Annotated in this window: 105 protein-coding genes and 1 pseudogene (2 of these 106 cut by a window edge); 48 read left to right on the plus strand and 58 right to left on the minus strand. The window is 74.0% G+C overall.

Translation table 11 applies throughout. The features are described from left to right. From IT780_RS16605 to IT780_RS41895, 4 genes are all read left to right on the plus strand, one after another. Window positions 1–841, plus strand: partial view of a DMT family transporter gene (locus IT780_RS16605; protein ID WP_233412972.1) — the 3' portion only. It extends 134 nt beyond the left edge of the window; the window shows 841 of its 975 coding nt (coding positions 135–975); the start codon falls outside the window, past its left edge; its stop codon occupies window positions 839–841. Next, window positions 796–1,773: a metallophosphoesterase family protein gene (locus tag IT780_RS16610; protein WP_199512466.1), complete on the plus strand. Its 978-nt coding sequence runs from the start codon at window positions 796–798 to the stop codon at window positions 1,771–1,773. Before IT780_RS16605 ends, IT780_RS16610 begins: the two co-directional genes overlap by 46 nt. A 125-nt stretch (window positions 1,774–1,898) precedes the next feature. After that, a complete protein-coding gene (locus IT780_RS16615) occupies window positions 1,899–4,082 on the plus strand; it encodes a glycoside hydrolase family 3 N-terminal domain-containing protein (RefSeq protein WP_307831223.1) in 2,184 nt (727 codons plus the stop codon). 23 nt (window positions 4,083–4,105) lie between these two features. Further along, window positions 4,106–5,683, plus strand: coding sequence for a cellulase family glycosylhydrolase (locus IT780_RS41895; RefSeq protein ID WP_233412973.1), 1,578 nt, complete (start codon window positions 4,106–4,108; stop codon window positions 5,681–5,683). 197 nt (window positions 5,684–5,880) lie between these two features. Here IT780_RS41895 and IT780_RS41900 read toward each other — a convergent pair. After that, window positions 5,881–7,545, minus strand: a pseudogene (locus IT780_RS41900) (methyl-accepting chemotaxis protein); the annotation flags it as partial. Further along, window positions 7,506–8,081, minus strand: a complete 576-nt coding sequence (locus tag IT780_RS16625; RefSeq protein WP_199512468.1) for a TetR/AcrR family transcriptional regulator — start codon at window positions 8,079–8,081, stop codon at window positions 7,506–7,508. The gene IT780_RS16625 and the pseudogene IT780_RS41900, both read right to left, overlap by 40 nt. Before the next feature lie 81 nt (window positions 8,082–8,162). On the opposite strand from IT780_RS16625, the gene IT780_RS16630 reads away from it, so the two are divergent. After that, a complete protein-coding gene (locus IT780_RS16630; RefSeq protein ID WP_199512469.1) occupies window positions 8,163–10,352 on the plus strand; it encodes a beta-glucosidase family protein in 2,190 nt (729 codons plus the stop codon). On the opposite strand, the gene IT780_RS41905 is transcribed toward IT780_RS16630, so the two are convergent. From IT780_RS41905 to IT780_RS16650, 4 genes are all read right to left on the minus strand, one after another. Beyond that, window positions 10,321–10,686 (minus strand): MmpS family transport accessory protein, encoded by a 366-nt coding sequence (locus IT780_RS41905; RefSeq protein WP_199512470.1) that lies wholly within the window; start codon window positions 10,684–10,686, stop codon window positions 10,321–10,323. The two genes, IT780_RS16630 and IT780_RS41905, sit on opposite strands and share 32 nt — an antisense overlap. Window positions 10,687–10,828: 142 nt before the next feature. Next, complete coding sequence (locus IT780_RS16640) at window positions 10,829–11,839, minus strand: nitronate monooxygenase (RefSeq protein WP_199512471.1); 1,011 nt, start codon at window positions 11,837–11,839, stop codon at window positions 10,829–10,831. A gap of 22 nt (window positions 11,840–11,861) precedes the next feature. Further along, window positions 11,862–12,098, minus strand: a complete 237-nt coding sequence (locus IT780_RS16645) for a hypothetical protein (protein ID WP_199512472.1) — start codon at window positions 12,096–12,098, stop codon at window positions 11,862–11,864. Window positions 12,099–12,192: 94 nt separating this feature from the next. Then, window positions 12,193–13,341, minus strand: a complete 1,149-nt coding sequence (locus IT780_RS16650; protein WP_199512473.1) for an LCP family protein — start codon at window positions 13,339–13,341, stop codon at window positions 12,193–12,195. 197 nt (window positions 13,342–13,538) lie between these two features. Here IT780_RS16650 and IT780_RS16655 point away from each other — a divergent pair, with 197 nt between their 5' ends. Then, a complete protein-coding gene (locus IT780_RS16655) occupies window positions 13,539–14,792 on the plus strand; it encodes a vanadium-dependent haloperoxidase (RefSeq protein ID WP_199512474.1) in 1,254 nt (417 codons plus the stop codon). A gap of 63 nt (window positions 14,793–14,855) precedes the next feature. Continuing rightward, window positions 14,856–15,785, plus strand: coding sequence for a diacylglycerol/lipid kinase family protein (locus IT780_RS16660; protein ID WP_199512475.1), 930 nt, complete (start codon window positions 14,856–14,858; stop codon window positions 15,783–15,785). 70 nt (window positions 15,786–15,855) lie between these two features. Here IT780_RS16660 and IT780_RS16665 read toward each other — a convergent pair whose 3' ends face one another. The 3 genes from IT780_RS16665 to IT780_RS16675 form a co-directional block, all read right to left on the minus strand. Continuing rightward, the gene (locus IT780_RS16665; protein ID WP_199512476.1) at window positions 15,856–16,032 is read right to left on the minus strand and encodes a hypothetical protein; all 177 of its coding nucleotides are present in this window, start codon (window positions 16,030–16,032) and stop codon (window positions 15,856–15,858) included. 16 nt (window positions 16,033–16,048) lie between these two features. Further along, window positions 16,049–17,464: an FAD-dependent oxidoreductase gene (locus IT780_RS16670; protein WP_199512477.1), complete on the minus strand. Its 1,416-nt coding sequence runs from the start codon at window positions 17,462–17,464 to the stop codon at window positions 16,049–16,051. Between the two features lie 69 nt (window positions 17,465–17,533). After that, a complete protein-coding gene (locus IT780_RS16675; protein WP_199512478.1) occupies window positions 17,534–18,652 on the minus strand; it encodes a citrate synthase 2 in 1,119 nt (372 codons plus the stop codon). Between the two features lie 67 nt (window positions 18,653–18,719). On the opposite strand from IT780_RS16675, the gene IT780_RS16680 reads away from it, so the two are divergent. From IT780_RS16680 to IT780_RS16705, 6 genes are all read left to right on the plus strand, one after another. Further along, complete coding sequence (locus IT780_RS16680) at window positions 18,720–19,937, plus strand: citrate synthase family protein (protein WP_199512479.1); 1,218 nt, start codon at window positions 18,720–18,722, stop codon at window positions 19,935–19,937. 68 nt (window positions 19,938–20,005) lie between these two features. After that, entirely contained in the window at window positions 20,006–20,689 is a 684-nt protein-coding gene (locus IT780_RS16685) for a GntR family transcriptional regulator (protein WP_199512480.1), read from the plus strand. 45 nt (window positions 20,690–20,734) lie between these two features. Further along, window positions 20,735–23,731, plus strand: a complete 2,997-nt coding sequence (locus IT780_RS16690) for an AfsR/SARP family transcriptional regulator (RefSeq protein ID WP_199512481.1) — start codon at window positions 20,735–20,737, stop codon at window positions 23,729–23,731. A gap of 71 nt (window positions 23,732–23,802) precedes the next feature. Then, window positions 23,803–24,240, plus strand: coding sequence for a M15 family metallopeptidase domain-containing protein (locus IT780_RS16695; RefSeq protein ID WP_199512482.1), 438 nt, complete (start codon window positions 23,803–23,805; stop codon window positions 24,238–24,240). 148 nt (window positions 24,241–24,388) lie between these two features. Next, the gene (locus tag IT780_RS43135; protein ID WP_199512483.1) at window positions 24,389–25,672 is read left to right on the plus strand and encodes an FG-GAP-like repeat-containing protein; all 1,284 of its coding nucleotides are present in this window, start codon (window positions 24,389–24,391) and stop codon (window positions 25,670–25,672) included. 109 nt (window positions 25,673–25,781) lie between these two features. Further along, entirely contained in the window at window positions 25,782–28,829 is a 3,048-nt protein-coding gene (locus IT780_RS16705) for a CHAT domain-containing protein (protein ID WP_199512484.1), read from the plus strand. A gap of 18 nt (window positions 28,830–28,847) precedes the next feature. On the opposite strand, the gene IT780_RS16710 is transcribed toward IT780_RS16705, so the two are convergent. Next, window positions 28,848–29,375, minus strand: coding sequence for a hypothetical protein (locus IT780_RS16710; RefSeq protein WP_199512485.1), 528 nt, complete (start codon window positions 29,373–29,375; stop codon window positions 28,848–28,850). Window positions 29,376–29,443: 68 nt separating this feature from the next. Here IT780_RS16710 and IT780_RS16715 point away from each other — a divergent pair, with 68 nt between their 5' ends. Continuing rightward, the gene (locus tag IT780_RS16715) at window positions 29,444–29,842 is read left to right on the plus strand and encodes an NUDIX domain-containing protein (protein ID WP_199512486.1); all 399 of its coding nucleotides are present in this window, start codon (window positions 29,444–29,446) and stop codon (window positions 29,840–29,842) included. A gap of 36 nt (window positions 29,843–29,878) precedes the next feature. Continuing rightward, complete coding sequence (locus IT780_RS16720; RefSeq protein WP_199512735.1) at window positions 29,879–30,616, plus strand: YwiC-like family protein; 738 nt, start codon at window positions 29,879–29,881, stop codon at window positions 30,614–30,616. 26 nt (window positions 30,617–30,642) lie between these two features. On the opposite strand, the gene IT780_RS16725 is transcribed toward IT780_RS16720, so the two are convergent. The 11 genes from IT780_RS16725 to IT780_RS16775 form a co-directional block, all read right to left on the minus strand. Next, window positions 30,643–30,963, minus strand: a complete 321-nt coding sequence (locus tag IT780_RS16725; RefSeq protein ID WP_199512487.1) for a helix-turn-helix domain-containing protein — start codon at window positions 30,961–30,963, stop codon at window positions 30,643–30,645. A 104-nt stretch (window positions 30,964–31,067) separates the two neighbouring features. After that, on the minus strand, window positions 31,068–32,174 hold the full coding sequence (menC, locus tag IT780_RS16730) for an o-succinylbenzoate synthase (protein ID WP_199512488.1): 1,107 nt from the start codon (window positions 32,172–32,174) through the stop codon (window positions 31,068–31,070). Next, window positions 32,171–33,061: a GNAT family N-acetyltransferase gene (locus IT780_RS16735; protein WP_307831224.1), complete on the minus strand. Its 891-nt coding sequence runs from the start codon at window positions 33,059–33,061 to the stop codon at window positions 32,171–32,173. Before IT780_RS16735 ends, menC begins: the two co-directional genes overlap by 4 nt. Further along, window positions 33,058–34,218, minus strand: a complete 1,161-nt coding sequence (locus IT780_RS16740) for a M20 family metallopeptidase (protein WP_199512489.1) — start codon at window positions 34,216–34,218, stop codon at window positions 33,058–33,060. Before IT780_RS16740 ends, IT780_RS16735 begins: the two co-directional genes overlap by 4 nt. Before the next feature lies 1 nt (window position 34,219). Continuing rightward, window positions 34,220–37,555, minus strand: coding sequence for a serine hydrolase (locus IT780_RS16745; RefSeq protein WP_199512490.1), 3,336 nt, complete (start codon window positions 37,553–37,555; stop codon window positions 34,220–34,222). A gap of 115 nt (window positions 37,556–37,670) precedes the next feature. Beyond that, complete coding sequence (locus IT780_RS16750; RefSeq protein WP_199512491.1) at window positions 37,671–39,299, minus strand: PucR family transcriptional regulator; 1,629 nt, start codon at window positions 39,297–39,299, stop codon at window positions 37,671–37,673. Window positions 39,300–39,385: 86 nt separating this feature from the next. Then, entirely contained in the window at window positions 39,386–40,357 is a 972-nt protein-coding gene (locus tag IT780_RS16755) for an ABC transporter ATP-binding protein (RefSeq protein ID WP_199512492.1), read from the minus strand. Window positions 40,358–40,364: 7 nt separating this feature from the next. After that, on the minus strand, window positions 40,365–41,741 hold the full coding sequence (locus tag IT780_RS16760) for a serine hydrolase domain-containing protein (RefSeq protein WP_199512493.1): 1,377 nt from the start codon (window positions 41,739–41,741) through the stop codon (window positions 40,365–40,367). Continuing rightward, on the minus strand, window positions 41,738–43,660 hold the full coding sequence (locus tag IT780_RS16765) for a dipeptide/oligopeptide/nickel ABC transporter permease/ATP-binding protein (RefSeq protein ID WP_307831225.1): 1,923 nt from the start codon (window positions 43,658–43,660) through the stop codon (window positions 41,738–41,740). Before IT780_RS16765 ends, IT780_RS16760 begins: the two co-directional genes overlap by 4 nt. Before the next feature lie 3 nt (window positions 43,661–43,663). Further along, window positions 43,664–44,656, minus strand: a complete 993-nt coding sequence (locus IT780_RS16770) for an ABC transporter permease (protein WP_307831226.1) — start codon at window positions 44,654–44,656, stop codon at window positions 43,664–43,666. Between the two features lie 5 nt (window positions 44,657–44,661). Further along, a complete protein-coding gene (locus IT780_RS16775) occupies window positions 44,662–46,209 on the minus strand; it encodes an ABC transporter substrate-binding protein (RefSeq protein WP_199512494.1) in 1,548 nt (515 codons plus the stop codon). A gap of 196 nt (window positions 46,210–46,405) precedes the next feature. On the opposite strand from IT780_RS16775, the gene IT780_RS43140 reads away from it, so the two are divergent. Beyond that, window positions 46,406–47,809 (plus strand): diguanylate cyclase domain-containing protein, encoded by a 1,404-nt coding sequence (locus IT780_RS43140; protein ID WP_307831227.1) that lies wholly within the window; start codon window positions 46,406–46,408, stop codon window positions 47,807–47,809. A 149-nt stretch (window positions 47,810–47,958) separates the two neighbouring features. Next, a complete protein-coding gene (locus IT780_RS16790) occupies window positions 47,959–49,029 on the plus strand; it encodes a M15 family metallopeptidase (RefSeq protein ID WP_199512497.1) in 1,071 nt (356 codons plus the stop codon). Here the strand turns inward: IT780_RS16790 and IT780_RS16795 are convergent. From IT780_RS16795 to IT780_RS16815, 5 genes are all read right to left on the minus strand, one after another. Continuing rightward, window positions 49,016–51,850, minus strand: coding sequence for an FAD-binding and (Fe-S)-binding domain-containing protein (locus IT780_RS16795; RefSeq protein ID WP_307831228.1), 2,835 nt, complete (start codon window positions 51,848–51,850; stop codon window positions 49,016–49,018). The genes IT780_RS16790 and IT780_RS16795 overlap by 14 nt on opposite strands. A 104-nt stretch (window positions 51,851–51,954) precedes the next feature. Further along, window positions 51,955–52,602 carry a flavin reductase family protein gene (locus tag IT780_RS16800; RefSeq protein WP_199512499.1) on the minus strand — a complete coding sequence of 216 codons (648 nt, stop codon included), beginning with the start codon at window positions 52,600–52,602 and terminating at the stop codon, window positions 51,955–51,957. Between the two features lie 58 nt (window positions 52,603–52,660). Further along, window positions 52,661–53,101, minus strand: coding sequence for a nucleotide triphosphate diphosphatase NUDT15 (locus tag IT780_RS16805; protein ID WP_199512500.1), 441 nt, complete (start codon window positions 53,099–53,101; stop codon window positions 52,661–52,663). 63 nt (window positions 53,102–53,164) lie between these two features. Next, on the minus strand, window positions 53,165–54,742 hold the full coding sequence (locus IT780_RS16810; protein ID WP_199512501.1) for an ABC transporter permease: 1,578 nt from the start codon (window positions 54,740–54,742) through the stop codon (window positions 53,165–53,167). A 37-nt stretch (window positions 54,743–54,779) separates the two neighbouring features. Further along, window positions 54,780–55,244, minus strand: a complete 465-nt coding sequence (locus tag IT780_RS16815; RefSeq protein WP_199512502.1) for a hemerythrin domain-containing protein — start codon at window positions 55,242–55,244, stop codon at window positions 54,780–54,782. Window positions 55,245–55,578: 334 nt separating this feature from the next. Between IT780_RS16815 and IT780_RS16820 the strand changes: the two genes are divergently transcribed. Continuing rightward, entirely contained in the window at window positions 55,579–56,748 is a 1,170-nt protein-coding gene (locus IT780_RS16820) for a cysteine--1-D-myo-inosityl 2-amino-2-deoxy-alpha-D-glucopyranoside ligase (RefSeq protein ID WP_199512503.1), read from the plus strand. A gap of 216 nt (window positions 56,749–56,964) precedes the next feature. Here IT780_RS16820 and IT780_RS43145 read toward each other — a convergent pair whose 3' ends face one another. Together IT780_RS43145 and IT780_RS16830 are read right to left on the minus strand one after the other, a co-directional pair. After that, a complete protein-coding gene (locus tag IT780_RS43145; RefSeq protein WP_199512504.1) occupies window positions 56,965–58,566 on the minus strand; it encodes a DUF6345 domain-containing protein in 1,602 nt (533 codons plus the stop codon). Window positions 58,567–58,735: 169 nt separating this feature from the next. Then, on the minus strand, window positions 58,736–59,098 hold the full coding sequence (locus IT780_RS16830) for a hypothetical protein (RefSeq protein WP_199512505.1): 363 nt from the start codon (window positions 59,096–59,098) through the stop codon (window positions 58,736–58,738). A 145-nt stretch (window positions 59,099–59,243) separates the two neighbouring features. Between IT780_RS16830 and IT780_RS16835 the strand changes: the two genes are divergently transcribed. From IT780_RS16835 to IT780_RS16845, 3 genes are read left to right on the plus strand one after another with little or no spacing between them, the layout of a single operon-like run. Continuing rightward, a complete protein-coding gene (locus tag IT780_RS16835) occupies window positions 59,244–59,642 on the plus strand; it encodes a nitroreductase family deazaflavin-dependent oxidoreductase (protein ID WP_199512506.1) in 399 nt (132 codons plus the stop codon). A 9-nt stretch (window positions 59,643–59,651) separates the two neighbouring features. Next, window positions 59,652–59,969, plus strand: a complete 318-nt coding sequence (locus tag IT780_RS16840; protein ID WP_233412975.1) for a PadR family transcriptional regulator — start codon at window positions 59,652–59,654, stop codon at window positions 59,967–59,969. Next, complete coding sequence (locus tag IT780_RS16845) at window positions 59,963–61,045, plus strand: hypothetical protein (RefSeq protein ID WP_199512507.1); 1,083 nt, start codon at window positions 59,963–59,965, stop codon at window positions 61,043–61,045. The genes IT780_RS16840 and IT780_RS16845 overlap by 7 nt, the downstream gene beginning before the upstream one ends. Before the next feature lie 168 nt (window positions 61,046–61,213). Here IT780_RS16845 and IT780_RS42705 read toward each other — a convergent pair whose 3' ends face one another. Next, entirely contained in the window at window positions 61,214–61,348 is a 135-nt protein-coding gene (locus IT780_RS42705; RefSeq protein ID WP_267910052.1) for a hypothetical protein, read from the minus strand. A gap of 34 nt (window positions 61,349–61,382) precedes the next feature. Continuing rightward, a complete protein-coding gene (locus tag IT780_RS16850) occupies window positions 61,383–61,583 on the minus strand; it encodes a hypothetical protein (protein WP_199512508.1) in 201 nt (66 codons plus the stop codon). Between the two features lie 209 nt (window positions 61,584–61,792). Between IT780_RS16850 and IT780_RS16855 the strand changes: the two genes are divergently transcribed. Together IT780_RS16855 and IT780_RS16860 are read left to right on the plus strand one after the other, a co-directional pair. After that, window positions 61,793–62,194: a PNPOx family protein gene (locus tag IT780_RS16855; protein ID WP_199512509.1), complete on the plus strand. Its 402-nt coding sequence runs from the start codon at window positions 61,793–61,795 to the stop codon at window positions 62,192–62,194. Between the two features lie 20 nt (window positions 62,195–62,214). After that, window positions 62,215–62,724 (plus strand): flavodoxin domain-containing protein, encoded by a 510-nt coding sequence (locus IT780_RS16860; RefSeq protein WP_199512510.1) that lies wholly within the window; start codon window positions 62,215–62,217, stop codon window positions 62,722–62,724. Here IT780_RS16860 and IT780_RS16865 read toward each other — a convergent pair. Further along, complete coding sequence (locus IT780_RS16865) at window positions 62,702–63,262, minus strand: TetR/AcrR family transcriptional regulator (protein ID WP_199512511.1); 561 nt, start codon at window positions 63,260–63,262, stop codon at window positions 62,702–62,704. The genes IT780_RS16860 and IT780_RS16865 overlap by 23 nt on opposite strands. Window positions 63,263–63,352: 90 nt before the next feature. Between IT780_RS16865 and IT780_RS16870 the strand changes: the two genes are divergently transcribed. Continuing rightward, entirely contained in the window at window positions 63,353–64,363 is a 1,011-nt protein-coding gene (locus IT780_RS16870) for an NADP-dependent oxidoreductase (RefSeq protein WP_233412976.1), read from the plus strand. Window positions 64,364–64,369: 6 nt separating this feature from the next. Here the strand turns inward: IT780_RS16870 and eno are convergent, their stop codons facing one another. The 4 genes from eno to crcB (IT780_RS16890) all read right to left on the minus strand — a co-directional run bounded on the left by eno (window position 64,370) and on the right by crcB (IT780_RS16890) (window position 66,933). Then, on the minus strand, window positions 64,370–65,629 hold the full coding sequence (gene eno / locus IT780_RS16875) for a phosphopyruvate hydratase (protein WP_199512512.1): 1,260 nt from the start codon (window positions 65,627–65,629) through the stop codon (window positions 64,370–64,372). 115 nt (window positions 65,630–65,744) lie between these two features. Further along, window positions 65,745–66,119 (minus strand): fluoride efflux transporter CrcB, encoded by a 375-nt coding sequence (gene crcB, locus IT780_RS16880; RefSeq protein WP_199512513.1) that lies wholly within the window; start codon window positions 66,117–66,119, stop codon window positions 65,745–65,747. Continuing rightward, window positions 66,116–66,466 carry a DUF190 domain-containing protein gene (locus IT780_RS16885; protein ID WP_199512514.1) on the minus strand — a complete coding sequence of 117 codons (351 nt, stop codon included), beginning with the start codon at window positions 66,464–66,466 and terminating at the stop codon, window positions 66,116–66,118. The genes crcB (IT780_RS16880) and IT780_RS16885 overlap by 4 nt, the downstream gene beginning before the upstream one ends. Beyond that, window positions 66,463–66,933: a fluoride efflux transporter CrcB gene (gene crcB / locus IT780_RS16890; RefSeq protein WP_199512515.1), complete on the minus strand. Its 471-nt coding sequence runs from the start codon at window positions 66,931–66,933 to the stop codon at window positions 66,463–66,465. Before crcB (IT780_RS16890) ends, IT780_RS16885 begins: the two co-directional genes overlap by 4 nt. 127 nt (window positions 66,934–67,060) lie before the next feature. On the opposite strand from crcB (IT780_RS16890), the gene IT780_RS16895 reads away from it, so the two are divergent. Genes IT780_RS16895 through IT780_RS16905 form a run of 3 tightly spaced genes read left to right on the plus strand, consistent with a single transcriptional unit; the run spans window position 67,061 to window position 69,806 of the window. Then, on the plus strand, window positions 67,061–67,321 hold the full coding sequence (locus IT780_RS16895) for a FeoA family protein (protein WP_307831229.1): 261 nt from the start codon (window positions 67,061–67,063) through the stop codon (window positions 67,319–67,321). Beyond that, window positions 67,318–69,279 (plus strand): ferrous iron transporter B, encoded by a 1,962-nt coding sequence (gene feoB / locus IT780_RS16900; RefSeq protein WP_199512516.1) that lies wholly within the window; start codon window positions 67,318–67,320, stop codon window positions 69,277–69,279. Before IT780_RS16895 ends, feoB begins: the two co-directional genes overlap by 4 nt. After that, window positions 69,279–69,806: a NifU family protein gene (locus IT780_RS16905; protein WP_199512517.1), complete on the plus strand. Its 528-nt coding sequence runs from the start codon at window positions 69,279–69,281 to the stop codon at window positions 69,804–69,806. The genes feoB and IT780_RS16905 overlap by 1 nt, the downstream gene beginning before the upstream one ends. Here IT780_RS16905 and cysK read toward each other — a convergent pair. The 3 genes from cysK to IT780_RS16920 form a co-directional block, all read right to left on the minus strand. Next, on the minus strand, window positions 69,803–70,720 hold the full coding sequence (gene cysK / locus IT780_RS16910; RefSeq protein ID WP_199512518.1) for a cysteine synthase A: 918 nt from the start codon (window positions 70,718–70,720) through the stop codon (window positions 69,803–69,805). The two genes, IT780_RS16905 and cysK, sit on opposite strands and share 4 nt — an antisense overlap. Next, window positions 70,693–71,241 carry a serine O-acetyltransferase EpsC gene (gene epsC, locus IT780_RS16915; protein ID WP_199512519.1) on the minus strand — a complete coding sequence of 183 codons (549 nt, stop codon included), beginning with the start codon at window positions 71,239–71,241 and terminating at the stop codon, window positions 70,693–70,695. Before epsC ends, cysK begins: the two co-directional genes overlap by 28 nt. A gap of 159 nt (window positions 71,242–71,400) precedes the next feature. Further along, window positions 71,401–72,222: a DUF2249 domain-containing protein gene (locus IT780_RS16920; protein WP_199512520.1), complete on the minus strand. Its 822-nt coding sequence runs from the start codon at window positions 72,220–72,222 to the stop codon at window positions 71,401–71,403. A 67-nt stretch (window positions 72,223–72,289) separates the two neighbouring features. On the opposite strand from IT780_RS16920, the gene IT780_RS16925 reads away from it, so the two are divergent. The 4 genes from IT780_RS16925 to IT780_RS16940 are packed head-to-tail and all read left to right on the plus strand — an operon-like array spanning window position 72,290 to window position 76,615. Next, on the plus strand, window positions 72,290–72,997 hold the full coding sequence (locus IT780_RS16925) for a helix-turn-helix transcriptional regulator (protein WP_307831230.1): 708 nt from the start codon (window positions 72,290–72,292) through the stop codon (window positions 72,995–72,997). Then, the gene (locus IT780_RS16930) at window positions 72,997–74,088 is read left to right on the plus strand and encodes a DUF8744 domain-containing protein (protein ID WP_233412977.1); all 1,092 of its coding nucleotides are present in this window, start codon (window positions 72,997–72,999) and stop codon (window positions 74,086–74,088) included. The genes IT780_RS16925 and IT780_RS16930 overlap by 1 nt, the downstream gene beginning before the upstream one ends. After that, window positions 74,085–75,284, plus strand: coding sequence for a hypothetical protein (locus IT780_RS16935; RefSeq protein ID WP_199512523.1), 1,200 nt, complete (start codon window positions 74,085–74,087; stop codon window positions 75,282–75,284). Before IT780_RS16930 ends, IT780_RS16935 begins: the two co-directional genes overlap by 4 nt. 5 nt (window positions 75,285–75,289) lie before the next feature. Then, window positions 75,290–76,615, plus strand: coding sequence for a multicopper oxidase domain-containing protein (locus IT780_RS16940; RefSeq protein ID WP_199512524.1), 1,326 nt, complete (start codon window positions 75,290–75,292; stop codon window positions 76,613–76,615). A 9-nt stretch (window positions 76,616–76,624) separates the two neighbouring features. Here IT780_RS16940 and IT780_RS16945 read toward each other — a convergent pair whose 3' ends face one another. Beyond that, the gene (locus IT780_RS16945) at window positions 76,625–77,212 is read right to left on the minus strand and encodes a GNAT family N-acetyltransferase (protein ID WP_199512525.1); all 588 of its coding nucleotides are present in this window, start codon (window positions 77,210–77,212) and stop codon (window positions 76,625–76,627) included. 85 nt (window positions 77,213–77,297) lie between these two features. On the opposite strand from IT780_RS16945, the gene IT780_RS16950 reads away from it, so the two are divergent. Further along, window positions 77,298–77,951, plus strand: coding sequence for a phosphoribosyltransferase (locus tag IT780_RS16950; RefSeq protein WP_199512526.1), 654 nt, complete (start codon window positions 77,298–77,300; stop codon window positions 77,949–77,951). A gap of 35 nt (window positions 77,952–77,986) precedes the next feature. Here IT780_RS16950 and IT780_RS16955 read toward each other — a convergent pair whose 3' ends face one another. Beyond that, window positions 77,987–78,304: a TraR/DksA family transcriptional regulator gene (locus tag IT780_RS16955; RefSeq protein ID WP_199512527.1), complete on the minus strand. Its 318-nt coding sequence runs from the start codon at window positions 78,302–78,304 to the stop codon at window positions 77,987–77,989. 79 nt (window positions 78,305–78,383) lie between these two features. Between IT780_RS16955 and IT780_RS16960 the strand changes: the two genes are divergently transcribed. Beyond that, complete coding sequence (locus IT780_RS16960; protein WP_199512528.1) at window positions 78,384–78,560, plus strand: hypothetical protein; 177 nt, start codon at window positions 78,384–78,386, stop codon at window positions 78,558–78,560. On the opposite strand, the gene IT780_RS16965 is transcribed toward IT780_RS16960, so the two are convergent. From IT780_RS16965 to IT780_RS17005, 9 genes are all read right to left on the minus strand, one after another. Continuing rightward, window positions 78,552–78,881: a PRC-barrel domain-containing protein gene (locus IT780_RS16965; protein WP_199512529.1), complete on the minus strand. Its 330-nt coding sequence runs from the start codon at window positions 78,879–78,881 to the stop codon at window positions 78,552–78,554. The two genes, IT780_RS16960 and IT780_RS16965, sit on opposite strands and share 9 nt — an antisense overlap. Then, window positions 78,871–79,242 (minus strand): hypothetical protein, encoded by a 372-nt coding sequence (locus IT780_RS16970; RefSeq protein WP_199512530.1) that lies wholly within the window; start codon window positions 79,240–79,242, stop codon window positions 78,871–78,873. The genes IT780_RS16965 and IT780_RS16970 overlap by 11 nt, the downstream gene beginning before the upstream one ends. Window position 79,243: 1 nt before the next feature. Further along, window positions 79,244–80,476 carry an NRAMP family divalent metal transporter gene (locus IT780_RS16975; protein ID WP_199512531.1) on the minus strand — a complete coding sequence of 411 codons (1,233 nt, stop codon included), beginning with the start codon at window positions 80,474–80,476 and terminating at the stop codon, window positions 79,244–79,246. Continuing rightward, the gene (locus IT780_RS16980) at window positions 80,473–80,934 is read right to left on the minus strand and encodes a hypothetical protein (RefSeq protein ID WP_199512532.1); all 462 of its coding nucleotides are present in this window, start codon (window positions 80,932–80,934) and stop codon (window positions 80,473–80,475) included. Before IT780_RS16980 ends, IT780_RS16975 begins: the two co-directional genes overlap by 4 nt. Before the next feature lie 4 nt (window positions 80,935–80,938). Next, window positions 80,939–82,720 carry a glycoside hydrolase family 15 protein gene (locus IT780_RS16985; protein WP_199512533.1) on the minus strand — a complete coding sequence of 594 codons (1,782 nt, stop codon included), beginning with the start codon at window positions 82,718–82,720 and terminating at the stop codon, window positions 80,939–80,941. A gap of 4 nt (window positions 82,721–82,724) precedes the next feature. Beyond that, a complete protein-coding gene (locus IT780_RS16990; protein WP_199512534.1) occupies window positions 82,725–83,786 on the minus strand; it encodes a glucose 1-dehydrogenase in 1,062 nt (353 codons plus the stop codon). A gap of 21 nt (window positions 83,787–83,807) precedes the next feature. Further along, window positions 83,808–85,112, minus strand: a complete 1,305-nt coding sequence (locus tag IT780_RS16995; protein WP_307831231.1) for an NAD(P)/FAD-dependent oxidoreductase — start codon at window positions 85,110–85,112, stop codon at window positions 83,808–83,810. Beyond that, window positions 85,109–85,318 carry a hypothetical protein gene (locus tag IT780_RS17000; RefSeq protein ID WP_199512535.1) on the minus strand — a complete coding sequence of 70 codons (210 nt, stop codon included), beginning with the start codon at window positions 85,316–85,318 and terminating at the stop codon, window positions 85,109–85,111. Before IT780_RS17000 ends, IT780_RS16995 begins: the two co-directional genes overlap by 4 nt. 97 nt (window positions 85,319–85,415) lie before the next feature. Next, a complete protein-coding gene (locus IT780_RS17005; RefSeq protein ID WP_233412978.1) occupies window positions 85,416–85,931 on the minus strand; it encodes a MarR family winged helix-turn-helix transcriptional regulator in 516 nt (171 codons plus the stop codon). A gap of 182 nt (window positions 85,932–86,113) precedes the next feature. Here IT780_RS17005 and IT780_RS17010 point away from each other — a divergent pair, with 182 nt between their 5' ends. Beyond that, a complete protein-coding gene (locus tag IT780_RS17010; RefSeq protein ID WP_199512536.1) occupies window positions 86,114–86,767 on the plus strand; it encodes an adenylate kinase in 654 nt (217 codons plus the stop codon). Here the strand turns inward: IT780_RS17010 and IT780_RS17015 are convergent. Next, complete coding sequence (locus IT780_RS17015; RefSeq protein ID WP_199512537.1) at window positions 86,758–87,390, minus strand: helix-turn-helix transcriptional regulator; 633 nt, start codon at window positions 87,388–87,390, stop codon at window positions 86,758–86,760. The genes IT780_RS17010 and IT780_RS17015 overlap by 10 nt on opposite strands. Before the next feature lie 97 nt (window positions 87,391–87,487). Here IT780_RS17015 and folE point away from each other — a divergent pair, with 97 nt between their 5' ends. Both folE and IT780_RS17025 read left to right on the plus strand, forming a co-directional pair. Continuing rightward, window positions 87,488–88,084, plus strand: a complete 597-nt coding sequence (folE, locus tag IT780_RS17020) for a GTP cyclohydrolase I FolE (protein WP_199512538.1) — start codon at window positions 87,488–87,490, stop codon at window positions 88,082–88,084. Window positions 88,085–88,101: 17 nt separating this feature from the next. After that, a complete protein-coding gene (locus IT780_RS17025) occupies window positions 88,102–89,331 on the plus strand; it encodes an NAD(P)/FAD-dependent oxidoreductase (protein ID WP_199512539.1) in 1,230 nt (409 codons plus the stop codon). 4 nt (window positions 89,332–89,335) lie between these two features. Here IT780_RS17025 and IT780_RS17030 read toward each other — a convergent pair whose 3' ends face one another. Continuing rightward, entirely contained in the window at window positions 89,336–89,614 is a 279-nt protein-coding gene (locus IT780_RS17030; RefSeq protein ID WP_199512540.1) for a hypothetical protein, read from the minus strand. 145 nt (window positions 89,615–89,759) lie between these two features. On the opposite strand from IT780_RS17030, the gene IT780_RS17035 reads away from it, so the two are divergent. The 4 genes from IT780_RS17035 (at window position 89,760) to IT780_RS17050 (ending at window position 92,569) form a co-directional block, all read left to right on the plus strand. Continuing rightward, entirely contained in the window at window positions 89,760–90,167 is a 408-nt protein-coding gene (locus IT780_RS17035) for a hypothetical protein (RefSeq protein ID WP_199512541.1), read from the plus strand. Window positions 90,168–90,326: 159 nt separating this feature from the next. Continuing rightward, window positions 90,327–90,917 (plus strand): hypothetical protein, encoded by a 591-nt coding sequence (locus IT780_RS17040; RefSeq protein WP_199512542.1) that lies wholly within the window; start codon window positions 90,327–90,329, stop codon window positions 90,915–90,917. Window positions 90,918–90,923: 6 nt separating this feature from the next. After that, the gene (locus IT780_RS17045) at window positions 90,924–91,955 is read left to right on the plus strand and encodes a hypothetical protein (protein WP_199512543.1); all 1,032 of its coding nucleotides are present in this window, start codon (window positions 90,924–90,926) and stop codon (window positions 91,953–91,955) included. 122 nt (window positions 91,956–92,077) lie between these two features. Further along, window positions 92,078–92,569: a pyridoxamine 5'-phosphate oxidase family protein gene (locus IT780_RS17050; protein WP_199512544.1), complete on the plus strand. Its 492-nt coding sequence runs from the start codon at window positions 92,078–92,080 to the stop codon at window positions 92,567–92,569. Between the two features lie 79 nt (window positions 92,570–92,648). Here IT780_RS17050 and IT780_RS17055 read toward each other — a convergent pair whose 3' ends face one another. Further along, window positions 92,649–93,353: an alpha/beta fold hydrolase gene (locus IT780_RS17055; RefSeq protein WP_199512545.1), complete on the minus strand. Its 705-nt coding sequence runs from the start codon at window positions 93,351–93,353 to the stop codon at window positions 92,649–92,651. A 96-nt stretch (window positions 93,354–93,449) separates the two neighbouring features. Here IT780_RS17055 and IT780_RS17060 point away from each other — a divergent pair, with 96 nt between their 5' ends. Together IT780_RS17060 and IT780_RS17065 are read left to right on the plus strand one after the other, a co-directional pair. Beyond that, window positions 93,450–94,697 (plus strand): metal-dependent hydrolase family protein, encoded by a 1,248-nt coding sequence (locus IT780_RS17060; protein WP_199512546.1) that lies wholly within the window; start codon window positions 93,450–93,452, stop codon window positions 94,695–94,697. Further along, window positions 94,694–95,176, plus strand: coding sequence for a MarR family winged helix-turn-helix transcriptional regulator (locus IT780_RS17065; RefSeq protein ID WP_199512547.1), 483 nt, complete (start codon window positions 94,694–94,696; stop codon window positions 95,174–95,176). The genes IT780_RS17060 and IT780_RS17065 overlap by 4 nt, the downstream gene beginning before the upstream one ends. Here the strand turns inward: IT780_RS17065 and IT780_RS17070 are convergent. The 4 genes from IT780_RS17070 to IT780_RS17085 are packed head-to-tail and all read right to left on the minus strand — an operon-like array spanning window position 95,168 to window position 99,082. Then, entirely contained in the window at window positions 95,168–96,073 is a 906-nt protein-coding gene (locus IT780_RS17070; protein ID WP_199512548.1) for an ROK family protein, read from the minus strand. The two genes, IT780_RS17065 and IT780_RS17070, sit on opposite strands and share 9 nt — an antisense overlap. Then, a complete protein-coding gene (locus IT780_RS17075) occupies window positions 96,070–97,245 on the minus strand; it encodes a sugar ABC transporter permease (RefSeq protein ID WP_199512549.1) in 1,176 nt (391 codons plus the stop codon). Before IT780_RS17075 ends, IT780_RS17070 begins: the two co-directional genes overlap by 4 nt. Beyond that, window positions 97,242–98,000 carry an ATP-binding cassette domain-containing protein gene (locus tag IT780_RS17080; protein ID WP_199512550.1) on the minus strand — a complete coding sequence of 253 codons (759 nt, stop codon included), beginning with the start codon at window positions 97,998–98,000 and terminating at the stop codon, window positions 97,242–97,244. The genes IT780_RS17075 and IT780_RS17080 overlap by 4 nt, the downstream gene beginning before the upstream one ends. Beyond that, on the minus strand, window positions 98,000–99,082 hold the full coding sequence (locus tag IT780_RS17085) for a sugar ABC transporter substrate-binding protein (RefSeq protein WP_307831232.1): 1,083 nt from the start codon (window positions 99,080–99,082) through the stop codon (window positions 98,000–98,002). Before IT780_RS17085 ends, IT780_RS17080 begins: the two co-directional genes overlap by 1 nt. 76 nt (window positions 99,083–99,158) lie before the next feature. Between IT780_RS17085 and IT780_RS17090 the strand changes: the two genes are divergently transcribed. Then, window positions 99,159–100,412, plus strand: coding sequence for an ROK family transcriptional regulator (locus tag IT780_RS17090; protein ID WP_199512552.1), 1,254 nt, complete (start codon window positions 99,159–99,161; stop codon window positions 100,410–100,412). On the opposite strand, the gene IT780_RS17095 is transcribed toward IT780_RS17090, so the two are convergent. Together IT780_RS17095 and IT780_RS17100 are read right to left on the minus strand one after the other, a co-directional pair. Continuing rightward, window positions 100,390–100,899 (minus strand): flavodoxin domain-containing protein, encoded by a 510-nt coding sequence (locus tag IT780_RS17095; protein WP_199512553.1) that lies wholly within the window; start codon window positions 100,897–100,899, stop codon window positions 100,390–100,392. The two genes, IT780_RS17090 and IT780_RS17095, sit on opposite strands and share 23 nt — an antisense overlap. Beyond that, entirely contained in the window at window positions 100,896–102,314 is a 1,419-nt protein-coding gene (locus IT780_RS17100) for a nitronate monooxygenase (RefSeq protein WP_233412979.1), read from the minus strand. Before IT780_RS17100 ends, IT780_RS17095 begins: the two co-directional genes overlap by 4 nt. A gap of 277 nt (window positions 102,315–102,591) precedes the next feature. On the opposite strand from IT780_RS17100, the gene IT780_RS17105 reads away from it, so the two are divergent. The 5 genes in view from IT780_RS17105 to IT780_RS17125 are tightly spaced (at most 23 nt apart) and all read left to right on the plus strand, a layout consistent with a single transcriptional unit that may run on beyond the window. After that, window positions 102,592–103,371 (plus strand): electron transfer flavoprotein subunit beta/FixA family protein, encoded by a 780-nt coding sequence (locus IT780_RS17105; RefSeq protein ID WP_199512555.1) that lies wholly within the window; start codon window positions 102,592–102,594, stop codon window positions 103,369–103,371. A gap of 23 nt (window positions 103,372–103,394) precedes the next feature. After that, entirely contained in the window at window positions 103,395–104,363 is a 969-nt protein-coding gene (locus IT780_RS17110) for an electron transfer flavoprotein subunit alpha/FixB family protein (RefSeq protein ID WP_199512556.1), read from the plus strand. Between the two features lie 5 nt (window positions 104,364–104,368). Continuing rightward, window positions 104,369–106,477, plus strand: coding sequence for a (Fe-S)-binding protein (locus IT780_RS17115; RefSeq protein ID WP_199512557.1), 2,109 nt, complete (start codon window positions 104,369–104,371; stop codon window positions 106,475–106,477). Between the two features lie 2 nt (window positions 106,478–106,479). Then, complete coding sequence (locus IT780_RS17120; RefSeq protein WP_199512558.1) at window positions 106,480–108,153, plus strand: acyl-CoA dehydrogenase family protein; 1,674 nt, start codon at window positions 106,480–106,482, stop codon at window positions 108,151–108,153. Continuing rightward, window positions 108,150–114,314 carry the 5' portion of a type I polyketide synthase gene (locus IT780_RS17125; RefSeq protein WP_199512559.1) on the plus strand. 1,668 nt of this gene lie beyond the right edge of the window, so the window shows 6,165 of its 7,833 coding nt (coding positions 1–6,165); the start codon lies at window positions 108,150–108,152; its stop codon lies off the right edge, out of view. Before IT780_RS17120 ends, IT780_RS17125 begins: the two co-directional genes overlap by 4 nt.

Raw genomic sequence — 114,314 nt, forward strand, 5'->3', positions numbered from 1 at the left:
GGCCGTCGGGGCGGCGCTGCTCGCGGCGGCGTACCTGGGCGCCACGAACGCGCCGCGACCCAGCCGGAGCCAGTGGCGGCGGCTGGCGGTCGTCGCGCTCGGCGTCGTCGCCGGTTTCCCGCTGTTCACGTCGCTGGCGCTGCACACGCAGACGTCGGCGCACGGCGCGATCGTCGTGGCCGTGCTGCCCGCGATGACGGCGATGTTCGCGGTGCTGCGCGGCGGTGAGCGGCCGCCCGCGCTGTTCTGGGTGGCGAGCCTCGGCGGACTCGTGGCGGTGCTCGCCTTCCTGATCGTCAGCGGCGGCGTGCGCGGCGGCCGGTCGGTCGCGGACCTCTATCTGGTCACGGCGGTGCTGCTCTGCGCGCTCGGGTACGCCGAGGGCGGCTCGCTCGCCCGCGACCTGGGCGGCGCCCGGACGATCTGCTGGGCGCTGCTGCTCTCCCTGCCGGTCACCGTCCCGATCACGCTGGTGGCGGCGGTGGCCCATCCGCCCCGGGCCGGCGCCCCGGCGTGGACGGCGTACGGGTATCTGACCGTGGTCTCGATGTTCCTGGGCTTCTTCGCCTGGTACGCGGGACTGGCCCGGGGCGGGATCGCGCGGGTGGGACAGCTCCAGCTCGCCCAGCCGGTGCTCACGCTGCTGTGGTCGGCGCTCCTGCTCGGCGAGACGGTGACGCCGGCCGCGCTCGGCGTGGCGCTGATCGTGCTGGTCTGCGTGGTGCTGACCCAGCGCAGCCGCACCGCGGGGGTGAATCGGCGTTTTGCGGCGGTTGGCGGGGGAATGCCACGGGCGTGCGACTCCGATGGTTCCTCGCAGCGCTGCTCACGGGCGCTCTGACCGGCTGCACGACGGCTGACGGCACCAGCCCGGCACCGCCGCCGGCATCCCCCACCGCGCAGGCGAAAGCTCCGCAAGGAAAGAGCCAGGAGCCGGAGACAACGCCGGCCGCCCAGGCGGCGGCCACGCCGGCTGTCCTCATCGGCGCCGGCGACATCGCGAGCTGCGACGGCACCGGGGACAGCAGGACCCTCGCCGTCCTGCGGCGCTTCCCCGGCACGGTCTTCACGCTGGGGGACAACGCATACCCGGACGGGAGCCGGTCGAACTTCGCGAAGTGTTACGGGCCGTCGTGGGGCCGGGTGAAGACGCGGACCCGGCCCGTCGTGGGCAACCACGAGTACCACAGCAGCCGGACCGCGACGCCGTACTTCGACTACTTCGGCGCCGCCGCCGGGCCGCGGGGCAAGGGCTATTACTCGTACGAGGCCGGCGCCTGGCACGTGGTCGTGCTCAACACCACCTGTTCGTCGGTTCCCGGCGGGTGCGGACGCGGCTCGGCGCAGGAGCGCTGGCTGCGGGCCGACCTCGCCGCGCACAAGACGGCGTGCACGGTCGCGATGGTGCACCACCCGTTGTTCACGTCCGCCGCCACCCATCCCCCGGCCACCGAGACCCGCCCCCTGGTCCAGGCCCTGTACGACGCCCGCGTGGAACTGCTGCTGGCGGGCCACAACCACGTGTACGAGCGGTTCGCCCCGCAGACCCCGGGCGGCCGCCGCGACACCGCGCGCGGGATCCGGGAGTTCGTGGTGGGCACCGGCGGCGCGGCGCTGTACCCGTTCGGCAAGACAGCGGCCAACAGCGAGCGCCGCGACCACAAGACGTTCGGCGTGCTGCGGCTGACCCTGCGCCCGGGCTGGTACCGCTGGGACTTCCTGCACGCGGCCGGCGGCTCGTTCACGGATTCCGGCACCGGAACCTGCCACTGAGCCAGGTGGGCGACACGCAGTGACCCGCGCGAGGGCGAAACAGTTCTGACATCTCGTTGTCATGGGAGCGCTCCCATGTAACGATGAGCGTCACTGCACCGCCACCCCTCGTGAGGAGCGCGATCGTGCGTGCCCTGCTCGCCGGCCTGGCCGCCGCCACCATGGTCGCGGCCGGATTCGCGGCCGCCCCGGAACCCCGCACCGCTGCGGCGGCCGTCCTGCCGTACCAGGACCCCACCCTGCCGGTCGCCCAGCGCGTCACCGACCTGCTGGGCCGGATGACGCTCGACGACAAGGTCGGCCAGATGGTCCAGGCCGAACGCGCGGTGGTCTCGCCCGGTGACCTGACCACGTACCGGCTGGGCTCGGTGCTCTCCGGCGGCGGCTCCGCGCCCACGCCGAACAGCGCGGCCGGCTGGGCCGACCTCTACGACTCGCTGCAGCGCGGCGCGCTCGCCACGCCCCTGCAGATCCCGATGATCTACGGGATCGACGCGGTGCACGGCAACAACAATGTGGCCGGCGCGACGATCTTCCCGCACAACATCGGCCTCGGCGCGACCCGCGACCCCGAGCTCGTCGAGCGCATCGGCCGGGCCACCGCCGAGGAGGTCACCGGCGCCGGGCAGGACTGGACCTTCGCGCCCTGCGTGTGCGTGGCCCGCAACGACCGCTGGGGCCGCACGTACGAGTCGTACGGCGAGAAGCCCGACCTCGTCTCCTCGATGACCACCGTGATCGACGGCCTGCAGGGCGACCGGCTCGACGGGCCGGCGTCCGTGCTGGCCACCGCCAAGCACTACGTCGGCGACGGCGGCACCACCAACGGCGTCGACCAGGGCGACACCCAGCTCAGCGAGGCCGAGCTGCGCGCGATCCACCTGCCGCCGTTCGCCGAGGCGGTCCGGCGCGGCGTCGGCTCGATCATGATCTCGTTCTCCAGCTTCAACGGCGCCAAGCTGCACGGCCACAAGTACCTGATCACCGACGTGCTCAAGGGCGAGCTCGGGTTCACCGGTTTCACCGTCTCCGACTGGGCGGCGGTCGACCAGCTCGACGGGCGTACCGGCTTCACCCAGGCCGAGGTGGTCACCGCGGTCAACGCCGGGCTCGACATGCTCATGGTGCCGGTCGACTGGAAGACGTTCGTCGGCTACCTGCGCGCGGCCGTGCAGTCCGGCCAGATCCCGACGTCGCGCATCGACGACGCGAACCGCCGGATCCTCACGAAGAAGTTCGAGCTGGGGCTCTTCGAGCATCCGTACGCCGACCGCACGTACGCCTCGACGATCGGCAGCGCCGCGCACCGCACCCTGGCCCGGCAGGCCGTCCGCGAGTCCCAGGTGCTGCTGAAGAACCAGGGCGGCGTGCTGCCGCTGGCCAAGGCGGGCGGGAAGCTGTTCGTGGCCGGCAAGAGCGCGGACGACCTGGGCAACCAGAGCGGCGGCTGGACGCTGACCTGGCAGGGCGCGAGCGGCAACACGATCACCGGCACGTCGATCCTGCAGGGCATCCGCTCGGCCGTCGGCTCGCAGTCCACGGTCACCTACAGCCGCGACGGCTCGGGCATCGACGGCACGTACCGGGCGGCGATCGCGGTGGTCGGCGAGACGCCGTACGCCGAGGGCCAGGGCGACCGGACCGGCTCGCTGGGGCTCGACAGCACCGACCTCGCCACGCTGTCGCGGCTGCGCGCCTCGGGCGTACCCGTGATCGTGGTCCTGGTCTCCGGACGCCCGCTGGACATCGCCTCGGAGCTGGGGAACTGGAACGCGCTGCTGGCAGCGTGGCTGCCGGGCAGCGAGGGCGCCGGGGTGTCCGATGTGCTCTTCGGCGACTACGCGCCCACCGGCAAGCTGCCGATGACGTGGATGCAGTCGGCGAGCCAGCAGCCGCTCAACGACGGGGACGGCAAGACGCCGCTGTTCGCGTACGGGTACGGGCTGACCTACGACGGCACCACCCCGCCGCCGCCCCCGCCGACCGGCACCGGCTCCTGCCGCGTCTCCTACGCGACCGACGACTGGAGCACCGGCTTCACCGCCAACGTCTCGGTCACCAACACCGGCACCACCGCGCTGAACCCCTGGTCCCTGCAGTGGACCTACAGCGGCGGCCAGAAGGTGACGCAGTCGTGGTCGGCGCGGGTCACGCAGTCCGGCACCGCCGTCACCGCGGTCGGTGAGACCTGGAACGCCTCGCTGGCGCCGGGCGCGACCACCACCTTCGGCTTCAGCGGAAGCCTCACCGGCAGCAACCCCCGTCCCGCTTCCTTCTCCCTCAACGGCCTCGCCTGCCAGGCGAGCTGACCCCCACGGAAAACGGAGTCCGCATGGTCCGCAAGAAACTCGCCGCCATCCTCTCGGCCGCCGCTCTGGTGGCCGGCGGCCTGGCCGTGACCGCGTCGTCCGCCTCGGCGGCCGGCACGGGCACCGGCTACCTGCACACCGACGGCAACAAGATCGTCGACAGCACCGGTACGACGGTCCGCATCACGGGCATCAACTGGTTCGGCATGGAGACCGACAACAAGACCTTCCACGGTCTGTGGTCGAGCAACCCGTGGCGCTCGCAGCTCGACACCATGGCCCGGCTCGGCTACAACACGCTGCGCGTCCCCTTCTCCGACGACGCGCTCAAGGCGGGTGCCACCGCGACCGGCATCAACGACTTCACCAACCCCGACCTGGTCGGCCTGTCGCCCCTGCAGATCCTCGACAAGGTCATCGCGTACGCCGGCAGCAAGGGCATGCGCATCATCCTCGACCGGCACCGCCCGACCGCCGCCGGCCAGACCGCGCTCTGGTACACCTCGGGCGTGCCCGAGTCGACCTGGATCAGCAACTGGCAGATGCTCGCCCGCCGGTACGCCGGCAACACCACGGTGATCGGCGCTGACCTGCACAACGAGCCGCACGCGGAGGGCACCAACCCGGCCGCCACCGGCTCCTGCTGGGGCTGCGGCGACACGGCCCGCGACTGGCGGCTCGCGGCCGAGCGCGCCGGCAACGCGATCCTCTCGGTGCAGCCGAACTGGCTGATCTTCGTGGAGGGCGTCAGCTGCCCCAGCGGCGGGCTGTCGAACGTCTGGGACAACGACACCAGCAACGACGAGGACTGCGGCTGGTGGGGCGGCAACCTCTCCAAGGCCGGCCAGTTCCCGGTACGCCTCAACGTGGCCAACCGGCTCGTCTACAGCCCGCACGAGTACGCCACCTCGGTGTACCGGCAGGCCTGGTTCGACGACCCGTCGTTCCCGAACAATCTCCCGGGCATCTGGGACCACTACTGGGGCTACCTCTACAAGCAGAACATCGCCCCGATCATGATAGGCGAGTTCGGCAGCACCCTGCAGAACCCCGAGGACAAGGTGTGGCTCGAGAAGCTGATGGCGTACACGGGCACGGGCGTCAACGGCATGTCGTTCACGTACTGGTCGTGGAACCCGAACTCGGGTGACACCGGCGGCATCGCGCTCGACGACTGGACGAACATCAACACGGCCAAGCAGGCGATCCTGCAGCCGTACCTCATCGCGCCGGTGGGTGGCGGCACCAGCACCCCGCCGTCCGGTGACCCGTCCACGCCGCCGGTGCCCACGGGCGGGTGCACGGCGACGTACAAGCAGGACAACTCCTGGCAGGGTGGCTTCCAGGGCTCGCTGACGGTGAAGAACACCGGCACCGCGGCGGCCAACCCGTGGTCGGTCACCTGGACCTGGCCGTCCGGCGTGACGCTGGGCAGCGGCTGGAACGCGACGGTCACCCAGTCCGGCACCACGGTCACGGCGGTGGGCCCGGGGCACGCCCCGTCGCTGGCCGCCGGGGCGTCGGTGACGATCGGCTTCACCGCCAACGGCACGGCCAGCCCGCCGGCGTCGGTCAAGCTCGGCTCGGCCGTCTGCTCCTGATCCGACCCGCGGTGTGCCCCTCCATCGGTTGCGGAGGGGCACACCGCGGCACCGCGCCCCGGGGGCGGCGCCCGGCCGCCGCAGCGGGACCCCCCCCCCCACCCCTGCAGGTCGTCGGAGACCCCGGCCAGTTCCCCGGCGGCGCGCCGGGACTCGGTGACCGACTCGGTGGTGGCCCGGGCCAGCTCCGCCACGCTGCCGATGTTCGCAGCGATCTGGCTGGAGCCCGAGGCCGCCTCGGTGACGCTGCGGTTCATCTCGTGGGTGGTCGCCGTCTGCTGCTCCACCGCCGAGGCGATCGTGGTCTGGTAGTCGTTGATCCGGGCGATCACCTCGGCGACCTCCTGGATCGCGCTGATCGCACCGGTCGTGTCGGCCTGGATGGCCTCGACCCGGCGGGAGATGTCCTCGGTGGCGCGGGCGGTCTCCTGCGACAGTTCCTTGACCTCACCGGCGACGACGGCGAAGCCCTTGCCGGACTCACCGGCGCGGGCGGCCTCGATGGTGGCGTTGAGGGCCAGCAGGTTCGTCTGCCCGGCGATCGCGGTGATCGAGCGTACGACGTCGCCGATCCGCTCGCTGGACTGCCCGAGCCGGGCGAGCGTGCCGGCCGTCGTCTCCACCGCGGTGACCGCCCGGGCGGCCACGGTCGCGGCCTCATGGGCGTTGTGGGAGATCTCCCGGATCGAGGAGCCCATCTGCTCGGCGCCGGCCGCGACGGTGCCGACGTTGCGGGAGACCTCGTCGGCGGCGGAGGACACGACCCCGGCCTGGACCGAGGATTCCTCCGCGCCACCCTCGATGTCCGCCGACAGGCTGACGACCCGGGTGCTGGCGGACGCGAGCCGCTCGACGCTGCGGGCGACGCCGGTCATGACCCCGCCGACGGCATCGAGCGCGGTGTTCAGCGACCGGCTCATACCGGCGATCTCGTCCCGGCCGGTGACCCGCACCCTCCGGGTCAGGTCGCCCTCGGCCACGGACCGCAGGACGTCACCGGCCTGGCCGATGGGGCGGGTGATGCTGCGGGTCGTCCACCACGCCACGCCGACCGCGATGGCGATGGCCGCCGCGCACAGCAGCAGCATGACCGTCAGGAAGCCCTGCGCGATGCCGCGGGTGTCACGGGTCTTGGCCTGGTTCATCGACTCCTCGAGGTCGATGAAGACGTTGACCACCCGGAGCCATTCGACGAAGGAGGCGCGGGCCTGGCCGGTCAGCACGCTCAGCGCGCCCTTGAGGTCACCGGCCTGCCGCCGGGCGATGATCTGGTCGATCATCGGCAGCGTCGCCGCCTGAACCTTCTTGATGTCGGCGAGGGCCGCCCGTTCCTGGCCGGTGACGCTCGCGCCGGGGCCGAACATGGCGTCCATCTTGGTGGCGGACTCGTCGTACCGCGTGGTCAGCACCCGGATCAGGTCGATCTCCGTCTGCACCTGGGCGCCGGTCTCGGCCAGCACGATGTCCCGTACGGCGATGGCCCGGTCGTGCACACTGCCCCGGAAGTTGATCGCGTACCGCTGCTTCACCGCATTGAGGTCGTTGATGACCGTGAGGTTGGCATTGATCCTGCGGACCTCGACGATTCCCACCGACACGAGCACGACCATGCTGAGTACGACCACCAGGAAACCGGCGCCCAGGCGGCGACCGACGGTGAAACCCGAAAAGCTCACGAATGTACCCCCGCAGACTCGCGATCCCGATCGACGTGATCGTCGCCCGTATGGTCGGCCGGGGAGGTCGACTTCCGAGATTTTCTGCAGCGGGAGCCGCGGGTCCGCGCCGTTTCCGGGCGGCCGCGTTCCGGGGACGGCCCCCGTCAGCCTTCGGCGAAGAACCGGTCGGCGAACGCCTCCCACTGCGCCAGGAAGTCGATCTCCGGGTCGCGCAGCCAGTTGAGCTGCAGGCCGTCGAGGAACGCGAGCAGTTCCACCGCCGCTCCACCGGGCCACGGATGCCAGGCGAACATCTCGCGCTCGAGCCGGTCCCGGCTGGTCCGCAGGCGCCGCCGGAAATAGTCGTGCGCCGGGTGCGCCGGGTCCAGCGCCTCCGCGCTGAGCACCGTGTAGAGCTTGACGACCGACTCCTGTCCGAGGTTGCGGCGCACCAGGCGGGTCAGCGCGGCCCGGGCCGTCGCCGCGTCCGGCGCCGGGTCCGCGTCCCCCATGACGGCGGCGATGTCGAGCTCGTCGCGGCGTTCCAGCACGCCGACGAGCACGTGCTCCTTGGACGGGAAGTGGTGCAGCAGCCCCGCCTTCGTCATGCCGCACGCCGCGGCGAACGCACCCAGCGAGACCCCGTTGAAGCCGGACACGGCGATCAGCTCGGTCGCGGCGGCGAGGATCTCCTCGCGGCGCTCGGCAGGCGGGAGGCGGCGGCGTCCGGACGCGGTCACGTTTCCCTCCAGGGGTTGCCTCGGCGGTGCCGCCCAGCCTAACCTACCTACCAATTGGTAGGTAACGTACCCGGGAGACCCATGACTGCCAGCGCCTTCTCCGCCGCCGTCGCCGCTGTCCGCGCCGGCGCCTCGCCCGACACGGCCGCCGAGGACCTGCTCGAGCAGCTCACCCCCGAGGAGCGGCTCGGCCTGCTCGACGGCGACCTGCCGTTCTGGGACGCCATGGCCGACATGCTCGGCAACGGCTACAACCGCACGCCGTACCCGATGGGGCGCGTCGACCGCCTGGGCATCCCCGGGCTGCTGTTCTCCGACGGCCCGCGCGGCGTGGTGATGGGCGCCTCCACGGCCTTCCCGGTCTCCATGGCCCGCGGCGCGACGTGGGACCTCACCCTGGAGGAGCGGGTCGGCACGGCGATCGGCCGGGAGATGCGCGCGCAGGGCGCCAACTTCTTCGGCGGCGTCTGCATCAACCTGCCCCGGCACCCCGCTTGGGGCCGCGCCCAGGAGACGTACGGCGAGGACCCCCTGCTGCTCGGCGAGTTCGGTGCGGCGCTGACCCGGTCGGTGCAGCGGCACGCGATGGCGGTGGCGAAGCACTACGCGCTCAACTCCATGGAGAACGCGCGCTTCACCGTGGACGTGACCGCCGACGACGCCACGCTGCACGAGGTGTACCTGGCGCACTTCCGCCGGGTCGTGGACGAGGGCGTGGCCGGCATCATGACGGCGTACAACTCGGTCAACGGCGAGTGGGCCGGGCAGAACGAGGACCTCATGGAGGGCGTGCTGCGCCGACGCTGGGGGTTCACCGGCGTCACGGTCTCCGACTTCATCTGGGGCCTGCGCGACGCGGCCACCTCGCTGCGTGCCGGGCTCGACGTCGAGGAGCCGTTCCAGCAGCAGCGCGCCCAGCACCTGGCCACCGACCTGGCCGAGGGGCGCGCCTCGTGGGAGGACGTGGACCGGGCCGCGCGGCGGATCCTGCGTACCCAGATCCACCACTATGCGACCCGCGAGCCGGAGGAGCCGTCGCTCGACGAGGTCTTCGGCGATACGCACCGCGCGCTGGCCCGCGAGGTCGCGGCCCGCAGCATGGTGCTGCTCAAGAACGAGCAGGTGGCGGGGGCGCCGGTGCTGCCGCTGCACCGCGACGCCGTCTCGTCGGTCGCCGTGATCGGCCGGCTGGCGGACCTGCCCAACACCGGCGACCACGGCTCGTCGGACGTCCGCGCGCCCGAGGTCGTCACGCCCCTGCGCGGGCTGACCGAGGCGCTGCCGCACGCCACGATCCGCCACGTCGCCGAGGACTCCCCCGAGGCGGCCGCCGAAGCCGCCCGGGCCAGCGACGTCGCGGTGGTCGTCGTCGGCTACACGGCGCTGGACGAGGGCGAGTACATCGGCTCGGCCATGTTCGCCGACCCGGCCCTGCTCGCGCTCTTCCCGCCGGCCGACGACAGCCCGGCCGGGCAGGAACTGCTGGGCCGCCTCACCGAGCAGGCCGGGACGGACCTGAGCATCGTCGGCAGCCAGGGCGCCGGCGGGGACCGGGCGAGCCTGCGCCTGCGCCCGGTCGACGCCGAGATCATCCGCGCGGTCGCGGCGGCGAACCCCCGGACGGTCGTCGCGGTGGTCACCGCCGGCGCCGTGATCACCGAGGAGTGGCGTGACGCCACGCCGGCGGTGCTGCTGGCCTGGTACTCCGGCTCCGAGGGCGGCCGGGCCCTGGCGGATGTGCTGTTCGGCGAGGTGGACACCGCGGGCCGGCTGCCGTTCTCCATCCCCACCACCGAGGACCATCTGCCGTTCTTCGACCGCGACGCCACGGCCATCACGTACGACAAGTGGTTCGGTCAGCGCCTGCTGGACCGCGACGGGCACCGGGCCGCGTTCCCGCTCGGCTTCGGGCTGTCGTACACGTCGTTCGCGCTGTCCGGCCTGGAGGTGGGCCCGGTCTCCGGCGAGACGTTCGACGCGACGGTGACGGTGACCAACACCGGGCCGCGGGACGGACGCCACGTGGTCCAGCTGTACGGGCTGCCCACCGGCGCCGGCGACGACTTCCCGTCCCGGGTCCTGCTGGGCTTCGCCTCCGTGGCGGTGCCGGCCGGGGAGTCCGTACGGGTCACGGTCCCCGCCTCGGTACGCCCGCTGCAGCGCTGGACCGGCGACGGCTTCGGCCCGGCGCAGCCGGCGACGATCGAGGCGGCCGCGTACGCGGGAGACCCGGCCGCCGTCACCGCGCCTTCACCGTGGCCCGGCAGATGACCTCCTTGCCGGGGGCGCCGGTCTGCTTGTCGGCCTCCTCGCCGTCCACGACGATGCGGCAGCCGGCGGCGCCCTTGGCCGGTACGGCGTGCACCTCGAACGTCCCCTCGGCGATGCTGGCGTGCATCGACGCCGGCAGCTTCTGAGCCGGGAACGTCACGGACGGGGTGCCGCCGGCGTCCACGGGCAGCACCCGGGTGATGTCGGCGGTCGTACCCGCCTCGCCGGTCACCTCGTAGCTGATCTCGCCGTGCTCGCCGCGGTCGAGGCTGCCGCAACCGCTCGACAGCAGAACCGTCGCACCGATGAGGACACCGGCAAGGACACGCTTCACGTCTGACTCCTCGAACCTGGGGAGGCACCGGGACGGGCCCCCTCGCGGAGACAGACGCTCTCAGCCGGGAGGTGCCGCCCGGATCGGCCGCGAGGAAGATTCCGGCGGCCTCCCGGATCGGCCGATCGGCCACCGGCGACGCTCAGGCGTCCGGCGACAGCGCCGCGACCAGGGCGGCGACCGGACCCGGGCGGGCCGACGCGAAGCCCGTGCCCGCCCAGAGGTTCAGCGCCCCGGCGTCGCCCGCCTTCGCGGCCGCCGCGCGGATCGGCGCGGTCAGGTGGTGGATCGCCGGGTAGCCGATCGGGGCGGCCGCCGAGTAGGCGTCGGTGAAACGGTTGCGCAGGCCGCGGGCCGGTTGGCCGGTGAACGCCCGGGTCACGACGGTCTCGCGGTGGGCGCCCGGGCGGATCGCGCGGCGGTGGGCGTCGCGGGTGCCGGCCTCGTCGGCCAGCAGGAACGCGGTGCCGCACTGCACGGCCGCCGCGCCGGCCGCGAGGAGGTCGCGTACGTCGGCGGCCGACGCCACTCCCCCGGCCGCGACGATCGGTAGGTCACTCACGGCCTGCACACCGCGGAGCACCTCGGGCGCGGTCGTGGCGCCTCGGTAGCCTGCCGGGTCCGTGGTGGCCGAGTGGCCGCCCGCCGTGCCGGCCTGAGCGATCAGCGCGTCCGGCCCGGCGGCCGCCGCCCGGTGCGCCTCGCCGGGGCCGGTCACCGTGATGAGGACGGCACATCCCGCCGCCTGGAGCGCCCGCACGACCGGTTCCGGGGGTACGCCGAAGGTGAAGCTGACCAGCGGTACGGCGTACGCGACAGCCAGCTCCACCTTGTCGGAGAAGTGGTCGTCGTCGCGCAGCCGGAGCGCGGGCAGCTCCACGCCGTACCGGTCGGCCTCGGGCTGCAGCAGCGCCCGGTACCGCTCCAGCGGCTCGACGTCGGCGGGCGGCGGGACCGGGACGAAGATGTTCAGCCCGTACGGCGTCCCGGCACCGCGTACGGTCCGGAGCTCGTCCTCCACGGCGGCGGGTGTCTTGTAGCCGGCGGCGAGGAACGCGGTGGCGCCGGCCCGGGAGGCCGCGGTGACCAGGGCAGGAGTGGAGGGGCCGCCGGCCATCGGGGCGACGACCAGGGGACGGATCGGCTCGCGCATGCCCCGATCCTCCCCCGGATGCTCAGCTCCCGGGCCGGCGCGCCCCGCGGTAGCCGCGGCCGATCAGCCAGTGGCCGCCGGCGTACAGGCCTACCGCGCCCGCCACCAGCGCGACCTGCACGTACCAGTGCCGCAGCGGCCCGTCCGAGAACTTGCCGGCCAGGACCAGGCCCTTCACCACCAGCGCCGCCAGGAGCAGGACCGCACCCTCGGCGATGTACCCGCGGTGAGCCCTCTTCTGCTTCTCGATGTCGTCCATGGCATCGATGATCGGGGTTCCGTCGCGGCGCCCGCATCGGCCCGGGGTCGGGCTCCGCGGCCGCCGGACCCTGAACCGGGGATATAGCCGCCCGTCAGCTGTCGGCGATCCAGGAGGGGTTGGCCTGCAGGAACGCCGGCACGGTGTCGTCCTTGACCGACTGCAGCAGCTCCATCGTCGTGTCGCTGAGCACCTCGACGCTGCCGATGCCGGGCACCGACTCGCTGTTGAACTTGCCGTCGTTGGTCTTGATGGTGATGAGGTCGTCCGGGTTGGTGTTGCGCATCGCGAACGCCCAGTCCTCCAGCGAGATGCCGCCGCTGTCGACCGTCATGGTCTTCCCGATGGCGGTGATCAGCTTCGGCAGCTTCGTCGGCGAGTTGAAGCCGTCGTGCACGGCCTGCTTGAGGATCGCCTTCAGCAGCTGCTGCTGGTGGCGCTGCCGGCCGTAGTCGGAGTCCCGGTTGCCCAGCAGGTCGCGCTGGCGGGCGAAGTCCAGGGCCTCCACCGGGGTGAGGCAGTGGTTGCCCTTCTTGTAGAAGTTGGCGGTCACGCCGGGCACCTTGCGCGGGTTCAGGCCGGCCGCGTCGGTCTTGTACGGCACCGCCTGCTTCCCGTCGGCGGTGTGCCCGATGTGGATCGAGGTGACGTCCTCGTCGACGTACATGCAGACCTTGCCGAGGACGTTGACGACGTCCTTGAAGCCGGTGAAGTCGATGATCGCGCCGGCGTCCGGGGTGATGCCGGTGAGCCGCTTGACGGTCAGCGCGAGCAGCTCGAAGCCGTGCGCCTCGGCCTCCTTGCCCTCGAGCCCGCGACTGCCGAACGAGAAGGCGGAGTTGATCTTGTTCTTGCCGCCCCGGTACGCCTGCTTGCCGTTGTCGTACGCGGGGATGTCGACGTAGCTGTCCCGGGGCAGCGACACCAGGTACGCGCGCGAGTGGTCCTTCGGCAGGTGCAGCAGGATGATCGAGTCCGACCGGCTCGGCTCCTTGTTCTTCCAGCTCGGCCGGGTGTCGAGCCCGACGAGCAGGATGTTCTTGGCGCCCTTGATGTCCTTGTGGCCGGAGCCGCCCGCGCCGCCGATCAGGTTCTCCTGGGCGACCGCGCCGGTGGCGGAGCTGAGCACCAGGTTGGCCCCGACGAGCGAGCCCCCGCTGAGCACCATCAGCACCACGCCGACGATGAGCAGCCACCGGGCCCACGACGGGGAGCGGCGGCCGGCACGCGCGGTCTTCCTCAAGTCTGTCCCTCCGGCCCTCACACCTGTGACGCGTCAGACGTGCCGCCTCGGCGGCGGGCGGAATGGTAGCTCACGATCCTGAACATCTGTGAAGCCGCTGTTCTGAGCTCTTTACAGCATCGCCGCGGCCGTTGACCCGTACCGCCCGATCGATCGATGCTTGTCCGCATCTCCTATCGGTGAAGAAGGGTTCAGCGATGATCGTTCGACCTCCCGGCCTGCGCCGGGCCGGCGCCGCGCTGCTCGGCGCCGTGACGGTGGCGGCCCTGGGCGCCGCCACCCCCGGCACCGCGGCCGGCGCGGCGCCCGACTCCGTGCTCACCTGGTACGACGCCACCGCCGACGCCGTGGCCACGGCCGGGGCCCCGACGCAGGTGACCAACAACCGGACGTGGGCGATCGCGTGGCTCGGGGCCGCCCGGGCGCAGGCCGGCTCCCCCTCGCCCGTCTACCAGCGCGCCGCCCTGGCCGGTGCCGTCCACCGGGCCATCGTCACGCTCCTGCCGGCGCGGGCCGCCGCGGCCGACGACGTGCTTGCCGCCGACCTCGCCACCATCCCGGCCGGGCGGTCCCGTACCAGCGGCCTCGACGCCGGCCGCGCGGCGGTGGACCGGCTGATCGCCGCCCGCACCGGCGACGGGCTCGACCCCGCCTCCGTGAACGCGGCGTACCCGCAGCCCGCCGCCGCGCCCGGCGTCTGGCAGCCCACGCCGCCGGCGTACGCCCCGGCGGCCCAGTACGGCAACCGCACCGCCCGCCCGTTCCTGCTGCGCAACGCCGCCCAGTTCCGGCCCGGCCCGCCGCCCGCGCTCGGCTCGGCGCGCTACCGGGCCGACCTGGCGGAGGTGCGGGCGTACGGCGCCGCCGACAGCACCGTGCGCACCCCGGCCCAGACGGACACGGCCACCTTCTGGCTCGGCTCGTCGCTGACCCTGTACACGCCGATCCTGCGCGCCGCGGTCGAGCAGCTGCCCGGATCGCCGGCCCGGCGCACCCGGCTGATCGCCCTGTTCCACGTCGCAGTCGTGGACACCCAGATCGCGACCTCCGACGCCAAGTACGCCTACCAGCGCTGGCGCCCCGTCACCGCGATCCGCAACGCCGACGTGGACGGCGATCCCGTCACCGAGGCCGACCCGCAGTGGCTGCCGCTGCACGTCACTCCCGCGCACCCCGACTACCCGAGCGGGCACAACACGTACGCCGGCGCCGCCGAGGGCATCCTCACGGCGCTCGCCGGGCCGGTCGCGCGGGCACCGTACACGATCGGCAGCCCGAGCGCGCCCGGCGTGACCCGCACCTACACCGACTGGCACCAGCCCGGCCGGGAGAACGTCGACGCCCGGGTGTGGTCGGGCATCCACACGCGCAGCGCCGACGAGGCCGGCATCCGGCTGGGCCGCGACGTCGCGGCGTACGCGCTCGCCCACGCCGGCGACCTCCTGCGCTGAGCCGGGCGACGTGCCGGGCCCGGCGGCGGCACCCACTGCCCCGGGCCCGGTACCCTCGGCGCGATGCGGACGAAGCAGCAGCTCACCGAGGACATCCGGACCGGACGGCGGGCGGCCCTGGTGGTCAACGCGCACTCGCGGCGCGGCGGCCGGCTGCACGACGACGCCCGTGCGCGGCTGCTCGCGGCCGGGTTCACGCTGCTCGGCGACTATCCCGCCGCGCGGCCCGGCGAGCTCGAGGAGAGCCTGGAGGCCGCGATCGGGCTGGGACCCGACCTGCTCGTCGCCGGCGGCGGGGACGGCACGATCAGCACCGCCGCCCGGATGCTGGCGCACCGCGACATCGCGCTCGGGCTGCTGCCGCTGGGCACGACCAACAACTTCGCGCGTACGGTCGGGGTCCCGCTCAGCCTCGACGCGGCGGTGGCCACGCTCACCGAGGGCGCGGTCGTCGACGTCGACCTGGGCCTCGCGGGCGACCTGGCGTTCACCAACCACGTCGGCGTGGGCCTGTCCGCCGACGTCATGACCAACGCGCCGCGCCGCCTGAAGCGCCTCGCCGGGCGGTACGCGTACCCGGTGACGGCCCTCGCCCTGCTGGCCCGGCACCGCCCGCTGCGGGCCCGGGTGCGCGCCGCCGGCCGCGAGCACGAGTTCCTGACCCACCAGCTGTACGTGGCCAACGGTGGTTTCCACGCGGGCCGCCCGATCACCGCGGACGCCGACGCGGACGACCGGCTGCTCGTGGCGTACCCGGTGGGCGACGGCACCCGGCGCGGGCTGCTGCGCGAGACGGCCCGCAACACGGCGACCGGGCACCGCCGCACGCTGCGCGACGAGCCGTTCCTCGCGGTCGGCGAACTGTGGCTGGAGACGGACCGCCCGGCGAGGGTCGAGGTCGACGGCGAACCGTGCGGCCGCACCCCCGTCCGGATCGCCGTCGACCCCAACGCCCTGCGCATCATGGCGCCGCCCGGCACGGTCGACCGCTGACCCCTCGCCGGCGCAGAACGAGGACGGCCTCGACCTGAGCGACCCGGACGGCCCGGCGCCCGCGGCGGATTCAGCGGCCGATCTTCAGGACCCCGTCCCAGTTGGTGCCGGCTTCCAGGACCCCGTCCCAGTTGGTGCCGGCGCGGGCCGGCTCGGCACCGGCGGAAGCCGACGCGATGGCGGCCGCCCCCACGGCGATGGCGGCTGCGGCGAGGAGAGTCACGGCACGGCGAAGAGATGGACGCATGGTGGTTCCTTCCGGCTCAGGCGGCTATCGATGGGAGGAGGGTCTCCGCGCCGGCCCAGATACGGCTCGAGTTGTGCGAGTGGAAGGCCGCGCTGGAGTAGTACGTGTTGTTGTGGCCCTGCAGCGCGTTGAGCCGGCGGTAGAAGCCGCCCGCGATCGCCTCCGGGCTCACGTGCAGCTCGAACGGGGCGTGGCCGGCGAACACCTCGAGCTCCTCGAAGCGGACCGGGTAGGTGCCCGCGCGGGCGAGGCGTTCGATCCCGGCGCGGATGTCGCGGCGGACCTGGGCCTCGGGCAGCGGCTTCGGGCTGCCGTACTTGACGTTGTAGAGGCCGGGGATGCCGGTCGGGTTGAGTCCGTACAGGCCGGGCAGCGGCGGCAGGTTGTACGGCGTGTCCGCGGCGACGTTCTCGATGCTGAGGCCCTCGGGGAGCCCGGACAGCCGGGCCACCCCGGTGTAGTAGGCGCCGCTGACGAACTGGCCGAACACCGACCGCTCGGTGGCGTCCAGGTCGAAGCCGGCGAAATTGCGCAGCAGGGGCGGGCAGGTCACGACCAGCTTGCGGGCCACGACGAGGCGCAGGCCCTCCGGCGTGGCGACGAGCACGCGGACGCCGCGCCCGGAGCGGTCGACGCGGAGCACGTGCGACTCGAGCAGGACGTCGTCGCCGAGGTGGGCGGTGGCGCGCTCGTACAGCAGGCTGTTGTCGTGGGCCGCGGTGGTGAGGAACGAGCGGGCCATGATGTTGCGGAGCACGCCCTGGCCGAAGAGGTTGATGGCGTAGAGCGCGGGCAGGCCCAGGAGGTCGCCGACGCCCTGGCCGTAGTTGAACACGAGCGGCACGACCGAGCCGAGGTCGTACTTCTGCACGAAGTCGGCGAACGGTGCCGCGAGCTCGTGCGGCACGGGGTCGGGCAGGTCGATGACGGTGTCGATGGGCCCGTACCGGCTGATGAGGTCGGCATAGGTCGGGAGCGCGGTGGGGGCCGGCGGCGTGTAGGCCACCGGACGGCCGGTGCGGAAGTCGACGAAGGCGGGGTCGCCGCCGAACCCGCCGAGCGCGGTCAGCTCCAGCCCGAAGCGGCCGAAGTGGCGGTGCACCAGCGGGTCGTCCTCGACGACGACCACTCCGATGTCGACCGTGCCGCCGGTGGCCGGGTCGTGGTACGTCTCGGTGTGCCCGCCCAGCCGGTCCTTCGCCTCCACCACGACGGCGCTGCGGCCGAGGTCGCCGAGGCGCACGGCCACGTACGTGCCGGCCGAGCCACCGCCGATCACGCAGACGTCGCGGCGTAGCACGTGGGCGTCGGGGATGCCGGCGGCGAGGCCGGTGACCGCCCGCGCCGCGGCCGGCGAGGTCACGGAGGCGGCGACGGATCCGGCCGCCGTCGCCCCCATCAGGGTGAGCATCCGCTTCCGGGTGATTCCCACGGCAGTTCCCTCTCGGCGGTGGACGGGTCGATCAGCCCACCCTATGCCGGTCCTTCCACTGTGGAACTGTCAAGCGGCTGACACCTGCCGCTCGGCGATCCGCGACCATCCCCGCACGTCGGAGGGCTCCCGGCCGGCCGGCCCCACGTAGTCCGCGGACGGCCGGATGATCTTCGCGAGCCGCTTCTGCTCGAGGAGGTGCGCGCTCCAGCCGGCCGTACGCGCGCAGGTGAACAGCGGCGTGAACAGGTCGGCGGGCACCTGGGCGAAGTCGAGGACGACCGCGGCCCAGAACTCGACGTTGGTCTCCAGGACCCGGTCCGGCTTGCGTTCGCGCAGCTCGGCCAGCGCGGCCTCCTCCAGCGCGAGCGCCACCTCGTACCGGGGCGCCCGCAGCTCCTTCGCCGCGGCGCGCAGGATCCGGGCACGCGGGTCCTCGGCGCGGTAGATGGCGTGCCCGAAACCCATCAGGCGGCGGCCACTGTCGAGCACCTGGCGGACGTACCCGCGCGGGTCGCCGCTTCGCTCCACCGCTTCCACCATGCCGAGCGCCCGCGCGGGTGCGCCGCCGTGCAGCGGGCCCGACAGCGACGCCACCGCCCCGGACAGGGCCGCGGCGACGTCCGTGCCGGTGCTGGCGATGACCCGGGCGGTGAAGGTGGACGCGTTCATGCCGTGCTCGGCGGCGCAGACCCAGTAGCGGTCGACCGCCTCGGCGTGGCGCGGGTCCGGGTCGCCCTGCCAGCCGATCATGAAGCGCTCCGCGGCGGAGCGCCCCTCGTCGACGCGCCGCTGCGGCACGGCGGGCCGGTCCGCACCACGGGCCGCCTGGGCCACGAACGACAGCATCATGGCCGACACCCGGGACACGTCCTCGCGCGCCTGCTCGTCGCCGATGTCGATGAGCGGCTGCAGCCCCCAGTGCGGCGCGAGCATCGCCGTGGCCGCCTGCAGATCCACCCGGAGGTCGCCGGAGCTCACCGGCACCGCGTACGGCTCGGCCGGCGGCAACGGGCGGTCCAGGTCGCCGTCGACGAGCAGCCCCCACACGTCGGCGAAGCCGGCCCGCCCGACGAGCTTCTCGACGTCCACCCCGCGGTAGCGCAGGGCGCCTCCATCCCGGTCGGGCTCGGCGATGTGGGTGTCGAAGGCGACTACTCCGGCGAGCCCCGGTTGCACGGTCATCATGCGCCCACTGTCGGACCACACCATCAACTTGTCAATGTTGATTCAGTCAATATGAGAAGATGACCACATGGGTACGGAGCGGCTGCTGACCACCGACGACGTGGCTGTGCACCTCGGCGTGAAGAAGGCGACCGTCTACGCGTACGTGAGCCGTGGCCTGCTGGCGAGCCGGCGCAACGGCAGCGGCAAGGAGAGCCTGTTCAGCGAGGCGGACGTCCGCGCGTTCGCCGCCCGGCGCCGCCGCGGGACGGGTGCCGCCGACCCGGCCGGCTCCCCCGCGATCCACACCGGCATCACGCTGATCACCGGCGAGACGCTGTACTACCGCAGCTTCGACGCCGACGCGCTGGCCCGGCGTGAGTCGTTCGAGTCCGTGGCCACCCTGCTGTGGACCGGCACGCTGCGGCACGAGGACTTCCCGGCCGACCCGGAACTGCGGGCGCTCGCCGAGGCCGTGACCGCGCCGCTGCCCGCCTCGGCGCGGCTGACCGACCGGCTGCGGGTCATCGTGGCGGCCGCGGGCGCGGCGGACCGGCTGCGTTTCGACACGACACCGGCGGCCGTGGTCGCCACCGGCCGGACGATGCTGGCGACGATGGTGTCGGCCCTGCCAAGCCGCTCGGGCGAGCCGCCGGCATCGGGCCCACACCCGTTCGCGAGCGCGCTGTGGAGCAAGCTGAGCGCGGAGGCATCCACACCGGACCGGGTGGCCGCCCTGAACGCCGCCCTCGTGCTGCTCGCCGACCACGACCTGGCGGCGTCCACGTACGCGGCACGGGTGGCGGCATCGACCCGGGCGCACCCGTACGCGGTGGTCAGCGCCGGCCTGGCGGTGCTCGACGGGCCGCTGCACGGGGCGGCGAGCGGCCTGGTCGTCGAGATGCTGACCGACGCGATCCGCTCCGGCGACGCGGTGGGTGCGGTGTCGGAGCGGCTGCGCAGCGGCGGAGTGCCCGGATTCGGTCATCCGCTCTACCCGGACGGCGACCCCCGGGCCGCCACCCTGCTCGACCTCGTCACGCGACTCGCCCCCGCCGAGCCGGCGCTGGAGATCGCCCTCGAGGTGGCCGCCACGATGACCTCCCGGGCCGGCGTCCGGCCTGACGTGGACTTCGCGCTGGCAACCTTTACGCTGCTCACCGGCATGCCCGCGGATGCCGGCGAGGCGATCTTCGCGATGGCGCGGACGGCCGGGTGGCTCGCGCACGCGATCGAGGAGTACGCCGACCGGCCGAGCCGCTTCCGCCCCAGCGGCCGCTACGCCGGCCTCCCGCCGCACGAGTGACGGGCGACGGCGTCCACCGCCCGAGTGACCACGGCGAGGCCGGCGACAGCCATCAGTAGGCTCCGGGCATGTCCTACGCCGTCCCGCCGACCCGTACCGCAGCGGTCGTCCAGCAGCTCCGCAAGGAAATCCTCAGCGGAGACCTCCCCGCCGGGACCGTGATCAAAGACGCCGCGCTGGCCGCTCGGCTGGGGGTCAGCATCACCCCGGTCCGTGAGGCCATCGCGCAGCTCTCGGTCGAGGGCCTCATCGACATCGCGCCCAACCGCACGCGCCAGGTCACCCAGGTCACGCAGAAGAAGGCGCTCGAACTGATCGATGTCATGAGCGTCCTCGCCTGCGCCGGATTCGAGTGGGGTGTCGAGAACCTCACCGCCGCCCACATCGACCTGATGCGGCAACGGCAGCAGGAATTCGTCGAGGCATTGCGAGCCGGCAACCTCCTGGCGGCCGGCGCGGCCGGCGGGGACTTCGGCAGCATCGTCATCACGGCGAGCGGCAACCGGGAACTGCAGTCGATGGTGGACCTTGTGCGGTCGCGCGCCATGCGCACCGCGCCACTGATCGCCGAGAGCCTGTGGACCACCGTGATCGAGGCCCACGACGACATCCTCCGCCAGCTCGAGACCGGCAACACCCAGGCCGCGACGGCGCGCCACAGGAAGATGTACGTCGACTACCGCGCACTGGCCGAGGTGGAGCTCTTCGGCCCGGTCGATTACCCGACGAAGCGGGTGCCTCGCTTGGCGTAAAGTGCATCCCCACCACATCTACGAGGGTGCATGCGGGGAATGTGGATGGAGTTTCGTCTTCTGGGGCCGGTCGAGGCGGTGCGCGGCGGTGCGCCGGTCAGCCTCGGCGGCACCAAGATCCGTACGTTGCTGGCCGCGCTGCTCGTGGAGCCGGGCCGGATCGTGCCCGCCGACCGCCTGATCGACATCCTCTGGGACGACGACCCGCCCAGCACCGCCCGCGCACTGGTCCAGACGTACGTCTCCACCCTGCGCCGGGCGGTCGGGGACGACGTGGTCGTCACCCAGGCGCCGGGCTACCGGGCGTGCGTCGCCGGCGAGGCCGTCGATCGGCACCGGTTCGAGACCGCGGTGGACGAGGGCCGCGCCGCCGCGGCGGACGGGCGGCACCGGGATGCGGCGAACGCCTTCCGGGCCGCCGAGCTGCTCTGGCGCGGGCCCGCGCTGGGCGGGGTGCGCAGCCGGATCCTGGCCGCCGAGGCCGGCCGCCTCGACGAGCAGCGGATCGCCGCCGTCGAGGCCAGGATCGCCGCGGAGCTCGAGCTCGGCCGCGGCGACGACCTGGTCGGTGAGCTGACCGCCCTGGTCGAGCAGCACCCGGCCCGCAGCACGCTGCGCGGGCAGCTGATGGTCGCGCTGTACCGGGCGGACCGTACCGGCGAGGCGCTGACCGTGTTCCGGCAGGGCCGCGAGGCGCTCATCGAGGAGCTCGGCATCGAGCCCGGCGCCGAGCTGACCACCCTGCACGAGCGGATCCTGCGCGCCGACCCCGAGCTGCTCGGCCGGCAGCCGGCACCGGCACCACCGTCCCGGCGCACGGGCCCGGCCCAGCTGCCGCCCGATCCGCCGGACTTCGTGGGGCGAGAGGCCCTGGTCACGGAGCTGGCGACGGTTCTCGGCGAGGCGCCCGTCGTGGCGGCGCTGCTCGGGCCGGGCGGGGTGGGCAAGTCGGCCCTCGCCGTCCACGTCGCCCACCGGGTGAGCGCCGGCTATCCCGACGGGCAGTTGCACGTCGACCTGCGGGGCAACACCGACACCCCGGCCTCCCCGGCCGAGGTGCTGGGCCGGTTCCTGCGGGCGCTCGAGCCGCAGCAGGCCGTACCGGACGGCACCGACGAGCGGATGGACGCCTACCGCACCCTGCTCGCCGGCCGCCGGGTCCTCATCGTGCTCGACGACGCCGCCAACGAGCAGCAGGTTCGTCCGCTGCTGCCGGGCAGCGGCGGCTCGTCGGTCCTGGTCACCTCACGCAACCGGCTCGGCGGCCTGGCCGGGGCCCGGCTCGTCGAGCTGGACCTGTTGTCCACCGTGGACGCCACCGCCCTGCTGACCCGGATCGCCGGCGCCGACCGGATCACGTCTGCACCGGCGGCCGCCGCGGAGATCGTCGCCGCCTGCGGCAACCTGCCCCTGGCGGTACGGGTGGCCGGCGCCCGGCTGGCCACCCGCCGCCAGTGGACCGCCGCGTTGCTGGCGACCAGGCTGCGCGACGAACGCCGGCGGCTGGACGAGCTGTCCGTCGGCGATCAGCAGATCCGGGCCAGCATCGCGTTCAGCTTCGACAGCCTCGACCCGGTCGCGCACACGGCGATCTGCGCGCTCGGCCACCTCGGCCTGTCCGACTTCCGGTCGTGGGTGCTGGCGTACGCCCTGGACGTCGAGATCGGCGCGGCGGAACAGATCCTCGAACAGCTCGTCGACGCCCACCTTGTCGACTACACCTATCTGGACGACACCGGCCAGCTCCGCTACCGGCTGCACGACCTGGTCCGCATCTACGCCCGCGAGCGGGCCGAACGGGACGAGGCCCGCGACGACCTGGTGGCCGCGACCCGCCGGGTCGTCGAGGCCTGGTCGGCGGCGCTGAGCCGGCTGTCGGGGCACATCGCCGACCACGTGACCTCGGGCGCCATCCTGCCGGTGGCCCCGCCCCCGCGCGAGGACGCCGATCCGGAGGTGCTGGGCATCGCGGCCCACGATCCCCGCGGCTGGCTCGACGCCGAGCAGACCTCGCTGGTCCTCGCCGTCGAACGAGCCGCCGAACTCGGCCTGGCCGGCCAGGCGGTCGCGGTGGCGGCGGTGCTCTGCGCCTCGCGGTACGCCCTCGGCAACGTGCCGGACCTGTGGAACCGGGCCCACCGTGCCGCCCTCGGCGCCGCCCGTGCCGTCGGCGACGCGCACGCCGAAGCGGTGCTGCTCGCCGAACTGGGCCAGCTGCGGTACGAGCAGGACCGCTTCACCGAATCCCGGCAGCACCTCGCGGAGGCGGCCGAACGGTTCCGTGACCTCGGCGATGCCCGGGGCCGGGCGAGCGCGCTCAGCGCCCTCGGCCTGGCCTGCCGGGAGCAGGGCTACCTGCCGGAGGCGGTGCACTTCCTCAAGCAGGCCTCGGAGCTGTCGCAATCGCTCGGTGACGACCGGGCGGCGGGCCACTGCGCCCGGGTGCTCGGCTCGGTCCACCTGGAACGCGGCGACTTCGAGGCGACCGACGAAGCGCTCAACGCGGCGATGGCGGCGTTCCGGCGGGCGGGCAGCCGCCGCGGTGAGGCCCTGGCGCTGCGGACGATGGGGCTGGCGCACCGGGCCCGCGGCCGGCTGTCCGAGGCGGAGCAGGCGCTGAACCGGGCGCTGGCCATCTTCTCCGACCTCGGCGACCGCTCGCTGATCGCGTTCTCGCAGCGCGCGCTGGCGAAGACGTACGTGCGGATGGGCCGGCTCGCCGAGGCGCGGGAGCCGCTGGAGAACGCCCTCGCCGTGCACCAGGCGACCGGTGACCGCTGGGGCGAGGCCATGGTGCTGCGCACGATGGGTGAGCTGGACCTGGCGGCCGGACGGCTCGACGAGGCGGCCAAGCGGTTCGGCGCGGCGCTGGAGATCTTCCGCGAGACGGAGTCGACGCTGTTCTGTGCCCGTACCCTCCGGGACGTCGCCGAGCTGGAGCTCGCCCGCGGTGACCGGGCCGCGTCCGAGGCCGCGCGCGCCGAGGCCCTGCGGACGTTCCGCACCTTCGGCGCCCGGGAGTACCAAGAGCTCTGTAACTGAGTTACAGAGCTTCTGAAGAGCGCTTCGCGACAGTGGTGTGTTCGATCGCCCCATCTGTCGCTGGAGTTCTGATGTCTTCCACCGGATCGACCGAAGCCCTGATCGATGTCGCCGCCTCGGCACCGCTGAGAGTGCTCCCCGGCAGGAACGCGCTGCTGCGTTTCGGTGTGGTGGAACGGCTCGTGGTGGCGCAGAGCCTCCTGCCACGCGATGTCCAGCTGGTCATCGTCGCCGGTCACGAGGCGGCGGACGGGCCACACGCGACCGGTGGCGCCGTCGACCTCACCGTGGCCGGCGTCGACGACCCACCGGCCGGCCTGCCGTGCTGCCGGTGCGACACGGTCGCTCCCCCGCCGGCCGACCGGCTGCGGATGCTGGCCGGCGCGCTGACGGGCGCCGGGCTGGTCAACGACGTGCAGCGGTGGTGGCACTGGTCGTACGGCGACGTGTCCTGGGCCGGCGCCACAGGGGCGGCAAGCGCCCGGTACGAAGCTGTGCCGGCGTTGTAGGGGATCTACAGAGGATTTCTGGCGCCCCCACGGATCGTCATCGGTGCCCGCCGATCACGGCGGTGCTCATCGAGGGGGTAGACCAGTGAACACCACGATTCTTCGTACCGCGATCGTTGCTCTTGTCAGCGCCACCACCATGGCCGCGGTGAGCGTTCCGGCCTCGGCCGCGACCGGAAAGGGCGACGTCGCCGCCCCACAGGCGGCGGCCGCGGCATCCGCGGCGGTGAGCCCGGGCTCGGCGATCAGCCGCTCGGAGATCATCACCCGCGCCGAGACCTGGGTCGCCGCCGCCGTGCCGTACAGCATGGACGCCTACTACGGCGGTTACCGCACCGACTGCTCCGGCTTCGTCTCGATGGCGCTCAGGACGAACGGCAGCTACTGGACCGGCAACCTGAACGAGATCGGCAAGCCGGTCGCGTTCACCGACCTCAGGCCGGGCGACTTCATGAACTACCACAACCCGGCCGACCCGAACAACGGCTCGCACGTCGTGCTGTTCGACAAGTGGGTCGGCGCGGTCGGCGGCGACTTCTGGATCTACGAGCAGACGAAACCGCACACCCTGCACCGGAAGTGGTCGCAGACCAGCGGCCGGGTGCTCAGCAACTACAAGCCGATGCGCTACATCAACGTCCAGGACAGTGCGGCGGGCGGGGTGGCCGCGGGGGATGTGACCGGTGACGGGTACGCGGACGTGCTGGGCCGCCGGCCGGATGGCACGTTGTGGCTGTACCCGAACGGCGGGGCGGGCAGCAGCACCGCGCCGTACGGCCCGATTCAGCAGGTCGGTGTGGGATGGCAGTCCATCTCGACGTTCCGGGTCGCCGACGTCACCGGTGACGGCAAGGGAGACATCGTCGCCACCCGCCCCGACGGCACCCTGGTCCTCTACGTCCACGGCGGCGACAACGACGCGCCCTACAGCACCGGACGGGTCATCGGCGAAGGCTGGGCCCAGTTCAGCCAGATCACCGCCGCCGACGTCACCGGCGACGGCAAGGCCGACATCCTCGCCGTCAGCCCCGACGGGATCCTGCGCCTCTACGTCCACAGCGGCGACAACAACTCCCCGTACAGCACCGGACGGGTCGTCGGCGAAGGCTGGGCCCAGTTCACCCAGGTCACCGCCGCTGACGTCACGGGTGATGGGAAGGCCGACATCGTGGCGGTGAGCCCGGACGGAGTCCTGCGGCTCTACACCCACGGCGGGGACAACAACACCCCCTACAACCTCGGCACGGTCATCGGTTCCGCGTGGCAGCAGTTCGACCGGGTCATGGCCACCGACGTCACCGACGACGGCAAAGCCGACATCCTCGCCACCCGCCCCGACGGCGCGCTCCTGCTCTACACCCACGGCGGCGACAACAACACCCCCTACAGCACCGGCCGCCAGATCGGCACCGGCTGGAACGGCCTCGCCTGACCACCGCGCACGACGCCGGCCGCGATCCGCGGCCGGCTTCGTCGTGCCCGGCGCCGCGGAGTCTGTCCGTCAGACAGCGGCGACGGAACCCGGCAGGAAAGGTACACGGATGGCGGAGAACCGTACGGCCCCGGACGACGCGTTGCAGCGGTGGTGGGAGCGGGTGGCGGCCGGTGACACGGTGTACCGCGCCGCCCTCGATGCGGCCATCGAGCAGGGGCGGCGCCGGGTGGACGGCGGCGCCGGCGGGGATCTCGAGGAGCGGCAGCTCGCGATCGCCTATCAGGATCGCTGGGAACGCGACCGCGCCGGCTTCGACGACGCCGACCGGGCCATCGCCCTGTGGCGGCGCGTTCTCGGCCGGCAGCCCGATGACGGGTACGCCGCCCTGCTCTGCGGCCGGCTGCTGGCGTTCCGGGCCGAGCGGACCCGGGACCCGGGAGACATGGCGGAGGCCGTACGGCTCGCCGACGTCGCCACCCGGGCCATCGACGACGCCGACTCGTGGTACGTGTCCGGCTGGGCCCACCTGGTCCGCGCGTTCAGCGGCGGGCAGCCCGACGGCCTCGACGAGGCGCTGAGCCGGTTCGGCACCGCCCTGCGCCGGGGGCCCGACGACAACCAGCGCTGTGTCATCGCCCGCGATCAGCTGCGCGCCTCCTTCAGCCGGTACGGGCTGGGCCGCCTCAGCCGGGCGGAGCTCCGCGACCTCGTCGAGCGCGGGCACGCGCTGCTCGACGCTCCCGGCGACGCCGACGTGCCCAACCAGGCGCTGCTGGCGGGCACCCTGGCCATGATCGAGATCGGTACCGCCGCGCCGGAGGGCCGGGCGCACGACTTCGCCCGATGCCGTGCCCTTCTCGCCCGGTACCGCGACGTCGAACTGCCCGACCCGCACCTGCGCGCCGAGCTCGACGGCGCCCAGGCCCAGCTGGACCACTTCGCGGGCACGGGCGGCGACCTGGACCGGGGCGTCGCCGCCGTCGGCCGGCTCGCCGCGTCCGACCGGTTCTCCCCCGAGCACCGCGAGACCATCGCCGCGCACCTCGCGCTCATGCGCACCGGCCGCGCGGCCGAGGAGGGCGACCTCGCCGCCCTCGACACCGCCATCGAGCAGCTCCGCACCGGGCCGGACCAGGCCGCGAGAGGACTGGCCGCGGCGCTGACGTCGGTCCGCGAGGCCGGGCGGCTCGCCGAGGCGGGCGACGAGACGGCAGCCGCCGCCGCGCTGGCCCGCGCCCGGCAGGAGCTGCCCGGCGACCATCCGGCGGCGGAGATGCTGGGCGCCATGCTCGCCGACCTGACCGGTGGCCGGTCGCCCGTCAGCGACGACACCCCGGTCGCGGCGGCCGCCCGCGTCACCGGCCTGTCCGCCGAGGTGCGTGCGGCGGCGGGTCGCGGCGACCTCGCCACGCTGCGCCGGCTCGCCGCCACGGCGGGCCCGCTCGCCGACCTGATCCCGGACGACTTTCCGATGCTGAAGATCCCCGCGCTGAGCACCGCCGGGACGGCCGAGGTGGAGGTGGCCCGCCGCGACCCGGCCGACCACGCCGCAGCTGCGCGGGCCACCGCCCGGCTCGCCGCGGCCTGCGCGCTGGCCGGCGGACCGCACCACGCGCTCTGGCCCCAGCTGGCAGTCGCCCACGGGCATGCGCTGCGGCTCGGCCACCGGCCCGATCCGGCCCGCAGCCGGGAGGCCGGCCGGTCCGCGCTGGTCGCCCTCACCTGGCAGGCGCTTGTCCAGGCGGACACCGGCCGCGCCCTCGAAGCGGCGACCGCGGCCGGGCGGCACGTCCGTACCGTCGCGGCCTGGTGCGCCGAGGACGCCGGCGATCCGGCCGCCGGCGACGACCTGGTGGCGGTCCTCGACGCCGGGCGCGGGCTCGCGCTGAACGCCGCCACGGCCTCCCGGTCCATGCCGGAGCGGCTGGCCGCGGCCGGTCACCCCGGCCTCGCGGAGGCCTGGCGGGCCACCGGCGGCACCGGTGGGACACCCGACGACAACCTGCGCGTACGGGCCCTGCACGCGCTCACCGCCGGCTCGGACGTGTTCACCGCTCCCGGCCCGGACGAGATCCGGCGGGCGCTGACCGCGGCCGGCGCCGACGCGCTGGTGTATCTGGTTCCGGCCGACGACACCCGGCCCGGCATGGCGGTGGTCGTGCCCGTTGCCGGCCGGGTACGCGTGCTGCCCCTGCCCGGCCTGCGCGCCGGACGCGCGCCCACCGGATGGACCCGGGCGGCGCGGGACCTGGCCCCGGCGACGGATGGGAGGACGGCCGGCGAGCACGACTTCGACGAGGTGTGCCGGTGGGCGTGGTCGGCCGCGATGGGACCGCTCACCGAGCTCACGGACGGGTGGCACCTGCGCCGGCCCGCCCGGCTGGTGCTCGTCCCGACCGGGGCGCTCGGCCTGGTGCCCTGGCATGCCGCGTCCGACGGGCGGCACTACGCGATCGAGCGGCTCGTGCTCTCGTACGGTGTCTCCGCCCGGATGTTCTGCGCATCCGCGGGGAGACCGCTGCGCTCGCCGCGGTCCGCGCTCATCGTCGGCAACCCGGGCGGCGACTTGCCGCACGCCGCCGCGGAAGCCCGCGCCGTCCATCGCGACTTCCATCCCGCCGGCACGCTGATGCCGCGCGCCACCGCCGACGACGTGCTGAGGTGGATCGCCGAGCCGGGGCGTGGGCCGTCGTTGCTGCACCTGGCCTGTCACGGGTACGTCGACCGGGACCGTCCGGCCGACGCCCGCCTCGCCCTCACCGGCGGCGACCTGCCGGTGCTGCGGCTGCTCGCCGACGCCCGCTCGGCCGGGCTCGGCCTCGACCGGGTGGTCCTGTCCGCCTGCTCGACCGGGGCGGCCGGCTCGCTGCACGACGAGGCGATCAGCCTCGCGACCGCGTTCCTGGCCGGCGGGGCGCACACCGTCTTCGGCTCGCTGTGGGCCGTCCCGGACGCGGACACCGCGAGGCTCATGTACGCGCTGCACCACCACCTCACCGTGCGGGGCGAGCCACCGGCGGACGCGTTGCGCCTCGCCCAGCTCGCCATGCTGGACCCGGCGCGCTGGCCGCTGCCGGACCTGCCGCCGGAGCTGTGGACGAACGGCGGGGCCGGGCCGCGGGGCTGGGCGGCGTTCGTGCACATGGGCCGGTGAGCAAACCCCGGAGATCCGTCAGGACTCCGGTACGGGCGGCAGCCGGGTAGGAGTGACCAGGCTGATCTCCGGGCTGCGCAGTTCCGCGCGCGCGGCCCGGTTGAACTCGCGTTCCGCCTCCCGGCACGCCTCGACGAACGGTTCGGGAACCCGGCCCGCCTCGTGATCGGCCCGCGCCTCGGACAGCCGGCCCACCGCGAGCATGAGGGCGGCGGCGGCCTGGACCGTCGCCGTGGTGTGCGCGATCAGGCCGATCTCGGCCCGGTACCGGACGACGTGGACCCGCGCCTGGCCGCCGTCCGCGTGCGGCAGGCGGGAGACCGAGGACGCCGGGATGATCTGCACGTCCGGCCCCAGCACCGTCGCCCGCCACTCCCGGCAGGCGGCGACGAAGGCGGCATACGTGGTGCGCCGGTCCCGGATCGACAGCGTGGTCTCCTGGTGCTGCCAGGAGGCGCGCTGCACCCGCGCGTTGAGCAGCGAACCCAGCATCACACCGGCCAGCGCGCCCGTCACCGAGAGGAACGCGAGGATCACCTGAGTCATGGCTCCAGCATCGCCGGGAGCGTCAACCGTCCACGTTGTTGTCGGAGGGTCATGGCACCATCCCCCTCATGCTCGAGATCGTCACCGCGGCGCTGGTCAGCGAAGGCCGGGTCCTGCTCGTCCACCGGAGCCCGGACCGGCACGTCCACCCGGGCGTGTGGGACCTGCCCGGCGGACACGTCGAGACGGGCGAGACGGAGCTGGTCGCGCTCGCCAGGGAGATGCACGAGGAACTGGGCGTACGCATGACGACGGGCTCGGCGACGCCGCTGTGCCGGCTGCAGGCGGGATCCGTGCACATCAGCGCCTGGATCGTCCGCGAGTGGAAAGGGACACCGACGAACTGCGCCCCCGAGGAGCACGACGAGATCCGGTGGTTCCGGCCCGAGGGGATGCCTCCGCTCATCCACGAGCCCGTGAGCGCGGCGGTGATGCAAGCCATGCGGGGACAGGACCAAAGTCCATAGTTTCGACGTAGTCCGGCGTCATAACCTGCTGGCGTGATGAGTACCGCCACCCGTCCTGCCCGCCGGCGTACCGTCCGGCAGTTCGTACCGCCGCAGCACGGGGCGTGGGCGATGCTGCTGCTGCCGTACCTGGCCGGGGTTCTCGCGGCCGGCTTCCGGTGGCCGGATCTGCCGCTGCTGGGCGCCTGGATCGCCGGGTACCTGTTCTCGTACTTCGCCCTGCAGGCGCTCAAGACGCGCCGGCCGCAGCGCTACCGGGAGCAGCTCCTCTGGTACGGGTCCATCACGGCCGCGCTCGCCCTGCCGGTGCTCGTGGCCGCGCCGCGGGTGCTGCTCTTCGCCCCCGCGTACGCGGCCCTGATCGGGGTGAACGCCTGGTACGCCCACCGCCGCCGGGAACGGGCGCTGGTCAACGATCTCGCCTCGGTGGTGCAGAGCTGCCTCATGGTGTTCGTGGTGGCGGCCGTGGCCGGGCGGGCGCCGGGTGGGGTGTGGGTGCCGTTCCTGGTCGTGCTGATGTACTTCGCCGGCACGGTGCTGTACGTCAAGACGATGATCCGGGAGCGTGGCAGCCGGGCGTACCGGCATGCGTCGGTGGCGTACCACGCGGTGGCGCTGGTGGTCGCGGCGACGCTGGGGCCGGTCCAGGCGGCCGTGTTCGCGCTGCTGCTCGCACGCGCGTGGGGGCTGGCGGGGCGGCCGCTCAGCCCGAAACAGGTCGGGCTCGCCGAGATCGGCGCCACCGTTCTCGTCCTCGTGGCGGCGCTCGCCTGACTGTGCCCGTACCCGAAAAAAGGTCTCTACGACGCGATGCCGCGGCGGGGGTCGGGGTAGACCGCGTCGAACGTGCTCAGCCAGCGCACCTGCTCGCGCGGCGGGATGCCGCAGCCGCGCAGGAAGGCGACCAGCGAGTCGCGGCGTGGCACGGTGCGGCCGGTGACCAGGTTGTGGACCGTGGCGCGGGAGATCGGCGTGCCCGCGTCGGTGCTGCGCCGGGCCACGCTGTCCAGTGACCGCCGGCAAGCGATCATCAGGGCGCGCAGGCGGCGGGCGAACTCGTGCGGCGTGGCGGCGCCGGTGGGGTCCGGGGGTGCGGTCGTGATGCTGGTGACTGTGTTCATCGCTGGTCAAACTCCGTCTGGGCCGGCGGTGCGGGGGCGGGTGGCCATCGCCCATGCTGCTGCGGGCCCGGGAGCCGAAACAAGCACGCGGCCGCGTACGAGTTCTACAGCGGCAGCCACTCGATGCCCGTGGTGACCTCGGCGAGGATCTCCGGCAGCGGCTCCACGCCGAGCCCCGGCCCGGACGGCACCGCGAGGTGGCCCCCGTCCAGCACGAACGGCTCGGTGAGGTCGGTGCGGAAGTAGCGGCCGGACGCGGACGTGTCGCCGGGCAGGGTGAAGCCCGGCAGCGCGGCGAGCGCCACGTTGGCCGCGCGGCCCAGGCCGGTTTCCAGCATCCCGCCGCACCAGACGGGTACGCCGTGCGCCGCGCAGACGTCGTGGATGCGGCGGGACTCCAGGTAGCCGCCCACCCGGCCGGGTTTGACGTTGACGATGGCGCAGGCGCCGAGCCGGATCGCGTCCGCGGCGGCCCGGGCCGAGGTGATCGACTCGTCGAGGCAGATGGGGGTGCGTACCCGCTTCGCCAGGTCGGCGTGCCCGACGATGTCCTCCTCGTCCAGCGGCTGCTCGATGAGCAGCAGGTCGAACGGGTCGAGGGCGGCCAGCAGCGCGGCGTCCGACCGGGTGTACGCGGTGTTCGCGTCCACCTGCAGCAGCACGTCGTCGCCGAACCGCTCGCGGACGGCGCGGACCGGCGCCACGTCCCAACCGGGCTGGATCTTGAGTTTGATCCGCAGGTAGCCCTCGGCCAGGTAGCCGTCCACGGCGTCGAGCAGCTCGCCGATCGAGTCCATGATGCCGACGGACACCCCGCAGGGCACGCGGTCGCGTACCGCACCCAGCTCCCGGGACAGCGGCCGGCCGGCCGCGCGCAGCTCCGCGTCCAGGATCGCGGTCTCCAGCGCGGCCTTGGCCATCCGGTGGCCCTTGAAGCGGTGCAGGGCCGGGGCGACCGCGGCGGCGTCGGCGGGCGGGCCGGCGGCCAGCGCCGGGACGAGGAAGCGGCGCAGCACGTCGGCGACGGCCTCGGCGTACTCGCTGGAGTAGAGCGGGTCGCCCATCGCCACGCACTCGCCCCAGCCCTCGGCGTCCCCGGCGACGGCGCGGACCAGCAGCACCTCGCGGCCGGTCTGGGTGCCGAAGGAGGTGCGGAACGGCGCCACCAGGGGCATCCGTACACGGCGCAGCTCGAAACCGGTCAGCTTCACGAGGTCCCCCCGTCGCGGGCGGGGCGGGTGACGACGTACCACCCCGCGCGGTCGAATCCCTGCACCGTGGCGCCCTCGGCCAGCAGTGTCCCCAGCGCCTCGCGGACCGCCAGCCGCCAGCGCCGGGCCCGGGCAGCATCGGTACGCCGCAACGCCTCGACGTCCGGCGGCACGGCCACCAGCACCGTGTCGCCGGCGGCCCGCCCGGGCACCGGCTCGCCGTCCGGGGAGCGGTCCAGGGCGACAGCGGCGCCCGAGCAGGTCAGGTCGGCGACGCTCCACCGTGGCAGGACGCCCGCACTCGCCTGCCGTACCCGCGGCGCGGCCAGGTCCCAGCGCACCAGCAGCCGGTCGGTGTCGTCGCCGCCGTTCACGCCGTCCCGCATGCCGCCGTAGAAGTCGGTCAGGTACTGCACCGGCACGCCGCCGAGCTTGACCAGGTTGAAGTACGCGTTGCGGCTGACCAGCGGGTCGAAGGTCCAGGTGACGGTGTCGACGCCGTGGTCCAGCGCCCACGCGCGCTGGTGCAGCTTCAGCGCCCGGCCGATGCTGCGGCCCATCGCGGCCGGGGCCACGCCGGCGATGTGGCTGTGCAGTTCCCGCTGGGCCGGCGGGGCGAAGAAGCCGACGCAGGCGCCCACCATGCCGGAGTCGTCGAACGCGCCGGCGACGTAGCTGCCCGTCTTGCTCAGCGCGCGCAGCAGCTCCGGGGTGACCAGCGGACTCGCCGGATCGGGCCGCCAGATGGCCGCGAACAGCCGGTCCACCTGCCGCAACTCGCTCAGCTCGGTCAGCACGCGCACCCGCACGCCCGCGGCGCCGGCGGCGGCGTCCGCTGCGGCCTCCGCCTCGCCGGGCCGGGCCAGCACGCCGGTGGGGTCGCTCACGACGACACCGCATCCGGGTACGCGGACAGCACGGTCCGGTCACCGGCGAGCAGGTCCGCGGTCAGCGCGGCGACCAGCGCGGCCCGCCGAGGCAGCTCGGCCACCACGACGTGCTCGCTGTCGGCGTGCGCGCCGCCGCCGACCGCGCCGAGCCCGTCGAGGGTGGGCGTACCGACACCGGCGGTGAGGTTGCCGTCGGAGGCCCCGCCGACAGCCGCCCGGGCCGGCGCCGGGATTCCCAGGCGGCGCGCCACCGCGACGGCACGCTCGTACAGGGCCGCGGACGCGGTCGCTTCCAGCGGTGGCCGGTTCGGCCCGCCGTCCAGCTGGAGGCGGGCGCCGGGCAGCACCGGGACCAGCGCCCGCATCGCCCGGTCCACCCGCTGCTGCTCGTCGCGGTCGGCGACCCGCACGTCGACGGCGGTCTCCCCCTCGGCCGGAACCGTGTTCATCGTGGTGCCGGCGGCCAGCGCGGTGGGCACGACCGTGGTGCCGCGGCCGGGGTCGGCCAGCGCCTGGATCGCGAGGATCTGGTGCGCCAGCTCCACGGAGGCGTTCACGCCGCGGTGGGGTTCCAGCCCGGCGTGGGCGGCTCGGCCCCGCACCCGCAGCTGGTAGATCGACACGCCCTTGCGTTCGGTCTTCAGCGCGCCACCGTCGGCGGACGCCTCCAGCACCAATGCCGCCGCGCACCCGGTCGCCGTCGACTCGATCAGCTCGCGGGAGCTCGGCGCGCCGAGCTCCTCGTCGCCGGTGATCAGCACGGTCACGCCGCTGCGGTCGGGCAGCTCCGCGACGGCGTGCAACGCCTGCACCACGCCCGCCTTCATGTCGAAGCAGCCGGGGCCGCGCAGGACGCCGCCGGTGACCGTAAACGGCCGGGTCCGCAGCGAGCCCACCGGCCAGACCGTGTCGTGGTGCCCGGAGATCAGCACCCGCGCCGGGCCGTCGCCGAAGCGCCAGCGCAGATGCGTACGCCCCTGCAGGACGATGCGCTCCGGCTCGGCGCCCAGCAGCCGGGCGCCCGTCTCGGCGACCACGTCGGCGCTGCGGGCCACGGCGACCACGTCGTGCGACGGCGACTCGCAGGTCACCAGCCGCTCGATGTCGGCGAGCATCTCCGGCAACCGCCGGGTGAGCCGGTCCAGCACGGTCATCTCAGGCCACCTTCGGGGTCGCGCGGACGCCGAGGTGCACGTACCGCTCCCCCGTGGGCAGCCGGTAGAACGTGACCGGGATCCACGTGCCGCTTTCCGGCAGGCGTACGGCGAACCGGTCGGCCGAGACCGGCACCAGGTCCAGCTCCTGCACGGGGTCCGGGGTGAGCTCGGCCAGCGGCCCGGTGACCGTCATCCGCAGGCGCGGGCCGTCGTCGCCGTCGAGCACCTCGATGCGGGAGCCGGCGCGCTCGTACGTGCCCAGGTGCTCGGGCAGGTTCGCGTCCACGGGCTCCGCCGGCGGCGCGAACGGCTCGGGCATCCGCAGCCCGGCCACCTCGGCCAGGATCTCCGAGTACAGGTCCTGGTAGAGGGCGCGGCCGTCGTCGATGTTCGTGAGCAGCGCGATCGCCAGCCCCTGCTCGGGCAGCAGCCGCAGGAACGCCGCCTGGCCGATGGTGTTGCCGTCGTGGCCGACCAGCCGCCGGCCGTCCCAGCCGAACCGGATCCAGCCCAGCCCCCACGAGTCGCCGAGCACGTCCTTGTCCGGCAGCTCGACCTGCCCGGCGACCATCTCCGCGGCGGCCCGCTCGCTGAGCAGGCGGGTGCCGTCCGGCGCCAGGCCGCCGCTGAGGTGCAGGCGGGCGAAGCGCAGCAGGTCGGCCGCGGTCGCGTTGATGAGCCCGGCCGGTCCCATCGAACGCGGCAGCATCCACACCGGCGTCCGGACCGGACCGTCCGGCCCCGAGCTGTGCCCGGCGGCGGTGCGGTGCAGCAGCGCCTCCTCCGGCAGCGTCCCGGTACGCCGCAGCCCGAGCGGCTCGCTCAGCCGCTTGCGGACGGCCTCGTCCCACGTGCCCCCGGTGAGCTTCTCGATCACCCGCCCGGCCAGCACGTACCCGGAGTTGCAGTACGACCAGGTGGCGCCCAGCGGGTGGTTCTGCGCGACCCCGGCGAGCCCGGCCACGTACTTCTCGACGCAGTCGTCGCCGCGGCCGGTGTCGGTGAAGACGTCGCCGTCGATGCCGCTGGTGTGGGTGAGCAGGTGGCGCATCGTGACCTTCGCCGCGACGCCCGGGTCGGAGAGCTGCAGCTCCGGCAGCACGTCCACGATCGGCGCGTCGAGCTCCAGCTTGCCGTCGTCGACGAGCTGCATCGCGAGCGTCGCCGTCCACACCTTGCTGATCGAGCCGATCTGGAACACCGAGTCGGTGGTGGTCGCGACGCCCGAGTCGGCGTTGACGACCCCGTACGCGGCCTCGACCAGCTCGTCCACGCCGCCCGGGCGCAGGCGCAGCACGCCGAGCACGGCCCCGGGCACCTGGTGCCGCTCGGCGAGGGCGGCCAGCCGGCGCTGCCAGTACGCGGCGTCGAGCGGTGCCGGGCGGTTCTCGGTGTGGCGGCGTACCCACTCGGCGACGCGGCGGTTGTAGTCGAGGCGCTGCGACGGCGGCCCGTCGACGATGACCAGGTGCGACGCGCCGGGGTAGAGCACCAGCTCGGCCGGGATCCGTCGCTCGCGCAGCGCGGTGTACCACTGCTGGGCCTGTCCGGCCGGGCAGCGCACGTCGGCCTCGCCGTGCAGGATCAGCGTCGGCGTCGCGACCTCGCCGACCCGGGTCAGCGGCGACATGGCCGCGTACCGGTCCGGGTTCTGCCAGGGCGGGCCGCCCAGCTCGTACGCCGCCAGGAACGCCCCGTCGTCCGAGGTGCCGGCCATGCTGGCGAGGTCGCTGACCACGCCCCCGGCCACCGCGGCGGCGAACCGCTCGTCGTGCGCGGTCAGGTAGCAGGTCATGTAGCCGCCGTAGCTGTAGCCGGTCACCGCCAGCCGCTGCGGATCGGCGACGCCCTCGGCGACCAGCTCGTCGATCGGCTCGAGGAAGTCGGCGGCGTCGGCCTCGCCCCAGGCGCCCTGGGTGGCGGTGAAGAATTGCTCGCCGTAGCCGTCGCTGGCGCGCGGGTTGAGCAGCAGCACCGCCCAGCCGTCGGCGACGAGCTCCTGGTGGTAGAGGTGGACGTCGTCGGCGGCGCCGTTCCAAGCGTTGTGCGGGCCGCCGTGGATGTCCAGCAGCAGCGGGCCCGGGCCCTGCGCCTCGGGGTCGCGGATCAGCCAGCCGTGCACGACGGTGCCGTCGGCGATGGTGAACTCGCGTTCCTCGCGCGCGAACAGCTCCACGTCGGTGTCGCCGCCGCCGGTCAGCACCGTCTCCTCGCCGCCGGCCACGTCGACCGTCACCACGTCGCCGTACGAGGTGGGGGTCGCCAGCACGACGGCGGCCCGGGCGCCGGCCACGGACAGCCCGGACACCACGCGGCCCCCTCCGGCCACCACCGGGCGCGGGTCGCCGCCGGCCGCGTCGACCGCGTAGAGGTGGGTGCAGCCGCGGTCGCGTACGCAGAACAGCAGCGTCGCGCCGTCCGCGGTGAACTGGGGCGTCCCGCCCGGATACCCGGGTGCGCCCGGCATGACGTTGCGGTCGAGCCCCGCCGCCAGGTCCCGCACCTCTCCCCCGTCGAGCGGTACGCGCAGCAGCCGCGCGTGCCCGACCGGGTCACCGGGCATCCCGACGACGATCAGCGCCTCCCCGTCCGGCGTCCAGGTCACGGTGCTGCCGAAGCCGTCCCGCAGCCCTGCCACGCGCGGCCGGGCGTGCCGGTCGTCCACGTCGAGCACGTGCACGGGTGCCCTGGCGACCAGGTCGGCGTCGGGCGCGGTGGCTGCGGTGAACGCGAGCCGGGTGGAGTCCGGCGACCAGGCGGGGTCGCCGGCGTGCCAGTCACCGTCGGTCAGCTGCCGGCACCGGCCGGTCGTGACGTCGACGAGGAAGAGGTGCTTGCGCATGCCGCGCAGCAGGCCGGTGCCGTCGGCCTGGTAGTCCAGCCGGTCGATCACCACGGGGGCGTGCGTCCGGCGGCGGCCGGCCGCGTCGGCGTCCTCGCCCGGCGCGGCGGCGGTGTCCACGGCCGCAGCGAAGGCGATCCGCGTGCCGTCGGGGCTCCACACTGGCCGCCCCGCGCCGAGCGGGAGGTGGGTGAGCTGCTCGGGCTCGCCGCCGGCGGCCGGCAGCAGCCACATCTGCGCGGTGCCGTCGCCCGCGCGCAGGAAGGCGAGCCGGCTGCCGTCCGGTGACCACGCCGGCGCGGTGTCGGCGGGGCCGCGGGTGAGCCGGCGCGGGTCGCTGCCGCCCCCGGCGCACCAGAGCTCGTACCGGACGCGATCCGCCTCGGCGTCGGCGGTGCGCTGCACGTACGCGACGCGCCCGTCGGGGTGCAGGGCCGGCTGTCCGGGCACGATCAGGGCCAGGAGATCCTCGATGCGCTGGCGACGCGGCACGGCACCCTCCCGAAGGTTCGTCGGCTTCTTGCGCGAAGCCTGCCCGGTGCCGTGGTGCGGTGTCTTGGTGCGCGACGACGAGAAGCGGGGCCCGCTCTCGTCGGTTACGCCAGGGTTATGCCAGCGGCGCGAAGACCCGGAGTTGGAGCATCGCGCCGAAGCGGGCGTCCGGGTCGGCCAGGTCGATGGCGCCCAGCTCGGCCAGGCGGCGCAGCCGGTAGCGGAAGGTGTTGGGGTGTACGTGCAGCACCGCCGCGGCCGCCACCACGTCGCCGAACGCGTCGAGCCACGCGGAGAGGGTCTCGACCAGCCGGGCGTTGTGCTCCGCGTCGTACGCCAGCAGCCGCGCCACCGGGCCGCTGGGCGTGTCCCCGCGGGCCGCGACGGCGTCGCGCAGCTCCAGCAGCATGGCCTCGGTGTGCACGTCGGTCAGGCGGGCCACGCGCCGGGTGCCGGGGTGGCCGCGCAGCACCCGCAACGCCCGATCGGCGCTGGCCCGCGCGGTGGGCAGCTCCACGACCGAGGACGCCACGGGGCTCACCCCGGCGACGAGGCACGCCCGTTCCCCGATGCGGTCGAGGAAACCGGTGGCCGCGCGTTCCGCCTGCCGCTCCCCGTCGGCGGCGGTGACCGGCAGCAGCCCGTACGTGACGTCGCCCAGCAGGGCCACCGCGCTGCCGGCGTGCACCGCGCTCAGGTGCATCGCCAGCGCGTCGCTCATCCGCTGCCGCTGGGCCGCGAGCCCGGAGGTGTCGGCGGCGCCGCCGTCCGACGGGTCCGTCACCCCCACGGCGAGCACCACGAGCGGCCGGTCGGCCAGGCCGAGGCGGGCCAGCGAGTCCCGCGCGCCGGCGCCGCCCTCGAGGGCCGTGCCGACCAGCTCGGTCCGCAGCCGGCGCTCGACGTCGGCACCCGCCCGCAGCCGCAGCATGTGCAGCGCGACCAGGTTGGCGGCGTCGCTGAACGCCCGCGACCGGTCAGGGGTCAGCGGCTTGCGGACCGCGGCCCAGATCGAGCCGAGGAACTCGTCGCCGGCGCGGACGGCCACCGCCACCCGGGGCACCGAGAAGTCGCCCGCGTCCGGCGGCGGCGTCACGAACACCGGCTGCTCACTGCGGTGCAGGTCGCGGGTCACGCCGGTACGCGACAGCATGCGCGCGTACCGCTCGGGCACCTGCCGGCCCAGGATCGTCTCCACGCGGGACTTGTCCGCCTCCTCCTGGCGGCCGGAGAACGCCAGCACGCGCGAGTCGGGGTCCTCGATCGTGACCGGCGCGTCGACCAGCGCGGCGACGGCGTTGGCGAGGGCGAACAGGTCGCCGGAGGGCATCCCGCCGAGCGTCTCGGGGCCGGCGTCGCCGACATCGCCCTGGCTGAGCATGGACCGCAGCAGCGCGGCGAGCTGCGCCCACGACGCCCCGCGGGTCAGCGCCAGGACCGCCACGCCCGCGTCATCCGCCGCGGCCCGCACCTCGTCACCGGCCGGGACCGGCGCCCGCAGCACCAGCCCGGCGGCGCCGTGGCGCCCCAGCGTGCGCAGCAGCGCGGTGATCTCCTCCGGCTCGCGCAGCCCGACGCCCAGCACCAGCGCGTGCGGCGGGAGGCTGGGCTCGTCGTACGGGTCGTGGATGGCGACGCCGCCGATCGGCTCGCCGGGCCCCGGATCGCCGTGCACCAGCTCGAGCAGGGTGGCGCCCAGGTCGTTCAGGACACGGCCGAGGCTGGCGCGCGGCTCCTGACTCATCGACTCCACCTCCTGTACGCGACCGGAGCTCGATGATCGTCCGTCGAGGGCCGCCCGGGCAACGGATCGGGAGGATCCGGCGAGACTCAGCCGACCGCGGCGACCGCGGCCGGGGCGGCGAAATGGCAGGCGGCGAGGTTGCGGTGGCCGGCGCCTGCCGGGTCGGCGGTGCGGCACACGTCCCGCTCGGGCAGCACCAGGGGGCCGACGGGGCAACGCGGGTGGAACCGGCAGCCGGCGGGCGGCTGGTGCGGGTCCGGCGGGGCGGCGTCCGCGACCGGCTCCGGCGCCTCGGGCACCGCGACGCCGGCGCGCGGGACGGCCGCGAGCAGCTCCCGCGTGTACGGGTGCTGCGGATCGCCCAGCACGTCGGCGACGGGACCGTACTCGACGATGCGGCCGGAGTACATGACCGCGACGATGTCGCTGACGTAGCGCACCACGGCCAGGTTGTGCGAGATGAACAGCATGGTCAGGCGCATCTGCCGCTGCAGGTCACGCACCACGTTGAGCACCGCGCCCTGGATGGAGACGTCCAGCGCCGACGTGATCTCGTCGGCGACGATCACCTCGGGCCGGCCGGCCAGCGCGCGGGCCAGCGCCACCCGCTGCCGCTGGCCGCCGGAGAGCTCGTCGGGGCGTACGCCGGCCCGGTCGGCGGGCAGCCCGACCAGCTCGAGCAGCCGGCCGACCTCGGCGCGACGCTGCGCCGAGGCCGGTGCCGGGTGCCGCGGGATCGCCTCGGCGATCGAGTCGCCGATGCTCATCCGCGGATCGAGCGCGGAGTACGGGTCCTGGAAGACCATCTGCAGCGGCGGGCGGCCGGCCTCGCGGGAGACGTCGCGCACCGGCCGGCCGTCGAGCAGGATCCGGCCGCCGCTCAGCGGTGCCAGCCCCACGGCCGCCCGGGCCAGCGTCGACTTGCCCGACCCGGACTCACCGACCAGCCCCACGACCGCGCCGGCGGGTACGACGAGGTCCACGGCGTCGACCGCGACGGTGCCCCGGCGGCGTGACCCGAACCGGACGCTCACCTGCTCGAAACGCAGCTCCCGCATGGCCGCCTCACGCCCGGCGCGGCGTGGCCCGGGCACCGAAGTGCACGTACCGTTCGCCGCTGGGCAGCTGGTAGAAGGTCGCGGGGACCCAGTTGCCGGTCTCCGGGTCCTGGCAGACGAACAGGTCGGGCGCCACCGCCACCATCGGGTAGTCGGCGTCCTGGTCCTGCAGCACCTCGGCGAGCGGCCCGGTCAGGCCCACCCGCATCACCGGCCCGTTCTCGCCGACGAGGACCTCCTGGCGGACGCTGGCGCGCTCGTACACGCCCACGTACGGCGCCGGGTCCACCTCGACCGGCTCGTCCGGGGGGCCGAGCGGGTGCGGCAGCTTCGCCCCGGCGAGCTCGTCGAAGATCTCGCGGTACAGCTCCTCGTACAGCTTGCGGGAGTTGCCGCCGTTGGTGAGCAGCGCGACCGCCACGCCGCGCTCGGGCAGCAGCCGCAGGAAGGCCGCCTGCCCGATGGTGTTGCCGTCGTGGCCGATGAGCCGGTGCCGGCCCCAGCCCATGCGTTCCCAGCCCAGCCCCCAGGAGTCGCCGAGCGTGTACTTGTCCGGCAGGTCGGCCTGGAACTCGGCCATCGCGGCGGTGGCGGCGGCGCTGAGCACCTGCGTACCGTCCGGCGCCTGCCCCTGGCGCAGGTGCATCCGGGCGAAGCCCAGCAGGTCCGCGGCGGTCGCGATGATCGCCCCGGCCGGTCCGGCCGAGCGCGGGATGCCCCAGACCGGCGCCGGTACGGTGGTGCCGTCCTCGGTCAGGTGCCCCACGGCCGCGCGGAACAGCAGCGCCTCCTCGGGCAGCGTGCCGGTGTGCGTCAGGCCCAGCGGGGTGATGAGCCGCTCCCGCAGCGCCGCGTCCCACGTGCCGCCGGTGAGCTTCTCGATGACCCGCCCGGCCAGCGAATAGCCCGAATTGCAGTACGACCACGTCGCCCCGAGCGGGTGGTTCTGGGCGGCGTCGGCGAGCAGCGCGGCGTACTTCTCGAGGCAGTCGTCGCCGCGGCCGGTGTCGGTGAGAATGTCGCCGTCGATGCCGCTGGTGTGCACCAGCAGGTGCCGCATCGTCAGGCGCTTGGTCACCTCGGGGTCGCCCACCCGCAGCTCCGGCATCACCTCCAGCAGCGGCGCGTCCAGGTCCAGGCGGCCCTCGTCGACGAGCTGCATCACCATCGTCGCGGTCCACACCTTGGTGATCGAGCCGATCTGGAACACCGAGTCGGTGGTGACGTCCACGCCGGTGCGCAGGTTCAGCACGCCGTACGCCGCCTCGGCCAGCTCGTCGCCGTCCGGGCCGGTCCGCAGGATGCCCAGCGTCGCACCCGGCACGCCGTGCTCCTCGGCGAGGGCGGCGAGCCGCCGCCCCCAGTGGTCGGTGTCCACGCTCATGACTCGTCCCTTCCTGCAGTGGTCCGGTACGGCGCCACGGCCACGGGCGCCAGGTCGGCGTGGTGACAGGCGACCCTGCGGTCCCCGTCGTACGCGGCCAGCGGTGGATCCTGTTCCCGGCAGACCTCGGTGGCCAGCGGGCAGCGCGGCGCGAAGGCGCACCCGGACGGCAGCCGTGCCGGGTCCGGGGGCCGGCCCGGGATCACCGCGAGCGGCCGGTCGCGATCGGTCTCCATGCCGGGCACGGCCGCGACCAGGGCCCTCGTGTACGGATGCCGCGCGTCCTGCAGCAGCGCACCGGAGGGCAGGTCCTCGACGATGCGGCCGGCGTACATGACCAGCACCCGCTCGCACACCTGGGCGACCACCGTGACGTCGTGGCTGATGAACAGCAGCCCGACCGAGTCGGCCGTACGGATGTTCTCCAGCAGCCGCAGCACCTCGCGCTGCACGGTGACGTCCAGGGCGGTGGTGGGCTCGTCGGCGATGATCAGCGCCGGGCTCGCCATCAGGCCCATGCCGATCATGGCGCGCTGGCGCATGCCGCCGGAGAACTCGTGCGGCAGCTGCCGGGCGCGTCGCGCCGCGGCCGGGATCCGGACGGCGTGCAGCCGGTCGACGGCGCGGGCCCAGGCCGACCGCCGGTCCGCGCCCTGGTGCCGGCGGACCACCTCGGCGAGCTGGTGGCCCACCCGGTGGGTCGGGTTGAGCGAGGTCATCGGGTCCTGGAACACCATGGCCAGGGAGGTGCCGAGCAGCCGCCGGTGCGCCGCGGCACCGCCGCCGCGCAGGTCGGCGCCGAGGAACTCCAGCCGGTCGGCGTCCACCCGCCCGGGCGCGGCGACGAGCTGCGCGATCGCCAGCGCGGTGAGGCTCTTGCCGGAGCCGGACTCCCCCACGATGCCGACCGCCTCGCCGGGGCGCAGCCGGAGGCTGACCTCGCGGACCGGGCTGATCTGAGCGCCCAGGGACGGGAAGGTGACCCGGAGGTTCTCCACAGCGAGCAGCGGGGCGGCCGGTTCCGTGGCAGCGGCCGCCCGCGGTGGCGGCGCGGTCACCGGGCCGGCCGGGGTGCCGCTCTCCGCCGAGCGCAGGCCGATGGCCCGGGCCACGACCTCCCCGGCGAGGTTGAACGCCATGGCCGCGAGGACGACGGCGACCGCCGGGGCCAGCGCCCCCGCGGGATGGATGTAGATCTGCGCCAGGCCCTCGCCGAGCAGCCGGCCCCAGTCGTAGCCGGGCGCCTGCACGCCCAGACCCAGGAAGGACAGGCCGGCGAAGGCGAGCAGGGCGCTGCCGGCGGCCATCGTCGCCGCGACGACCAGCGGCTCGGCGATGTTCGGCAGCACGTGGCGCAGCAGGATGCGCACCCGGCCGACCCCGGCGATGCGGGCGGCGGCGATGAAGTCCCGCCCGGCGACCGTGGCCGCCATGGTCTGGGTGAGCCGCGCGAACGCGGGCGCGGTAGCCAGCCCGATCGCCAGCACCGCGCCCTTCGCGCCCACCCCGAAGACGACGGCGAAGAAGAGCGCCAGCAGCAGGCTGGGGAACGCGACCGCGACGTTGACCAGCGCGCCGGCCCACCGGCCGGCGCGGCGGCCCAGCAGCAGGGGCGCGGTGCCGAGCAGCAGGCCGACGAGCACGCCCAGCCCGGTGGCCGCCAGCGCCAGCTCCACCGACAGCCGGGCGGCGACCAGCACCCGGGCGAAGATGTCGCGACCCAGCAGGTCCGTGCCGGCCGGGTGGTCCCCGGACGGCCCCTGCAGGATGTCCGCCGGGTGTACGGCGTCGGCGCGGGCCTGCCACCCCATCGGCGCGAACACGGCCAGCAGCAGCACGGCGAGCAGCAGCACGGCGGCGGTCACGCCCAGCGGGCTGCGGACGGCACGGCCCCAGCGGCGGCTGCTCCCCCCGGCCACCGCTCAGCTCTCCCGGATCGCCGAGCGGGGGTCGAGCAGCGCGAGCGCCACGTCCACCGCCAGGTTCACGAGCAGGACGCCGACGCCGTACACGAGCACGACGCCCTGCACGGTCGGGTAGTCCTTGGCCAGGATCGAGCTCACGATCGTGCCGCCCAGGCCGGGCCAGGCGAACACGTTCTCGACCAGCACCGTGCCGGCGACCAGCGCGCCGAGCATCAGGCCGCCCATGGTGAGGCCGGCGGTCACGGCGTTGGGCAGCGCGTGCCGCAGGTACACCACCCGGGGTGGCAGCCGCTTCGCCCGGGCCGTACGGATGTAGTCGGTCTGCAGCACCGCCAGCATCTCCACCCGTACGAGCCGGGCCAGCACGAACGCCGGTCCGAGGGCGAGCGCGAGCACCGGCAGCACGTACGAGCCCGGCCCCGACCGGCCCGCCACCGGTGCCCAGCCGAGCTGCACGCCGAAGACGAACACCAGGCACACCGCGACGAGGAATTCCGGGATAGTGGCGAGCACGACGCTGGTGGAGGTGAACATCCAGTCGCCCGCGCGGCGGCGGCCGTCACCGGCCAGGACGGCCATCAGCGTGCCCAGGGGCACGGAGACGATCACGGCGACGGCGAAGGCGAGGACCGCCAGCTCGACGGTCGCACCCATCCGCGCCCCGATGATCTCCGACACCGGCAGCCCGGTCGTCATGGAGCTGCCCATGTCCCCGCTGAGCAAGTTGCCGAGGTAGTGCGCGTACTGCAGCCAGAGCGGGTCGTCGAGGCCCATCGCCGTACGCCGCTGCTGCACGAGCTCCAGCGGCGCCGTCGGGCCGAGCGCCGCCCGTACGGGGTCGCCCGGCAACGCGTGGATCATGAGGAACGCGGCCGTGACGAGCACCCACAGCGACAGCAGCAGCCGCCCGGTACGGCGTACCGCGAACCGTACCCAGACGTTGTCGCCGAGGCCGCTGCTCCGGCGGGTTCCGACGGCGAGGGCGGTCACGGCGCTCAGCCGAGCATCCGGATGGACGCGGGATCCACATCGCCCTCGGAGAGGTCCACAGTGGCTCCCTTGGCGTAGATGGGGACGTTCGAGTTGGCGAACGGCACGACATCGAGGTGCTGCAGCAGCGCCTTCTCGGCCGCCAGCCACTGCGGGCAGCCGCTGTCGCCGGGCAACTTCTGCGCGGCGGCCACCGCGTCGGTGTAGTCCTTGTTCTCGATGAAGGCGAAGTTGGTGCCCTGCGGCGGGGTCGGGCCGGACACATACGACACCAGCTGGCTGGGCAGCGTCACCGTGATCGGGAACAGCGCGACGTCCCACGTCAGCTCCCCGCTGACGATCTGCCCCAGCTGCGCCTCGCTGATCGGCTTGAGCTGCACCTTCACGCCCGCCGCGGTCCACTGCTGCTGGATCAGCTCGGCGGTGGCCGGCGCCCCCGGGAGGCCGGACGTCGGGTACACCAGCGTCAGGGCCAGGGGTTTGCCGCCCGAGGCCGTCTCCAGCGCACCCTTGCCACCCGCGGCGTCGAAGGCGGGCAGCGTCCCGGTGACCGTGTCGCCCTTGCACGGGGTCATGGACGGCGCGACGAGGCCGGTCGGGGCGGTGCCCTGGCCGCTGGTGTAGACCTGTCGCAACTGGGTCAGATCCAGCGACTGCACCAGGGCCCGGCGTACGGCCGCGTCCGCGGTGAGCAGCCCGGACTTCTGGTTGAACAGCATCTCGCCGGACGGGGCGAGCACGTCGCGCCGCTGGAGGCCGTCGCCGCGCAGCCGCTGGCCGTCGGGCCCGGCGATCCGGGCGGCGTTCACCTCGCCGGAGAGCACGAGGTTCGTCATCGTGGCCTCGTTCGGGATGATCCGCAGGACGACCTTGTCGGGCAGGCCCGGCTGGGCGGACTTCCAGTCGCCGGGCCCCCAGGCGTAGTCCTTGCGCCGGGTCAGCGTGTAGTGGTCGTTGGCGACCGCCTCGGTCAGCGTGAACATGCCGGTGCCGTCGGCGCCCTGCTTCAGCTTGCCGCGGTCTTTGAGACCCTTGTCGCACACGATCGGCAGGCCGCCGAGGTTGCGGTCGAGGAACGCGTCGGGCGCCGGCGAGGTCACCGTCACGGTGCCGGCCGCCTCGTCCGCGGTGGCCTTCGCGCCGGCCGGGACGTACGTGCCGACCCGGCTCGAACCGTTCTTGACGTCGCCCACGAAGCTGATGTTCGCCGCCACCGTCGCCGCGGTCAGCGGGCTGCCGTCGCCGCAGGTCACCCCCTTGCGCAGGGTGAACGTGGCGGTGGTGGTGGTCGCCTGCCACTTCTCCGCCAGCCCGGGCAGCAGCTTGCCGTCGGCGGCGAAACCCAGCAGCGAGTCGTACAGGAAACGATCGACCTGCCCCGTGACGGACAGCGAGGTGAAGTGCGGGTCGAGGTTGCCGGGGTCGTTGGCCAGGGCCATCGTGAACGTCTTGCCGTCGGCCAGGCGGGTGCCCGTGCCGCCCGCGTCGTCGCCGCAGGCGGCGAGCAGGAGCGCCGCCGCGCCCACCGCCGCCGCCGATCGCAGAGTCTTCATCTCGCCCTCCACGTGCTCCGTGTTGGCCGCCAGCGTGCCGATCGGGCGGTCCCGTTGTCTTTGGCCTGCCCGACAACATCGCGAGGACGCAGTTGTCCGCGCCGACGACAGCGGCGGCCCGCACCGCCACATCGGCCGGGTTCTATGCCCGGCGGCCAACCCTCAAGCGGCCGGACCGGCTGCCGACAAGGGAGGTGTGCGCATTCCCCGCGGCGTCGTGCTGGTGCTCAGCTGTGTGCTGGCCCTCGCCCTGATCGCCCTGGTGGGTGGCTATCTCATCGCCACCGACCGGGCCACGGGCGACCGCCTGCGCGGCGAGTTCGCCAACCGTGCCGCGGTCGCCGCGCAGCTGACCAGCGACGCGTTCACCGCGAGCGCCGAGCAGAACCGGTCGACCGCCCAGCAGACGTTCTCGGGTGACCCCGGCTCGGTGCAGAAGGCCCTCGACAAGGACGTGAGCTTGGCGTTCAGCGCCGTCACGACAGCCGACGGGACCGTGCTCGGCGCCCGGCCGCCCTCGTTGCGCAGCGCCGCGGGCCGCAAGCTGCTCGCTCCCGTCCGCACCCGGGCGCAGCAGCGCGCCACGATGGTCTTCGGCGACCTGGTGCAGGACGGCGAGGCCCAGCGGCTGATCTTCGGCGTGCCGTTCACCGCCGCGGGCCGCCCCCGGGTGTGGCTAGCCGCCGTCCCGCTCGACACCCTCGACGTGTTCGCCAAGGGCTACCTGCAGAGCTCGCTGGGCACCCCCGGCGGGCGCGCCTTCATCGTCGACGCCAAGGGGCTGGTCATCGCCCGCTCGGCCGAGGGCGAGCTGGGTGGCCCGATACCCGATCAGGGGGTGGTGGCGGCCCTGCGGACCGCGCCCACAGGGGTGACGGGAGGCGACTACTACAGCTCTGCGCCCATCCCCGGCACCGGATGGCGGGTCGTGTTCGTCGCCCCGCAGAAGGTGCTGCTGGAGCCGATCCAGGCCACCCGCCGGCTGGCCTGGGAGATCTTCGGCGGGTTCGCGCTGGCCGTGCTCTGCATGGTCGCGCTGGGCGCCACCGCGCTGACCCGGTCGGCCCGGCTGGCCCACGAGCGGCTGCACGACGCGCTCACCGGCCTGCCGAACCGTACGCTCTTCCTCGAGCACGTCGGCCGCGCCCTCGCCGAGCAGCGGCGCCGCGGCGGCCGGCTCGCGGTGCTCTTCATCGACCTCGACGGTTTCAAGCCGATCAACGACGTGCACGGCCACGCGGCGGGCGACGCCCTGCTGCGCGCGGTGGCCCAGCGGCTGCGTGAGGACGCCCGCCGCGGCGACGTGCTCTGCCGCTTCGGCGGGGACGAGTTCCTCGTGCTCTGCCCGGGCCTCGCCGCCGGCCACGAGGCCGTCGGCGTCGCCCGGCGCCTCGTCGAGCGCATCCGCGAGCCGTACGAGATCCAGGGCCGCACCGTCCGCGTCGGCAGCTCGGTCGGCGTGGCGGTGACCGGCGGGGGGACGACCGACGCCACGGCCCTCATCCACGACGCGGACCAGGCCATGTACGAGGCCAAGCACCGCGGCCGCAACCGCATCGAGGTGTTCCGCCGGCCGGTCACCGCCGGCACCCTCACCTGAGCGGCCGCCCGCGGACGGCGGCAACCCGTCCGCTCCGGCGCGGGGCCGGGGCTGCACCCGGCGGACTCAAAACTCGACTGGACGACATGCGGGACCCGGCGCCGGAAGCCGTCCCGCACCGACCGTCCAGGCTGAGGAGCGAACACCCGATGACCACCCGACATATCCGTGCCCGCGCGTGGCAGCCGTCGACCGCAGCGATCGTCGCGGTGCTCGCCGTGTTCCTGACGACCGCGGTAACGCCCACGGCGGCCTCCGCCTCGACGCCCGCAGTGGCGCGGAAGTGGGCGTCGCTGATGCACAGCAGCCTCGCGCCCAGCCCGGCGTACGTGCGGCTGCGTCAGACCCTCTCCGCCCAGCGGACGAGCCTCGCGACCTGGGCGGACCGGCTCACCCAGCGCCGGGCCGTGCAGCTCGACGCGCAGAACACCGTCACGACCACGGTCGCCACCGACGCCGCCGCGCGTACCCGGTACGCGCTGGCGCGGGAAGCCCTGGCCACCGCCCGCAACAACCTGACCGTGGCGTCGCAGCAGCGCCCGCGCAACGCCACCGCCGTGACCAGGGCCAAGGATGCCGTCACGGCCGCGGCCAAGACGACCGCCGCCCGCCGGACCGAGGCCCGTACGGCCGCGGCGGCGCTGAAGACGGCACAGGCCACCGCCTCGACCGCCACCGGCAACCTCGACGCGGCCGGGGTCGCGTGGGACCGCACGTACGCGGCGATCGTGACGAACCAGCGCAGGCTGAAGGCCGCCGACGCCCAGCGCGCCGCGTACGCCACCCAGGCCGCCGGGCTCAGCCGGGACGTCGTCGCCCAGGTGCGCGGCACGTTCGCCGTCGCCGACACCACCTCGGTCAACGGCATCACCGTGCACCGGAACGTCGCGTTCGCCTTCCAGCAGATGCTGGGTGCCGCGAAGGCCGACGGGGTCTCGCTGTCCGGCGGCGGGTTCCGCACGAAGCAGCGGCAGATCGAGCTACGCAAGATCAACGGCTGCCCGAACGTCTGGACCGCGCCGGCGTCGTCGTGCCGCGTCCCGACGGCGATCCCCGGCACGTCGCTGCACGAGCTCGGCCTGGCCGTCGACATCACCTCGGGCGGCCGGACGCTCACCCGCGACAGCGCCGGCTTCCGGTGGCTGTCGGCGCACGCCGCCCGGTACGGCTTCGTGAACCTGCCGTCGGAGGCGTGGCACTGGTCCATCACCGGCGGCTGACCGGGCCGCCCTTCTCCTGTCGCATGCCGTCCCGCAGCAGCTCCACGAGGTGCTTGCCGCGTACGCCGGCCAGGTCCGCGGACTGCGTGCGGCAGGAGAAGCCGTCCGCCAGGAACACGTCGTCGTCGCCCGCCGCTCGCAGCGCCGGCAGCAGCTGCTGCTCCGCGACCTGCACCGACACCTCGTAGTGGCCGCGCTCGACGCCGAAGTTGCCGGCCAGGCCGCAGCAGCCGCCCAGGCGGACCACGTCCGCGCCGGCAGCCTTCAGCAGCTCGGCGTCGGGCGACCACCCCATGACGGCGTGGTGGTGGCAGTGCGGCTGGGCGATCACCTTCCGGCCGTCCAGCGATGGCGGCGTCCACCCTTCGGTACGGGAGAGCAGCTCCGCGACGGTGACCGTGGCGACGCTGACCTTCCTGGCCGCCTCCCCGTCCAGCAGCTCGGTGAGGTCGCTGCGCAGCACGCCCGTACAGGACGGCTCGAGGCCGACGATCGGGATCCCGTCCTCGGCGGCCGCCTGCAGCTCCGACACCGTCCGGCCGAGGATCCGCTTCGCCGCGTCCAGCTGACCGGTGCTGATCCAGGTCAGCCCGCAGCAGGCGTCCTTGGACGTGATCCGGGGCGCGTACCCGGCGGCGGTGAGCACCTCGACCGCCGCGCGCGCCACCTCGGGGGCGAAGTGGTCGGTGAAGCTGTCGACGAACAGCACGACCGGCTTGCCGTCCGCGGCGGGCTGCTGCGCCGCGTGCCACCCGCGGAACGTCCGGTCGGCGAACGCCGGGATCGAGCGGCGCGCGTCGACGCCGGCCAGGAACAGCGCGATCCGGCGCAGCCCGGGCAGGCTGATCATGCGGTTGGCCAGGCGCGGCATCCGCGAGGCGAGCCGCGACCAGCGGGGCAGCCAGCCCAGCGAATAGTGCGAGCGCGGCCGCAACCGCCGCGAGTAGCTCTGGTGCAGCACCTCGGACTTGTACGAGGCCATGTCGATCCCCGTAGGACAGTCCGACAGGCACCCCTTGCAGGACAGGCACAGGTCCAGCGCGTCGTGCACCGCGGGCGAGCGCCACGACGGGGCGAGGTCGCCGTCCAGCATCTCCTGCAGCACCCGGGCCCGGCCGCGGGTCGAGTCCTTCTCGTTCTTCGTGGCCAGGTACGACGGGCACATCACTCCGCCGGTCCCGGTGTTGTCCGCCCGGCACTTGCCCACGCCGGTGCACCGGTGCACGGCCTGGTTGAAGTCGCCGCCGTCCCCGTGGTACGCCAGCGCCAGCCGCTGCCGGACCGGGCGGGCCTGCGCCACGCGGACGTTCGCGTCCACGGGATCCGGGTCGACCAGGTTGCCGGGGTTGAGCAGGCCGTCCGGATCGAAGGTGTGCTTGATCTGCCGGAACAGGTCCATCGCGGCCGGTGAGTACATCCGGGTCAGCAACTCGCTGCGGGCCCTGCCGTCGCCGTGCTCGCCGGACAGCGACCCGCCGTACGAGACGACCAGGTCGGCCGCGTCCTCCAGGAACGCCCGGAACCGGCCCGGGCCGCCCGGCCTGTCGAGCGGGAAGTCGAGCCGTACGTGCACACACCCGTCGCCCAGGTGCCCGTACGGCATCGCGGTGAGCCCGTGCCGGTCGACCAGCGTGTCGAAGTCGCGCAGGTAGGCGCCGATCTTCGCGGGCGGCACGGCGGCGTCCTCCCAGCCGGCGTGCGCGGGCAGACCGGAGGGCGCCCGCCCGGCCAGCCCGGCGCCGTCCTCCCGGATCCGCCACAGCGGCGCGGCCGCGACCGGGTCCTCGACCACCATCGAGTCGACCGCGGCGGCCGAGGCGACCAGCTTCGCCACCCGCTCGCGCACCTCGCCCAGGTCGTCGCCGGCCAGCTCGACCATCAGCCACGCCTGCCCGCCGGGCAGCGGCGGCACCGAGCCCGGCCCGCGCCGGCTGCGCAGCACCTCGCAGATGCGCGAGTCGATGCCCTCGCACGCGGTCGGCGCGAACTCCAGGATCGCCGGGATGACGTCGCCGGCCGTGCCGAAGTCCGGGTAGCCGAGCACGACCAGCACCCGGTGCGCCGGGTCCGCGACGAGCCGTACGGTCGCCTCGGTGACCACGGCGAGCGTGCCCTCGCTGCCCACCAGGAACTCGGTGAGGTTGAAACCGCGCTCGGGCAGCAGGTGCTCGACGGCGTACCCGGAGACCTGCCGGCCGAACCGCCCGAACTCGGTGCGCGCGACGGCCAGGTTGGCGCCGACGACCTCGCGCAACGCGGCGGTGATGGGCTCGGCGCCGCTGAGCTCCGGCCCGGTGACCAGCCGCGACCCGTCCACGGTCAGCGCGGACAACGCCAGCACGTTGTCCGACGTCCGCCCGTACCCGAGCGTCCGCGCCCCGCACGAGTTGTTCCCGATCATGCCGCCGATCGTGCAGCGGGTGTGGGTGGACGGATCGGGCCCGAACCGCAGCCCGTACGGCCTGGCCGCCGCCTGCAGCGTCGCCTGCACCGTCCCGGCCTGCACCCGTGCGCTGCGCGCGGCCGGGTCCACCTCGAGCACCTGGTGCAGATACCGGCTGAAGTCCACCACCACACCCGGCCCGATGGCGTTGCCGGCCACCGACGTACCGGCCCCGCGGGCGGTCAACGGCACGCCCAGCTCCCGGCACACGGCCAGCGTGGCCGCCACCTCGTCCTCGGACTTCGGCCGCACCACGGCCCGCGGCACCACCCGGTACAGCGAGGCGTCCGACGCGTACATCGACCGGTTCGTCGCATCGTCCAGCACGTCGCCGACACCGGCCCGGCGAAGACGCGCAGCAAGGTCTGCGCTGGTCACGTGGCGGGCAATGCGGCTGCTGAACACATGAGCCGAAGAATATCCCGGCAGGCCCGCCGGCCACGCCGACGGGATCCCCCGCATCCCGCCATGCAGACCCGCCCCTACTCCGCGGGCACCTCACCGTGGCGGCGGAGGGCCGGCATCTGCCAGCCCTCGGCGAGGCGGGACGGGTGGACGTTGACGCCACCGCCGAAGAATTCGGTGAACTTCATGATCAGGGGATCCCAGCGCAGCGGGTCGACGTGGGTGGTGCCGGGGATGACCAGGTCCTCGTCGACGTGCGTACGCAGCACCTCGACCTCGAAGGCCGTGGCGGTGACGCCCGGGGCGCCGAAGGGGTTCGCCGCGGTCACCCGGCACTCCAGCTGGATCGGGCACTGGGCCACCCGGGGCGGGGTGACCAGGTCGGAGCTCTGCCGAGTCAGGCCGGCGAGGGCGAACTTGTCCGCCACGTACCGGTATCCCTGGGCCCGCTTGTACCCGCTCACCTCGGCCCGTCCGGTGGTCAGCGCGATGCGGTCGACGACCGCGGCCATCGCCGACGACGGCAGGTTGAGCACGCACTCACCGTGCCGGCGCAGGTTGGCCGACGTCTGGCCGGCGTCGCCGAGGCCGAGCATGGCGGAGCTGCCCAGCCACCAGGCCGACGACATCGGGGCCAGGTTCGCCGAGCCGTCGGGGTTGGTCGTGCTCACCAGCACGACCGGGGTGCCGAAATACAGGACCTTGAGACCGGGTACGACATGCATGCGGCCATGCTTCCCGGGCGTGGGCAGCGCTGCTGGCGGCTTTCGGACGTCTCGTCGGCTACGACGCGTCGGTGATGCGGTACGCCGACCAGCCGTCCGGGACCGGGGTGCCGCACCACACCGCCAGCACCGCAGCGCTCGCCGGGAACAGCGGGGCGGGCAGGGCGGCGAGCGGCCACCACTGCCAGCGTTCGAAGACGTGAGGTTCGCGGACCTGCGGGGTGCCGCCGGCGTGCTCCGCCACCACGCCCGCGGTCACCGCGCCCGCCGCGAGGTCGATCGCGACCGCGAAGGCACGCGGGCCGGCCGGCGTGAGGCCGGCTTCCTCCACCGTCTCCCGCACGGCGGCGTCGGCGAACGTCTCGCCGGGTTCCAGGCTGCCGCCGGGCAGGCACCACGTCGCGGTCTCGCCGCTCTTCGTGCGATGCCCGAGCAGCACCTCGCCGCCGGACCGCAGCACCACCATGCCGACGCCGGGCGGCCGGGATCGATCAGTCATGGCCGCGACGATGCCACGCCCGGGCGCCGGGGTCGTCGCCGGGTGCGGGAACGATCGAGGTGATCAGTAACCGACGTCGCGGCGGCGCAGCCCGAGGTAGCCGGCGCCGATGGTGGCGGCCGCGACCAGGGCGATCGTGATCAGCGGGGCCGGTCCCAGGTCCGCCAGCGGCACCTGCGGCGTGTGCACGAACGGCGACGCCTTCTGCGCCCAGCCCGGCAGGTCGAACGACTCGGCGAAGAGGGCGACGACCGTGCAGTAGCCCACGGCGGTCCAGCCCACCGCGGCGGCCGGGCGGGGCGTCCAGCCGACGGCCAGCACCACGACGGCGATGACGAGCCACACCGCCGGCACGTACGCGAGCGCGACGCCGGCGAGCCGCGGCGCCTGGCCCGCGTCCGAGACGATGATGGCGTACGTCGTGCCCTCGCCGAGGCCGAAGGCGACGAGCAGCAGCGCGCCGCCGGTCAGGGCCACGCTGAGGTGCCCGGCGAGCCAGGACAGCCGCCCGGTGGCCGTGGCCAGCACCGGTTCGGCCCGCCCGGAGGTCTCCTCGGCGCGGAGCCGCAGCACGCTGGTCACGCCGTACGCCGCCGCGATCAGCGCCGAGAGGCTCACGGTCAGCGCCAGGTACGCGTCGACGACGTCCGCCGCGCCGCCCGGCAGGAACTTCGCGATCTCCGGGTTGTCCTTGACGTACTGCTCGATGCTCTCCGCGACCGAGCCGTACGCGACGCCGAGCAGCGCCATCCCGGCCGCCCACCCGGCCAGGCTCGCCCGCTGCAGGCGCCACGCCAGCGCTGTGGCGTTCCGCAGCGATCTTGCGGCCCGGGCCCGGCCGGGGCGGGGTGCCACCAGGCCCGCGCCGAAGTCACGCCGCCGCGACAGGGCGACGGCGAGGGCCACCAGCAGCGCGGACGCCCCGAGCGGCAGCAGCAGCGGCCACCACCGGTCACCGGTGTACGGGAACGTGCGCTGCCCCCATCCGATGGGCGAGGCCCAGGACAGGGCGCCGCTGCCCACGTCCCCGGCGGCCCGCAGGACGTACGCGGCACCGATGGCGAGGCCGACCGCCCCGTACACGGCCCGAACGCTCTCGAAGACCTGCGCCGCGACCGCGGTGGCGGCGGCGACCGTGACGCCCACGGCGGCCATCGCGACGCCGAACAGCAGCGAACCGCCCAGCGGGAGGCCCGTACCGGCCGCCACGGCGAAGATCAGCATCGCGACCGCGAGGTTCGCCAGCCCGGTCAGGGCTAGCGCCGCCGCGAGCGGGGCCTGCCGCCCCACCCGGCCCGACCGGATCAGCTCGGCGCGGCCGGTCTCCTCCTCGGCGCGGGTGTGCCGGCCGACGAGGAACATGGTCATCAGCGCGACCACGACCGCGGCGAACGCGAAGATCTCGAACACGATCTCGCCGCCGATGGAGCCGAGCAGCCGGGTCGGCCCGCTCATCGCGATCACCGCCGTGTTGCCGCCGATCGTGCGGCGCAGCCGTTCGAGGGCCTCCGGGCTGTCGTACAGGTTCTGGCTCTGCGCGGACTGCACCAGCACGAGGAGCGTGGCGCCCAGGAGCCACCACGGCAGCGCGGCGCGTTCCCGGCGGAGCATGAAGCGCAGCAGGTCCCGCGTACCGGTCATCGCCAGACCTCATCTCCTCGCGGGCGGCGGGCGGGCCCTACGCCGGGAGGCGGATGCCGACCCGGGCGCGTACCGCGTCCACCGTGTCCCAGTCGGACCCGCCGAGGGTGGTCAGCGCGGCGGGGAACACCCCATCCTGCTCCTTGAGGATGTGCTCGCGCAGCACCTCCAGGGTCGCGATCAGGTCGTCCGGCCAGCCGCCGTCGGCCGGTACGCCCGCGGCGGCCGCGCCGAGGACGGCCTCGACCCGGCGGTGTTCGTCGCGCAGGGCGGCCACGTGGTCGGGGAAGTCGTCGGTCAGCAGGGGGAAAAGCCCCTCCTCCTCGACCACGGTGTGCGGCTCGAGGACGGTGCTGATGCTGCGGGCCAGCTCGGCCATGCGGGGCACGTCCGCGGCGGCGTGGGCGGTCCGCACCTCGGCGATCATCGCGACGACCTCGTCGTGCTCGCGGGTCAGTTCCTCGATGGCGGTGACGGACTGGCAGCCGCAGTACTCACACATGATCTGACCCCCGGCTCGGCTTGCGGACCTTTCCACTGTCGCCGCGCGAGCGAGGGCCGGCCAGGGACCTTCGGCCCGGACTGGCGGGACCCGGCGGGCGGAGGAGAGGCACGGACGCCGGACCTCAGGGGGGCTTCCGGTCCGGCGTCCGTGCCGTTTTGCCGCCGTGGCCGTGTCATCGGCGCCCGGCGGCGGCGGGGGTCCTTCTCAGCTGCCAGCATGATCCCCGGGAGCCGCGCGCCGGTACGGACGTTGGTCACGCCGGTCCGGACCTCCGGCCCTCTCCTGCCCCGGCCGGTGGCGCGCGCCGCCCGGGCGGGCACATCATGGGCGGATGACCCTTCCCAGCGCGGCCTCTGCCGAAAGCGCCGGCGCGGCGCGGCGTACGGATCTGGTCGCGCCCGGCGCGGCACTGCGGCTCCGCGGTGACCGGCTGCCCGTGGTGGGCACGGCGCGGCTCTACACCTGCGGGATCACGCCGTACGACGTGACGCATCTGGGGCACGCCTCGACGTTCATCTGGTCGGATCTGCTCGCCTCCGTGTGGCGGCTGTGCGGGGTGGAGACGGTGGGCTGCCGCAACGTCACCGACGTGGACGACGTGCTGACCCGGGCGGCGGGCGCGCGGGGCAGCGACTTCGCGCAGTTCGCGCTGCAGCAGGAGTACGCCTTCGACAAGGACATGACGGCTCTGCGGGTACGCCGCCCGGCGCACGAACCCCGGGCACGGCACTACATCCGTACGGTTCAGCAGCTCGCCGAAGCGTTGCTGGCCGCGGATCGCGCGTACGTCCGGAACGGTTTTGTGTTCTTCCGCGGCGCGCAGGTCGCGGCGGATTCCGGGCTGCCCCGCGAGGTGGCGCTGGCGCGCAGCGCCGAGTTCGGGGACGACCCGCACGACCCGGACCGCGACGACCCGTTCGACGTGGCGGTGTGGCGCCCGTCGGCACCGGGCGAGCCGGCCTGGCCGGGTCCGTGGGGCCCGGGACGGCCGGGCTGGCACGCCGAGTGCGCGGCGATGGCGCTGTCGGTGCTCGGCTCGAGCGTGGACGTGCTGGCCGGCGGCGAGGACCTGGCGTTCCCGCACCACGCCTACCAGGCGGCGATGGTCGAGGCGGTGACGTCGGTGGCGCCGTTCGCCCGGGCCCGCCTGCACGTCGGCGCGGTCCACCGGGGCGGCGCGAAGATGGCGAAGAGCACGGGCAACCTGACCCTGGTCGCCGACCTCCTGCGCGACCACTCCCCCGCGACGGTACGGCTGCTCGTGCTCGACCGGCCGTGGCATGCCCAGTGGGAGTATCGTCCCGGCGACCTCGACAGGGCGGCCGCCCGCCTGGAGCTCCTCTACGCGGCGGCCGGGCGTCCCGGCGGCGCCGCCGCGACCACGACGGCGGTCGTCACGGCGCTGCTGGACGACCTCGACGTCCCGCTCGCCGTGGAGACCGCCCTGACGGACGGCGGTGAGGCCGCACGGCTGCTGCTGAGGGTGCTGGCGCTGGCCTGAAGCGCGGCGAGCTCGTCGGCGTCGAGCAGATACAGGTACGGGCACTCCTGCGGGCCGGCCGCGAGGCAGCTCCCGCAGGGACGCGACGGGTCGATGACACACATGCCGGGCTCCTCACCGTCGTTGCTGCCCCCAGTCTGGCGGCGCGGCGGCGCCGCACGTCAGGGCCGAGGTCCCGGTCCGCAGGGCCCGACGGCCCTGCGGACGCGGCCGGCCTCAGGACCCGCCGGAGATGTACCAGTACCCGGTGACCGACGCGGCGGGCACGTCGGGGCTGACGGCGCCCCTGCCCCAGAAGTAGTCGTTCATGCTGACCGCGCCGCCCGGCCCGATCGGGCCCATGCTGGCCCAGACCACCTCGGCCGGCTGGTCGTCGATCGACGCCTGCGCCCAGGCGCTGCGGACCGGCATCGGCTTGTTCCACCACAGGAACGGGCTGCGCAGCAGGTAGTTCGCGTACGTGCCGCCGTGCGAGGCGCTGTGGTACGAGACGGTGTGGAAGCTGTTGATCTGGTGCAGGCCGGCGAACGCGGGACCCCAGCGCTGCCACCACCGCTGCCCGCCGGACTCCTGGGCCAGGATCAGGCACGTGAACAGGCTCATCCACTCGGCGTCCCCGTTGCCCCAGCGGGCGTCCGTGTTCGCCAGGAACGAGTCGTCGTTGCTGCTGCACCCGGCGAAGCTGAACCCGGTCGGCGCGCCGTGCCCCTGCCAGTACGTCATGTCGACGTGGTCGGCCCAGTCGCTGTCGTCACCGCCGTACGCGGGGTCCTTGAAGTCCTGCTCCCACGCGTTCTGGTCGCGCCAGCTGAACTCCACGGGGATGCCGCGGCTCGTGAACTGACCGTTGAACGACGCGAGGTTCTCGCCCGTGTGCGCCAGCCCCGAGCACGGGCCCGTGCCCTCGCTGCCCACGTCGGCGACGCCGTACGCGCGCGACGTGACCCGGCCGGCGGCGCCCGGGCGGGGCTCCTGCGGCGCGGGCGGCTCCGGCAGCCGGGCGTCCACCGCGGCGGGGACGACCACCCGTTGCGCCTGGGCGCCGGCGGTGTCCACACCGGAGCATCGCAGGCTCGGCTCGATGGTCTGCACGGCCGTGGCCAGCGCCGGCGCCCAGTAGACCGGGGCGGCCGAGGTGACCCGTACGCCCTGGCCCATCACCCGGCTGCAGCGGTCCAGCGCGCCGGCGGCGTCGAGCACCTCGACCGCGCCGGCCTGCTCGAGGCCGCGGGTGCTGACCGAGAGCCCCGTGGCGGCGCCCCGGCCGTCGAACGAGAGGCGCAGCTTGGCGCCGGGGCCCTCGTACGGCAGGCCGGCGAGCGTGAACGCGTACGAGACGCTGGTGTCCAGCGCGGCCGACACGATGGTCCGTCCGCGCCGGTCGACCGCGGTCATCATGGTCTTGCGGGCGACGGGCTTCGCGTCGCGCGGCAGCAGCTTCGCCGTCGCGAGCGCCGAGGTGGCCCGGCGCAGCGCCGTCGCCGTGCTGATGGTCCGAAGCCGCTTCAGCGCCGCGATGTCGAGCACGGCGCGGGTGGTGGGCCGCCCGTCCTCGTCCCTGCCACGGCCGGCGGCCCGGGTCGGCACGGCGAGGAACGACTTCTCCGAGGCGTACCGGACGCCGCCGTCCTCGCCGCGGGCGAGCTGCTTGAGGCCCAGGGCACGGGCGAGGCCGGCCGCCTGGTCACCGGTCAGGCCGGACGACCGTACGGCGAAGACCGGCAGCGTCACCCGCTCGGCGCCGCTGGCGGGCGCGGCGGCCACGCTCAGCCCCAGCGGCACGGCGAGCGCCACGGCCAGCACTCCGGCCGTTCCCACCCGTCGTCGTTGCGGTGTTTCCGTCTCGCGCTGCATCACTGCCCCCCGCGTTCGTGGTCACGGCACCGGTCGGCGCCGCGCCCAGTATGGGCAGGGTCATATGCCGGAAATGCCGGTACGGAACGCGAGACGGATAGGCGACAGGGTCGTCCGACGATTCGCCGTTTGCTCAGTCCGATGCGATCTGCAGATCGTGGTAGTCACCGATCGACAGGATCACGGCGCCGTCACGCACGAGCTCGTAATCCCACAGTTTGTGCTCCGGGTCGAACGACTCGAGCGACGGCTCCATCCGCAGGAACATCTCCCGGACGGCGTCGGTGAGCGGACCGGCGATCTCCACGGCGTCGCGCATCCCGCTCCACGGCCGCACCTCCACCCCGGGCAGCGCCAGGAAATCGGCGCGCCCGTGGCTCAGCTGACCCTCGCCGTCGGGTACGTGCACCCGGAACGAGTCGGCACGGTCGAGGTGGTCCCGCAGCAGGGCCCGCCATTGCCCGTCGGGCACGGCTCCCAGATAGGTCAGCGTCACGACCCGCATCCTATGATCCGCCCGCCCGTGACCCGGGCCGGTCGTCCCCGGCCGCAAGGCCACCCTGCCCTGGCCGCGGTGCCCTCGGCGCCGCACGGTGAAAGTGCCGGCACCGACGTGCCGCACGAACCGGAGGCGGTCACCGATGCCATTCCCGCGACTCCTCACGAAGGTCACCCGTGGCCGGGTCAACAGGCTGATGCTGCACCTGGCGGGTCACGCCGCGTTCGCCGACCTCGAGCACGTCGGCCGCCGGTCCGGGCGCGTGCACCACACGCCGGTGCGGGCCTTCCGCGTCGGGGACACCGTGGTGATCGGCCTCAACTTCGGCCGCCGCTCCGACTGGTTCCTCAACGTCACCCGGGCGGGAGGCTGCCGGATCCACCTGGGCCGGGAACGGCTGGAACTGGGCGTACCGCGGCTCGTCCCCGCCGAGGAGGCGACCCGGGAGATCCCCGCGGTCTTCCGGTACGCGCTGCGCTACGTGGCCCGTACCGAGGAGTGCCTGGTGCTGCCCGTCGTGGGGGTTGCCACCCCTATATAGAGTAAGACCATGGGTGTGCACCGGATGACGATTCCGCGGCTCCTGCTGCTGCGAGCGCTGCTGGCCGACCCCGCCGCCGAGCGGTACGGCCTCGACCTCGCCCTGCAGGCCGGGCTCGAACCGGGCAGCGTCTACCCGATTCTTGTCGCGTTCGAGAACGCCGGATGGCTGGAGAGCCGCGTCGAGGACGTCGACGCCTCCGCCGCCGGCCGGCCCCGGCGCCGCTACTACCGGCTCACCGCCGAGGGCGTCGACGCGGGGCGTACGGCGCTCGCCGAGGCCGCCCGCAAGCGCCGCCGTACGGCCGGCGGGGAGCTCGCGTGGTGACGCCCCTGCTGGAACGGGTGGCGATCGCCCTCCTCACCCGGATGCTGCCCGCAGGCTTCCGCGAGCGACAGCGCGAGGAATGGCGCGGCGACCTCGCCGAGCTGGCCCGGCACGGCCGCGCGTCCCGCCTGCGGTACGTGGCGATCGCCGCGCTGACCCTGCCGTCGCTGCACCTCGCCGCCCGGAGGGCCCCCTCGGCGGGCGGCGGCTGGGCGCTGAGGCCTGAGAAGGGATCGGGCACCGCCGTACCCATCGCCCTGCTCGCCGTCACGGCCGGAATGTTCGCCGCGGCCGCCGTGGGCCGCCTCACCTGGACCCCACCGCCACCCATGATGACCGCGGCCCAGGCCCAGGACCTGGCCGTCACCGTCTTCCCCGGCCGGGCCGTCACGGGTACGCCCGAAGCCCCGGTCTTCGACAGCGACGTGGACGACAACACGCTGGCGGGCGCCACGGCCTTCGAGGTGGCCGCGGTGCCGCTGGACCGGGACTTCGAGGCCGACCTCCACGCCGCCCGCGACCGGCTGCGGGCGCGGGGCTGGACCATCGACACCGACGTCCACGACGAGCTGACCCCGGACGTCGTCGGCGTCGACCTCACCCGCGACTCGCTGTGGAGGCTCACCGCCCACCGCGACCGCCTCACCCTCGACGTCACCACGGGGCGGTACCACGACCAGGCGACGGCGTCGTACCTGGTGCGCCCGGTTACGTACCAGCACCTGCCCGCCCTGCCCCTCCTGGCGGCGGCGGCCCCGGCAGCACTCGCCGCCTGGCTCGCGGCCTGCCGCCTGCACCGCCGCGCCGCCCGCCGCCGGGGCTTCCCGCAGCTCACGGCGGCCGCGGGCGTCATCGTCTGCTTCGCGGCCCTGCCGATGACGGGACTGCTCCTCGCGGCCCCGCACGCGGCAACCCTCACCGACGAGCCGCTGGCGCCCTGGTGGTACACGCTCTTCGTGACCGGCGGCGACCGCCCGTACGTCTACGCCGCGCTGGTCACCGTCCTGGCGATCTGGCTGACCGGGCTGCCGGGACCGGCGCAGCGATCGTCACCGGCAGGCCGGCACCCCGCCTGACGACTCGGCCAGGAACGGCCCAGCCGGCCGGATCGGGGATAGCCAGCAGTCTCGACCCGTCCCGGAGGTCGATCCGCAGCGCCCTCCTGGAAGCTCTCCGCCGCCGGCCCCGGTCCATGACCCGAGACAGACGAACGGGGGACGGGAAGGCGAGCCTGGAGAGGACGGTCAGTGGCCCGTCGGCGGGATGTTCGACGTCCTGACCGCCTGCGTCATCCGCTTGAGCTTCTTGGCGGCCTGCTTCTCCTTCACCGTCTTGCCCTGCTTCTTGGCGCTGTGCTTCTGCGGGGACTTGCGAATCATGATGACTCCCTCACGATGGTCTGCCGAGAGACCGTCAGCCGGAGATGAACTGGAGGAGGCCGTACACCAGGAAGGCGGGCCAGACGAATGCCTTCAGCACGCCGACGACGCCCGCCCCGAAGCTGTCGGCCTGGCTGATGTACCAGACGAGGGCGCCGATCAGGCCGATGCCGTAGACGGCGTCCCCGCCGCCGGGGCCGCGGATCACGTTCCGGCGCTGCTTCGTGTCGCTCATGCCGAGCCCTCTCATCCTGCACCGGCCCCGCCCCGGGCCGGGGTTCTCAGCGTGTCCCCGGTGACCGCCCCGCCGGCAGGGCCGTTGGTCCCTGCATCCCGTGCCGCCGCCTCCGCCCGGCGGCACCCACGCCGGTGACCTACCGCCCTGGCCACCGTGGACGCCGCGGGGATGGACTGGGGGGAGAGACCAGGAGACTGGAGTCCGCCATGTCCGGGACACACACGAACCACCGGCGCGTCGGCGTACGGAAGTTCAACAAGGCGATCCTCAACCCCGTCATGCGGCTCGCGGCCGGGCGCCGGCACTTCTACGCCGCCGCGCTGCACCACGTCGGACGGCGCTCCGGGCGTGCGTTCACCACGCCGGTCGTCGCCGAGCCCGTCGACGGCGGGTTCGTGATCCCGCTGCCGTACGGCACCGATGTGGACTGGCTGCGCAACCTGCAGGCGGCCGGCCGGGCCACGATCGACGTGTCCGGAGTCGGCTACACGATCGGCGAGTTCCGGGTGGTCGACGCTCCGCAGGCCCTCCCGTTGGTGCGGCCGAGCCGTCGCCGGGTGTGGCAGCGGCTGGGCATCGAGCACTACCTGCACGTCCACGCGTTCTGAGAGTCGCGGAGGTGATCGTGATGACCCGCGTGCTCGTGGCGTACGCCACCAGGAACGGCTCCACCCGGCAGGTCGCCGAGGCGGTGGGGACCGCGGTCCGCGCCACCGGCGCCGAGGCGGAGGTCGTACCCGCGCACACCGTTCTCGAGCCCCCGGCGGGCTGGGACCTCGTGATGCTGGGCGCGCCGATCTACTCCGGCCGCTGGCATCGGGACGCGCACCGGTTCCTCAAACGGCACCGGGCCACGCTGAGCTCGGTGCCGGTGGCCGTCTTCGCCCTCGGTCCCCGCCGCGACGACGAGGAGGCCTGGCAGAGCAGCCGGGCCCAGCTCGACCGCGCCCTGGCGAAGCGGGCCTGGCTCGTACCCGTCGCGGTCGGGCTGTTCGGTGGGGCCGACCCCGTCGGCCGCCGCCGGGCCGGCCGGCGCGACCTGCGCGACTGGGCGCGGATCGGCGCCTGGGCGCGGAAGACGCTGGTGTCCGCCGGCGTCGCCGTGGACCCGGGCCTCAGGGACGCGTCGGCTGTCTGATCAGGATCGCCTCCGCGATGAGGGCGAAGAGACGGTCGACGCGCGAGGCGAGGGCGGGCTGATCGCCGACCCACGCGAGCGCGCCGCCGAGGGCGTACAGGTCGGTGCCGTCGATGTCGCCGCGGGCGGAGCCCTCGGCCTGCGCGCGGTCGAGGAGCCGGGCGCCCGCGGCCTTCATCGTGGTGCAGGAGGCGTGCAGCGCGGAGTCCGGGTCCTCGATGGCGGCCACCATGGAGTCGATGACGCCCCGGTAGTTGTGCGCGCACGCGACGAACTCGCGCAGCCAGGACACGAGGGCGTCGCCGGCCGAGCCGGCGGTCTCCAGGTCGCCGGCCTTCGCCGCCAGCTCGTCGAAGCCGGTCCGGAGCAGGGCCTCGAACAGCGCCTCGCGGGTGGGGAAATGGCGGTACATCGTGCCCAGCCCGACCCCGGCCCGGCGGGCGATGTCGCGCAGCGACGCGTCGGCGCCCTCCTCGGTCACCACGACGCTCGCGACCGCGAGCAGCTGCTCGTAGTTCCTCCTGGCGTCAGCCCGCACGTACCCTCCCGTTGATAAGCGGAGCAGTGACCCGTATATTCGGAGCACCGACCCGCTTAGGTTAACCGCCCACACCCGCGAGGGACAGCGATGCTGAAGACGATGAAGGCGATCCGGCTGCACGAGTACGGCGGCCCGGACGTGCTGCGCTACGAGGACGCCCCGATCCCCGCGCCGAAGGCGGGAGAGGTCCTGGTCCGCGTGCACGCCGTGGGCGTCAACCCGCCCGACTGGTACCTGCGCGACGGGCTGACTGTCATGCCTGCGGCGCTACGCCCGGCGATCCGGCTGCCCGTGATCCCCGGGACCGACATGTCGGGCGTGGTCGAGGCCGTCGCCGCCGACGTGACGGACTTCTCCCCCGGCGACGAGGTCTTCGGGATGTTGCGCTTCCCAGGATTCGAGGGCAGCACCTACGCCGAGTATGTGACCGCGCCCGCGTCGGACCTGGCCCACAAGCCGGCCGGCGTCGACCACGTGCACGCCGCGGCGGCGCCCATGGCGGGGCTCACGGCATGGCAGTTCCTGATCGACCTCGGGCACGACCACCCGTCGCCGTTCCAGGAGCACCGGCACCGCCCCGTGCCACTCGGCCCCGGAACGACCGTGCTGGTCAACGGCGCCGCGGGCGGCGTGGGCCACTTCGCGCTGCAGCTGGCGAAGGGGAAGGGCGCACACGTCATCGCAGTGGCGTCGGGCCCGCACGAAGCGTTCCTGCGCTCGCTCGGCGCCGACGAGGTCATCGACTACACGAGGACCCGCCCGGAGGACGTCGCGCGCGACCTCGACCTCGTGCTCGACACCGTCGGCGGCCCGGCGAGCCGCCGCTTCCTGCGGACGCTCAAGCGCGGCGGGGCGCTTTTCCCGGTGTTCTTCGGCGAGTTCGACCCCGCCGAGACCGCCCGGCTGGGCGTGACGGTGTCGATCACCCAGGTGCGCTCGAACGGGCCGCAGCTCGCCGAGCTCGGACGGCTGCTCGGCGACGGCACGCTGCACGTCGCCGTCGACAGCGCGTACCCGCTCGCCGGGGCCGCGGCGGCGCACGAACGAGCCGGCCGCGGCCACCTCCAGGGCAAGATCGTCCTGACCGTCGAGCCCTGAGACCGGTCAGCGCAGGCCGTACGGCAGGTCGTTGTCGGCCTCGATCTCGATCAGCCGGTTGTACTTGGCGACCCGCTCGCCGCGGGCCGGCGCCCCGGTCTTGAGCTGCCCGCAGCCGGTGCCCACCGCGAGGTCCGCGATGAAGGTGTCCTCGGTCTCGCCCGAGCGGTGCGACACCATCTGGGCCCAGCCGGCCTCGCGGCACAGCCGCATGGTCTCCAGCGTCTCGGTCACGGTGCCGACCTGGTTCACCTTGATCAGGGCCGCGGTGGCCGCCTTGCGGTCGATACCCTCCGCGACGATGGCCGGGTTGGTGACCAGCAGATCGTCGCCGACGAGCTGGGCCCGGCCGCCGAGGCGGGCGGTGAGCTCCACCCAGCCGTCCCAGTCGCCCTCGGCCAGGCCGTCCTCGATGCTCCACACCGGGAAACGGTCCACGATGGCCTCGTACCGGGCGATCATGTCGTCGGTCGTGAGGCTCTCCCCCGCCACGTGGTAGCGCCCGTCGCGGTAGAACTCGCTCGCGGCCGGGTCCAGCGCGATGGCCACGCCGTCGCGGCCGGGCGTGTAGCCGGCGTCGGTGATGGCCGCGACGAGGGTGGAGAGCACGTCCTCCGGGGCGTCGATCTCGGGCGCGAAGCCGCCCTCGTCGCCCAGCCCGGTGGCGAAGCCCTGGCCGGCCAGGCGGCGCCGGAGCGCGGCGTACACCTCGGCGCCGGCCCGGACCGCCTCGGCGAGGTCGGGCGCGCCGATCGGCGCGATCATGAACTCCTGGAAGTCGAGCCGGTTGGGCGCGTGCGCGCCGCCGTTGACCACGTTGAAGTGCGGTACGGGAAGCCGCGGAGTCACCCCGCCCGGGGTCAGGTAGCGCCACAGCGGCACGTCGGCGAGCAGCGCGAACGCCCGGGCGGCGGCCATCGACACGCCGATGATCGCGTTGGCGCCCAGCCGCGCCTTGGTGGGCGTGCCGTCCGCCTCGATCATGGCCCGGTCCACGGCCGCCAGGTCGGCGAACTCCCGGCCGCGGAGCAGGTCGGCGAGCTCACCGTTGACGTGGGCGACCGCGTGGAGCACGCCCTTGCCGGCGTACCGGTGCTGGTCGCCGTCGCGGAGCTCGACGGCCTCGCGGCTGCCGGTGGAAGCGCCGGAGGGCACGCCCGCGCGGACGGTGCGCCCATCGGGCAGCCGCAGCGTCACCGCGAGGGTCGGACGGCCCCGCGAGTCGAGCACTTCCACGGCCGTCAGGCCGGCGATCGTCAACGTCATTTCAGGCTCCCACTACCGAGCGACAGGCGATGTTCCGCTGTCGACTCTTCCAGTGGCCGTACCCGTCGTCATCGGGTCGAAGGTCCTGCCGGGCAGGGCGACGGAACCGTCCGGCTCAGCGCCAGACGGCCTCGGCGAGCGCGATGCCGCAGAAGGCGGCGCCCAGCCCGGCGACCACGCCGGCGACCACGTTGAGGACCGCGTACGCCCGGACCCGCTGCTCCAGCAGCCGCACCGTCTCGAACCCGAACGTGGAGTACGTCGTCAGCGCGCCGCACAGTCCCGTCCCGAACAGCGCGTTGACGCTGCCCGGCACGGCGTGCACCGCGACACCGTGCAGCAGCACCCCGAGGATGAAGGAGCCGGTGACGTTGACGGTGAACGTGCCCCACGGGAAGACGGAGTCGTGGCGCGCCTGCACCGCCCGGTCGGCGAGGTAGCGCAGCGGCGCCCCGATCGCGGCGCCCAGCATGACCAGCAGCGCCGTCACGAGTCGACCGGCGCGGTGCGGCCCACGTACCGGATCACCTCGACCGGGTCGAGGATCACGAGGCCCTCGCCGACCAGCTCGTCGAGCTGCGGCAGGAAGGCCCGGATGCGGTCCTCGCGGTCCACGATGATCACGGCGACGGGCAGATCCTCCGACAGCGACAACAGCCGGGTGGTGTGGATGCGCGAGGAGGCGCCGTACCCCTCGATGCCGCGCAGCACGGACGCGCCGGCCAGCCCGGCGGCGTGCGCCCGGTGCACGATCTCGTGGTACAGCGGCCGGTGGTGCCAGGTGTCGTCCTCACCGATGAAGACGGTCAGCCGTACCGCGGGCCCTTCGATCTTCATGAGGCCGCCCTCCGCCGGTGGGTCGCCAGGCGGGTCGCGGACACGCCGGCGTAGACCGCCGCCAGCGCGGCGAGGACCGTCCCGGCCAGATAGAGCAGTCCGGTACGGGCGGCGCCGGCGGCGACCAGCTGCTGCACCTCACCGGTGTACGTGGAGAAGGTCGTGTAGCCGCCGAGCATGCCGACGCCGAGGAACGGGCGGATCAGCCGGTGCGCCGACCACACCTCGGTGATGAGCACCATGAGGATCCCGATGAGGAAGCAGCCGGAGACGTTCGTCACGAACGTGGCCCACGGGAAGCCCGCCGGCGGGTGGGGCCAGGCGGTGGCCAGGCCGTAGCGGGCGAGCGCACCCAGGGCCCCGCCGAGCGCGACGGCGCCGAGCACCGGTCGCGACGATTCCCGCCGCTGCGTGGCGACGTGCAGGTCGACGTCCGGATCCGTCGGCAGTCCGGTGGACTGAGACACCAGCGCGTTCCCTCCACCCGTGGCATGCGTCCCCCACTCTACCGCCGGGCCGTCAGGGCCGAAGGTCAACTATTTGCGGGAGTTCCAGCCGAGCCGGTTAAGCAAGCCTTACCTCTACAGTTGGCCCGTGATTCGAGTGACGTCCATGGCCACGCCCCTCGCGGGCTTCCCGCCGGGCAGCGTGGTGCTGGTGACCGGCACGGCGGCGGACGCGCCGGCTGCGGTCGTCCGCCGCCTGGAGGATCTCGGCTTCACGGCGGGGTCGCAGGTCGAGGTCGTGCGCCGGGCGCCGCTGCGGGATCCCACGATCTACCGCGTACGCGACTACGACGTGTGCCTGCGCCGCGACCAGGCGGCGTACCTGCTGGCGCGGGAGCTCGACGGATGAGCGACCACTGCGGGGCAGGAAGCGGCCGGGACGGCGGGGTGGCCGGTGTCACGACGCCGCGCCTCGCGCTCGCCGGCAGCCCGAACGCCGGGAAGACGAGCATCTTCAACGCGCTCACCGGCCTGCGCGCCAAGACCGGCAATTATCCCGGCGTCACCGTCTCCCGGTTCGTCGGCACGAGCCGGATCAACGGCCACCGCTACCTGATCGAGGACCTGCCCGGCACCTACAGCCTCGCGCCGATCAGCCCGGACGAGCAGGTCATGGTCGACGTGCTGGACGGCCGGCTCGACGGCGAGCCGCCGCCGGACGCCGTGCTGGTCGTCGTCGACGCCACCACGCTGCGCCGGTCCCTGCGGTTCGCGGCCGAGGTCATCGGGCGCGGGCTGCCGAGCGCGGTCGTCGTGACGTTCACCGACGAGCTCGCGGCGGGACAGGGCGCGCTGGACGTCGAGGCGTTCGGGCAGGCGCTCGGCGTACCCGCGGTCGCGGTGATCGGGCGCGGCGGGCAGGGCGCGGACCGGCTGCGCGAGCTGATCGACGAGTGGCGGTCCTGGCCGGCGCCGGTGCTGGCGCCGCCGGCCGACCGGGCCGAGCTCGACGCCTGGGCCGAGTCCGTGCTGGCCTTCGCCGGCTACCGGCCGCCGGGCCGGCACCGGACAACGCAGCGGATCGACGCCGTCCTGCTGCATCCGGTGGGCGGCACGCTCGTATTCCTGGCCGTCATGGTGCTGTTCTTCCAGGTCGTGTTCCGGCTGGCCGCGCCGCTGCAGGGGTACGTCGAGTCGTTCTTCGGCTGGCTGTCCACGCTGGTGAGCACGCACATCCAGAGCCCGTGGCCGGCGGGGCTGCTCGGCGACGCCCTGATCGGCGGCGTCGGCGGCGTCATGGTGTTCGTCCCGCAGATCATGCTGCTGTTCCTGCTCATCGCGGTGCTCGAGGGCGTCGGCTACATGTCGCGGGCCGCGTTCCTCATGGACCGGGTGATGGCCCGCGCGGGTCTCGAGGGACGGGCCTTCGTCTCCCTGCTGTCGTCCTTCGCGTGCGCGATCCCGGGCATCATGGCGACCCGGACGCTGCCGTCGGCCCGCGACCGGCTCGCCACGATGATGGCCGCCCCGCTGATCACCTGCTCGGCCCGGCTCCCGGTGTACGTGCTGCTGATCGGCCTGCTCGTGGACCCCTCGGCCCGGGTGGGACCGCTCGGAGTGCAGGGCCTGGTCATGTTCGCCATGTACCTGCTCGGCGCCGTGTCCGCCATGCTCGCGGCCTGGGCGTTCAAGAAGATCGGCGGGCGGCGGGGCACGGCCATGCCGTTCTCCATGGAGATGCCGCCGTACCGGATGCCCACGCTGCGCTCGGTGCTCATCGCCATGGGCCAGTCGGCGCGGTCGTTCGTGCGGAAGTGCTCGACCATCATCACGGTCACCACGGTCGCGCTGTGGCTCCTGCTCAACCTGCCCGTCCACTCGGCCGCGGACCTGCGCGCGCACGGCGTGGACCCGGGTGACGACCGGTCGGTGTCCGCGTACGTCACCGACCACAGCTATGCGGCGGCGCTCGGGCGCGGTGTCGCGCCGGTGTTCGCGCCGCTGGGCTTCGACTGGCGGATCTCGATCGGCGTGCTGTCCGCCCAGTCGGCCCGGGAGACCTTCGTCGCCACCCTCGGTCAGGTCGCCGCCGCCGAGAACGCCGAAGAACCGGCTCAGGCGCTGCGGACCATGACGTACTCCGACGGGCCGCGCGCCGGGCAACGCGTCTTCACCGCCCCGACCATCGCGGCGCTGCTGGTGTACTTCGCCTTCGCGCTGCAGTGCATGGCGACCGTCGGCATCCTGCGGCGCGAGACGGGCGGCTGGAAGTGGCCGCTGATCGCGTTCGGCTACCTGACCACGCTCGCGTGGGTGATGGCGTTGCTGGCGCGGACGGTCACCGCCCTGCTGACCGGGGCCGGCTGATGATCCCCATCCATCCCCAGCCCTGCGCGGGACGGCCGGACCGGCTGCGCTGGATCACCCCGGCCGGCGTGCTGCCGTTCACCGGCGTCCCGGCCACCGTCCCGGCCGCGCTCGCCACGCTGCTGCGCGACGGGACGCTCGCGGCGGTGAAGGTCGAGGCCACTGCGATCGTCACGGACCTGGCCGCGGGACGGAGCTGGTCGCGCGACGGGTCCCGCGTACGGTCGGCCCTGCACGAAGCGCTCGCCGACCCGGCCGGCTGGACCGGCACCCCGGGCGGTGACGGCGACCCGGACGAACCGTTGCGGGCCGCGGCCGCCGCGCTGATCGACGGGCGGGCGGGCGAGCTGGCGCTCTCCCACGGCGGCCTCATCGAGCTGGTGGACGTCCACGACGGCGTGGTGACGGTCCGCATGTCGGGGGCCTGCCACGGCTGCCCGGCCGCCGGGATCACCCTGCGCCACCGGCTCGAGGACGAACTCCGGCGCCGGTGTCCCGGCGTACGCCAGGTCGTCAACCGCGCTTAGGCGTCGAACAACGGCGTGCTGAGGTACCGCTCGCCGGTGTCCGGGAGCACGACGACCACGGTGCGGCCCTCGAACTCCGGCCGGCGTGCCACGCGGGCCGCGGCGTACAGGGCGGCGCCGCTGGACACGCCGGCCAGGATGCCCTCGCTGTGGGCGAGCCGGCGGGCGGCGGAGCGGGCCTGGTCCACGCTGACGCGGACGACCTCGTCGTACACGGTGGGGTCGAGCACCTCGGGGACGAAGCCGGCGCCGATGCCCTGGATGCCGTGCGGGCCGGGGGCGCCGCCGGAGAGCACCGGGGACTCGGCCGGTTCCACGGCGTACACCCGCAGGCCGGGCTTCTTCTCCTTGAGCACCTGGCCGACGCCGGTCAGGGTGCCGCCGGTGCCGACCCCGCCGACGACCGCGTCGAGGTCGCCGTCGGTGTCGTTCCAGATCTCCAGCGCGGTGGTACGCCGGTGCACCTCGGGGTTGGCCGGGTTGTCGAACTGCCGGGGCAGGAACGCGCGCCGCTCGTCGGCGATCTCCAGGGCCCGGGCCACCGCGCCGCGCATGCCGTCGGCGGCGGGCGTCAGGACCAGCTCCGCACCGTACGCGGCCAGCAACGCCCGCCGCTCGGCGCTCATGCTCTCCGGCATGGTGAGCGTCAGCCGGTAGCCGCGCGCGGCCGCCACCATGGCCAGGCCGATGCCGGTGTTGCCGCTGGTCGCCTCCACGATGGGGACGCCCGGCCGCAGCTCCTCGGTGGCCTCGGCGGCCTCGATCATGGCCAGTGCGATGCGGTCCTTGACGCTGCCGCCGGGATTGGCGGACTCGAGTTTCGCGAGCAGCCGGGCCGGCAGCCCGGGTTCGAAGCGGGACAGCCGCACCAGGGGCGTCCGGCCGATCAGTGCGGTGATGTCGTCGTGGACCATGGTGGGCTCCCGAGGGTGACGCAGGGTGCCGGCGCCCGCAGCCGGGCACCGGCCGGGACGTCGGAGTGGACGAGGCAGAGGGCGCCGATCTCGGCGTCGTCGCCGATGTGGACGGGCCCGAGCACGGTGGCGCCGACGCCGAGCACGACGCGGTCGCCGACGGTGGGGTGACGCCGGCTGCCCTTGGGGTCGCGGCGCCACCCCCGTCCGCCGAGGGTGACCTGGTGGTACATGGTCACGTCGTCGCCGATGCGGGCGGTCTCCCCGATGACGACCCCGGCGCCGTGGTCGATGAACAGCCGTTTGCCGACGACGGCGCCGGGGTGGATCTCGATCCCCGTCGCGTGGCGCATCGCCTGGGAGATCAGGCGGGGCAGCAGGGGTACGCCCCGGCCGTGCAGCCAGTGCGCGAGGCGGTGCCCCCACACGGCCCAGAGGCCGGGGTAGAGCAGGACTTCGGCACGGTGGATGCCGTACAGGGCCGGGTCACGGCGGCACGCGGCGCGGACGTCGTCCAGCACGAGGGGTTCCTTCGAGGAAGACGTGTACAGGGGCTGCGGAGTCAGCGCCCCGGACAGCGCTCGTCGAAGACGCGGCGCACGTGCGTGCCGGCGAGGGGTACGGCGAATCGGTAGCCGGCCAGCCGGCGTCGCGTACCCCTCTCGATCATGAACCCGACGCTATCCACGCGTTTCCGCGCCGGACAGGGCCGAAAGACCCGCCCGCTGGAGGCGTACCTGCCAGACGTCCGGGCCGTCCTGCAGCCATTCGGTGGCGAACTGGCCGCTGTAGCGCCGGTCGATCTCGGTGAGCAGGGGCAGCGGGGCGTGCGGCGCGACGAGGACGAGCGCGCCGTCGGCCGGCACCGCGTCGACCGCGGCGAGCACGGTGGCGTGCCGCTGCGCGTGCGGGAGTTCGCGTACGTCGATCCGAGCGTCGATGCTGAGCGCCGGGGCCGGGGCCTCGGCGGCGCCGGAGGAGTCCCCGCCGCACCCGCAGCCGCCGCACCCGCACCCGGATTCCGCCGGCTTGCCGTCCTCACCCAGCAGCTCATGCATGCCCGCGAGCAGGGCCGCGAGGTCGACGTCGCCGGCGTCCACGAGCACCGGCACGATCAGTTCGTTCTCCTTGGCCAGGTGCGCCTCGAACACCGCGCGCAGCGCCCGGGCGGCCGCCGCGGCAGCCACCGGGGACGGGGTGGTCTCCAGCTCGGTCACCAGCTCCGCGATGGCCCGGTGCTCCCCCAGCATGCCGTCGACCAGCAGTTTCGCCTCCGGGCGCCGGGCCGCGGCCGGGTAGAGCGCCTCCTCCTCGGCGTACGCGTGCGGCAGCAGCTCGGTGTGCACCCAGCCGACGAGCTCGTCCCGCACCGCCCAGGTGCGCCGCAGGCTGCCGATGTCCGCGGCCTCGACGAGCTCGGCCACCTGCCGGGTCAGGGCGGCGGCGAGCTGCTCGTGGTGGGCGACGACGGCGGCTGCGGCGGTTCGGTCGGACTGTGACATGGCGCGCTCCTCGAAATTCGGCCGGGGCCTGGTTTTGCTGTCATTCGACGTTATAACGTTTAGCACCGTGGAAACCTCCGGTACAGGCCCGAGCGGCGAGACGATCGACACCCCGCGGCACCGCGCGCTCGGGTCGGCGAGCCGCGTCACGATCCTGCGGCTGGTGCGCGACGCGGCCGGCGGGCTGACCGCCGCCGACGTGGCGACCGCCACCGGCCAGCACCTGTCGACCACCCGCGTGCACCTCGAACGGCTCGTGGAGGCCGGGCTGCTCGTGAAGGCCCGAGCGAGCGGAGGCCTGCCGGGGCGGCCCGCGTGGCGCTACCGGACCACCTCCGCCGACCCCGCGCCGGCGCCGTACCGGGCGCTCGCGGCGGCCCTGCTCGCCCATCTGCCCCGCGGCAAGGGCGACACCCGGGAGGCGGCCGGCCGGGTGGGGCGCGACTGGGGACGGCAGCTCGCCGCGTCCGCGCCCGCCCAGGACGACCCTGTGGAGACGGTCAGCGCCGTGCTCGACGGGCTCGGTTTCACCCCCCGGCGCCGGCCCGCGGAGCCCGGCGCCGCCACCGAGCTGCACCTGCACACCTGCCCGTTCCTCGAGCTGGTCGGCCAGAACCCGGACGCCATGTGCGGCCTGCACGCCGGCGTGATCCAGGGCGTCCTGGACAGCCGAGGCGAGGACGGTGACGGCACCGTGCTGGAGCCGTTCGGCGCGCCGCACGCCTGCGTCGTCCGCCTTCCGCTGCCGCGCCGCCGCGCCGCCGGGGAACAGTGATGCCGGCGGCGGCCGGCCTCCCGGTCCGCCTGCGCATCCCCGTCCTGGCCGGCGCGGCGCTCGCCCTGCTCGGCGGCCTGTACGCGGCCCTGCTGCTGCTCGGCACCACGGTCCCCGCGCCGCGAACCGCCATCGAGGACGTCCACGGGCCGGTCATGGTGTTCGGCTTCGTCGGCACCCTGATCGCCCTCGAACGCGCGGTGGCACTCGGCCGCCGTCCCGCCCTGCTGGCACCGGCGTGCTCCGCCGCGGGCGCGCTGCTCCTGCTCGCCACGGGTCCCGCCCTGCCCGGCAAGCTGCTGCTGATGGCCGGCGGTGTCGGGCTGCTCGGCATCTACCGGGCACTGTGGCGGCGGCAGGAGTCGGTCGCCCTGCTCGCCCAGGGGGCCGGGGCCCTCGCCTGGTACGCGGCCACCCTGCTCTGGCTGGCGGGTTTCGCCGTGGCTGACGCCGTACCGTGGATGGTCGTCTTCGTGGTCGCCACCATCGCGGGGGAACGCCTCGAGCTGGCCCACGTCGCGCTCACCGCACCCGGCGCGCAGCGCTGGTTCCTGGCCACGCTGGCCGCCCTGATCACGGGGGCCACCGCCGCTGCCCTGTGGCCGCAGGCCGGTGCGCAGCTGTTCGGCCTGGCGCTGCTGGCTGTCACCGCGTGGCTGGCGGTCTTCGACGTCGCCCGGCACACCGTACGCGGCTCGGGCCTGCCCCGTTACGTCGCCGTGGGCCTGCTCTCGGGGTACGCCTGGCTCGCCCTCGCCGGACTGCTCTGGGCCGGCGCCGGACGGACCGAGGCGGGCGCCCGCTACGACGCCACCCTGCACGCCGTCTTCCTCGGCTTCACGCTCTCGATGATCTTCGTGCACGCCCCGGTGATCCTGCCCGCCGTCCTGCGCCGGCCCCTCCCCTACCGTCCGGTGCTGTACCTGCCCCTGGCCCTGTTGCACGGCTCATTGCTGCTCCGCGTGGCAGTGGGCGACGCAGCCGGACTGCAAGCGGTCTGGCGCTGGTCCGGCGTGGCCAACGTGGCGTCGATCCTGCTCTTCATCGGATGCGCCGTGGTGTCGGCCACCCGCAGCCGGGTTCTCGCATGAGCGTCACCTCCACGGGGCGGGCGACCTGGCACCGGCGGGCCGGCCTGCTGCCCGCCGCCTACCTGGCCGCGCTGGTGCTGCTCGCCTTCGTCCACCCGTTCCTGCCCGCGTGGCGCTGGCTCGCCATCCACCTGCTGCTGCTCGGCGCGGCGACGAACGCGATTCTCGTGTGGAGCGCGCACTTCACCGCGGCGGTGCTGCGCGTGCCCGCACCGCCGCACCGCCGGGCCGAGATCTCCCGATTGGCGCTGCTCAACGCCGGGGTCGTGGCCGTCCTCGCCGGCGGGACGGCGGACCGCCCCTGGCTGGGGGTGGCCGGCGCGGCCGCCGTCCTCGCCGCCGTCACGGCTCACCTCGCGTGGCTCGCGGCACGCCTGCGGTCCTCGCTGCCCGCCCGCTTCGCGGTGACCGCGCACTACTATCTGGCCGCCGCGGTGGCGCTGCTGACCGGGATACCGGCCGGCGCGTGGATGCTGGTCGCGGACGCGCCGGTCCGGTCGCGGATCCTGCTGTTCCACGCCCACGTCAACCTGCTCGGCTGGATCATGCTCACCGTGCTCGGCACGATCCTCACGCTGTGGCCGACGGTGCTGCGTACGCGGATGGACCCGGCGGCGGTCGCCGCCTCCCGGACCTCGCTGCGCACCGCCGTGGGCGGCCTCGGACTGATCGCCCTGGGCGTGCTGGCGTGGTGGCCGCTCGTCGCCGTCGCCGGCCTGCTGGTCTTCGCGACGGCGGTGCTGGTCACCGCGCTGCCCGCGGCCCGGGCCGCCCGGCAGAAGCCGCCGGAGTCGTTCGCCGCCTGGTCCATCGCGGCCGGCGCGGCCTGGCTGGCGGTCGCGCTCGCCGTCGACGCGGCCACCCTGCTGCGCGCGGCGGGCCCGGACGCCGCCGCCGACTCGTTCGGCGCGGTGCTGACGCCACTGCTCGTCGGCTCGGTCGCGCAGATCCTGCTCGGCGCGCTCACGTACCTGCTGCCGATGGCGCTGGGCGGTGGCCCGGTCCGGGTCCGCGAGCGTACGGCCGCCCTGGACCGGCGCTGGCCGCAACGGCTCGCCATGACCAACGCCGCGCTGATCGTGTTCCTGCTGCCGGTCGGCCCGTACGTGCGCATCACCACCTCACTGCTGCTGCTCGCCGCGCTGGTGCAGTTCCTGCTGCCCGCGGCCCGCCTGCTCCTGCTCGACCGGAGGTAGTCACCATGTCCGACCGGCCCCTCGGCGGCCTCGCCACCGGCGTCGCTTTGGTCCTGCTCGCCACGCTGACCGGCGTCGCCGCGCAACGGATGGCCGGCGGCGACCCGGTCACGGCCGCCGCGACGACCACCGTCGCCGCCACCGGGCACACCACGACGGTCGCCGTGATGGTGGAGGACATGCGCTTCCACCCGCAGCGGATCGCCGTACCGGCGGGCGACCGGCTGGTCATCGAGCTCACCAACCACGACCGGCGGCGCCACGACCTGGTGCTGGCCACCGGCGCGAAGACCGGCCCGATCGGCGCCGGCCGCAGCGCTCGCCTCGACGCCGGGGTGATCGGCGGCACCCTCGAGGGCTGGTGCTCCCTGCCGGGGCATCGCCAGGCCGGCATGACCCTGACCGTCACGACCGACGGGCCGTCCGCCGCGCCGGCTGCCACCGGCGACGCGCCCGTCCCCGCGGCGACCACCACCGTCGACACGATGGCCGACCCGGGACCCGGTTTCCGGGCCCGCGACGCGGCGGCGCCCGCCGTGCCGCCCGGACGTCTGCACGAAGTCACGCTGCACGTGCGTCAGGTCGAGCTCGAGATCGCGCCCGGCGTGCGGCAGACGATGTGGACGTACGACGGGATGGTGCCCGGGCCGACGCTGCGCGGCCGGGTCGGCGACACGTTCGTGGTCACGCTGATCAACGACGGCACGGTCGACCACGGCGTCGACTTCCACGCCGGCGCGCTCGCCCCGGACGGGCCGATGCGGCCGATCGAGCCCGGCCAGCGCCTCACCTACCGGTTCACCGCCACGAAGGCGGGCATCTGGATGTATCACTGCTCGACCATGCCGATGCTGCTGCACCTGGGCAACGGCATGTACGGCGCTGTCATCATCGACCCGCCCGGCCTCGCCCGCGCCGATCGCGAGTACGTCCTCGTGCAGTCGGAGCTCTACCGGGGTGGCGACCTGGCCGCCATGCGCGCGGACCACCCGGACGCCATGGCCTTCAACGGGTACGCCGCCCAGTACACCCACCACCCGCTGACGGCGCGCGCGGGTGAGCGCGTCCGCATCTGGGTCCTCGACGCCGGCCCGAACCGCGACACGTCCTTCCACGTCGTCGGCGCGCAGTTCGACACCGTCTACGCCGAGGGCCGGTATCAGCTGCGCCCGGCCGAACCGGGCGGCGCCCAGGTGCTGCCGCTCGGCCCGGCGGGCGGCGGCTTCGTCGAGACCGTGCTGCCCGAGGCCGGCCACTACCCGTTCGTCAGCCACGTCATGGCCGACGCCGACCGCGGCGCCCGCGGGATGATCGAGGTGACCGGCCCCTGAGCCGGCGGGTCAGCCCGGTCCGCCGGGCACGTCCAGGCGATCGACGGCGGCCTGCACCCGGTTCCGGTCCAGGGCCACGGCCGCCTCGGCGAAGCCCTCCCTGATGGTTCGCCGGCCGGAACCGCCGATGTGGTCGAGCAGGGCGGCCACCGGGCGGTTCTCGGCGAGGTAGTAGGCGCTGAACGTGTGGATACCCCGGTCCAGCGCGGCCTCGGCGAGCAGTTCCATCAGCACGGTGGCCAGGCCGGCGCCTCGCCACCCCGGGTCGACGACCACGGCGACGTCGGCGGCGCCGCCCGGCACCGCCTCGTAGCGGGCGATCGCGACGCCCCGGCCGGTCCGCGGCTCCGTTGCCACCAGCGCGAACCGGTCCTGGTAGTCCACCGTGCACAGGTGGGCCAGCAACGCCGGCGTGACGTGCGGCGGGCCACCCACGAAGCGGCGGCGCAGGGTGTCCGGGTCGGCCGTACGGATGGCCTCGGCGAGCTGCGCGGCGTCGTCCGGCCGGATCGGGCGCAGCTGGACCGTCCGCCCGTCCGCCAGGCGCAGGGTGCGCTCGTAGCCGCGCGGATAGCCGGGCGGCAGCTGCGAATTCATGCCTTCATGGTCGTCGTACGCCCCCGGTCCGGCATGGGACGTTCGGCCCTGACATTCACGTCCGCCGGTGGTGTGCGATGAGGCCATGACGTACCGCGACCGGGTCGACGCCGGCAGGCGCCTCGCGCACGCCCTGCGGCACCTGCGCGGCGAGGACGTGGTGGTCCTGGGGCTGCCGCGCGGCGGCGTACCCGTGGCCGCGGAGGTGGCACGGGAGCTGAACGCGCCGCTCGACGTGATCGTGGTCCGCAAGGTGGGCGTGCCGTGGCAGCCCGAGCTGGCGATGGGCGCGGTCGGTGAGGACGGCGCCGCCGTGGTGAACACGGGCGTCGTCCGCGTCACCAAGGTCGCCCAGGACGAGCTCAACGCCGCGCAGGAGCGGGCCCGGGCCGAGATCCAGCGGCGCGTGCACGTGTTGCGGGGCAACCGGCCCCGGGTGGAGCTGGCCGGCCGTACGGCCGTGGTGGTCGACGACGGCATCGCGACCGGATCCACGGCCCGGGTGGCGTGCCGGGTAGCCCGGTCGCTGGGCGCCACGCGCATCGTGCTGGCCGCGCCGGTCGGGGCGCCGGACGCGGTGCGGGGCCTCGCCGACGTCGCCGACGAGGTGGTGTGCCCGCTGCGCCCGGCCGCCTTCCACGCGGTGGGCCGCTTCTACGACGACTTCCGCCCGACCGGGGACCACGAGGTCGCGAATCTCCTCGGCGCCACGACGGGCACCCGCCCCGGCCGGCGGTGACGAGGTCGCCCCCGCCACCGCCGGCCGTACGCGTCTCAGCCGTGCTTCTCCTGGCAGGGCACGCAGAACCGCGCGTGCGGGAGCACCTCCAGCCGCTCCGCCGGGATCGCGGTGCCGCAGGTCTCGCAGCGCCCGTAGCGACCGTCGGCGATGCGCTGCAGCGCGCCGGAGATCTGCTCGATGCTGCGCCGGGTCGCGGCCAGCAGCGCGGCCCGGTTGTGGGCCTCGGCGGGGTCGCCGGTGTCGGCGTTGATCTCGGTCAGTTCCTTGAGCCGGGCGGTCTGGACGGCGAATTCCTCGCTCAGCGTCGCTCGCAGGTCGTCGTGCCTGCCGTGATCGACGTGGACGCTCATGTCTCCTCCTGGGAACACGAAGTGGGTGAACAAAAAAGGGCCGAAGCTGCTATGGCTTCGCCCCTGGCGGTCGTGGTGGATGAACCTCGACGCCGGCGGGCTGCGCCCCGTGCACTCCGGGCTCGGCAGGCCGGCGGTGCCGGTGGCCGGCCGCGGGGTCCGCGACGCCGGCGCCGGCTGGTGGGCAGCACGACGCACCGCCACCACCGTGACGGCACGCGAGCAGAACCTCACCACCAGCATCCGCTCACCATAGGTCGGTCCCGGCGACAAAGCCAGGTGGAGCTCCGTCGCCGGGGTGCAGGTCACGCCACGGCACGCGGATCACGCTGCGCCGCAGCACCCAGCGGGCGAGCCGTTCCAGCAGCCAGGGGCCCGTACGCTCGGCCCCCTCGTAGCCGAGGAGCCGCCCCCAGCGCCCGCCGGCCACGATCGCCGCGACGACGCGGTGCCGACCGTCGGGGTCGCGTACCGTCTCGAGATCGGCGACCCGGCCCAGCGACCGCCCGGAAACGTCGGCGACCGGCCGGCCGAGGATGTCGCTCGCCCGGGCGGTCCGCGGGTGGTCAGGACTCATGGCCGGCTCCCGGGATCCGGCCGATCAGGTGGTCGCGCAGCCAGGTCTCCAGCGCCGGCTCGGGGAGCTCGTCGCGGCTCACGATGAGGTCGATCGCGCTGCCGATGGCGCCCACGTGGGCGATGTCGATACGCAGCGGCCCGTCGTCGCGCGGGCCGGCGAGGCGGAGTGCGGGGCCGGCGATCCACCGGCCCAGCCGGCCCCCGATGCGCCGGCCGAGGGCCCGTTGCCCGGTGAGCAGGGCGCTGATCCGCGGAGCGCCGTCCGCGTCGTAGCCGAGCTCGACGTCGTCGACCTTGCCGACGGGCTGCCCGTCGCAGTCGATGATCTGCCGATCCAGCAGGTCGAATCCGAGGAGCATGTCAGCCGGCCCCCATCCTGGTGGTCATCATCAGCGGCATCGCCGCGACCGCCGCCACGAGAATGACGATCAGGTACGCGACGCCGAGCGCGTTGGCCGTCCGGCCGTTGACCCGGTTCCCCAGGTAGCCGCGGTCGTTGGCGACGACCAGGATCGGCAGGTACGTCAGCGGCAGCGCGACGGCGCTGAAGATCAGCGTGTACTCGGTGAGCTGGATCGGGTCGATCGTGGTCAGCAGGATCGCCGCGCCCACCACGATGCTGACCAGCACGACGGTGTGGAAGCGGGCGGCTTCCCGGGGCCGGCGCAGCTTCCCCCACGACCAGCCGAAGTACTGCGCAACCGTGTAACCGGCGGACAGCCCGGTCTCCATGGCGGCGCCGAAGGTGGCGGCGAAGAAGCCCAGCAGCGCCGCGGCGAGCCCGAGCTTGCCGAGCGCGAGGGCGGCGGGCATGGCGACCTGCGACAGCGAGTCCACCGACATCGAGAGCGGGTGGAACACGGTCGCCGAGGTCAGCATCAGCGCGAAGGCGAGCAGGCCACCCAGCGGAAACCCGACGAACACGTTGACCCGGGACGTGGCGAGGTCCCGGGCCGTCCAGCGCTCCTCGACGGCCCCGGAGGAGAAGAAGAACACCTCGTACGGGGTGAGAGCCGACGCGAACAGCGCGATCGCGAAGAACCAGTACGTACCCCAGTCCTCCCCCTGCGGCGGGCCGGGATGCGCCGCCTGCTGCCACAGCTGCCCCGGGTCGGCGCCGAGATGGAAGAACGCGACGACGAAGACGATCAGCGTCAGCCCGGTCAGGCCGAACACGTTCTCGAGCACGCTGAACTTCGCCCGCCACAGCGCCACCCAGAGCACGACGGCCACCACCGGCACCCACAGCAGGTAGTCGACGCTGGTGGCGAGTTGGACGGCCAGTCCCACCCCGCCCAGTTCGGCGCCCAGCGTCAGGACCGTCACCAGGAACGACCCGGTGAGGTTCGCGAGCGCCACCCGGGGACCGAGCCGCTCACGGACCAGGTCGAACACCGGCCGGCCGCTGACCGCCGTCACGCGGCCGCTCATCTCGGCGTACACGCAGATGCCCACGACGCCGACCAGCAGCACCCAGGCGTGCGCGATGCCGAAGCGCGCGCCGGCCTCGGCGTTCGCGACGATGTCGCCGATGTCGACGAAGCCGCCGATGGCGGTGAGGATGCCCAGTGCGACGGAGAAGATCCGTTTCATCCCCCGGCTCGCCCCTCGCCGGTGATGAAGTCGTCGAGCTGCCGTGCCAGGCCGTCCAGCGCCCGCGCGCCGAAGCGCAGCGCGGTGTCATCGTCGGCTCGCATGACGTCGCCGAGGAGGGTGATCTCCCGGGCGAGCAGCGGCCCGAGCCGGTCGCGCAGCCGGGCGCTGCGCTCGTCGGGCGGCGCCTGGCCGGCGAACTGCTTCTGGGCGCCGGCCAGCGCCTTCGCCGCGTCGTCGAACGCCGCCGCGGTGAACGCGGGAGTGGTCCGATGGGCGGCCTTGAGCCGCGCGGCCAGCTTCGCGGTCTGCGCCGCGTCGTGGGCACCCTGCGCCACCTGCAGGACTGCACGGTGATAGGCCCGGAAGTCGCCGGGGCGCGACAGCTCCACCGCCAGACCGGTCCAGAAGAGGACGGCAACGGCGGCCACGACGGCGATCTTCCGGCCGGCCCGCATGCCGTCACGCGCCGGTCTTCGTGGTGGCCCCGCCGAGGCAGCGGGCGGCGTTGACCAGCCCGACCAGGCTGAACGCCTGCGGCGTGTTGCCCAGCTGCCGCCCAGTGGCCGGGTCGTACTCCTCGGCGAGCATGCCGACGTCGTTGCGCAGGCCCAGCAGCCGCTCGAACAGCGCGGTGGCCTCGTCCCGGCGGCCGATCCCCTGCAACGCCTCGACCAGCCAGAACGTGCAGGCCAGGAAGGCGCCCTCACCACCGGGCAGCCCGTCGACGCCCTCGTGCTCCGGGCGGTACCGCAGCAGGAACCCGTCCTGGCACAGCTCCTTGCCGATCGCCTCGACCGTGCCCACGACGCGCGGATCGTCGTACGGCAGGAAGCCCACCCGCGGCAGCAGCAGCAACGCCGCGTCCAGCCCGGCGGACCCGTAGTACTGGGTGAAGGTGTTCCGGACGGTGTCGAAGCCACGGGCACACACCTCGGTGTGGATCTCGTCGCGGATGCCGCGCCATCGGTCGGCGGGCCCGTCGAGGCCGCTCTCGTGCACGGCGGTGACAGCGCGGTCGAATCCCGTCCACGCCATGACCTTGGAGTGCACGAAGTGCCGTTGCGGGCCGCGTACCTCCCACAGCCCGTTGTCAGGTTGCCGCCAGCTGCCCTCGAGGAAATCGAGCAGGGCCCGTTGCACGTCCCAGCCGTCCTCGGTCGCGGCGATACCGGCGGCGCGGCTCAGGTGCAGGCCGTCGAGGACCTCGCCCCACACGTCGAGCTGGAACTGCGCCGCGGCGGCGTTGCCGACCCGGACCGGCGCGGCTCCCCCGTACCCCGGCAGCCAGTCCAAGGTGGACTCGGTGAGGCGGCGCGTGCCGTCGAGGGCGTACATGATCTGCAGGTCCGCGGGGTCTCCCGCGACGACCCGCAGCAGCCATTCGCGCCATGCCTTGGCCTCGGCGACGTAGCCGGTGCCCAGCAGCGCCTGCAACGTGAAGGTCGCGTCGCGCAGCCAGCAGTAGCGGTAGTCCCAGTTGCGCGGGCCGCCGAGCTGCTCGGGCAGCGATGTCGTGGCAGCGGCGACGATCCCGCCGGTCGGCGCGTACGTCAGTGCTTTGAGCAGGATGAGTGACCGGCGGACGGCGTCGGGCCACGGACCGTCGTAGGTGTGGCGCCCGATCCACCCCTGCCAGAAGCGGCGCGTACCGGCCAGGGCCTGCTCCGGGTCCGCCGGGCGCGGCTTCGGCAGATGCGACTGCTGGTGGGTGAGGACGAAGGGGATGCGCTGCCCGGCGGTGACGGTGAAGCTCGCGGTGGTCGTCCGGTCGTGGCTCTCCACGGGCACGCCAGCGTGCAGCCACACGGCGTCCGGGCCGGCGATCGCGGCGATGCCGTGCTCCGTGTGCCGCACCCACGGCACCACGTGGCCGTAGTCGAAGCGCAGCCGCAGGTCCGAGCGCATCGGCACCCGCCCCGTGACGCCCTCGACGATGCGGACGACATCGGCGGCCTCGCCCCGGGGCGGCATGAAGTCGATCAGCCGGACCGTGCCGCCGGCCGTGTCCCACTCGCTCTCGAGCACGAGGGTGTCCCCGGCGTACCGGCGGCGGGTGGCGGCGCCGGCGCCCTCCGGGGCGATCCGCCAGCGGCCGTTCGAGTCGTCGCCGAGGAGCGCGGCGAAGCAGGCCGGGGAGTCGAACCGCGGCAGGCACAGCCAGTCGATCGCGCCGTCGCGGCCCACGAGCGCCCCGGTGTGCAGATCCCCGACGAGCGCGTACTCCTCGATCCTCGACGCCACCGCGTCACCGGTCCCCGTCGGACAGGGTGAGCACGACCTTGATGTCGCCGTCGTGACCGGTCAGCGCGTCGGCGAAGTCGCGCAGGGGTACCCGCCGCGTGATCAGCCGCTGCAACCAGTTCTGGTCCGCCCGGGCGAGCGCGCGGACCGCCGCCTGGTAGTGGCGCAGGTTGGCGTTGACGCTGCCGACCACGACGTCGTTCTCCAGCACGATCTGGCGGTTGTCCGCGCCGGCGTCGATGGTGAGCGCGCGGCCCGGCGTCGAGACGCCGGTGAGGCAGGTGATGCCGTAAGAGCCGGTGTGCGCGATCGCGTCGAAGACCACCGAGCCGGCGCCGGTCGCCTCGACGACGACGTCCGGGAGCAGCTTCCCGGCGACGTCGGCGACGGGAGCGTGGTGGTACGTGGCGCCGAGGGCCGCGACGGCGTCGGCCTTGGGACCCGCGGCAACCCGGTCCAGGACATGCACCTCCAGCCCACGCTGGACTCCGAGCAGCGCGGCCAGCAGCCCGATCGGGCCGGCGCCGGTGACCAGCACGGTCTGCGGCTCGTACCACGCGCGGGCGCCGATCCGGTCGATCTGCTCCCACGCCTTGGCGACCACCGTGGTGGGTTCCATCAGCACGCCGACGTCGGCCAGCTGCGGGTCGAGCTTGACGGCGTACGCGGTGTCGAGGGTCCACAGCTCGGCGGCGTACCCGTCGAGCTCCTTGATCCCGCGCTCGGTGTAGCGCCCGTTGCGGCACATGTCGAACTCGCCGTGCACACAAGCGCCGCACGGCACCGGGTCGGGGCGGCGGACGACACCCACGACGAGGTCGCCGGGGCTGAACCCGCTGCCGGGCGGGGCCTGCCGGACCCGGCCCAGAGATTCGTGGCCCAGCACGAGGCGGTCGCGTCCCGGCGGCGCCCAGCCGTAGGAGCCCTGGGCGATCTCCCGGTCGGTGCCGCAGACGCCCAGCGCAACGCCCTCGACGAGCAGCTCGCCGGCGGTGGCGACGGGGTCGGGCAGGTCGTCGATGCGGGCGGAGCCGGCGGTGCCGGGTTGCACGGTGAGCGCGCGCATGGTTCCTCCAAGCTGGGGTGGTCAGCCGGCGTGCACGACTTCCGGTTCCGCGGTGTCGAGGGGAACCGCGGCCGCCGGTACCAGGCCGAGCTGGGTGTCGGGCCTGCTCGCCGCCGCGGCCAGCAGCCATGCTGTGACGGTCCGGATGCGGTTGGCGGGCAGGGCGAAGAGGTGATATCCACGGGTCACCGCGAGCGCGGGCAAGCCGGACAGGGGTACGCCCAGCGGGTTGGCCGCGGCGTGGCGGCCGCCGAGGTCGACGGCGAAGCCCAGGCTCGAGTGCCGGTACGGCCGGCGCCTGCCGTGCCCGTACGCGGCGGCGATGTTGTCGGCCGCGCGGACGCCCTGGCGTTGCGCGTGCTGGGCCGTCATCGCGGTCGCCTGTCCCGGACGGGTCAGGTCCGGCACGGCCGCGGCGTCCCCGCACGCCAGGATCTCAGGGTGACCCGGCACGGCGAGGCAGGCGTCCACGACCAGCCGGCCTCTGTCGGTGCGCAGCCCTGTCGAGTCGATCAGCGGGTCCGGGCGTACGCCGACGCACCAGACGAGCGTGCGGCCGGCCACGAACGTGCCGTCGTCCAGGTGCACGCCCGTGGCCGTCGCCTCGGTGACCGACGTCTTCGTCCGCAGCTCGACGCCGCGGTCGCGCAGCACCCTGGCGGCCGCGTCGGACAACCGCCGGTCCAGGTGCCCGAGGATCCGGTCGCCGTGCTCGACGAGCAGCCAGCGGGGCGTGACGCCGCGCAGGCCGGGGTGGCGTGCGGCGACCTGTGCGGTGAGCAGCTGCCCCTGCGCCGCGACCTCCGTACCGGTGTAGCCGGCGCCGACCACGAGGAACGTGCAGCGGGCCCGGCGTTCGGCGGGGTCCTCGGACGAGGCCGCCATCTCGACTTGCTTGATGAGGTGGTCGCGCAGGTACAGCGCCTCGGGCACGCCCCGGAAGCCGTGCGCGTTGCCGGCCGCGCCGGGGATGGGCAGCAGCTTGGTGACGCTGCCGACGGTCAGCAGCAGCCGGTCGTACCCGACGTCCCGGGTCCGGCCGTCGGGGTCGCGGACCTGCACCCGGCGGGCCCGGTGGTCCACGGAGGTCGCCTCGCCGAGCATCACCCGTACGCCGGGGAGCGTGTCCGCGAGCGGCACGGTGACCTGCCGGGGTTCCAGGACGCCTCCCGTCACCTCCGGCAGCAGCGGCAGGTAGAGGAAGTAGTCGGTCGGGTTGATCACCGTGATCTCGGCGGCGCCGCGCATCCGCCGGGACAACCGGCGGGCGGCGTGGTACCCGGCGAAGCCGGCGCCGACGATGAGGATCCGGGGTCGTGCCGTCACCGCCGCTCTTCTTCCGCCGTCGCCTGCGCCGCCGCGTCGGCGTTGCTCCGCCGCCGGCCCCGGGTCAGACCGGCGGCGATCGCCTCGAAGGTCTGCTCCAGGTAGTTGAAGTCGGGTACGGCGACCGCCTCGGCCCGGGCGTGCAGGGTTCCCGGCGTGACGGTGTCGTCCATCCGAGCGACGTGGTGCTCACCGTTGGTGTCCATCTCCGCTCCCCTCGTCGGCAACTACAAGGCACATAACCATCTTTGCACTGTGCAAACATTCTAGCCGTGCGAAAGTCCGGCGAGGCTAGGGCCGCGATCAGGCCGGCAGATCCTCGTCGGTGTCGTCCGCGCGGTGCGCCTGCCAGCCCAGCCACCAGTCCGACTCGGGGACCTCCCCGGCGGCGTCGGCGAACGCGGTCAGCGCCTCGATCACCGTGGGCTGCCACAGCTCGGCGGTCCGCGCGACGAGCTGCTCCAGCTCCTCACGGCGGCGCAGCAGCACCTGCTCGACGATGTCGTGCCCCGCCGGGGTCAGCCGCACCCGGACCACGCGGCGGTCGGACATCGAGCGGGTACGGCGTACCAGGCCCTTGCGGATGAGGCGGTCCAGCATGCGCGTGCCGGTGGACGGGTTCACCCGCAGCTCCTCGGCGATGTCGATGCTGCGCTGGGGTCCCCGTACGGCGAGCACGACCAGGGCCCGGAACTGCGGCAGCGTGACCTCGCCCTCCACCGCGGCCAGCGAGCGGGCGGTCATGCCCACGAAGGCGCGGCTGGCCAGCATGAGCGCCTGGACCGTCGCGTCGCTCGAGGGCCGGGCGGATGGTTGCATGCGGACATGGTTGCACGCTTGCCAGCTTCTGAGACGCCGCCGCGGACGCCCGGGCCGAAGCCGGTGCCGTCAGGCCCGGACGGCGCGATGCCCCTGCCGTCGGCGACCGTTACCATCGCCACCATGACGACGTGGCGGGCCGCTCGATCGGCGCCGGACGACCTCGGCGGAAGGACGGCGTGATGCGGGTCTTGCTGGTCGCACCCCCCGGGGCCGGGAAGGGCACCCAGGGAGCACTCATCGCCACGCACTTCGGCATCCCGCACATCGCCACCGGCGATCTGCTGCGCGACCACGTCGCCCGGCGCACCGAGCTGGGCCAGGCCGTGCAGGAGCACCTCGACCGGGGCGAGCTGGTGCCCGACGCCGTCGTGCTGGACATGGTCCGCGACGCCTTCATCGAGTCCCGCACCACCAACGGCGGCGGGTACGTGCTCGACGGCATGCCCCGGAACATGACGCAGGCGCGGGCGCTGTACGAGATCGGCCGCAGCCTCGAGATGACCGCCGACGTGGCCCTGCACCTGAAGGCCGACGACGAGGAACTGACCCGCCGGCTGCTGGCCCGGGCCGCCCTGGAGGGCCGCTCGGACGACACCGAGGAGGTGATCCGCCGGCGGCTCGCCCTCTACCACGAGGTGACGCACCCGATCGTCGACTGGTACGCCGAGCGCGGCATCCTCGTGTCGGTGGACGCCGTCCAGCCGGTCCAGCGGGTCGCCCGGCAGATCCTCACCGCGCTCGAGGCGATGCGCCCGCTGATCGACCACGTGCCGGAGCACGCCCGGCGGCCGATCGACCTCACCAGCCTCGGCACCGCCTTCGGTCACGGCTGAGCGGCCGGCGTCACCTCCACGCAGCAGGCGCCGGGACGCGGGGCCAGCCGCGCCTGCGCGTCCTGCCCCAGACCGTCCAGCAGACCCGTGACGAAGCTCAGGTTGAGCCCGCACACCAACTCCGTGTGCCGGGCCGCCACGGCGTGGAACGGGCAGTTGTGCAGGCGTACGGCGTCCGCGTCGGCCTCCGGCTCGAAGCCCAGGCCGGCCAGGGCGCCGAGCACGTCGCCGGCTCCGCCCATCGCCTGACCGAAGCGGCGCCCGCGTTCCCGCGCGACCTGCCCGGGTGACTCGCCGGCGGCCAGCGCCTCGGCGAGGACGTCGGCGAGGAGCTCGTACTGCCGCTGCGGGATCGTCACTGTGAGGCCGTCGCCGGTGGGTTCGTACACCTTGGGGGCCCGGCCGCGCCCGCGGGGACGGCCGGCGGGGGGCTCGTACCGGGCCGTCAGCAGGCCGGCCTCGACCAGCTTGTCGAGGTGGAACGCGGCGAGGTTGCGCGACATCTCGGTGGCGTCGGCCGCCTCCTCGCGCCCGACGGCGTGGTCCTGCCGGCGGACGTAGTCGTAGAGCGCGCGGCGCGAGGGGTCCGCGAGCGTGGCGACGGCGTTCCACGGCTCGGTCACCGCCCCAGATTATCACCAGCGAGCGCTATTGAAATTCCCCGGCGCGTCCTCCAGGATTAAAACCAACAGCCGTTGTTCAAAATCTGGAGGCTCGCCGATGACGATCACCGCTGAACGGATCACCCCCCGGGACACCGGGCGGAACCCCGTCACCGCGGAACGCGCGGCCGCGGACTTCCTCACCGCGCTCGGCCTCGACCTCAGCCGGCCAGGTCTGGCGGAGACGCCGGGCCGCATGGCACGGGCGTACGCGGAGCTGCTCACGCCGCGGCCGTTCGACCTCACCACCTTCGACAACGACGAGAAGTACGACGAGCTGGTGCTCGCCCGCTCGATCCCGGTCCGCTCGGTCTGCGAGCACCACCTCCTGCCGTTCATCGGCGTCGCCCACGTCGGGTACCTGCCGGACGACCGCATCCTCGGCCTGTCCAAGCTCGCCCGGGTCGTTGAGTTCTTCGCGCACCGCCCGCAGGTCCAGGAGCGGCTGACCAAGCAGGTCGCGGACTGGCTCGACGAGCACCTGCGCCCGCGCGGCGTCGGCGTGGTCATCGAGGCCGACCACCTGTGCATGAGCCTGCGCGGCGTCCAGGCCACGGGCGCCCGCACCATCACCTCCACCCTGCTGGGCACCCTGCGCGACGACGCCCGCTCGCGGGGCGAGTTCTTCGCCGTCGCGGGCCTCGGCAACCACTGACCAGGAAGGACGAGCCCATGTCCGACAACCGCACCTTCGTCATCGCCGGCGCCGGTCTCGCCGGCGCCAAGGCCGCCGAGACCCTGCGCGACGAGGGCTTCACCGGCCGGGTCGTGCTGCTCGGCGACGAGCCGGAACGACCGTACGAACGCCCGCCGCTGTCCAAGGGCCTCCTGCTCGGGACGGCCGCGGAGGACAGCGTGCACGTCCACGACGCGGGCTGGTACGCCGCCCACGACGTCGAGCTGCGCACCGAATGTCCCGCCACCGCCGTCGACCGGGCCGGGCACCACGTACGCCTGTCCGACGGCCAGGAGCTCGCGTACGACAAGCTGCTGCTCGCCACCGGTGCCAGGCCGCGCGGGCTGCCGCTGCCCGGCGCCGGCCTGGACGGCGTGCTGCACCTGCGTACCCTCGCCGACGCCCGCCGCCTCACGCAGACCGTGACCGGCGGCGCCAAGCTGGTCGTGATCGGCGCCGGATGGATCGGCCTGGAGGTCGCCGCGGCCGCCCGCGCGCGCGGAGCCGAGGTCACCGTGGTGGAGACCGCGCGGCTGCCGCTGCACCACGTCCTGGGCACCACTCTCGCCCGCGTCTTCACCGGCCTGCACCTGGAGCACGGGGTGGTCTTCCACTTCGGCGCCCGGACCACCGAGCTGCGCGGCACGGGCCGGGTCACGCACGTCGTCCTCGACGACGGCACCGTGCTCGCCGCGGACGCGGTGCTGGTCGCGGTGGGCGCCGAGCCCAACACCGCCCTGGCGGCGCAGGCGTCGCTGCGGGTGGACAACGGCATCCTGGTCGACGCCGCGCTGCGCACCGACGACCCGGACATCTTCGCCGCGGGAGATGTGGCGAACATCGACCATCCACTGCTGAAATCACGGGTACGGGTCGAGCACTGGGACAACGCGCTGCACACCGGACCGGCCGCCGCCCGCGCGATGCTGGACCGCCCGGTGAGCTACGACCGGCTGCCGTATTTCTTCACCGACCAGTACGACCTCGGCATGGAGTACGCCGGCTGGGTCCCGCCCGGGGCCGGCACCGGCCTGGTGGTCCGCGGCGACCTCGAGGGCCGCGAGTTCATCGCGTTCTGGACCGCGGGCGGCCGCGTCCTGGCCGGCATGAACGTCAACGTCTGGGACGTCACCGACCCGATCCAGCACCTGATCCGTACGGGTGCGATCGTCGACCCGCAGCGTCTGCGCGACCCCGGCGTCCCGCTGACCGAGCTCGTACCCTGACCCGTCAGGCGACCACCGCGTTGTTGGCCCGGGCCCACTCGGCGACGAAGTCCTCCGTCTCGGCGGGGGCCGCGTGGGCCAGCAACGCGTCCAGCGCGTCCCGCAGCGCCCGCACGCCCGCGGCGGTCATCGCCACGGTGGTCGCGCTGTAGTCGCCGACCTGCAGCGCGTACGGGTAGACCGGGTCCGCGGTCGGCTCCAGCCGGATCACCGGATGGCCCGCCTGCTGCCACGGCCGGATGGGGCGCGGCTGAACCGGGGATGTGGTGGGCCGGTCGCTCATGACGACCTCCTCGAGAGGCGAACGGGGCGGCGCGGTCAGCCCGCCGGGATCATCCTCGGAGCCGTCCGGGGCAGCCCGGGTGCACGCCGGTCACCGTACGGTGAGAGCCGCCGGCCCGGTTGACGCCGGCGGCGAGGATGTCACCATGGTCGACGTCATTGCTTCCCGTGCCGAGGCGCCGGGCCGGCGCACCTGGCCGATCGTGGTCGCCGCCGCCGTGGTGGCCGCCGTGGCCGCCACCGGACTGCTGCTGCTGACCTGGCCGCGGACGACGACCGTACGGACGATGCCGGCGACCGTCGGCTACGGCGGCGCCCCGGCGGCGCACGTCGCGGTGCTCAGACACGTGCACGCGCCGCTCGGCACCGATCACTGGCTGGTCGTGCTGGGCAGCGATCCGGGCGGCGACTACGGCCACGTCGTCCGCCTCGACGCGACCGGCGTCGACCCCGCCTCCGTCACCGTGCAGTGGGAGAAGGACGCCGCCGTTCTCGTGTACGGCAGCGGGCACCGGCTGAGCGTGCCGTCACGGTTCTTCACCGGCGGCCGCTGACCCGGGTGCTCCCGCCCGCCGTGCGGCGACGGGCTGATCGGCTCGCGGTCGGGCCGGCCGGCCCTTGAGGTGATCTCGGAACCGGCGGGACGCTCCGGGAGTCGCCGGTGCCCGCGCTCCACGGCGAACCCGGCGACCTCGTCGGCGAGGAGGTCAGCGATGTCAGTGATCCCGGACAAGAAGCCCGGAGCGTTCGGTTCCAGCCCCGACGCGGCGCTCCCGGAGTCGGTGTTCCTGCACCCGGAAGACGTGGGCGGCGCGCAGCCGCGGCACCCGGACGACGAGTTCGGGCGCTACCTGCGTCCGCCGATGCCGTGCCGCGACGGCCGGTACGCCAGCCGGCTGCTGCGGCGGGCCGAGGGGACCGTGCTGATCGACTATCCGGTCGCGGGGTTCCACACCACCCTCCTGGAACACGTCACCCGTTACCGGGGCGCCGGCGCGGCCGCGTACCTCCGGGAACTGCGCCTGGCGGCGGGCCGCGACGGTGGCTGCACCGACGATGCCGGGCTGTGGACGGTCGAGGAGACCGGGATCGCCGGTCCGCGATCCCTGCTGATCCGGCTCCACGAGGAGTTCGAGGACCCGTCCGGGCAGCCGGCGGGCAAGGACTCGTATCTGATCGCGGCCCGGACCGGGCAGATGGTCGTCGTCCTGGCCGACCTCGGGTGGGAGATGGGGTCCGGAAGAGCGGACACCGTCCGCGACCTCGTCGACGCGGCGCTGCGACGCGCCGGAACCCTGCGGTAGCCGGCCATGTCATTCCCGACTCTGAGCACCGTCCTTTCCACCGTCATTCTGACCGCGCTGCCGGCGCTGCCGGCCTCGGCCGTCGCGGGGAGCGCGGTCGCGCCGGCACCCGGGCACTACCGGTCGGTGGCCCTCGGCACGCTGGGCGGATCCTCCACCATGGCGTTCGGTCTCAACGACCGCTCCCAGGTGGTCGGCCGATCGGAGACCTCCGCCGGCACCTTCCACCCGTTCCTGTGGCAGCGCGGGCACCTGACCGACCTCGGTGTGCTGGCCGCCGGCCCGGACGAGTCGGGCACGGCCCGCGACATCAACGCCCGCGGTGACGTGGTGGGCGGCAGCCGCGACGCGCAGGGACACATGCGGGCGGTGCTGTGGCGGCACGGCCGCATCACGGTGCTGGGCAGCCTCTCCGGCACGGCCACCGCCCTCAACGACCGGGGGCAGGTGGTCGGCACCCAGTGGACCGAGACCACGCCGCCCCGCGGGTTCATCTGGCAGCACGGACGCCTGCGTGACCTCGGCATCGCCGGCCCCACCGAACCGCTCGGCATCAACAACCGGGGCCAGGTCGTCGGCTGGTCCGGCCGGGGTGCCGACGGGCCGCGCCGCGCCTTCCTGTGGGACCACGGCACGGTGACCTGGCTGGCGACGCCCGGTCCGGACAGCAGCGCCGGCGCCATCAACGACCGCGGTGAGATCGTCGGCGGGATCGGCACCACCGGCGGCGAGCAGGTCCCCCATGCGGCCCGCTGGTACCGCGGCACCGTGACAGACCTCGGCGTCCTGCCGGGCGGCAACGCCAGCAGCGCCACCGCCATCAACAACCGCGGCGTCATCGTCGGCGTCAGCAATGCCGAGCCGTACTCCATCGAGGAACACGCGGTGCTGTTCCGGCACGGCGCGGTCCTCGATCTCGTCCCGGCCGGGATTCCGCAGGAGGCGGCGGCGTACGTGAGCGGCCTCAACAACCGCGGCGAGATCATCGCAGCCGGCATCCTCTACCGGCCGGCGGGCTGCTACCGGCGGGCCGGCTGAGAAGGGGGCCGAGGCGACCGAACTCCGCCCGGCACAGGGCCCGAGCGGCCCGGCGTACCGGTGCGTCCGGCACTGTCGGCACAGATCGGCCGGGCGTTATGCCTGAGGGAGAGGAGGTCGTCATGGATGTCAAGAAGGCTCCGGCCGGACCGCGACTGTCGCCGCAGCAGGTGTGGGACGCGGTGGCGCACGCCTCGTTCGCGGTGCTCAGTCACGTGACTGCGGCCGGTGCCCCGCGTTCCAGCGGCGTCGTCTACGTCGTCAGCGGCGGCAGCATGTACGTGGCCGTCGCGCCGGACAGCTGGAAGGCCCGGCACATCGGCGTGGACGGGAGGGTGGCGGTCACCGTACCGATCCGCCGGGGCGGGCTGCTGGCGTCGGTCTTCCCCATCCCGCCCATGACGATCAGCTTCGCCGGGGTGGCCACGCTGCGCACCGCCGAGACCGTTGACTCGGTGCCGGGCCTCGCTCGCCTGGTGCCCCCGGATCGGCGCGACGCGTGCACGATCGTCGAGGTCCGGCCGGAGGGGCACTTCGTGACGTACGGGGTCGGGGTGCCGCTCCTGGCGATGCGCGACCCGGCCCGGTCACGCGCCCGGATACCCGTGGCCTGACAACCCGCCGCGGCCGCGGGAGAGCGGCCGCGGCGGCCGAGAAGCGCCGCGGGCGAGCGGCCGCGGCCGGCATCGGGCGTCAGGCGACGAACGCGGCCGCCTGCAGGATGACGTCGGCGACCGGGCCGGGCTGTGACGCGGCGATCGCGTGGGACGCGCCGGGGAGCTCGACGGCGGTGCGGGCGCCGGCGCGCTTCGCCATGAAGCGGTGGGCCTCGAGCGGGATGTTGCGGTCCAGCTCGGGGTAGATGAACCAGGACGGCACGGTCTTCCACGCCGGCTCACCGGAACCCTCGTTGAGCGCCGTGGTGTTCAGCGGGCGCTGGGTCACCGCGTCGAGCGCCGCGCGGCCGGCCGGCACGTCGGCGATGAACTGCTGATGGAACTTCTCCTGGCGGATGTACAGGTCGACGGTGCCGTCGGGCAGCGGGATCTCGTGAAGAGTCTCACCGAGGGTGCTGCCCGGGAACATGCCGGACAGCTGGCCGATGCTCTCGCCGGCCTCGGGCGCGAACGCGGCGACGTACACGAGCGCCTTCACGTGGGCGTGGCCGACCGCGGCGTTGGACAGGACCGCACCGCCGTACGAGTGCCCGGCGAGCACGACCGGCCCGTCGATCGAGGCGAGGACGGCGGAGACGGCGGCGGCGTCGCCGGAGAGGCTGCGCAGCGGGTTCGGTGCGGCGACGACCCGGTGGTCCTCGGCCCGCAGGCGCCCGATCACCTCGTTCCAGCTCGCGGACTCGGCGAACGCGCCGTGGACGAGGACGATGGTCGGCTTCATGGAAGACCCTTTCGGTGACGGTCACACAAACGACGGGCTCACCCTACAACCGCGTTGCAACTTGCAATTGCGTGCAAGTGTGCAAGCATATGCAACATGACAGACGTAATCATCAACGCACGGATCTTCGACGGCCGGGACCTCATCGACGCCACCACCGTGGTCGTCGAGGGCCACCGCATCGCCGCGGTCGGCGGCGATGCGCCCGCCGGCGCCCAGGTCATCGACGCGGCGGGCGGGACGCTGCTGCCCGGCCTGATCGACGCCCACGTGCACACGAACGTGCCGGGCCTGGCCCTCGCCCTGCGCTTCGGCGTCACCACCGAGCTGGAGATGCAGGGCACGAACACCCGGCACAACCGGTCGCACATCACCGGCGACGACAGCCTGGCGGACGTACGCTCGTCCGGCTTCGGAATCACGCCGCCCGGCGGGCATCCGAGCGAACTGTTCCCCGAGGGGTTCCGGCCCGGACCGCCGCCCGGATCGCAGCCGCCCGGTGGCGGGCGGAAGCCGCTGATGCCGTTCTCGACCACGCCGGAGGAGGCCGTGGCGTTCATCCCGAAGCTCATCGACGAGGGCTCGGACTACATCAAGTTCATGGTCGACGACGGCTCCGTGGAGGGCCATCCCGGACTGCCCATGCTGGACCGGGCGACGCTGAACGCCGGCGTCGCCGAGGCCCACCGGCGCGGGATGCTGACCGTCGCGCACGCGCTGACCGCCGAGGCGACCCGGATGGCGGTCGAGGCCGGGATCGGCGGCCTCGCGCACCTGTTCATGGACCGGCCGCACACCGGCGAACTCGTCGACCTGATCGCCCGCTCCGGCGCGTTCGTGGTGCCCTGCGTGGTGCTGGACGCGTCGATGATGGGCATCACCGGCGCCGCGCTCGCCGACGATCCGCGGGTGTCGTCGCGGCTCGACGACCGGTGGCTCGAGACCCTGCGGTCGAGCTTCAACCACTATCCGCAGGGCGATCTGGGGGCCGTCCTGGCGTCGGTCAAGGCGTTGCACGACGCGGGGGTCGACATCCTCGTCGGTACGGACGTCTCGATGCCGTTCCCGTTCCTGGGCGGCCTGGCCCACGGGGCGAGCGTCCACCACGAGCTGCAGTACCTCGTCGAGGCGGGCCTGACGCCGGTCGAGGCCCTGCGCGCGGCGACCAGCACGCCGGCCCGCCGGTTCGGGCTGACCGACCGTGGCCGTATCGCCCCGGGGCTGCGCGCCGACCTGCTGCTGGTGGACGGCGACCCGACCACCGTCATCGGCGACACGCTCAACACCCGGGCGGTCTGGCGGCGCGGAACGCGTCACGAACCCGCGGCTAGGCTGGCCCGGTGACCGAGCAGAAGCCGTCCCGGCGCGACCCCGACGCGGAGCTGCTGGACGCGGTCGGTCCCGCCTTCGCCCGGTTGCGGCGGCGGACGACCCAGGTGCCGGTCACGCCGCCGGTCGAGCGCAAGGACCTCAACCGCAACCTGCTGCTCAACGTCATCGACGAGGCGGAGGGCGAGATGAGCGTCGGCGCGGTGGCCGACGTGCTGGCCGTCGACCCCTCCGTGGCCAGCCGGATGATCGCCGACTGCATCGCGCACGGCTACCTGGTCCGCCTGCCGTCGCAGGCGGACGCGCGGCGGGCGGTGCTGCAGCTCACCGAGGCCGGCTACGAGCTGCGGGACCGCTTCCGCTCGCAGCAGCGCCAGGCGTTCGAGTACATCACCCGGGACTGGCCGGCGGACGAGCGCCGCGAGCTCGCCCGCCTGATCGTCAAGTACGCGGACTCGGCGGTACGGGCGGCCGCGGCACCTCCGTCAGGCTGAGCCGCCGCGGCGCGGGACGGAGTCGAGGGCCAGCGCCAGCGCGCCGATGAGCGGGGCGTCGTCGCTGAAGCGGGCCCGGGTCACCGTCGGCGGGAACGGCACGCACCGGCGTACTTCCTCCACCACCCGCGGCATGATGTGGTCCGCCGCCCCCAGCATGCCGCCGCCCACGACCACGCGTTCCGGGTCGAGCGTGACGCAGAGGTTGGCGATGGTCCGCGACAGCGTCCGGACGGCGTCCTCGAGCAGGCCGGCGACCGCCGGCTCGGAGCTCAGCCCGAACAGGTCCTCGGCCGTGACGGGCCGGCCGAGCGCCGCCGTGCCGAGCCGGCCCAGCGCCGCGCCGGACACCCGGTCCTCCAGCGGGGCGTGCCCGTCCGCGAAGCACGGATCGGTGTCCCGGTCGCGCAGGTAGCCGATCTCCCCCGCCGCGCCGTGCGCGCCGGGCAGTACCCGGCCGCCGGCCACCAGGGCGACCGCGAGGCCGGTGCCGAGGTTGACGTAGAGGCCCACGCCGACCCCGCGCAGCGCGCCCCAGCGCAGCTCGGCGGCGGCCGCGGCGTTGACGTCGTTGTCGATGGCCACGGGGGCGTCGCCGAACTCCGCCCGCAGCATCGCGGGCAGGGCCATGCCCTCCCAGCCGGGCACGTTCGGGGCGAGGCGTACCCGGTCGTCGCGCAGCACCCCGAAGGTGGAGACCCCGACCGCGGCCGGGCCGGCGAGCAGGTCGCGCGCGGCGTCGAGGGTCCGCCGTACGGCCTGCAGCGCCCCGTCGGCGCCCAGGGTCCGCAGCCGCACCGTGGTCTCCGGGCGAGCGTCCGGGGACCCGACGACCGCGGTGCCCAGCGCGATCTTGGTCCCGCCGAAGTCGATGGCCAGGACCCGACCGGCCGTCACCGGGGCTGACCCCGGCGCGCCAGCGAGTCCACGGCGACCGCGACGGCCAGGACCGCGGCGGTGACCATGTACCGCACCGACGAGTTCACGTTGAGCAGCAGCATCCCGTTGGTGATGGCCTGGATGACGAGGATGCCGAGCAGGGCTGCGTACGCACGCCCGCGGCCGCCGAACAGCGACGTGCCGCCGATGACCGCCGCGGCGATCGCCATGAGCAGCGTGTCGCTGCCGCCCGAGCTCTGGTTCACGGCCACCAGGCGGCTGGCGGCCAGGATGCCCCCGGCGGCGGCCAGGACCGAGGCCAGCGCGAAGGCGATCATCCGGATCCGGGTCACGTTGATGCCCGCGCGCCGGGCCGCCTCCGCGTTGCCGCCGACGGCGTACATGTGGCGGCCGAAGACCGTGTGCTGCAGGACCAGGTCCAGGACGACCGCGAGGGCGGCGAAGATGACCAGCAGCAGCGGTACGCCGCGGTCGGCCGAGAGCACGGTCACGACGGCGGCCAGGGCGAGCGCGAGCCCGCCCAGGCGCAGGGCGAGGCCGGCGACGGAGGCCACCGGGAGCCCGGCCGCGCGCCGCAGCCGGCGGTTCACGAGCGCGTACGCCGTGCGCACCGCGACGATCAGCACCACGGCCGGCCAGGCGACGCCCGGGGACAGCCACGTGTCGCTGAGCTTCGCCAGGAGGCCGTCGAACGGCAGGTTGATCGTCCCGCCGCTGCCCAGCAGGTACAGCATGAGGCCCTGCCAGCCGATCAGCCCGGCCAGCGTGACGACGAACGACGGCATGCCGAGCCGGGTGAACATCCAGCCGTGCACCAGCCCGATCAGGGCCGCACCGGCCAGCGCGACCGCGATCGCGGCGAGCGGCGGCCAGCCCCGGTGCACGGCCAGGATGGTCATGATCGTCGCGGACAGCCCGCTGACCGAGCCGGCCGACAGGTCGATCTCGCCGAGCAGCATCACCATGATGACGCCCAGGGCGATGGTGCCGGTGGCGGCCATCTGCATCGCGAGGTTGGTGAGGTTCTCGGCGGACAGGAAGCGGTCGTTCAGCGAGCCGAAGACCGCGGCGATCACCACCAGCCCGGCGACGACCGGCCAGGCGCCGACATCGGCCCGGCCCGTACGGCGCGGATGCAACGGCCGGCGCAGCAGCGCGAGCGTGCTCATGCCTTCCCCTCACCGGTGGACCCCGGCGATCCGGCGAGCGCCACGCCTCCGGTGATCGCCGCCACGACGGCCTCCGGGGTGGAGTCGGCGGTGCGGAACTCCCCCGCGTTGCGGCCGAGCCGCAGCACCACGATGCGGTCGCTGGTGGCCCGGACGTCGGCGAGGTTGTGCGAGATGACCATGACGGCGAGCCCGCGGTCGCGCAGGCGCCGGATCAGCTGGAGCACCTGGGCGGTCTGCTCCACGCCGAGCGCGGCCGTCGGCTCGTCGAGGATCACGACCTTCGGCTCCCCGACCAGGGCCCGCGCGATGGCGACCGACTGGCGCTGGCCGCCGGAGAGCATGGCGACCGGCACCCGGATGTCCGGGATCCGGACGTCCAGCGAGGCGAGCAGGTCCCGGGCCGCCCGTTCCATCCGGATGGGACGCAGGACCGACCAGCGCCGCCGCTCGTCGCCGAGGAACAGGTTCGCGACCACGTCCAGGTTCTCGCACAGCGCGAGGTCCTGGTGGACGGTCGCGATGCCGAGGCGGCGCGCGTCGTGCGGTGAGCTCAAGCGCACCGGGCGGCCGTCCTGCTCGACCGCGCCCTCGTCCGGGGTGACGACCCCGGAGAGCACCTTGACCAGCGTGGACTTTCCGGCACCGTTGTCGCCGACGAGCGCGACGACCTCGCCGGGCCGCAGGTCCAGGCTCACCCCACCGAGGGCCTGGACCGCGCCGTACCGCTTCGTGACCGATCGGGCGGACAGCATTATTGAATGCCCTGTCGCGCGCAGGCCGCCTTGACGGCTCCCGTACAGATGTCGGCCGGTTTGTAGAAGCCGTCCTTCACGATCGTGTCCTTGATCTTGTCGGCGGTCACCGGGATCGGGTCGAGCAGGTACGCCGGGATCTGCGCCGTACCGTTGTCGACCTTCGCCGGCGCGCTGGGCTTCTCGCCACGGACGGTCCCGACGGCCAGTTGCGCCGCCTGCTCCGCCTCCGTACGGATGTCCAGATAGATCGTCATGTGCTGCTCGCCGGTCAGGATCCGTTGCACCGCCGCGAGTTCGGCGTCCTGGCCGGTGATCGGCGGGACGGTGGTGTAGCCGGCGCGCTTCATCGCCGCGATGGCCCCACCGGCCATGCCGTCGTTGGCGGAGAGGACCCCGACGATCGAGTCACGGCCGAGCGCGGTGATCGACTGCTCCATCTCCTGCTGGGCCTTGTCCGGGCTCCAGTCCGGGGTGTCGAACTCGCGCCCGATCTTCACCTTGCCGTCGAGCACGTGGTGCGCGCCGGCCTTGTAGTCGGCCGAGCTCGGGTCGGTCGGCGCCCCGTTGAGCATCACGATCTGCCCCTTGGCGGTGGTGCCCGCCTTGCCGAGCGCGTCCAGCAGGGCCTGGCCCTGCATCTCGCCGACCCGGACGTTGTTGAAGGAGACGTAGTAGTCGTACTCGATGCCGGAGATGAGCCGGTCGTACGCGATGACCGGCACCTTCGCCCGCTTGGCCTGGTTGACCAGGGGCGCGACGGCGCCGGCGTCCACGGCGTCGAGGACGAGGACGTCCGCGCCCTGCGTCAGCGCCGCCTCGACCTGCTGTTGCTGTTTGGCGGCGTCCTGGTCGGCATTGGAGTACAGCAGCTTGCACTCGGCGCACAGCGCCTTGACCTTGGCCTCGAACAGCGGCCGGTCGAACGCCTCGTAGCGGGTGGTCTTGGACTCGGGGAGGAAGAGGGCGATCGTCGGCGCCTCCTTCCCGCCCGTGGCGGCGTCGGAGTCGTCCGCGGTGCCGCAGGCACTGACGAGGACGACGGCGGTGGCGGCGAGTGCGGCGAACCTTCTGGCTCTCACGGGCACCTCTTTCCCAGGGGTATGACGAGCATCGTGGGCCATCGGACGGCGCTTGGCAATGACCTTTACTAAATTCGTGAGTGACCTTTACGAACGGCTGTGGCAGCCTGATGACGTGCAGAACAGCGCGACGGCCAGTACGACGGCGGTTCTCCGGGTGATGAACGAACGCGCCGTGTTCGCGGAGGTCTTCCGGCTCGGGAAGGCGTCCCGCCCTGAGCTCGCTCGGATCACCGGGCTGTCGAAGCCCACCGTCGCGGTCGCCCTCACCAACCTCGAGGACGCGGGGCTGCTGCGTCAGGTCGGGCTGCGGGCCGGGCCGGCCGGGCGCTCCGCGCTGCTGTACGAGCCCCGCCCGGAAGCCGGGTACGTGCTGGCCGTGGACATCGGCCGGGCCTTCGTCCGGACCGCCCTGGCCGACCTGGTCGGCGACATCGTGGCGCGCAAGGAGGAGCCGTCCCACGGGGTACGCAACCGCGACCTCGTCGCCCAGCTGACCCGGCTCGCCGACGAGCTGGCCGCAACGGCGGGCATCAAGCGGACCGACATCACGCTCGCCGTGTTCGGCACGCCGGGCATCCACGACAAGACGAGCGGATCGCTGCACCTGGCGCCGAACCTGCCCGGCTGGGAACGGCGCGACAGCGTGGCCCGGCTGGCCGACGTCGCCGGGGCCACGTACGTGGTGGAGAACGACGCCGACCTCGCCGCGATCGGTGAGGCCACGTACGGGCTGGGCCGCGGCGTCCGGCACTTCGTCTACGTGTCGATCGGCACGGGCACCGGCATGGGCATCGTCATCGACGGCAAGCTGTACCGCGGGTTCCGCGGTGCCGCCGGCGAGATCGGCTACCTGCCCGTGGGCGACGGCGACCCGCTGCTGGACCGGCCGGGCACCCGCCAGCGGGGCATGTTCGAGTCGGTCGCGTCGGCCGGCGCGCTGGTCGCGACGTCACGGCGGCTCGGCATGCCGGACGCGACCACCGCCAAGGACGTGTTCGACGCCGCCCGCGCCGGCGACGAGGCGGCCGTGCGCACGGTGCAGCGCGAGATCGACCACCTGGGCCGCGCGCTGGCCGGGGTGACCGCGGTCCTGGACCCCGAGCTCGTCGTGCTCGGCGGCGGGGTCGGCGGCCACGCCGGCGACCTGCTCACCGGTCCGCTGCTCGAGCGGCTGCGCAGCCTGGTCGCGCTGGACCCGCCCCGGATCGAGGTGTCCACGCTGGGCACCGACGCCGTCCTGCTCGGCGGCCTGGCGTCCGGGCTGAACGCCGCCCGCGACCTGGCCCTGGACCGGGCCGGCGGCCTCAGCCGGTCCGCGCCGACGTGATCTCGGCGGCGATGCCGCGCGCCCAGGCGCGGACCCGGTCCGGGTTGCGGAAGTCGCCGGAGTGGCCCTCGCGCTCCATCCGGCGCGCGACGAAGCCCAGCCAGCCGTGCGCCTCGGTGGTCATCCGGCCGCCGAACGTCACGTGCCCCCGCGCCTGGAGCAGGTGCATGGCCACCTCGGCCTGATGGTTGGGCGGCAGCTCGGTGTCGTCCGCCGTGTGGTCCAGCGGGCCGCTGCTGAACAGCCACACCGGACGGCCCGCGAACCGGCCGGAGAACCGGTTGGCGAACTTGCGGGCGTCGGCGTGCCAGCCGGCCGCGTACATCGCGGCACCGAGCACGAGTGCCTCGTAACCGTCCACATCATCCACCGCGTCGGCCGCGGACAACCGGACGTCGAGCCCGGCGGCCTTCAGCTCCTCGGCTATCCAGCCGGCTATCTCGGCGGTCGATCCGCCGGTTGATCCGTACGCGACCAGCACAGTCATCGCTGTTCCCCCTCCGGGCCGAGCAGGTAGGCCACCACGTCGGCGGCGCGGTACGTCCCCCGGCCGCCCGGCCGCCGCCGCAGCAGCTCCCGTACGCCGGTGAAGTCGGTCCCGGCGGTGATCACCGGGGGTTCCGTGTAGTCGTGGGCGCGCCGCTGGGCGAAGCCGGCGGCCGCCATCAGCCCGTTGCACAGGCACCTGCGCCCGACCGTGTTGGCCTCGCGGCCGTCGCCGTGGCCCCGGTACATGGCCACGGGCTCCGCGGGGCAGCGGTAACCGACCGAGCCGTCGGGCTTGCGGTACGGCGTCCGCAGCACGCCGAGGTCGCAGAGGCGTTCCCGGGCGGCGTACACGTCGTCGTCGGCGAGGGTGCCGGGCAGCTGCACCACCTTGAACGGGAACCCGGTCGGTGAGGTACGGGCGTCGGTGCGGACGGGCACCTCCCCGCGGCCCGCCAGCTCGAGCACGCGGCGCTTCCACTCGGGGGCCATGCCGGACTCCTCGCAGTACGCGAAGGCGGTGCCCACCTGCACGCCGGTCGCGCCCGCCGACACCGCCCGGGCCACGCCCGCCGGGGTGCCGTACGAGCCCGCCATCCAGAAGGGCAACCCGACCCGGGACATCGACGCGGGATCGACGACGTCCCGCGCGTCGTACACGAGCTGACCGGTGTCGTCCAGCCGGCGCGGGCCGCGTGGCGGCGCGTTGTGCCCGCCGGCCTCGAAGCCCTCCACGACGAAGCCGTCGGGCCGGGTGGCGGGGTTCGCGGCCAGCGCCTCGGCGAGGTCGACGGAGGCGACGATAGCGTCGAAGCGGGGCCGCCGCGGTGGGTGCCGGCCCGCCGGTGCGTACGCGCGCGGGTCGAAGCGGATGGCGTGCTCGCCGTCGGTGGACGTGGCACCCTGCACCCGGACCGGCAGCTCGACCGGCTGGTTCCCGGCCAGGCCGTCCAGCAGCGCGGGCAGGTCGGCCGGGTTCCCGGCGCCCATCAGTACGTGGTCGACGCCGGCGAGCATCGCGCCGTAGCAGGCGAACGGGATCGGCAGCTCGATCTTGCGCAGGTAGTTGATGCCCACCGGGCCGTCGTGACCCTCCTTGGCCAGGAACACCTCGGCGAAGTTCGCGGCGATGGTGAGTTCGGCGAGGGCGCGCGACGGCTGCAGGCTGAAGCGCAGCACCGGCCGGAACGGCGCCGAGGCGTCCTTGCCACCGGCGACGTAGTACGTCCGCAGGATCCGCTCCGCGACGCCCGGCACCGGGAAATGGGCCAGCGCCCGGCGCATCTCCCCGCCGAGGTCGCCCAGTTGCAGCCGGCGGGCGCAGACCAGCTCCAGCGCGGTGCCGGACACCACCCCCAGCTGGCCGGTCAGCGACACGGCGCGGGCCAGCCGCCAGTCGGAGATCGCCACACCCATACCGCCCTGGATGATTCGGGGACCGGGAGCTGGACTGTTCATCATCTCGTCCTCCCATCGCCGGGGGGCCGGCCCGTGGCGCTGCCGGGTCCGACCGAGCCTCCTGCGGAACGGCCGGGTCCGCCAGTGCCGTTGGACCCCCTCCCGGCACCGAAGCCCCGCGCGGGAAGTCAAGGGGTCCCCTGGCACTGTCATGCGGGACCTCAGCGCCTGCAGTTGATCGACATTCGTCTCTACGGTCCGTAGTCAGAGACCATCAACTCGCGGGCGGTACGCCATGAAGATCGCAGTGCTGATCAAGTATGTTCCGGAGGCGACGGCGGCCTGGCGCTTCGCCGGCGACCACGCGCTCGACCGCGACAGCGTCGACGGCCGGCTGTCCGAATTGGACGAGTACGCCGTCGAGCAGGCGCTCCGGCTCGCCGAGGCGGGCGCCGCCACCGAGATCGGCTATCTGACGATGGGGCCGCCCCGGGCCGTCGACGCGGTGCGCAAGGCCCTCGCCATGGGCGGCGACCGCGCGGTGCACGTCCTCGACGACGCGCTGCACGGCACCGACGCCGCCGGCACCTCGCTGGTCCTCGCCGCCGCGCTGCGCCGGATGGAGGCCGACCTGGTCGTCTGCGGCATGGCCTCCACCGACGCCGAGATGGCGGTGCTGCCGGCCATGGTGGCCGAGCGGCTGGGGATCACCGCGGTGGTGAACGCCGCCGCGCTGCGGGTCGAGGACTCCACCATCGTCGCCGAGCGCGACACCGACGACGCGACCGAGGAGGTCGTCGCGCCGCTGCCCGCACTCGTGTCGGTCACCGACCGTTCCGGCGAGGCCCGGTACCCGTCCTTCAAGGGCATCGTCGCCGCCAAGAAGAAGCCGGTCACCACCTGGACGCTGGCGGACCTGGGCATCGAGCCCGGGCGGGTCGGCAGCGCGGGCGCCGCCACGCAGGTGCTGGCGGTCCGGCCCAGCCCGCCGCGGGAGGCGGGCACGGTCATCACCGACGAGGGCGACGCCGCCGCACGGCTGGCCGACTTCCTCGCCGCCAACAAGCTTCTGTAAGACACGAGCCCTTGGAGGCTGCGGTGAGCACAGTCCTGGTCCTCGTCCAGCATGACGACGGGGTCATCCGAAAGCCCAGCCTGGAACTGCTGGCGCTGGCCCGCCGGCTGGGCGACCCCGCGGCCGTCGTGCACGGCGACGCGGGCGAGGCGCTGATCGACGCGCTGGGCCGGCACGGCGCCACGACCGTGTACGCGGTCACGCCGCCCGAGCCGGCCGCGTACCGGCCCGTGGTCGAGGCCATGGCCGTGGCGCAGATCGCCGCCCGTACCGCGCCGGCCGCCGTGCTGGTCACCTCGGGGCCCGGTGGCACCGAGGTCGCGGCCCGGGTCGCGGTCAAGCTCGACGGCGGCATCATCACCGACGCGACGCAGGTGCGTGCCGGCGCCGACGGCCCGGTCGCGACCCAGTCGGTGTTCGCGGGGACCTGGCTCGTGGAGGGCCGGGTGAGCCGGGGCACGCCGGTCATCACCGTACGGCCCAACGCCGTCACGCCCGAGCCGGTGGCCGTGCCGGTGCGGCCGGTCGTCGAGCGGGTCGAGCTCGCCGAGCCGGTACCGGCCGCGGTCCCCCGCGTGGTGTCCTCGCGTCCGAAGGCGTCGACCGGACGGCCGGAGCTGACCGAGGCCGCCGTGGTGGTGGCCGGCGGCCGCGGGGTGGGGTCCGCCGAGGGCTTCGCGCTGATCGAGCGCCTGGCCGACGTGCTCGGCGGCGCCGTCGGTGCGTCCCGGGCCGTCACCGACCTGACCTGGTGCCCGCACGAGCTGCAGATCGGGCAGACCGGCAAGACGGTCGCCCCGCAGCTCTACCTGGCCGGCGGCATCTCCGGGGCGATCCAGCACCGGGCCGGCATGCAGGGCTCCCGGACGATCGTGGCGATCAACAAGGACCCGAAGGCGCCGATCTTCCAGGTCGCCGACTTCGGGGTGGTGGGCGACCTGCATACCGTGCTGCCGGCCCTGATCGACGAGATCGCCAGGCGCAGAGGCTGACGGCGATGGTGCTGCGGATCGTCCTCGGGCTGCTGATGACCGCGGTGGCGTTCGCCGTCGCCGGCCGCCGGCTCGCCATGCTGTACCGGATCGGCCGGGCCGCCCAGCCGGTCGAGCCCGGCCGCACCCGGGGCGTCCCGGCCCGGCTGCGCGCCGAGCTGACCGAGGTCCTCGGTCAGCGCAAGCTGCTCACCTGGACCGTGCCCGGGGTGGCGCACGTGCTGGCCTTCTGGGGCTTCCTCGTGCTCGCGCTGACGATCGTCGAGGGGTACGGCGCGTTGTTCCAGCGCGACTTCCACCTCCCGCTGATCGGTACGCAGCCCTGGCTCGGCTTCCTGGAAGATCTGTTCACAGTCGCCACGCTGGTGTCGGTGCTGGTCTTCGCGGCGATCCGGGTCCGGCACTCCCCCGCCCGGGAGGGCCGCCGCTCGCGCTTCTTCGGCTCGCACCTGGACGCGGCGTGGCTGGTGCTCTTCATGATCTTCAACGTCGTGTGGAGCCTGCTGCTCTACCGCGGTGCGCAGATCAACACCGGCAATTTCCCGTACGCGAGCGGCGCCTTCGCCTCCGAGGCGGTGGCCCGGCTGATCCACCCGCTCGGCGCGGGCGCCAACGACGTCATCGAGACCGCGGGACTGCTGCTCGCGATCGGCATCATCCTGCTGTTCCTCGTGCTCGTGGTGCACTCCAAGCACCTGCACATCTTCACCGCGGTCGCCAACGTGGGGTTCGGCCGCCGGCCTCGGGCGCTCGGCGCTCTGCTGCCGGTGTACTCCGGCGGCAAGCCCGTCGACTTCGAGGACCCCGGCGAGGACGACCGGATCGGCCGCTCCTCGATCGAGGACTTCACCTGGAAGGGCATGCTCGACTTCGCCACGTGCACGGAGTGCGGGCGGTGCCAGTCGCAGTGCCCCGCCTGGAACACCGGCAAGCCGCTGTCGCCCAAGACGCTGATCATGGGGCTGCGGGACCACGCGCTGGCCGCGGCGCCTTACCTGCTGGCCGAGGACAAGTCCAAGGTGGATGCGCTCGCCGCCGCGGCCGCGCAGACGCCATTGGTCGGCACCGAGGGCGTCGTCCACCCGGACGTGCTGTGGTCCTGCACCACCTGCGGGGCCTGCGTGGAACAGTGCCCGGTCGACATCGAGCACATCGACCACATCGTCGACATGCGGCGCTACCAGGTGCTCATGGAGTCCGAGTTCCCGCCCGAGGCGGGCGTGCTGCTACGCAACCTCGAGCACGCCGGCGACCCGTGGGGCCGGGGCGCGGGCGCGCGTACCGAATGGACCGACGGCCTGGACTTCCCGGTGCGCACGCTGGACGGCGAGCGCATCCCCGACGACGTCGAATATCTGTTCTGGGTCGGCTGCGCCGGAGCCTTCGACGACCGGGCGCAACGCACCAGCCGGGCCGTCGCCGAGCTGCTGCACACCGCCGGCGTGGAGTTCGCCGTGCTCGGCAGCGGCGAGACCTGCACCGGCGACCCCGCCCGGCGCATCGGCAACGAGCTGCTGTTCCAGCAGCTCGCCGCCCAGAACGTCCAGACGCTCAACGGCGCGGGCGTACGCCGGATCGTGGCCACCTGCGCGCACTGCTTCAACACCCTCGCCAACGAGTACCCGCAGCTCGGCGGGCACTACGAGGTGCTGCACCACACCCAGCTGCTGTCCCGGCTGGTGGCCGACGGCCGGCTCGTCCCGGTGACCCCGGTCGGCGCCACCATCACGTACCACGACCCGTGCTACCTCGGCCGGCACAACCGGGTCTTCACGCCGCCGCGGGAGATCCTCGGAACCCTGCCCGGCACCCGGCTCGCCGAGCCGCAGCGCACCCGGGAGACGTCGTTCTGCTGCGGCGCCGGCGGCGCGCGGATGTGGCTGGACGAGACCATCGGCACCCGGATCAACGAGACCCGCACCGACGAGCTGCTCGCCGCCGAACCGGACGTCGTCGCCGCCGCCTGCCCCTACTGCGTCGACATGCTCGCGGACGGGGTGGCGCTGCGGCAGCAACAGGGCCGGACCGGCGCCCACGTCACGGTGACCGACGTGGCGGAGGTGCTGCTGCGCTCCGTACGCGAACCCGCGGCGAACGACCACCGAAGGGCCTGACCATGACCACCAGCACCGGCCTCGACCGGGACACCCTCGACCTCATGCTGTCCTCGCTGGACGAGTTCCTCGCCCAGAACCTGCCGGAGAGCCGCCGGCTCGACCTGGACCTCGACGACACCTGCCCCGAGGAGACCGTCCGCGCGATGTGCGGCGAGGACCTCGGCGTGCACCTCGTCTTCGTGCCCGAGGAGTACGGCGGGCTGGGCGGCGGCGCGTTCGACTCGTACCGGATCTGCGAACGGATGGCGCGCACCGACATCGGCGTCGCCACCGCGGTCTTCGCGACCTTCCTCGGCAGCGACCCCATCCTCGTCGGCGCGACCCCGGAGCAGCGCAAGGAGTGGCTGGGCCGGATCGCCGAGCAGGGCGTGCTGTTCGCGTACGGCGCCACCGAGCCGGAGGCGGGCAGCGACCTCGGCGCGCTGACCACCACCGCCACCCCGGTCGAGACCGACGGCCGGGTCACCGGCTACCGGCTCTCCGGGCGTAAACAGTGGATCAGCAACGGATCCATCGCGGACGTGACCACGATCCTCGCGCTCGCGCCGGGCGGCCCGTCGTGGTTCGTGGTCGAGCGGGGCACCCCCGGCTTCTCGGCCGCCCCGCCCGAGGACAAGCACGGGATCCGGCTGTCGAACACCGCCGCGCTGTTCCTCGACGACGTCCTCGTGCCGGCGGACAACCTCGTCGGCCGCGTCGAGGGCCGCGGGCTGGTCCAGGCGCAGCAGGTCTTCGGCTACACCCGGGTGATGGTCGCCGCGTTCGGGCTGGGCGGCGGCTGGGAGGCGCTCGACCGGGCCGTCGCGTACTCCACGAACCGCATCCAGGGCGGCACGCCGCTGGCCGGCAAGCAGGGGTACACCCACAAGCTGATCGTGCCGTACGTGGCCCGCCTGGAGGCCGCCCGCGCCTTCCTCGAGGAGACGTGCGCGCGGCTCGACGCCGGTCACGGCGCCGACGGGGCGCTGAACACCGAGGGCGCCATCGCGAAGTACCTCGCCACCGAGGCGGGCAACGCCGCGGCGGAGGCGGCGATCCAGGCACACGGCGGGTACGGCTACACCCGGCCGTACCAGGTCGAGAAGATCAAGCGGGACGTCCGGATCACCACCATCTACGAGGGCACGTCCGAGATCCTCGAGATGACCATCGCCCGGGACCGGTGGCAGCAGCACCTGAAGACCGCCGGCCGCTACCACCGCGACCTGGCGCGTGAGCTCGCCGGGCTGCCCGCCACGACCGGCGCACCGGCCGCCGCCCTCGCGCTGGACTGCCTCGCCGCCGTGCTGGACGCCTGCCGCGCCGGCCGGCTCACCCGCAGCCAGCACGTCCTGCTGCGGCTCGGCGAGCTGATCGCGTACGCCGAGAGCGCCGGTGCGCTGGCCCGCCGGGCCGCCGCGGCCGCCGCCGGCACCCTGCCGGAGAAGGCGGACCGCAGGTTCTCGCCGGCCGCGCTGGCCGCGATCAGCCGGGTGACAGCCCGCGACGCCGCGCTGAAGGTGGCCGAGGAGGGCCTGCGCTGGGTCGTCGGGGCGAACTCCCTCGCCGACCCAGCCGCCGCTCTCCCCCTGGACGAGGTCCGCGCCGCGCAGGCGGGACTGCTCGCCGACATGGACGCCATCGCGGACGCGCTCTACGACCGCACATCCCCTCTGGAGGCCGCGTCATCATGACCGCCGCAAGCTTCGCGCCCGCTCCCATCGCCGTCGTCGGGCTCGGCGCCGTCATGCCCGACGCGCCCGACGCCGCCACGTTCTGGAGCAACATCAAGGGCGGCCGGTACTCGATCAGCGACGTGCCGACCGAGCGCTGGGACCCCGCCCTCTACTACGACCCGGACCCGCACGCCCCGGACAAGACGTACTCGCGCATCGGCGGCTGGGTCCGCGACTTCGAGTGGGACCCGCTGGCGTGGCGGCTGCCCGTACCGCCGACGGTCTCCGCGCAGATGGAGGAGGGCCAGAAGTGGTCGGTGGCGGCCGCCCGCTCGGCGCTGCTCGACGCCGGCTGGCCGGACTGGACCGTGGACCCGGAGCGGGTCGCCGTCGTCATCGGCAACGCCATCGGCGGCGACAAGCAGTACCGCACCGTGCTGCGGGTCGAGTTCGCCGAGCTGGCGCACCGGCTGGGCACCGCGCCCGCCTTCGCGGCACTGCCGGAGTCGGTCCGCGCGCAGATCCTCGCCGAGACCCGCGAGGCGGTCCTGGCCGGCCTGCCGGAGATCACCGAGGACACGATGCCGGGTGAGCTGGCGAACGTGATCGCCGGGCGGGTCGCCAACCTGTTCAACTTCCGCGGTCCCAACTTCACCACCGACGCGGCCTGCGCCTCCGGGCTGGCCGCGATGTCGGCGGCGGTCCGCGGGCTGCAGGCCGGCGACTTCGACGCGGCGGTCACCGGCGGCGTCGACCGCAACATGAACGCGGCGGCGTTCGTGAAGTTCTGCAAGATCGGCGCGCTGTCGGCCACCGGCACCCGGCCGTTCGACGCCGGCGCCGACGGGTTCGTGATGGGCGAGGGCGCGGCGCTGTTCGTGCTCAAGCGCCTCGCCGACGCCGAGCGCGACGGTGACCGCATCTACGCGGTCCTGCTGGGCCTCGGCGGCTCCAGCGACGGCCGCGGCAAGGGCATCACCGCACCCAACCCGGTGGGCCAGCGCCTCGCGGTGGAGCGGGCGTGGCAGATCGCCGGGCTGAACCCGGCGCTGGCGACCTGCGTGGAGGCGCACGGCACCTCGACGCGGGTGGGCGACGCCACCGAGCTCGGCAGCCTCAGCGACGTGTTCGCCAAGGCGGGCGCGGAGACCGGCACCATCGCGCTCGGCTCGGTCAAGTCGAACATCGGCCACCTCAAGGCCGCCGCGGGCGCCGCCGGCCTGTTCAAGACCGTCCTGAGCCTGCACGAGAAGGTGCTCGCCCCGAGCTTGCACTTCGACCAGCCCAACCCCAACGTGGACTGGGAGGCCATCCCGTTCCGCGTCAACACCGAGCTGCGCGAATGGGCGGCGCCCCGCGACGGCGTACGGTGCGCCGGGGTCAGCGCTTTCGGGTTCGGCGGCACCAACTTCCACGCGGTCGTCGAGGAGTACGTACCCGGACGGCACCGCCCGCCCGCGCAGACCGCCCGCTCGTACGCCGGGGTGGACGTCCCCACCGCGATGCCGAAGGCTCCCCTGCGGGGCGCCGCGGTCGTCGGCGGCCGGGACGACGCCGAGGTCGCCGAGCGGCTGAGCCGGCTGGCCGCCGAGGCCGCCGCCGGCCGGGCCCCCGCACCCGCGGCTCCCGATCCCGCGTTCGCCGGGGCGGCCGTGCGGGTCGCCATCGACTACGCCGACGCGGCCGACCTCGCGGCCAAGGCCACCAAGGCGGTCGAGGCGCTGCGGGCCGGCGACCCCGCGCGATGGCGGCTCCTGCGGGCGCAGGGCGTCTTCGCCGGGCGCGGCGCCCCGGGCCGGGTGGCGTTCCTCTACACCGGGCAGGGCTCGCAGTACGTGAACATGCTGCAGGACCTGCGCTCCCGCGAACCCGTGGTGGCGGGCGCCTTCGCCGAGGCCGATCGGGTGATGGAGCCGCTGCTGGGGCGGCCGCTGACGGCGTACATCTTCGCCGACGGGGCCGACGAGGCGAACCACAAGCGGCTCGAACAGCAACTGATGCAGACCGAGATCACCCAGCCGGCGGTGCTCGCCACCGACCTCGCGCTGACCCGGCTGCTGGAGACCTACGGCGTGCGCCCCGACCTGGTGATGGGCCACAGCCTGGGCGAGTACGGCGCCCTGGTCGCCGCCGGCGCGCTGTCGTTCGAGGCGGCGCTGGAGGCGGTCAGCGCCCGGGGCCGGGAGATGGCCGGCCTCACCATGGCCGACAACGGCGCGATGGCCGCCGTGTTCGGCCCGCTCGACGAGATCGAGCGGATCGTGGCGCAGACGCCCGGCTACGTCGTCGTCGCGAACATCAACAGCACCCGGCAGGCGGTCGTCGGCGGCGCCACCGAGGCGGTGGAGCAGGCCGTCAGGGCGTTCCAGGACGCGGGGATGAACGCCACCCGGATCCCGGTCAGCCACGCCTTCCACACCTCGATCGTCGCGCCGGCCGGTGAGCCGCTCAAGGCCGCCCTGCGCCGGCTGGACGTCCGGCCCCCGGCGCGCCCCATCGTCTCCAACGTGACCGGCGAGTTCTATCCCGCCGACGCGGACGTCGAGACCATGCTGGACCTGCTCGGCCGCCAGGTCGCCTCCCCGGTGCAGTTCATCAAGGGGCTGCGCACCCTGTACGCCGCCGGCGCCCGGGTCTTCGTGGAGGTCGGCCCGAAGAAGGCGCTGCACGGGTTCGTCGAGGACGTCCTCGGCGACGACGTGCTGGCCCTGTTCACCAACCACCCGAAGACCGGCGACGTGGCCTCGTTCAACCAGGCCCTCTGCGGCCTGTACGCGGCCGGCCTCGGCTTCGGCCGGCAGGCCGCTCCCCGCACCCCCGAGCCCGCCACCGTGACCGCGCCGGAGAGGACCCCGATGACCACCGACCGATATGTCGAACTGGGCCGCCTGTTCGCCGACGTCCTGGAACGCGGCATGAGCGTCTACGCGGGCGCCCGGACCGCCGATCCCCCGGCCGCGAGCCCCGAGCCGGTGGTGGTGACCGGCGCCGCGCTCGGCCTGCCCGGCGGGGAACGCGTCTTCGACGACGAGAACGTGGCCCGCATCCTGTCCGGCCGGCAGTTCATCGACACCGTCCCGCACCGGCTGCGCCGCGCCATGGTGGACCGGCACATCACCCGGCTGGTCAAGCGCGAGTCCGGCGACCCCACCTTCGAGACGATCGACAACGAGGCCGACGTCATCAAGCTCGCCGGGCGCGGCGCGCCGGTCGACGTGGTCAACGAGTTCGGCGTGGACGCGGCCCGCGACGAGGCGCTCGACACCTCGACCCGGCTGGCCATCGGCGCGGGGTTCGACGCGCTGCGCGACGCCGGCATCCCGCTGGTCATGCACTACAAGACCACCACCCTCGGCACCCGGCTGCCCGACCGCTGGGGCCTGCCCGCCGCGATGCGCGACGACACCGGGGTGATCTTCGCGTCGGCGTTCCCCGGCTACGACAACTTCGCCCGCGACGTCGAGCGGTACGTCACCGACCGGGGCCGCCGCGAACAGTTGCTCGCGCTCGAGGCGATCCGGGCCCGGCTGGGCGACGACGCACCGGCCGCCGCCGAGGTGGACCGCCGCATCGGCGAGCTGCGCCACGTGCTGGCCCGGGATCCGTACGTCTTCGACCGCCGGTTCCTGTTCCGCTGCCTGTCGATGGGGCACTCCCAGTTCGCCGAGCTCATCGGCGCCCGGGGCCCGAACACGCAGATCAACGCCGCCTGCGCGAGCACCACCCAGGCGACCGCGCTGGCCGAGGACTGGATCCGGGCGGGCCGGTGCCGCCGGGTGGTCGTGATCTCCGCCGACGACGCCACCTCCGACGCCCTGCTGCCCTGGCTGGCGTCCGGCTTCCTCGCCTCCGGGGCGGCCGCGACCGACGACATCGTGGAGGAGGCCGCGACCCCGTTCGACCGGCGCCGGCACGGGATGATCGTCGGCATGGGCGCCGCGGCGTTCGTCGTGGAATCGGCCGAGGCCGCCCGGGAGCGGGGCCTGCAGCCGATCTGCGAGGTGCTCGGCGCGGTCACCGCGAACAGCGCCTTCCACGGCACCCGGCTCGACGTCGACCACATCGGCCAGGTCATGGAGCGGCTGCTCGGCCAGGCCGAGGCCCGCGGCGTGCAGCGGCACGCGATCGCGCCGGCGACCGTCTTCGTCTCGCACGAGACGTACACCCCGGCCCGCGGGGGCAGCGCCGCCGCCGAGATCAACGCGCTGCGCCGGGTGTTCGGCGCCGACGCCGACGCCGTCGTCATCACCAACACGAAGGGCTTCACCGGGCACGCGATGGGCGCCGGCGTCGAGGACGTGGTCGCGATGAAGGCGCTGGAGACCGGGCTGGTGCCGCCGGTGCCGAACTTCAAGGAGCCCGACCCCGAGCTGGGCCGGCTCAACCTCTCCACCGGTGGCGCCTACCCCGTGCGGTACGCGCTGCGGCTGGCGGCCGGCTTCGGCTCGCAGATCGCCATGTCGCTGCTGCGCTGGACGCCGCTTGCGGACGGCCGGCACCGCTCGCCCGACGAGCTGGGGTACGCGTACCGCATCGTGGACCGGGCGGCCTGGCAGCGCTGGCTGTCCGAGATGGCCGGCCCGGACGCCCGGCTGGAGGTCGTGCAGCGCCGCCTGCGAGTCGCCGACGTCGGCGCCCCGGTCACACCGGTCGCGGAGCCCACGCCTATCGTGCAGCCGGCACCAATCGCGCAGCCCGCACCAATCCCGCCGATCGTGGAGCCGGCGCCGGTGGCCGTCGCGCCGCCGGTGGTCGAGGTCCCGCCTGCCCAACCCGAACCCGAGCCGGTGGTCGCGGCGGCGCCCGCGGGCGACGAGGTCACCGACGCGGTCGTGGAAATCGTGTCCGGGCTGACCGGCTACCCGCCCGACCTGCTCGACGTCGACCTCGACCTGGAGGCCGACCTGGGCGTCGACACCGTCAAACAGGCCGAGGTCTTCGCCGCCGTCCGCGAACGCTTCGGCGTCGCCCGCGACGACGAGCTGCGGCTGCGCGACTTCCCCACCCTCACCCACGTCATCGGCTGGATCCGCGGGAAGACCGGCGCCACCGCCGACGAGCCGGCGCCCGAGGTGCCGGAACCCGAGGTGCCGGAGCCGCCGGCCGGCGACGAGGTCACCGACGCCGTCGTGGAAATCGTGTCCGGGCTGACCGGCTACCCGCCCGACCTGCTCGACGTCGACCTCGACCTCGAGGCCGACCTGGGCGTCGACACCGTCAAACAGGCCGAGGTCTTCGCCGCCGTCCGCGAACGCTTCGGCGTCGCCCGCGACGACGAGCTGCGGCTGCGCGACTTCCCCACCCTCACCCACGTCATCGGCTGGATCAGGGAGAAGACCGCCACCCCGGCCGCCGCTGCCGAGCCGGCCACGGTGGAGGCCGTCGCACCGCCCACGGCCACCGACGGGATCAGCCGGCGGGTGCCCGTGCCCGCGCTGCGCCCCGACGCGGCCGCCTGCGTCCCCACCGGCGTCACCCTCGACGGCGGCACCCGCGTGCTCGTGCTGCCCGACCAGGGCGGCGTCGGGGACGCCCTGGTGACCCGGCTGACCCGCCTGGGAGTCCAGGTCCTGACCGTCGATCCGGACGACCCCGGACCCGGGCTGGACGAGGCGCTGTCCGGCGGCCCGGTGCACGGCGTGTACTGGCTGGCCGCGCTCGACGACGAGGGCCCGCTCGACGGGCTCGGCCTCGACGGCTGGCGGGCGGCGCTGAACCGGCGGGTCCGCGCGCTCTACACCACCATGCGGCGGCTCTACGACGGCAGCCCGTTCCTCGTGACGGCGACCCGGATGGGCGGCTACCACGGCTACGACGAGGCCGGCGCGACCTGCCCGCTGGGCGGCGCGGTGACCGGGTTCGCGAAGGCGTACCGCCGCGAACGGCCCGGCGCGCTGGTCAAGGCCGTGGACTTCGCGGCCGGCCGGAAGACGGCGGCGCCGGCGGACCGGCTGGTGGACGAGACGCTGCGCGACCCCGGATGCGTCGAGGTCGGGTACGCCGACGGGCGGCGCTGGGGCGTCGGCCTGGCGGACCGCCCGTTCCCCGCCGCGACCGCGGAGCTGGGCCCCGATCAGGTCTTCGTGGTCACCGGCGCGGCCGGCAGCATCGTCTCGGCGATCACCGCCGACCTGGCGGCCGCCTCGCGCGGCACCTTCCACCTGCTCGACCTGACGCCC

This window comes from Nucisporomicrobium flavum, from assembly GCF_016464385.1.
Lineage (GTDB): Bacteria > Actinomycetota > Actinomycetes > Mycobacteriales > Micromonosporaceae > Actinoplanes > Actinoplanes flavus_A.

Coding starts and splice junctions, on each gene's coding strand:
- IT780_RS41895 (WP_233412973.1), top strand. CDS start 4,106: ATGGTCCGCAAGAAACTCGCCGCCATCCTCTCGGCCGCCGCTCTGGTG.
- IT780_RS16630 (WP_199512469.1), top strand. CDS start 8,163: ATGACTGCCAGCGCCTTCTCCGCCGCCGTCGCCGCTGTCCGCGCCGGC.
- IT780_RS16640 (WP_199512471.1), bottom strand. CDS start 11,839: ATGCGCGAGCCGATCCGTCCCCTGGTCGTCGCCCCGATGGCCGGCGGC.
- IT780_RS16645 (WP_199512472.1), bottom strand. CDS start 12,098: ATGGACGACATCGAGAAGCAGAAGAGGGCTCACCGCGGGTACATCGCC.
- IT780_RS16655 (WP_199512474.1), top strand. CDS start 13,539: ATGATCGTTCGACCTCCCGGCCTGCGCCGGGCCGGCGCCGCGCTGCTC.
- IT780_RS16660 (WP_199512475.1), top strand. CDS start 14,856: ATGCGGACGAAGCAGCAGCTCACCGAGGACATCCGGACCGGACGGCGG.
- IT780_RS16665 (WP_199512476.1), bottom strand. CDS start 16,032: ATGCGTCCATCTCTTCGCCGTGCCGTGACTCTCCTCGCCGCAGCCGCC.
- IT780_RS16675 (WP_199512478.1), bottom strand. CDS start 18,652: ATGATGACCGTGCAACCGGGGCTCGCCGGAGTAGTCGCCTTCGACACC.
- IT780_RS16680 (WP_199512479.1), top strand. CDS start 18,720: ATGGGTACGGAGCGGCTGCTGACCACCGACGACGTGGCTGTGCACCTC.
- IT780_RS16685 (WP_199512480.1), top strand. CDS start 20,006: ATGTCCTACGCCGTCCCGCCGACCCGTACCGCAGCGGTCGTCCAGCAG.
- IT780_RS16690 (WP_199512481.1), top strand. CDS start 20,735: ATGGAGTTTCGTCTTCTGGGGCCGGTCGAGGCGGTGCGCGGCGGTGCG.
- IT780_RS16695 (WP_199512482.1), top strand. CDS start 23,803: ATGTCTTCCACCGGATCGACCGAAGCCCTGATCGATGTCGCCGCCTCG.
- IT780_RS16705 (WP_199512484.1), top strand. CDS start 25,782: ATGGCGGAGAACCGTACGGCCCCGGACGACGCGTTGCAGCGGTGGTGG.
- IT780_RS16710 (WP_199512485.1), bottom strand. CDS start 29,375: ATGACTCAGGTGATCCTCGCGTTCCTCTCGGTGACGGGCGCGCTGGCC.
- IT780_RS16715 (WP_199512486.1), top strand. CDS start 29,444: ATGCTCGAGATCGTCACCGCGGCGCTGGTCAGCGAAGGCCGGGTCCTG.
- IT780_RS16720 (WP_199512735.1), top strand. CDS start 29,879: ATGAGTACCGCCACCCGTCCTGCCCGCCGGCGTACCGTCCGGCAGTTC.
- IT780_RS16725 (WP_199512487.1), bottom strand. CDS start 30,963: ATGAACACAGTCACCAGCATCACGACCGCACCCCCGGACCCCACCGGC.
- IT780_RS16740 (WP_199512489.1), bottom strand. CDS start 34,218: ATGACCGTGCTGGACCGGCTCACCCGGCGGTTGCCGGAGATGCTCGCC.
- IT780_RS16750 (WP_199512491.1), bottom strand. CDS start 39,299: ATGAGTCAGGAGCCGCGCGCCAGCCTCGGCCGTGTCCTGAACGACCTG.
- IT780_RS16755 (WP_199512492.1), bottom strand. CDS start 40,357: ATGCGGGAGCTGCGTTTCGAGCAGGTGAGCGTCCGGTTCGGGTCACGC.
- IT780_RS16760 (WP_199512493.1), bottom strand. CDS start 41,741: ATGAGCGTGGACACCGACCACTGGGGGCGGCGGCTCGCCGCCCTCGCC.
- IT780_RS16775 (WP_199512494.1), bottom strand. CDS start 46,209: ATGAAGACTCTGCGATCGGCGGCGGCGGTGGGCGCGGCGGCGCTCCTG.
- IT780_RS16790 (WP_199512497.1), top strand. CDS start 47,959: ATGACCACCCGACATATCCGTGCCCGCGCGTGGCAGCCGTCGACCGCA.
- IT780_RS16800 (WP_199512499.1), bottom strand. CDS start 52,602: ATGCATGTCGTACCCGGTCTCAAGGTCCTGTATTTCGGCACCCCGGTC.
- IT780_RS16805 (WP_199512500.1), bottom strand. CDS start 53,101: ATGACTGATCGATCCCGGCCGCCCGGCGTCGGCATGGTGGTGCTGCGG.
- IT780_RS16810 (WP_199512501.1), bottom strand. CDS start 54,742: ATGACCGGTACGCGGGACCTGCTGCGCTTCATGCTCCGCCGGGAACGC.
- IT780_RS16815 (WP_199512502.1), bottom strand. CDS start 55,244: ATGTGTGAGTACTGCGGCTGCCAGTCCGTCACCGCCATCGAGGAACTG.
- IT780_RS16820 (WP_199512503.1), top strand. CDS start 55,579: ATGACCCTTCCCAGCGCGGCCTCTGCCGAAAGCGCCGGCGCGGCGCGG.
- IT780_RS16835 (WP_199512506.1), top strand. CDS start 59,244: ATGCCATTCCCGCGACTCCTCACGAAGGTCACCCGTGGCCGGGTCAAC.
- IT780_RS16840 (WP_233412975.1), top strand. CDS start 59,652: ATGGGTGTGCACCGGATGACGATTCCGCGGCTCCTGCTGCTGCGAGCG.
- IT780_RS42705 (WP_267910052.1), bottom strand. CDS start 61,348: ATGATTCGCAAGTCCCCGCAGAAGCACAGCGCCAAGAAGCAGGGCAAG.
- IT780_RS16850 (WP_199512508.1), bottom strand. CDS start 61,583: ATGAGCGACACGAAGCAGCGCCGGAACGTGATCCGCGGCCCCGGCGGC.
- IT780_RS16855 (WP_199512509.1), top strand. CDS start 61,793: ATGTCCGGGACACACACGAACCACCGGCGCGTCGGCGTACGGAAGTTC.
- IT780_RS16860 (WP_199512510.1), top strand. CDS start 62,215: ATGACCCGCGTGCTCGTGGCGTACGCCACCAGGAACGGCTCCACCCGG.
- IT780_RS16870 (WP_233412976.1), top strand. CDS start 63,353: ATGCTGAAGACGATGAAGGCGATCCGGCTGCACGAGTACGGCGGCCCG.
- eno (WP_199512512.1), bottom strand. CDS start 65,629: ATGACGTTGACGATCGCCGGCCTGACGGCCGTGGAAGTGCTCGACTCG.
- IT780_RS16885 (WP_199512514.1), bottom strand. CDS start 66,466: ATGAAGATCGAAGGGCCCGCGGTACGGCTGACCGTCTTCATCGGTGAG.
- feoB (WP_199512516.1), top strand. CDS start 67,318: ATGAGCGACCACTGCGGGGCAGGAAGCGGCCGGGACGGCGGGGTGGCC.
- IT780_RS16905 (WP_199512517.1), top strand. CDS start 69,279: ATGATCCCCATCCATCCCCAGCCCTGCGCGGGACGGCCGGACCGGCTG.
- cysK (WP_199512518.1), bottom strand. CDS start 70,720: ATGGTCCACGACGACATCACCGCACTGATCGGCCGGACGCCCCTGGTG.
- IT780_RS16920 (WP_199512520.1), bottom strand. CDS start 72,222: ATGTCACAGTCCGACCGAACCGCCGCAGCCGCCGTCGTCGCCCACCAC.
- IT780_RS16930 (WP_233412977.1), top strand. CDS start 72,997: ATGCCGGCGGCGGCCGGCCTCCCGGTCCGCCTGCGCATCCCCGTCCTG.
- IT780_RS16935 (WP_199512523.1), top strand. CDS start 74,085: ATGAGCGTCACCTCCACGGGGCGGGCGACCTGGCACCGGCGGGCCGGC.
- IT780_RS16940 (WP_199512524.1), top strand. CDS start 75,290: ATGTCCGACCGGCCCCTCGGCGGCCTCGCCACCGGCGTCGCTTTGGTC.
- IT780_RS16945 (WP_199512525.1), bottom strand. CDS start 77,212: ATGAATTCGCAGCTGCCGCCCGGCTATCCGCGCGGCTACGAGCGCACC.
- IT780_RS16950 (WP_199512526.1), top strand. CDS start 77,298: ATGACGTACCGCGACCGGGTCGACGCCGGCAGGCGCCTCGCGCACGCC.
- IT780_RS16955 (WP_199512527.1), bottom strand. CDS start 78,304: ATGAGCGTCCACGTCGATCACGGCAGGCACGACGACCTGCGAGCGACG.
- IT780_RS16960 (WP_199512528.1), top strand. CDS start 78,384: ATGAACCTCGACGCCGGCGGGCTGCGCCCCGTGCACTCCGGGCTCGGC.
- IT780_RS16965 (WP_199512529.1), bottom strand. CDS start 78,881: ATGAGTCCTGACCACCCGCGGACCGCCCGGGCGAGCGACATCCTCGGC.
- IT780_RS16970 (WP_199512530.1), bottom strand. CDS start 79,242: ATGCTCCTCGGATTCGACCTGCTGGATCGGCAGATCATCGACTGCGAC.
- IT780_RS16975 (WP_199512531.1), bottom strand. CDS start 80,476: ATGAAACGGATCTTCTCCGTCGCACTGGGCATCCTCACCGCCATCGGC.
- IT780_RS16980 (WP_199512532.1), bottom strand. CDS start 80,934: ATGCGGGCCGGCCGGAAGATCGCCGTCGTGGCCGCCGTTGCCGTCCTC.
- IT780_RS16990 (WP_199512534.1), bottom strand. CDS start 83,786: ATGCGCGCGCTCACCGTGCAACCCGGCACCGCCGGCTCCGCCCGCATC.
- IT780_RS17000 (WP_199512535.1), bottom strand. CDS start 85,318: ATGGACACCAACGGTGAGCACCACGTCGCTCGGATGGACGACACCGTC.
- IT780_RS17005 (WP_233412978.1), bottom strand. CDS start 85,931: ATGCAACCATCCGCCCGGCCCTCGAGCGACGCGACGGTCCAGGCGCTC.
- IT780_RS17010 (WP_199512536.1), top strand. CDS start 86,114: ATGCGGGTCTTGCTGGTCGCACCCCCCGGGGCCGGGAAGGGCACCCAG.
- folE (WP_199512538.1), top strand. CDS start 87,488: ATGACGATCACCGCTGAACGGATCACCCCCCGGGACACCGGGCGGAAC.
- IT780_RS17025 (WP_199512539.1), top strand. CDS start 88,102: ATGTCCGACAACCGCACCTTCGTCATCGCCGGCGCCGGTCTCGCCGGC.
- IT780_RS17030 (WP_199512540.1), bottom strand. CDS start 89,614: ATGAGCGACCGGCCCACCACATCCCCGGTTCAGCCGCGCCCCATCCGG.
- IT780_RS17035 (WP_199512541.1), top strand. CDS start 89,760: ATGGTCGACGTCATTGCTTCCCGTGCCGAGGCGCCGGGCCGGCGCACC.
- IT780_RS17040 (WP_199512542.1), top strand. CDS start 90,327: ATGTCAGTGATCCCGGACAAGAAGCCCGGAGCGTTCGGTTCCAGCCCC.
- IT780_RS17045 (WP_199512543.1), top strand. CDS start 90,924: ATGTCATTCCCGACTCTGAGCACCGTCCTTTCCACCGTCATTCTGACC.
- IT780_RS17050 (WP_199512544.1), top strand. CDS start 92,078: ATGGATGTCAAGAAGGCTCCGGCCGGACCGCGACTGTCGCCGCAGCAG.
- IT780_RS17055 (WP_199512545.1), bottom strand. CDS start 93,353: ATGAAGCCGACCATCGTCCTCGTCCACGGCGCGTTCGCCGAGTCCGCG.
- IT780_RS17060 (WP_199512546.1), top strand. CDS start 93,450: ATGACAGACGTAATCATCAACGCACGGATCTTCGACGGCCGGGACCTC.
- IT780_RS17075 (WP_199512549.1), bottom strand. CDS start 97,245: ATGAGCACGCTCGCGCTGCTGCGCCGGCCGTTGCATCCGCGCCGTACG.
- IT780_RS17080 (WP_199512550.1), bottom strand. CDS start 98,000: ATGCTGTCCGCCCGATCGGTCACGAAGCGGTACGGCGCGGTCCAGGCC.
- IT780_RS17095 (WP_199512553.1), bottom strand. CDS start 100,899: ATGACTGTGCTGGTCGCGTACGGATCAACCGGCGGATCGACCGCCGAG.
- IT780_RS17100 (WP_233412979.1), bottom strand. CDS start 102,314: ATGGGTGTGGCGATCTCCGACTGGCGGCTGGCCCGCGCCGTGTCGCTG.
- IT780_RS17105 (WP_199512555.1), top strand. CDS start 102,592: ATGAAGATCGCAGTGCTGATCAAGTATGTTCCGGAGGCGACGGCGGCC.
- IT780_RS17115 (WP_199512557.1), top strand. CDS start 104,369: ATGGTGCTGCGGATCGTCCTCGGGCTGCTGATGACCGCGGTGGCGTTC.
- IT780_RS17120 (WP_199512558.1), top strand. CDS start 106,480: ATGACCACCAGCACCGGCCTCGACCGGGACACCCTCGACCTCATGCTG.